This is a genomic window from Legionella sp. km535 (genome assembly GCF_003990085.1).
GTDB classification, from domain to species: Bacteria; Pseudomonadota; Gammaproteobacteria; order Legionellales; family Legionellaceae; genus Legionella; species Legionella moravica.
On record NZ_RZGU01000008.1, the window covers coordinates 1 to 115,343 of the forward strand.

Below are 115,343 nucleotides of genomic sequence, written 5' to 3' on the forward strand. Positions count from 1 at the left end.
GATCCATAAAGTAGAACCGGACTGGTTTGTGAAGATGTGTATAAGATTTAGTTGCAAGCAACCAGGCTACTTAACTGAGATATAGTTGATCCAGAATGTAGAACTGAACTGTGACCACGGATCCAGGAGTTGAAGCCTGTTTGCTCGCAAACAGGATCATAGTTTCTCATGCTTTTAAATCGAAGCTTAAAGTTTGTGCATAAAATCCTGGTTGCTAGCAACCAAGACTATTATTAACGCAAGAGGGAATATTCCCAGATGGCAGTTGATTTAACCAAACTCAGCCAGCTCTTCTCTTAATCTTTTTTCTTCAAACAGATCTTCAATTTTTCTGCGTCGTTCCAATTTTGTAGAAGGACTTGGTTCTGGAATAATTGGTGCCGCATCATTAACATCTTCAATATCTGTATCAAAATCATCAAAACCACGAGTACTCATAGCCATCTCCTTAGCCAACCCGTTGAATTCCATTTTCTATAAAAGGAGTTGCAACATTAGTTATTGATAATAGTAATCTTATAAAATATTCATATATTATAATAAGATACACAAATTATTGTATCAACTTTGCTGTTGATTGCCTATTAAAAATATCAGATTTTAGGTATTTGGAACAGCGGAATTTTGGGGGATCGTCATGCTGGGTTGGCGATTAGCCTTCACCACCGGGGTTTTCAGGATTGTTCTTTAGAGAAACTCATCTTGTGTTAGTGCCAGATGTAACTCGCAATTTTTTATTCAATTCGCTCTGTACTGGCGTAGAAGCGATACGTCCCACAGCTGTATCATTAAAAATATGACGTCTTTCCGAGCGTAGCGAGGAATCTCCTGCAAACTGGCACAATCTGAATGAATGCATTAATTATCATTACCTTTTAAACTCTTTATATGATTTTAATGGCCCCATTTTAATGGGATCGTGCAACCTTTCAGGAGATTCCTCGCTACGCTCGGAAAGACGACATATTTTTAATGGGACAGCCGTGCGATACGTCCCTTCTTCTAGTGCTCTATTTGAATTAGACGGCAAAAGTGCTTATAATTTTATCAGATATGACAAATAAGGGTCCGTATTATGCTCACAGAAAAGCAATATGCTCAAATACAATCACTGCTTAAAGAAAGAAACCTAAATGTAGATATGTTTAGAAAGCAGGATATTAATTTTGAAGATGGCATTAATGAACATGTAATGTGGGCAAACGAAAATATATATTCTCATCCATATCCAGATGGTTCTTCCAAATCACATCATGGAATACTGCATGTAGCCAGAGCGGCTGTATATGCAGTTGTAATGGCTAATTTTTTTAGACGCTATAATGATGGTGTGGATCAAGAATTTTCAAATGACAGCTTGAAACTCACTCAAATTGCGATGATATTTCACGATTCAGCTCGTATGTCAGAAGGAGCTGATTGGTGGGACGAGGATAGTGCACTATTCCTTTATGCTTACTTAGTAGAGGTATTAAAGATAGATAATGACAAGGCACACCAATTTGCTGAGTTTGTTGCTAATAAGGATAGAGAGCCTGATGCACCATTTCATTCCTTGAGGCAAACGGATGAGGGCTTTTCATGGGTTTTGATAGAGCCTAATGCAGCATTAATTAGTGATGGTTTATTAGGGCGTTCACGTTCAATAGAGGCTGATTGTAGCAGTTTAGAGCGAAAAATCATTCATGATTCTGATTGCCTTGATGTTAATCGTGTTCGCGAAACGTTTAAGTCCTACTATTTAGATTTTTATAAATCAATAGCAGTATTTGATCAATTAGCATTTGATGAAATGGCCTGTTTGGTTAATGAAGTGAAAAGTATTATAGAAAAACAAGGAGATGCGTTTAAAAGAATGCGACCTGAGGTCAAGTCATATTATGAAACAGAAGACGTTTTCACCAAGGTTAGAGATACGTTTTTAAAGGACTCTAATTATAAAATTACTCCTTTCTTGTATGGAAATGGGAGCTTATTATCTGGTGATCAATTAAAACAAGACATACCTAAAGGACCTTTGGACTTAAGCGAGGGTAAAATATTACTACGGTCACTAGTTTATGGTAATAAAAAGACAAAGAAAGCACCACATAAAAAAGACAATGACATTGAATCTGCTGCAGAAATTGAGTTTCGTAAAACCAGTCGTTCATTAACCCAAAAAACTCGCTCTGATAAAAATTACTATAAACGAGGTAATGTAAATAGATCTACATCGATACTGCTTTCTGGTGGAGGGGTATTCGGCAGTGCAGGTTGCCGGATTGTGCACGTAAATATAGATGATATTAAACAAATTTATGAACGCAATGCGTATACCGGAAAAGGTAAAAAGCGTGGTTTAAAATTTGATGATTCACAAACCAGAGAACAAAAGGAAGAACAAATTGCTGCGTTAATTAAGGCGCATAAATTAGGTATCGATAATCCTGATGGAACGAATCATACAGAAATTATTTATGACGTTACAGAATATCACGACATTTATTACACTTTGGACCCTATAGTAAACGTTAGTCCTTTTCATCCCTTGTCCCCTTTGTTACAGGCACTATTTATTAAAAATGAAGCTCTAAAATTTGGAATGGATTTACCAATTGTTAAAATATCATGCCTCCATAACATGGAAACGATAGAGCCTGAGCATAGTGATGAAGAGTTAATCCAGATGTGGACCACACTGTGTAACGACTTCATTCAGAATACATTAAAAGATATGTCGAAATTTTCTCAAATTGAACGAATGTCAGTCGGTGATTTAAGTACTTGTGGCTTATATGGAATTAAAGATGATCTTGACAATTATTTACCCGCTTATTCTAATTATCCTGTTTCCTTACAGGAACAGATTATTAAATCCATCGAAGGTGTCAAAAGAGATAGTTTGTTAAAAATGAAAGAATGTTATATTGAAAAATTAACGAGTGATCTGGATAACGGAATTACTGAAACGAATTGTCACGATATAATATGCGCCTTAGACAATGATTTAATCGATGTTACTTTAAAAGAATACCTTATAAAACTAGCGAAATACATTATAGATTCTAATGAACTCTCTCCAGAAAATTTTTTTGCATTAAGTAATAACTCTATATTTATGACCAGTTATAGAATTTTATCTAAATTTTCCTCTAACGAAACCGTGGAGGCAGTTAATAAAATTGCTGAAAAGTGCTTGAATACTCAATTTAACCAACTAATGGCTCCGCAACAAATGAAAACTGTCTTTACAGGCAGAAGTAGGAACCCTCAAATTAGAAATAGTGTTACTTTAAAGCAGTTGGAGCAATTCGCCATACAATTTGATATTAAGACCTCATTTAATAAACTTCTGAATTCAGAAATTGCAGCGCTTGCTAAAAAAAATTTTTGGTCTAAAGTGGACTCTCTCATACGACAAATCCATGTACAGCTTTTACACGATAATGAGCTTAATGAGAATCTGAGCAATACATTAGGCGAACTGGAACAAAAACTTATATCTGGAGCTGTAGATAATGACGGATTTTTAATTTATTTAAAACTAGCGAAATTTTTTGATGTGCCTAAACCACACGTTGAACAGATTACTTTGGAATGGATGAAGCATAATAATTATCCAATAACTGTGGTAATTAATTCACCCCAAGAAACGCCAAACAACTGGATTACATTTGCACAAAAAATAAGGGATTATTATTTCTTATTTGATAATCAGAAGATAGTGGATGGATTAATTGAAAAATTAGACATCAAGCTCGAGAAAGCTACCTTATTAACTCTGCAGTTCTGTATATGTCCTTTTAGAAATCCGGTAGATTTATCTAATATAGTGTCAAAAGAAATAAGTCATAATTCATCTGGAGATAAAATAAAATCGAAAGTTAAAGATTATGTTGCTGAATATACTACTCAAATATTTAATTATAGGCGTAGTTCTTATAACGAAGTTATAGATCGATTTAAGATATTTTCTATCGATTTAGGATTAACCCCGGAAGAGAGCCTTGATCTTTTAGTGTGGTGGCTGGAAGAAGAAGGTCAACTTGACGTGGAAAAACTAGAAATGGGCATTGAAGATCCTTGGAATCAAGGGGGGAGGATAAGTGAAGAAAATAAAGAATTTATTATTAATTTAAATAAAATATGTAATACAAAAAGTTCGTCGATAGCTAATTTGGGGTTTTTTAGTACGCCAAAAACCATACCAGAAACAGAGGAGAATTATGATGCTGGATTAAGTGATTCCAAGTCGCTAAATTAGACTCCTTTTTTTGCATTCGTGTGTTCATCTCAACGAAATTTAATGGCAAAAAAAACAATGTCAGTTTTATTGGAAATCTGGCCGACCGACTCGCTGTTGCAGGTAAGCATAATATCATCAGTATTATTCAAGACTTACATCATTGTGTACAACAGGTTCATCCGCATGAACTTCAGTGAACTTAATTCAAGGTATAATCTGCAGTTTGGGGGTAGTAAAGGGGGTAATCAGGCTCACAGTCTTCTCCGTTTACCATGGAGAAAACCGTGATTCAATGTCATTTAAATCCGAAGTAATTGAAGTATACCAATACTGAATTGCTCGTTAGGAAGCTTGTGGGCCAGCTTTCTTTTCCTCTTCCATTTCTTCCACTTCTTCCACCTCTTCCGCAGGAGGATTAATTCTATGCTGGTCTCTAATTTCTTTTATTGCTTCTTTTACAGAACTATCTTTAGAGGTTTTGATTGCTGGTGGATTTATATTGGATAGCTCGTGTTTTATTTCAGCAGCTCGATTCCTTATTCTGTTGAATGTTTCAGGATCGTCCTTAAAGATTTCTTCAAGTTTTAGCTCTTTTCCGGTCTTGTCTCGAATCACGATTTTATCCAGCTCGAAACCAGCTCTGACCGAGCCTTCAACAGCTTGCCTTGCTCGTTCCATCAGAGTTTCAGGATCTTCAATTTCGATAGTCCAGGAGATCTTATCGTTTCCCTGGGCTCTAATTGCTTGCGATACCAGTAAAAAATCAGTGAGGGGTTTTTGGGCCAGGCTTTGATAGTATCTTGGGCTTATAATGCCGAAGTGAAATTTAAAAACACCAGGCTGAACCTGCTCGATCTCCATGCCAGTCATCGATTTAAAGGATTTGATATCTTCCAATTTGGCGTGACCCATTTTTACTTTAGCGGCGGTATCATCATAGCTGGCTATAGCAGCACTCGGTGTATTAGCAGGAATTTGCCGGCTTCTTCTATTTTCTTCAGCGATAGCGTCGAGCATTGCAACATTGTCTTGATTGGCTTTTTTTATTGTTTCAATCATGCCCATTTGTCGGTATTCTTCTGCAGAAGCCTGATGCAGTTTATTCATTGAGTCCGACGTGGATTTATCAAATTCTGCCAATTGTTTTTTTTGTGCGGCAGAAAGATCCTTGAGCATATTGGTTTTGATATCATTAATTTTTTGATCCACATCCGGATCAGTTGAAGCAATGTTGAACGCGGTCATCAAGTTATTTTGAAATTCTAATTGATCAAATTGTGCCGTTAATTTTTGTGTATCTTGATCCTGTTGCGCTCTAATCGCGGATCTTGCTTTATCAATGTAGTATTTATATGTCTCTAATACCGCCTCCGCGCCAAAATTTTCATTGGGGATACGTTTTATTAACTCCCTGAACGTCGCAGAATTTTCATTAAATTTCATCATTGCTTTAGCATACTCATCGCTGGTAGTAAGAGCAGTAGTGATTGAGTTTTTTGCTGCTTTAGCTGCCTTGGAAGCTGCATCATTAGAGCTGTCATTTATTTTATCAAGAAGCGTAGCTCCGTACGGCCCTTTGGCTTTAACCGGTATCTCATCATTGTCAGTAGTTCTTTGTTGATCCAGTTTTTTAAATGCGCCGCTAGCGAACGAAGGGTTATTTCCCAAACCGATTACATTGCGGTAGGTTTGACCAAGATTGTCGATGGCTGTAGGCGACAGTTTATTTAAATACTCATTGGACAATAGATGTTTGCCAATTAAAGGTATTCGAGAAAGCAGAGGACCAGGCATATTTATCACCAAATGATAAGTTGTGTTATATGAAGTATATCATGATTTAATTAAGAAAAAATTAAGTTGGTGTTCAGGATATGTCCCCTTGACTGGAAGGGAAATATCCTGAATTTCGTCGGCTCTACCTGGTACATGAAGAGGCTGTAATGGATTATCAGTGTATTAATTACCAGGCTGGTATTGCAGAATCACCAAAAAGCTCTTTAGCTTTTGCTTTGACTTCGTCTGAGTTTAGCGCTTTTACAAACAATTCCAGTTGAGGTCTCTTTTGGGTGTCCTTGCGAATCACGATAATATTGGCATAAGGGGAATCTTTGCCTTCAGTAAACAATGCATCTTTACCTGGATTTAATCCTGCTGGCAAAGCAAAGGTGGTATTGATGACTGCGGCAGCAACATCGGGCAATACTCGAGGCAGTTGAGCGGCGTCCATTTCTTTAAACTGTAATTTTTTGGGATTGCTCTCAATGCTGGGCAAGCCTGAATTGGTAGCATCCTTTACGGTGATTAACTGAGAGTCTTCCAACAATAAAAACGCCCTCATTTCATTACTTGGATCGTTGGGTACTGCAATAATGCTGTTTTCCGGGATGTCTTTTAGAGATGTGTATTTTTTCGAGTAAATACCCATGGGGTAAACAAAGGTTCTTCCTATGGCCTGAAGGTTATATCCATGAGCAAGAATGGCGGCTTTCAGGTAAGGTAAATGCTGGTACACATTGGCGTCCAGACTGCCATCCTGTAAGGCTTCATTAGGCAAATTATAATCATTGAACTCAACAATTTTTATCGTTAATCCATATTCTTTTTCAGCGACCGCTTTCGCTGTTTCTATGAGCTCTGTTTCCGGTCCGGCAATGGTTCCTATGACTAAAGTATTCGGTGAGGGTTTGCTGCTGCATGCAACAAGACTTAGTATTAAAACAATGTAACTTAAAATTCGCATCAGGGATCTCTCTATTAGTGGTGTAAATACCGTTTAGCCAAGTAGTCTCCTCCCATTTGCATGAGTTGAACTAAAATAATCAAAACGACTACTGTTGCTATCATGATACCGGCGTTAAAGCGTTGATAACCATAGTTTATAGCCAAAGTTCCCAATCCGCCAGCTCCTACTGTTCCTGCCATTGCGGAGTAATTAACCAGGGTAATCGCAGTGACCGTAATGGCATGAATTAAGCCTGAGCGGGCCTCAGGCAATAAGATATGCTGGATTATCTGGCGAGTACTGGCCCCCATTGCATAACCGGTTTCGATCAGACCGGACGGTAAACTCTGGTAGACATTATCAACCAGTCGTGCAAAAAATGGAGTGGCTCCAAGAGTTAAGGGAACTATAGCAGCATTCATTCCGATGGATGTACCGACGAGAAGGCGCGTTAAAGGAATAATAGCCACTAATAAAATAATAAAAGGGATGGAACGAAATACATTAATTAATGCTGACAGCATTTTGTGCATCTTGGGGTTGGGTTTGATGCGTTTGCTTGAATAAAGCAAAGTGCCTAATGGTAATCCCAGCAAGACAGCAAAGAAAGTGCTGGTGAACACCATATAAAGGGTTTCACCAGTTGCATTGAGTAAATCATATACCATTGGGTAGGACATAACCTAAGATCTCCACAGTTAAACCGACTTGCTTACAGCGCTCCAGGAATGCTTCGAGCAATAATGGGTTTGCAGTTAATTCAACGACCAGGACTCCGCAAGTAACTGAATCAAAGCGATCAATATTGGCTAATAATATATTGATGTCTATGTTGAGTTCCCGACTGGTTTGGCTTATAAACGGAACGGTTGCTTCTTCACCCTGAAAGAATAAACGCAATAAGGGTTTATCCGTTGCGTAGTCGGCGATTTTGCTGGTCAGGCAAGCAGGCAGTTCGGGGCTGAGTTGAGCATAAAGCATTGTGCGTGCCAGGCTGTCCGGGTTGTTAAATACATTTGATAGAGCAGTCGTCTCCGCTATGGAACCATTGATCATAACGGAGAGTCTGTTGCAGATGCGTTTCACTACGTCCATTTCATGGGTAATGACCACGATCGTAATGCCGTAGAGGCTGTTGATTTTTTTTAATAAGGTCAGAATTGAATCTGTTGTTTCAGGATCAAGGGCTGAGGTTGCTTCATCACAAAGGAGTATTTTGGGGGAGCAGCTTAAAGCGCGTGCAATCGCTACCCGTTGTTTTTGTCCGCCGCTGAGCTGTGATGGATAAGCAAGTTTTTTATCGGTTAATTCGACAACAGGCAATAATTCATTGATTTTGTCATTGATGGTTTCTTCATCCATTCCCTGAATACGCATGGGCAAGGCAATATTGTCATACACATTTTTGGAGTTTAATAAATTAAAATGTTGGAAAATCATGGCAATTTTATGTCGAGCTAACGCCAGTTCTTTTCTGGACAGAGTCATCAGGTTTTGTCCGTCAATAAGGACATTTCCATGGTCAGGCCGTTCCAGTAAATTAATGCAGCGTAATAAAGTAGATTTTCCAGCGCCACTTTTACCAATAATACCGAATATCTCACCTTCCTGGATAAATAAATTAATATCTTGAAGGGCTGGTTTGCCTGAGAAGGATTTAGTTACTCCACACAATTCAATCATAACAATAACCTGGAATATGCTGCGGAAGACCTAGAGGGGTGTAAGAGACTGCCCGCTTTAGCCGTATTTTCAAAAAAGGTTACTCTTTTGAGCGTCCGCAAGCTGAGTTTTCAAATCGACGCCAGCGCACAGTATACACGATTCGCAGATGTAAACAAAGCGGTATGTCACTGTATTAGTTGACCATTCAGTCAAAAATATAATATTGGACCTTTGCTCTATAAAGGGACTACACCGCAGTGCTGTTTTAGGTACACCACCATGATTGCCTAATTCATTAGCTCAGTCCTGTTTTTAAAATACTCCAAAGCATGCGGGTTGGCCAGGGATTGAATGTTCTGCACTGGTTGCCCGTGAACTATCTGCCTGACTGCTATTTCTACTATTTTGCCACTAATCGTGCGTGGAATATCAGTAACCTGGAGTATTTTAGCGGGGACATGCCGGGGAGAAGCATTTTCCCGGATGGTGTGTTTAATGGCTTGAATCAACTCCTCATCCAGGATGACTCCTTCTCGCAATTTGACAAATAACACAACCCGAACATCATCCTGCCAATCCTGGCCGATGACGATACTGTCTATGACGGCATCCACTTTTTCAACCTGTCTGTAGATTTCAGCAGTTCCTATTCGAACTCCGCCAGGATTTAGCACTGCATCTGAACGTCCATAAATGATAAGGCCCTGGTGTTCTGTTATTTCGGCAAAATCACCATGAGCCCATACACCAGGAAAACGAGCAAAATAGGCATTAGTGTAGGCTACTTTATCCTTGTCATTCCAAAATCCTAAAGGCATGGATGGAAATGGTTTCGTACACACTAATTCGCCACGGGTTTTTAAAACCGAATGTTCTTCTTCATCAAATACCTCTACTGCCATACCCAGGCCGATACATTGTAATTCGCCTCTGTATACAGGAAGTATTGGGTTACCCAATGCAAAGCAGGAGATAATATCGGTGCCACCAGAGATGGAACAGAGCTGGAGGTCATTTTTAATGTGTTCGTATACAAAATCATAATTTTTGTGAAGCAGAGGTGAGCCTGTTGAGAGAATGCATCTTAATCGCGACAGGTTGCATTCATCTTTTGGCTTGATACCTGCTTTTTCAATTGAGGAAATAAATTTCGCGCTGGTTCCAAAGACGGTAATACCTTCTTCCTCAATTAATTTGAATAATCGATTGGTCTGAGGGTAGGTAGGAGAACCTTCATATAGAGTGAGAGTAACGCCCAACGCAAGAGCGGAAACAGTCCAATTCCACATCATCCAGCCACAGGTAGTATAAAAACATAAATTATCCGTATCACGTAAATCAGTATGCAAGCCCAGTTCTTTAATATGCTGTAGCAGTGTTCCGCCTGCTCCATGAATAATACATTTAGGTTTTCCAGTAGTACCTGATGAAAACAGAATATACACCGGGTGATCAAAAGGGAAGGGTTCAAATTCGCATTGGGTGACAGGCTTTATAAAATCGCTCCAATATAGAGCGCTGGGTACTTCAGTGAGATTTATTTTTTCACGGATGTTGGGACAAACCACGATTTGTTTTAGTGAGGGAATTGCTGCATTTAGTTGTATAATTTTTTCAGCACCGCTATGGATTTTTCCCTGATATTGATGACCATCACAAATAAACAGTACTTTGGGATCAATTTGTCCCAGACGATCAATTGCGGCCTGTGCTCCAAAATCAGGTGAGCATGACGACCAAATGGCTCCCAAGGAAGTGGTTGCCAGCATAGCGATAATAGTTAACGGCATATTCGGCATTAAAGCCGCGACGCGATCACCGGAAATCACTCCAATTGCTTTAAGTCCAGCAGCGCACTTGGCTACTTCAACGTATAATTGCTCGTAGCTGAATACTTGTTTTTCATTATTCTCGTTAATGCTGATTAAGGCTGGGTGAGCATCTCTGCGGGATAATAGCTTTTGAGCAAAGTTAAATTGCGCACCACTAAACCATCGGGCATCCAGCATGGATTCATAGTAATTCAGTATCTGATGAGGCGGTGTATCAAAACTCAGCTTAAAGAATTCGCATAGCGTGCTCCAGAATGATTCGGGGTGTTTGATTGACCACGAGTGGAGATCCTGATAGTTTTCGAATATCTGGCAATGTTTTTCTGCTGCGAACAGCATAAATTGCCCCATTTGTGAATTTTGGGGATTTTTTGGAGTCCATACTAGTTCATTCATGAATTGTTCTCTCTTGCTATGTACTTCCCTGAATTGTCCTTTTGGTGGAAATCAGGCCGTGATGAATCGTGGTTGTTAATTGCAGGGATTCGCCAATAATGCATTTGCGACTTTGGATTGATTTTTACGTCCCAAAAGCTTACAAATCATATCTCCGGCAGCTACGATTTTAAATATATCTACCCCGGTGTTTATTCCTAAGCCATGCATCAAATAAAGAACGTCTTCTGTAGCAACGTTACCACTGGCACCTCGGGCATAGGGACACCCTCCAAGACCGGCTACGGAGCTGTCAAAACGATATACTCCATAGTGCAAGGATGCATAGATATTCGCAATTGCCTGGCCGTAGGTATCATGAAAATGCATGGCCAGTCGGTTTAAGGGAATGAGTCGTAGAATTTTGTCTAATACTAATTGCGTTTGTCTTGGTGTTCCTACACCGATAGTATCTCCAAGAGAAATTTCGTCTACCCCCAGATCAAGCAATTTTTGGGTCACCTCAGCGACCATATCGGGTTGCACTTCACCTTGATAAGGACAACCCAGAACACAGGAAATGTATCCTCTTACTTGGATTTTGTTGCTTTTTGCCATGTCGAGTACAGGTTTGAATCGTTCAATGCTCTCCTGAATGGAGCAGTTGATGTTTTTTTGGTTAAATAATTCACTTGCCGCTGTAAATACAGCAATTTCATGGACCCCTGCATCAAGTGCTTTAATCATACCGCGTTCATTTGGAACGAGTGCGGAGTAAGACACGGAAGGATTTTTTGAAATTGATCGAAAGACCTGTTCGCCATCTGCTAATTGCGGTATGGCCTTGGGAGATACGAAACTGGTTGCTTCAATATGTTTAAGACCCGTTTGGCTGAGCTTATTAATGAGTTCAATTTTGTGTTCTGTGGATACAAAAGAGGATTCATTTTGCAGGCCATCACGAGGACCCACTTCTATTATTGTCACGTGTTGAGGATAGTCCATAATAATCTCAGTAGTTTATGACTCAGATTCACTGAGTGATATCAATTCAGCTCCTTCACTTACCTGTGCACCCACTGCATAGAATACATCCAGTAGCACCCCATCAACTGGAGCATGAATGGTGTGTTCCATTTTCATTGCTTCCAGAATTATTAAACGTTCTCCTGCCTTTACTTGTTCACCGGTTTTTTTCAAGACGGCAACAACTGTTGCGGGCATGGGGGCTGTTAATTGGCCTTTATGCAGCGTTGCATGCGCGTCCAGCTTATTCCAGCGAAACCGTTCTATGCTGATTTGTCCCTGCTCAGAATATAAAGTTAAATGCTGTTCTGTATTATCAACCGTAGCGTGATAACGGTGCTGATTTGCTTCGATGGTGAGATGATTGTGAACACGGTGTGCGGTGATCTGGTGTTCGCCATCATTTAAGTTGAGGGTGAAGCGTGTATCGTCAATTGGAGTAATACGCGCTTCAGTAATGACGCCATCATGATGATAACGCCAGATCCAGTGTCCCTGAATGTGCATTTGCCATGCAAAAGCATCTTTAAGCAGGGGATCATTGACGTTGTTAATTGTATCTAAATAGTCATAAGCAATGGCCATTTTTAATGCTAAATGCCGATCGGGAGTGCTTAAATGAATGTGTTCTTTGCTTAAAAAATCAGTACTCAGCTCAGCGTTTGTAAATTTGGGATGTTGGCAGATGGCTTGCAAAAAGGGAATATTGGTTTTTACTCCACCAATAAAATAATGCGACAGTGCCTGATTCAAACGATGGAGCGCTTCCTCGCGATTATTTCCCCAAGCGATTAATTTTGCGATCATGGGATCGTAATACATGGTAATTTGAGAGTTCAGTTGGACACCTGTATCGATGCGAAGTCCTTCTCCTGATGGTTCTTGAAGAAAATTCAATTGCCCTATGGATGGGATAAATCCATTAAACGGATCCTCGGCATAGATACGGCATTCGATTGCATGTCCTTTAGCCTTAATGTCTTTCTGCGCAAGCGGAAGAGGCTCATTAGCTGCGATTTTAAATTGCCAGGCAACTAAATCAATTCCTGTAATCATTTCAGTCACTGGATGTTCGACCTGGAGACGGGTGTTCATTTCCATAAAATAGAATTGCTCTCTGTCATCAACCAGAAATTCAACAGTACCTGCGCCTCTGTAATTAATAGAACGAGCTACTTCACATGCTGCATCAGCCAATCTTTTCCGCATGGAGTCTGTTAAATTGGGAGCAGGGGCTTCCTCAATTATCTTTTGGTGCCGTCGTTGAATCGAGCAATCTCTTTCAAACAGATGCACAACAGCCCCATGATTGTCAGCGATAATCTGTAATTCAACATGGCGAGGATTAAGTACCAGCTTTTCAATGATCATGGTGTCATCAGCAAAACTGGCCAAAGATTCTCTTTTGGCTCCAGCCAGACAATCGCTAAACTCGGTTTCGTCATAAACGGCTCTCATTCCTTTACCACCGCCGCCATTGGCTGCTTTTATCAGTACTGGAAAACCAATTTTTTTGGCTTCTTCCAGTAGTATGGCTTCTGACTGTTCCAGGCCGTGATAGCCGGGAGTTAATGGCACATTGGTTTGTTCAAGCAGTTGCTTGGCTAACTGTTTTGATGCCATAGCCTCCATCGCTTCAATGGACGGACCTATAAAAATAATTCCGGCCTGTTCACAAGCTTTGGCAAAGCCGGGGTTTTCTGATAAAAATCCATAGCCAGGGTGTATTGCCTCTGCACCACAATCTTTTGCTGCTCGAATAATGTGTTCAATATTCAAATAGCTGTCTTTAGCAGCAGCTTCCCCAACGTAACACGCGCTGTCTGCCAATTGTACGTGCAGGCTGTTTTTATCTACAGAGGAGTAAATTGCTACGGTATGAATACCCATGGATCGCGCTGTTTTTATGATTCTACAGGCTATCTCACCTCTATTAGCAATTAGAATTTTATTAAACATGCAAGTTCCTAGTTCCAGTTAGGTGTTTCTTTATTTAAAAATGCCTGCAGACCTTTTTGTCCTTCAGCTGATATTCTTTTTTGAGCGATGAGTGTAGCTGTGTAGTGAACCAGTTGTTCATCAATGTTTTTGTTTGCAACATATCGAGCCAAATTTTTGGACATTGTCACGGCCTGCGGGGCATTATTGATGATTTGTTTAGCATAATTGAGTGTAAAGTCCATCAAGCTATCCTCCGGAACAAGATGCTGCACTAAATTGAGCGATAAGGCACGAGCAGCATCAAAAATTTCGGCAGTCATAAACAGCATTTGTGCTGTTCGTTCTCCAACAGCTTTTACAACGTAAGGACTTATAACTGCAGGAATCAATCCTAATTTAACTTCTGAAAAACAAAAGCGGGCTGAATGTGCTGCGATTGCAATATCACAGGCTGCAGCAAGTCCTGCTCCTCCGCCAAACGCAGAACCATGTATCACGGCAATTGTGGGTTTAGGGCATTGATTCAGAGAGTACATTAGCCTGGCAAGTATCATCGAGTCGTTCAGATTTTGTTTTTCATCGTAAGCAATCATACTTTGCATCCACGCTAAATCCGCGCCAGCACAAAAATGTTTACCATTTGCTTTAAGCACAATAACCCGTACTGAGTCATTATTGATTGCTGCATCCAGTTGAATCTGCATCTCCTCGAGGAGATGATTATCAAAAGCATTATGTTTGTTCACACGATTGATGGTTAATAAACACATCTGATCGTGAATTTCACTAATAAGGTCGCTCATGAGTTTAATTCCAGTTACATACGAAAAACGCCAAAATGCGTGGATTCAATAGGCGCATTTAAGGCTGCCGATAAACCAAGACCCAGAATCATTCGTGTATCCTGGGGAGCTATGACCCCATCATCCCAAAGTCTTGCACTGGCATAATAAGGATTACCTTGAGTTTCATATTGAGATCGCAGTTGATTTTTAAATTGCTCTTCCTCTTCAATAGGCCAGACTTTACCTTGTTTTGCATATTTTTCGCTGTTGACCTGAGCGAGCACATTGGCTGCCTGTTCTCCTCCCATGACTGAAATACGAGAATTAGGCCAGGTCCAGATAAAGCGAGCATTGTAGGCGCGTCCACACATGGCATAGTTACCAGCCCCGAAGCTTCCGCCTACAATCACCGTAAATTTGGGTACATTTGCATTCGCTACAGCGGTAACCATTTTAGCACCGTGTTTGGCAATTCCAGATGCTTCATATTTTGAACCAACCATAAACCCGGTTATATTCTGTAAAAAGATTAATGGAATTTTGCGTTGGCAACACAACTCGATGAAGTGACTTCCTTTTAAGGCGCTTTCACTAAATAATATTCCATTGTTAGCGATGATACCAACCGGATATCCATACAAACGTGCAAAGCCACACACCAGCGTTGTGCCGAACAGTGCTTTAAATTCATCAAAATCGGAACCATCTACCAATCGGGCGATGATCTCCCTTATATCAAAAGGCTTCCTGGGGTCTGCAGGGACAATACCATTGAGTTCTTTGGTATCGTACAGTGGTTCAACGGTTTCTGTACGCGTAATCGTTTCAATTTTCTTTCGATTTAGATTTCCTATGGCAATTCGTGCAAGATGGAGGGCGTGAGCATCGTTTTCAGCATAATGATCCGCAACACCTGAATGTCTGCAATGAACTTCTGCTCCACCTAATTCTTCAGCGCTAATAACTTCTCCAGTAGCCGCTTTAACCAAAGGAGGGCCGCCAAGAAAAATTGTTGCTTGATTTTTTACCATAATGGATTCATCAGCCATGGCAGGAACATAGGCTCCGCCTGCAGTGCACGATCCCATGACAACTGCAATTTGAGGAATATTTCGTGCTGACATTTGAGCTTGATTAAAGAAAATACGGCCAAAATGATCCCGATCCGGGAATACCTCATCCTGGAGAGGCAAAAAAGCACCACCGGAGTCCACGAGGTAGATGCAGGGTAACTGATTGATTAGAGCGATTTCCTGAGCTCGCAAATGTTTTTTCACTGTGAGGGGATAATACGTTCCTCCCTTTACAGTTGCATCATTGACCACAATAACGCACTCAATTCCAGATACTCGTCCAATACCGGCAATGATCCCTGCGGCTGGAATGTTGTCTTCATAAACCTGATAGGCTGCCAGTTGCGACAATTCAAGAAACGGGCTTCCAGGGTCTAACAATTGTTGCAGGCGCTCTCTGGGTAATAATTTGCCATGTTTTAAGTGGCGTGTGCGGGCATTTTCATCACCGCCTAACGAAATCTCATTGATTCTTGAGCGCAGCTCATCCACCAATGCCTGCATTGCTGCTTGATTGTCTTTAAAATCCTGACTTGCGGTGTTGATTTGACTGATTAGTTGTGCCATGCCTGAATCCTTAACGTATCAAAATAACGCTCAAAACGATGATGGTCCAGATCACCCAGACAATAGCAATAAAATGAGGCATTTCTCGACCTTTAATTGCTCTGTAAAAAAGGGCAGGTATCCCCGTTATGATGATTGGCATTAACATTAACACCAAAACTTTTCTTATAATTAATCCCCAGCCGGTCTGACTGAATATTGGTGTCAGTTTCAAGTTTATATAGGTGAAAAACAGATCTATATAAACAATAAGAAGGTGGGCATATCTGGCGAAAACTACTACCAGAACACTGAGTAGCAGATATATGAGACTTTGTCGTAGCATGTACATCCTTTATTTTTATTATTAACTATGTACCACAATTCAAAAAACGCCGCATCTGGTGCTTTAGGGTGATTTCCAATCTAAAAGATGCACAGTGTTATCTATGAGTTTTTAGTATGGACATCACCCAGCCAGCACTTCGAACGGACCATTCACCATGGTTCAGCATGAGTGGTGAATGTTGGTGCTTTTATAACAGTTCAATAGCCATTGCTGTGGCTTCACCACCGCCTATGCACAATGAGGCAACACCACGTTTTTTGCCTTGTTGTTTCAATGCATGCATTAAGGTAACCAAAATGCGCGCACCCGAAGCTCCTATAGGGTGGCCCAACGCACATGCACCACCATGGATGTTAACCTGTTCCGGGTTTAATTCAAGTTGTGTTATCGCAGCCATGGCTACTACTGCAAAGGCTTCATTTATTTCATAAAGATCAACATCATTTTGATTCCAGGATGCCTTGTTCATTACTTTACGAATGGCATCTACTGGAGCGGTAGTAAACCATTGAGGAGCCTGAGCGTGGCTGGCATGAGCCACAATTCGTGCCAAAGGTTTCACTCCACGTTTTTCTGCGTTGGCTGCGCTCATCAATATCAAGCTCGCGGCACCATCGGAAATAGAGCTGGAATTAGCCGCTGTAACTGTGCCGTCTGACTGGAATGCTGGTTTTAATTGGGGAATTTTACCCAGTTTTGCTGGATCTGGACCTTCATCCACGCTTACTGTGATGTCACCTTTACGGGTCGTTAAGGTAACAGCGGCAATTTCATCAGCAAATGCACCGCTTTCAATTGCTTTCAGCGCATTGGTCATGGAACGGATTGCAAATTCATCTTGCTGTTCTCTGGTGAACTTGAAATGTTTGGCGGTTGCTTCTGCAAAACAACCCATTAATTGACCTCTTTCATATGCATCTTCGAGTCCATCCAGGAACATATGATCTTTTAATTCACCATGACCTAGTCGATAACCGGAACGCGCTTTTGCTAATAAATAAGGAGCATTACTCATGCTTTCCATACCGCTTGCCAGGATGACCTGAGCAGAGCCTGCCTTGATCAAATCATGCGCCAGCATAGTCGCTTTCATTCCAGAACCACACATTTTATTGATGGTTGTTGCTCCAGCAGAATTGGGTATTCCCGCTCCGATTGCTGCTTGTCTCGCTGGTGCCTGGCCTATTCCTGCCTGAAGAACGCAGCCACTGATGACCTCGTCAATTTCAGCAGGTGCAATTCCTGATTGTGCCAGTGCTGCCATGTGTGCTACAGCGCCTAGCTCTGGTGCTGAAAGAGCGGACAGAGTACCTAACATTCCGCCCATGGGAGTCCTTTTTGCTGCAACTATTACTACATCATTCTGTTCCATGTCACTATTCCTTATGCAGTTTCTTTAAAAAGTTCACGACCTATCAGCATTCTTCTTATTTCAGAAGTGCCGGCTCCGATTTCATAGAGTTTTGCGTCACGTAACAATCGCCCTGTGGGGTATTCATTAATGTACCCATTACCACCCAGAGTTTGAATTGCCTGTAGCGCCATTTGTGTTGCTTTTTCAGCAGTATACAGAATAACACCCGCTGCATCTTTACGACTTACCATCCCGCTATCGCAGGCTTTTGCTACAGCATACAAATACGCTCTGGACGCACTAAGATCAGTGTACATATCGGCTAATTTACCTTGAATAAATTGAAATTCACCAATTGCCTGATCAAATTGTTTGCGTTCATGCACGTAAGGAAGAACTACATCCATACAGGCTTGCATAATACCCACCGGTCCTGCAGCAAGTATTGTTCGTTCGTAATCAAGGCCACTCATTAATACTCTGACGCCCTGGTTTATTTCCCCAAGTACATTTTCAGCAGGCACTTCACAATGCTCGAAAACCAGTTCACAGGTATTCGAACCTCTCATTCCCAACTTGTCTAACTTTTGAGCTGTTTTAAAGCCAGCCATTCCTTTTTCGATAATAAACGCGGTAATGCCCTTACTTGCAGCCTGTTTGTCGGTTTTGGCATACACCACCAGAACGTCCGCATCCGGCCCATTGGTAATCCACATTTTGGTACCGTCCAGGATGTATTTATCACCGGATGAGCGTGCCTGAAGTTGCATGCTGACTACATCAGATCCTGAGTTGGATTCACTCATGGCCAGGGCGCCAATGTATTCACCGCTTATAAGCTTAGGCAAATACTTCTCTTTTTGCGACTTATTTCCGTTTAAATAGATTTGATTCACACAGAGATTGGAGTGAGCACCGTAGCTTAATCCTACAGAAGCGGAGGCTCTGGAAATTTCTTCCATGGCGATGGCGTGAGCAAGGTACCCCATATTGGCTCCGCCGTATTCCTCACTGACCGTGATACCTAATAAGCCTAAATCACCTAACTTTCTCCATAAATGATTTGGAAAGGTATTCGTTTCATCAATTTGAGCAGCAAGGGGAGCGATTTCTGAGCGAGCAAACTGATGGACAGAGTCTCTTAACATGTCATAGGTTTCACCCAATTGATACTTTAGTCCGTTGTGCATGGATTCTATCCTGTTGATTTTACAAATACACAAGACTATACCCAATCGATTCGGCAATGTCTATTCACTGACAGTTTCTAACACAGTGTATTTTAAAAAGACTCTTTACCAAGGTTAAAAAATAACCTAATCTTAAGCCGGAACGAAACTTAATTGATTGCTGTAAGTTTTACCTGAATTCATGGTAGGTTAATCTGCAATGAAATTGAGCACGGAATTCAGGTTTATATAGGAGAGCTGCTCATGCGTAATCTGGTTTTATGGGGTCACGGTGTTGATGAATATCAAGAAATGTTTGATCTGTCAGACAGTGAAATTAATTCTAAAATTTTAGAATATGGATGTGGACCCAGTTCAGTGAATTCTCAGCTAGCGCAGAGGAGTATTGAGGTAGTCAGTTGTGATCCTTTGTTTGTTCTTGACAAGGATACCTTGTATTCAAAGTCGGTGATGATTTTTTCTCAAATGGCTGAAGAAATTAAAGCGGAACAGGAACATTTTGATTTCACTCGCAGCGGTGGTTTTGAACAGTTGCTTGCAGCAAGAAAACAGGGGTTTGAACAGTTTTTTGCTGATTACCGACAGGGTAAGACTGAAGGTCGGTACCTTGGTGTTACAGATATACAGCTCCCTTTCGCAGATTTTTCATTTGATTTTGCTTTATGTTCTCATTATTTATTTGCTGATCTGGATAATCAAACGGTTGATTTTCATTTGAATGTGATCCGTGAACTGGCTCGAGTGGCAAAGGAAGTCAGGATATTTCCACTGATAGACAAAGAAGGCAAAACTTCCTCATTTCTGGGGCCTGTGTTACTTGGTCTTCAACAAGACAATTTTGGAATTGAAGTGCGAGAAGTTGCTTTTCATTTACAAAAATCTGGAAATGCCATGTTACGAGTATGGGCTCAGCAATGTATCGTATAAATGAAATAGGGTATCGAATCAAACAAAGACCCTTTTCCGGAGTAGTTTTATGTATTCAATGATACGACCCTTGCTTTTTAAGTTGGACCCTGAAACGGCGCACCATTTAGCTTTATCTGCCCTGGATCATCTGCCTGGATGGTGTTTCAATAAAATTGAAGGCAAGCCTGTCAATGCAATGGGGCTTCAGTTTCCACATCAAGTCGGATTGGCTGCTGGTCTGGATAAAAATGGAACTCATTTGGATGGCTTGGCTAAACTTGGATTTTCATTTATTGAAGTAGGAACGGTCACTCCACGGCCTCAACCCGGTAATCCTAAACCACGATTATTTCGCTTGCCTGAGGCTCAGGCAATCATTAACCGAATGGGTTTTAATAACCTGGGTGTAGATGCTTTAGTTACTCATGTTAAAAAAGCACAGTATAAGGGAATTTTAGGGATCAATATTGGCAAGAACAAGGACACTTCATTGGCTGATGCGGCCAATGATTATTGCTATTGTTTGCAAAAAGTTTATGGGCATGCATCTTATGTAACCATTAATATTTCTTCACCAAATACCCCTGATTTACGTGAGTTGCAGAAGGGTGATTATCTGACTCAATTGTTATCTCAGTTGCAGAATGAGCAATTGAAACTTGAAGAGCAGCATCAACGGCATGTACCTTTGGTTGTTAAGGTATCGCCGGATGAAGACGACGAAACGTTAAAACTGATGACTGAAGTGATATTGAGTCATGGGATTGAAGGAATTATCGCTACAAATACTACCTGTAGTCGCGATGGTGTTAAGAACTTGCCTTATGGAGATGAACAGGGTGGGTTGAGTGGAAGGCCCGTAGAAGAATTATCGACTCGATGTTTGGCGTTATTAAAAAAATATGCGGGTGACGCGATTACATTAATAGGTGCAGGCGGCATTAATAGTGCTGACAGTGCTCAAAAGAAAATTGCAGCAGGCGCCACTTTAGTACAGATTTATTCAGGATTAATTTATCAAGGACCTGGTTTGGTCAATCGAATCATCTCAGGATTGAGTGATGCATGATGATCATCACTAAAGAATTAACCGCACGCATGGAACGGTGCATTAAACAAACTCATATAGAAGTTACCAGACAATACGCATCAGGAGCAATATTAGATGTTAACGGAGGTGCTGCGTGCTTTTCAGGGTTTGATTCGTTTTTATCTCAGGTTGTTGGTTGGGGGTTTCGTACCAAATCCAGACATTTTAAGACGGAAATTGAAATTATAGAGCATTTTTATAAAGGACTGGGGCATTCACGCGTTGATATTGAGCTATGCCCCTATGTAGGTAATGATTTAATCGGATTTTTGAGCGAACGAGGCTATCGCGTAAACGAAATAAATAATGTTTCAGCATTGGATTTGTCCTCTTTCAAAAGTGAAGGATATTGGGACAGCCCCTACGAAATGAGAGTGGTTAGGTCTGATGAGGTCCATCATTGGGCTCGTCGAGTCGCTATGGGTTTTGGCTATCCGGAGGCTCAAGAGCAGTTTACTCATTATGTCAATGCTAAAGGAGTTACTGCTTTTGGGGTCTATGATGAAGGTGAGATTATTGCCGGAGCTACAGTAGCCATGCATGAGGATGTCTGTGATTTGGGTGTTACCAGTACGTTACCCGCATATCGAGGTAAAGGTTTGCAAAAAAAACTGTTGATGATTCGATTAAATTTTGCCAGGCAGCATGGATTGGTAATGGCCACTGTAACCACGGAGCCAGGAACGATTTCTGATTTGAACGTTCAAAAATCGGGGTTTCGATGTGCCTATACTCGTATTAAATTGACCCGAGATGAATTGGCTTAATGTCCTGGTGGTCGTGGAATTGGTACACAATAGCTGGACCTACTGATTATTTCCCCCTGTCTTCAATGTCATCCTCTTTTCTTATTTTGTCCATCCATTTGAGATGTTCTGTTCAAATTAAACTATAATAGTATTTAATTAGAGTCGTTTGATTTAAATTCCTTCTTTTGGATCGGATATGGAAATACAATCATTTCAATATATTATTGGGCAAGGATGGAGTTTAGATGCATTTCCTGATTTGGACTCAGAGCAGACTTTGGTGCTGGTGTTTGCTTCCCCTGAATTTATGCATCTCAGGGCCCCGATTCTTGAACTTGCAAAAGCTTACCCCAATTCGAAGTTAATAGGGTGCTCAAGTGCTGGTGAGATTTTTGCTTCCAGGCTGCTTGATCAAAGCTTGTCCGTTGCTGTTGTGCGATTTGATAATACGTTGATAAAAATTGCCAAGGCGAAAGTAGAGCATGTTAAAGAGTCTCATAGCACGGGCATTTCAATCGCACAACAGTTAAAAGCCCCCGATTTGAAGAGTATCTTTGTTTTGTCTGACGGGTTGAGCGTTAATGGCTCTGAATTGGTTAAGGGGCTAAATACAGTTGCAGAAGATACAAATCTGGTTATTACAGGTGGTTTAGCTGGTGATGGTAGTCGTTTTAAACAAACCTGGACTGTGCTTGGTGATGAAATCCTGACTCGCTATGTCGTTGCAGTTGGTTTTTATGGTTCTAATATTCATATTGGCCATGCGTCAAAAGGTGGATGGGACAAGTTTGGCCCCGTCAGACGTGTGACTCGTTCAGAATCCAATGTTTTGTACGAACTGGATTATCAACCCGCCTTACATCTATATAAAGAATACTTAGGCGAAAAAGCTTCTGAATTACCTTCCTCAGGGCTGCTTTATCCTTTAGCAATCAGAGAACTGAGCGGTACTGAAAGCATACAATTAGTACGCACAATTTTAGCTGTTGATGAGCAGGAACAATCCCTGATCTTTGCTGGAGATATTCCTACCGGTTGTCATGCTCAATTAATGCGGGCCAATTTTGATCGGCTTATTGAGAGCGCAAATGAAGCAGGTCAACTAGCCAATCATCGAATGTTGAATGATCATTTGGACACTCTTGGTCCCTTATTGGCCATTGATATTAGTTGTGTCGGTAGGCGATTGCTTCTGGGGGAGCGAACTGAGGAAGAGATTGAATCCGCTTTGATTTCCTTGCCTAAAGGGTCAACCCAGATTGGCTTTTATTCATATGGTGAATTATCACCATTTACTGTGGGTAAATGTGAGCTTCACAATCAAACCATGACCATTACTACCTTTTATGAAAGTTAGCGGCTATTTGTTAACCGCTATTTTGTGTGAGCTTTCTGCAGGATGCAGCTTTATGGGAAATGGAACAAATGAATAATGGACAGAGGTACAGGGGCACTTCCATTAAGTGAAGGTATATTTGTAGGTTGGGCCTTGAGCCAACACGGGTTCTAAATCAAGCCTGGCCTCAATGTTAGGCCAAGGCCCTACCTAAATTTTAAAGTGAATTGTTCTTAACTTAATGGCAGTAAGGTACAGAAGCTGGCTGTTTTATACTGACTTTAACATGAAGAGTTAATATGGATATTCATAAATTACTACTAAGACAACTCGAAAAAGTAAGTCTTTCTGTTGATAAGAAACCAGAAACGGAAGAACAATGGCTCACCTTTCTTACACGGATTAATAATTCTTATAACGAGACTGACCAGGAACGCTATATGCACGAGCGTTCAATAGAAATTTCATCGCGCGAAATGATGAACTTGAACAAGAAACTTGAAAATGCGCAAAACATAGCAAAACTGGGTTACTGGACCTATGACGGTATAACGGATCATGTGATTTGGTCAAAAGAGTTGTTTTTCTTGTTTCATCTCAATCCCCTTGATAAGGCACCCACGTATAAAGAATTTATTGATCTGGTGCATAAAAAAGATCGATACGAATTGGTTAACAAAATTGAAACAGCGCTAAATGAGCGAGTGGACTATGAGTGTGACGTCAGGGTACGAAATCCAGATGGGGAATATCGCTGGTATAAGATTGCGGGTCGTTGTCAGGAAGGTGAAAAACAACTCGAAGGCATTGTTATGGACATTCATGACGATAAGATTGCCAAGGAACAAATTCAAGAGTTGAATCAGCAGATTTCATCTACTGCACGAAGAGCCGGAATGGCCGAGGTAGCTGCCATTATTCTGCACAACATTGGGAATATATTAAACAGCTCGAATGTCTCTATTACCTTGGTGAAAAACCGATTGTGCCAACAATACAAGCACAAATTATTAAAAGTGCTTGAAATGATATTGCAACACGAAAATGATCTGGTTGCCTATCTGTCGTATGACGAAAAAGGGAAGTTAATTCCCATTTATATTGTGTCACTTTCCAAATTGATCATAGAGGATTATAAAAAAAATCTATCAGAAGTAAACAATCTGATGAATGATCTGAAACACATTTCTCAGATAGTGGACATGCAAAAATCTGTTAGTGGTACATCGAGTTTAAGCGAGAAAGTGTATTTACCAGAAGTTATTGATATGGCATTGAATATGTCCATGACCAGTCCAATAACTGAATCAATCGAAATTGTAAAAGAATTCGAGGAATGCCCGTTGGTGGATACAGATAAATCCAAATTATTACAAATATTGGTGAATATAATTCAAAATGCACGCGATGCAGTTCTGCATAGTCAATTAACTCATTATAAAGAAATTGTTCTTGGAATAAAAAAAACAGATGATGTTGTTAATATATCAGTTCAAGATAATGGAATAGGCATAAATCCCGATAACATCAATCGAATTTTTTCTTTTGGCTTTACTACCAAGGTCAATGGGCATGGTTTTGGATTACATGGTGCGGCATTATCCGCGAAAGAAATGGGTGGCTCGCTTCAGGTTAAAAGCTCAGGAGAAGGGCGGGGAGCTCAGTTTATTTTATCATTGCCTTTAATCATGAGCTGTCGCGGGAATACAGGAGGATATCATGAGTGAAGTAGAGCTTCATATTATGATTATTGATGATAATCCAGCCATTCATCAGGATTTTATTAAAGTCTTGACGTCTACAACCCTAGTTGACCAGGTTAGTGATTTGGATAAACAATTATTTGATGATGACGAATCTTCTTCCGATGATAACCAACTGTTTCATTCATTGCCGAAATTTATATTTGAAACGGCTTACCAGGGAAAAGAGGGTGTAGAAAAAATTAAAAATTCACTCAAGGAGGGACTTCATTACTCTTTAGCCTTTGTCGACATCCAAATGCCTCCAGGATGGGATGGAATTGAAACAATCAAGCACATGTGGGATGTCGATCCGGATATTCAGGTAGTTATCTGTACCGCCTATTCAGATTATACCTGGGAAGAAACAGTTAAAGAGTTGGGAATAGGTGATAATTTTTTAATTTTAAAAAAACCTTTTGATTTGGTATCCGTAAGGCAGCTTGCTTGTGCTCTGACCAGAAAATGGGCGCTTGCACAAGCTGCCAAGCGAACTACTGAACTGTTACAAAACACCATTGCAGAACGGACTGAATCATTACAACAATCCTTGTCTTTGCTGCGCTCTACCATCGAATCGTCTGCAGATGGGATTCTTGTTGTCGATTTGCATCGAAAAATCATTGATTTTAATACCAAATTTCAGAAAATATGGAATATTCCACAATCCATTCTGGACAGTAAAAACGGTGAGTTAGTCAGTGACTATATGCTCAATCAAGTCCAGAAAGCCAAGAATTATCTTGCCCAAATAAACCATCTGGAACACGCTATTGAGGAAGTCAGTAGAACTACCGTTCATTTAAAAGATGGCACTATCATGGAGTGTTATTCTCAACCTCACTATTTGAATAATAAAATAATTGGGCGTGTATGGAGTTTTCGCGATATTACCGAGCGAGCGAATCTGGAACGGAAACTGGAATATCAAGCCTCTCACGACATGCTCACTGGATTACCAAACCGCACCTTACTCAGCGATCGAATTCAAAATTTAATCGACTATTCGCAACGTAATTCAAAACGCTTTGCGATTTTGTTTTTTGATTTGGATCGATTCAAATTAATCAATGATAGTTTGTCCCATGAGGCTGGTGATAACTTATTAAAATTAGTCGCTGCGCGATGGGAACATCTTTTGCGTAAGGAAGATAGCATCGCACGCATTGGCGGTGATGAATTTGTCATGATTGTTCGTGATTTTTCAAATGATGACAGCGTCATTACAGTTGTTGATAAAATTATTCAATCACTCCATGAACCATTCAGACTTGGAAAGCGAGATGTGACGATTTCAACCTCAATAGGAATTAGTGTTTATCCCAAAGATGGCACTACGGTTAAAGCATTAATAAAGTGTGCAGATTTGGCAATGTATCTGGCTAAAGAGCGGGGTGGAAATCAATTTCAATTTTACAATGAACAGTTAAATGATCATGCGGATAAAACCCTTAAATTGGAGAATGAATTACGCCAGGCGTTATCAAATAATGAATTTAGAATATTTTATCAGCCACAATTTGATATGGAAAATCGCTGTCTGTTGTCTGCAGAAGCATTAATTCGGTGGCAACATCCGCAAAAAGGCTTGCTGCTTCCTATGGATTTTATTCCGACAGCCGAAGTTTCTGGATTGATCATACCAATAGGTGAGTGGGTAATCGATCAAGTCTGTCAGCAAATAAAAAAATGGCATGATAAAGGTCTTCCCTGGACCCGAATAGCTGTCAATGTTGCAACCCAACAACTCAAACAAGTTAATTTTGACACGGTGATTAAAGAAATACTAAGGAAACATCAGATTGATCCACGGTATCTGGAATTAGAGATAACGGAAAACGTGGTCATTACGAATGTGGATATAATCCGCATGATTCAGCAATTAAAAGAGATTGGTGTCAAAATTGTGCTTGATGATTTTGGAACAGGAAATTCCAGTTTAAATTACTTGAAACACTTAAATATTGATCGATTGAAAATCGATCAGTCCTATATCCAAAATATTACCGCTTCCCGAAGCGATGAAGTGATTATCGAAGCAATCATTGCCATGGCTCGTAGTTTTAATTTTAAAGTGCTTGCTGAAGGGGTGGAAACCTTTACTCAAATGGACTATTTGAAAAAGAAAAATTGTGATGAAGTTCAGGGATACTTATTTAGTGAGCCAATTACAGCAAGGGAGCTAGAAAAATATCTAAAATAATAAGGTCCTGATAACGGGATTATTCATTGGATAGTATATCTGAGAAAAAGCCGGTCAAGTAGTGTCTTTCTCTTGTGCACAAGGCGGGGAGACTCAACTCTTGATATGATTTTAATGGCCGCATTTTAATGGGATCGTGCAACCTTGCAGGAGATTCCTCGCTACGCTCGGAATGACGTCATATTTTTAATGGGACAGCCGTGGTGAGTTCTAAGAATGTTGGCACTAAACCATAATAAGGAGTACAATTTAGTCTTTTTGCCAACCTTTGACTGACTAATCAATGAAAAATAATGCTCCAGTTAAAACCCGCCTTTTATATAGACGTCTATTATCGTACGTGAAACCTTTCTGGCCGGTGCTGCTCCTGGGGATTTTTGCCAATATTTTTTATTCGGGTATTGATGCTACGTTTACCTACATGACCAAACCTTTTCTTGATAAAGGATTCATCAATATCGATATGAGTTTTGTTAAAAAAATCCCGCTTATTGTTTTAATTGGTATTACTTTGAGGGGAGTGGTCAGTTCATTGGGCAGCTATTGCATGACCTGGGTAGCTCGCTCAGTTGTTAAGGTACTGAGACAAAAAGTATTTGCTCATATTGTGCATCTTCCTGCTGATTTTTATGATGAGGCCACTTCGGGGCAAATGCTTTCTAAAATCCTTTATGACGTAGAGCAGGTCGCGCAAGTCAGTGCAGATGCCTTAACGGATTTTGTTCAAAATACCTGTTTGGTCATTGGACTCCTTACCGTCATGATGGTTATTTGCTGGCAATTATCACTGATGTTTTTATTAACAATCCCCTTTGTCGGAATCATTGTAAATTATACCAACAAACGAGTTAGACGAATCAGTCATCGAGTTCAACAAACTATGGGAGAAGTTACGGAAATTGCGAGTGAGGCGATTGAAGGATATCGAGTTGTCCGTATTTTTGGGGGTGACGAGTACGAAGCAGGAAAGTTTAATACTGCAACGGAACATTCCCGAATAAATGACATGAAAGTTGCTGTAAGCAAGGCGGTTAACGTATCGGGAGTGCAATGTGTTATTGCAATAGGAATAGCTATGATAATCATGGCGGCCATTCAATTATCAACTGTAATTACCGTCAGCGCGGGTTCTTTTTTAGCAATTATTGCTGCTATGCTGCAATTGATTAAACCTATGAAAACGTTAACCACACTCAATGCTACCATTCAAAGAGGTTTGGCTGGGGCTGAAAGTGTATTTAACCTGCTTGATTTACCTGTCGAGTCAACACAGGGTATTGACTTGACTCATAAAGCCTCTGGGGAAATTCAGTTTAAACAGGTATCTTATGCCTACAGGGAGGGACATAGGGTATTGCATGATGTGAGTTTTACAATAGAGGCGGGTAGTTGTGTCGCTCTTGTTGGGCATTCGGGTAGTGGTAAAACTACGATTGCCAGTTTATTGCCACGTTTTTATGAAGTATCCGAAGGCGAAATCACTCTTGATGGCATTCCAATTAATCAACTCAGTTTAAAAAGTCTGAGAGAACAAATGGCTTTGGTCAGTCAACACGTCACTCTTTTTAATGACAGTTTGGCGAATAATATAGCTTACGGCCGCAGGGATGTAAGTCGTCAGCAGATTATTAATGCCGCAAAATTAGCTTATGCCGATGAATTTATTTCAAAATTACCCCAAGGATACGATACGCGAGTTGGTGAAAATGGCGTTTTATTGTCTGGTGGTCAACGGCAAAGAATAGCCATAGCTCGGGCCATTTTAAAAGATGCGCCTATTTTGATTCTTGATGAGGCTACCTCTGCTTTGGATAGTGAATCAGAACGATACATTCAAGCTGCTTTGGAACGAGTCATGCAAAATCGAACCACCTTGGTTATTGCGCATCGATTATCGACCATTAAGCATGCTAACAAGATTGTGGTTATGCAGCAGGGACATCTGGTCGAACAGGGTGCTCATCAAGAGTTGCTGCAATTAAATGGGCATTATGCCAAGTTGTATAAAGTGCAACAATTAGGGATGGTTCAAGAGGAAGTGTTTAGCTGATGACTCTTTTTATCGAGAAGTTATGGTATGGAAATCATCCTCTCAGATGGACTTTGTTACCCTTATCCTGGTGTTATCGTCTTATAACGGCGACCCGACGTAAATATCTGGAATCCTTTTGCCAGCGAACTGTTTCGGTTCCTATTATTGTTGTGGGTAATTTATCGGTAGGTGGTGTAGGAAAAACCCCATTGGTTATCGCTTTGGCCCAGAGAATGCGCCAAAAGGGACTACGTGTTGGAATAGTCAGTCGTGGATATGGTGCCAAACCCCAATACGTCCCTTATGAAATACAGATGGATGATTCTGCAGAACAGGTCGGTGATGAACCTTTAATGATAGCACGCAAGACAGATTGTCCTGTCGTTATTGCGCCCAATCGCATGGACGCCGTTCACTATCTGCTGGATAGACATAAGGTACAAATGATTATTAGCGATGATGGACTGCAGCATTATCGGATGGGGCGCGCCATAGAAATAGCCGTAATTGATGGCGTTCGTGGTTTGGGAAATGGATTATTACTGCCAGCAGGACCACTGAGAGAATCAGCGGCACGATTACAGGAAGTGGATTTTATTATTGTGAATGAAGGCATTCGGGAACATGCCTATACCATGCGCTTAATCCCTGGAAAAATAATTAAGTTATCTACAGGGGAGGAGATGGAGTATGATGCTTTTAAAAAGGCAGATGTAGCTGCTGTTGCTGCGATTGGAAATCCACAACGTTTTTATTCCACTTTAACCCATTTAGGGATAGAATTTAAACCTTATTCTTATCCGGATCATTATCAATTTGAGCCCAATGATTTTAATCATCCTGAATCTCTTATTATTATGACGGAAAAGGATGCCGTGAAATGTTGCTCCTTTCATTCCGACAAGATGTATTATTTACCAGTTGAAGCAACATTGAATGAGGCCTTTTGGGACGCATTATGGACGCACAAATTATTAAAAGGTTATTGCTAATATGATATCAGTACGTATTTGGATTCTTGTATTTTCATTGATTACCGTGCTCAGCAGTACAGTATGTGCAGCGGATGTAGATTCAGAAGAAGCAAGCGAGATACTGCAACCTGTTGAACCGTTGGTTGGTAGCTGGACTTTTTCAGGAATGGTGACCAATGAAAGCGGAGATCGCTATGGTTATTTTTTTCAGATTCAAAGACAAGGCACTGATTTTCATACAAAAACAGCATTAATTGACGGCCAAACGAATAAACTGGTTCTTTTTTATGAAGGTAATGAGCAAATTGAACATTCAACTCAGTTGAACTGGCAAGTTGGTCGTTCTTTTATTCGCTATAATCCCATTAATGACAGTTGGATCTTTGGTGTGAAGGCAGAAGAGGGTAAAGGCTTTAATTTTAAAGTAGACATGTTAAAGCAGGCTAGTGAAACCAAGGAAACTCTAGTTTTAAGGCCGGGTGTGGAGTTACAAGCGTTACAAACCAGTCAATTAAACGGTCATATACAAACTGGAACTGAAAATAAAGAGCAGTTTGTTACGGGAAATAATGCCTGGTTTGGTAAATTGTGGTTTAGTAAGGAGCAAACCTCATCTCATGACATCAGTACCACATTTTGTAGATTAAGTGATGATAACGGATTTTATTCAGCCAATCTCAAAGAAGCGGATGCTACTGGTGCCGCTGTTGCTGGATGGCGTGATCCAGCTGGCAACAAGGTAAAGATGTCACAATTCCTTTCGATTAAATCGATTGATCCAAATCAGTGTTTGCTGAGTTTAGGGCTTCCTAAAATCAGTTTAAGAGTTTTGAATACATTAAATACTGAAGAACATAGCGCAGTGAAGTCTCCATTATCAGTAGCTGGTTTTTCTAAAGATAATCCTAAAGGATTTTGTTTTATCACAGAACAATCGTTTACACAGGTCAAGGATGCCGCTATTACTGCAATCTCAGCTACGGCATAGGTTTTTCTGGAAGGAAGTGAGCCAGCAGGCTTGCCAGGACTAATGAAGCTGGAATGATCAATAATGCCTGTTGGTAATCGCCGAGGGTATAGACTCCAGGCTGGTTAGAGAACACATCTAGTAAGTAGCCAATAAATGGTTGTAAAAGCGGGGCTGAGAGCATGGCCAGAGTATTAGTAAATCCAGTACAGGTCGACAGGGATTCTGTGGGAGCTAACTCGTTTGCAATGGAATAGGCAAGCATGTACGCCCCGCAACATAGACCTATTGAAAACAGCAGTGCGCCTATTAACAACAGATTGTGCGTTGGCAGGTACAGCGCTAGCAGCACCAGTACTGCGGTAGATAAGCAGGATGCATGGATTAGCGGTTTGCGTTTAATAAAATAAATGGAAAGCTGACCAAATACAGGACAACTTAACCCTGCTCCCAGAAGTATCATTGAAGTGAGTATGCTGGCAGTCTTAATGCTGCAGTTCAGCTTTAGCTCGAGGAAGGGTACAGCCCATAATGCCCCGAAGACGGTTATTACCGAGAACTCCAGGCAGACAAAGATGCCATTAATCCAGGCCAGCTTATTTTTTAAAATAAGAATTAACTGGGTTTTATAATCATGCTTTATTTGAGCTTCCGGTTTATGGCTGGGGATGAATTTGTAACTCAATGCAGTAATGACAAGGCCTAAAACACCTGCTCCTGTAATAAAGTATCGCCATCCCAGACCGCTTATTAAAGTGCCCATTCCTATCATGCCAAAGACCGTTATAGTAAACCCAAGTGTTTCAGATAAGCCGATCATAAAGGCATATTGCCTTAGTGGATAATGTTGGCGTAGCAAATGAGAAAGGCCAACAAAGGCAAAGGATGACCCCGCTCCAATAATCAATCGTCCTAAAAATAAATAGGGTAGGGACTGTCCAGAAGCAAAAATAAAACAGCCAAGTGCACATAATGCCGCATTAAAGGTTAGCAGAGTTCTCGTATTGTATCGGTCAAATAGCAATCCAACAGGGATTTGAAAAGAGGTATAGACGTAATAAAATGAACTGCTCAATAGACCTGCTGTAAGTGCTGAAATATTGTATTCGTACATAATCGCACCGACAATTATTCCAGACGATAACTGTAGAAAGAATTGAAACAGTAAAAAAAATACCCCTACCAGCCAGATGATGGTTCTAGGTGCTTGATGTTGAGTTGAATGAGTCAAATTAGCCAATTTTATTAAAAAAAACAGCGACTATATAGGATATGCCGGTGAGTGTAAATTTTTTTTATGTGTGTTTCGTGGGGCAGAAGGGTTCTACTATCGATTCAGAGTTCAAAACTACAAGGTACAAAGACTGTTTAATTCAGAAAGCAACCATTGATAGATAGCAATGAATAATTTTACTATAATCATAGGCAGCGTTTATCGTTAAGGTGTTCTATGAATATCAGGGATTTGCATTATTTTGTTGTTTTAGCAGAGGTAAAGCATTTTGGTGATGCAGCTAAAAAATGCTTCGTTAGTCAACCTACTTTAAGCATGCAAATCAAAAAACTGGAAGAATCGCTTGGTGTTACATTATTTGAGCGAACCAACAAACAAGTCTTGTTAACGGATCAGGGCGATGCATTGTTGTCCAGAGTAAAAAAGATACTCATGTTGATTGATGAGATGAAGGACGTCGCTCGACATTTGCATGATCCCTTTGCCGGTAATTTACGCATGGGAGTGATACCCACTGTTGCGCCTTATCTCTTGCCTCGGGTTATGCCTGCAATTAAGGCTCAGTTTCCTGAATTAAAAATCTGGTTGATAGAAGATCAGACTCAGCGTTTAGTTGATCAATTAGAACATGGCAAAATTGATGTGGCCATTATGGCCTATCCCGTTGAAGGAAATTTCACCAGTTACACTTTATTTGAAGAAGAGTTCTATTTCGTTTGTGATGAGTCTAATGATTTGGCTAAATCCAGTTCGATTTCTATTGCACAATTAGTTAATCAGCCCATGATGTTACTTGAAGAGGGGCATTGTTTGCGGGAGCAAGCTATGGCTGTTTGTAAAATGGCCAAGAATCAGGGTATTGCCGATTTTAGGGCTACAAGTCTTGAGACTCTGCGATTAATGGTGCAATCAGGAATGGGCGTGACTTTACTTCCTGCTTTGTCATTAATAGCCGATCCATCCCAGAGATTAAAGTATATTCCTTTTGAAGCTCCTGCACCTGCTAGAACTTTGGCATTATTCTGGAGAAGCGGAACTCCTAAACTCAAATGCCTTGAAGCAATTGGAGAAAAGATTTCCCGTTTGATCGCGCCACAATTGAGCCTGATTTAAGCGATTTTATGAATTTTGATCAGCATTCCAACGCGGGGATGATCAAGATAATACACTTCACTTCCCTTTAATCTTTGTTTTTGTGCGATGGTCAGGGATGATTGTGGATTATTGGACGGCGAGAAATGTATGTCTGTATCTAATAAATAATAATTGCTTTGTTTTACTCTTATGGTTCCTTGTACTATCCAGCCGTTATGGTTTAATTCAGGTAAAGCAACAGAGCTTTGATTTTTTGCTGGCTGCCTCCAGGAATAGTGGCCTAATACCTTATAGCGAGATTTATGGCTGAGCAGATAATATTCATTCTTTAATCCGGATTGAGAAGGTGAAAGCAAACTGTAGGAGCTAATGGTTTTACCCGTATTTTTTTTTAGAGGGATCGCATCGTGACTCACTGGAATTATCGGTGAGCTTGAATCCAATTCGCTGTGTGTTGAGCCATTTTCAGGGTGTGTAAAGAGGATAAGATCGATCTGATAGCTTGATTGAGCTAGTGTGAAACTGGAATATAAGATATTGATTGTTATTATTAAAAATCTGAGCATTGTCGTGCCATTTGATGTTTTTGACTATTATACCTGTCTGAAGAAAATAATACATCGTTGTATCAGGAGATTCCTTTGAATATGAAAAAAAAATCTGTCATGCCCGCGCAGGCATGACAGATTTCCTTTGTCATGTACAAAGAGGAGTTTCATTCATTTTCTGTGATATAAGGGTGATTGACAATTCAGCACAGTAAATCCAGCTTAGTGATATGTTGAAATCGTAATGGTCAACAACCCTTAATGAACTCTTTTAAGACAAATACTATTCAACAACAATATTCGGAAACTTGTCGGCATAATTTATAGGTTTTTTTGACAGTTCTATAGCACTGTTTAATGCTGTTCTTATAAAGGCGTCCGTCAACTCACTTCGTGGTTGAGTCGCAATTGGCAGGCCTTCATCGCATTGCTTTCTAATCTCGCTGTCCAAAGGAAGTTGTCCCAGCAACTTACTGTGGTTGGCTTCACAAATGGCTTGTGCTCCTCCCTCACCAAATATGGCCTCCTGATGTCCACATTGGCTGCAGATATGGGTTGCCATATTTTCGATAACGCCTAACACATCAATTCCTGTTTTGGAGAACATGGTAATTGCTTTTTGCGCATCTAAAGTGGCTACATTTTGAGGTGTTGTTACCACTAGAGCAGCAGTTAAAGGGATTTTTTGTACTAAGGTGAGCTGAATATCACCAGTTCCTGGTGGTAAATCAATAAACAGATAATCCAGTTCATCCCAAAGAGTAATATCGAGCATTTGGATTAATGATTTAGCGAGCATTGGACCGCGCCAAATCAGTGCCTGATCCATGTCTGTTATGTAACCAATGGACATGGCCTGTAACCCATGTGCCTGGATAGGCAAATAATGGTCCCCTCTGATTTGAACCGGTTTGCACGGACCCAGCATCAGAGGTATACTTGGCCCATAAATATCAGCGTCCAGAATACCTACTCTGGCTCCTGCGCGAGCCAAGGCTGCGGCAAGATTCACTGTCACGGTTGATTTGCCAACCCCTCCTTTTCCTGAAGCGACGGCAATTGTATTTTTTACTCCCCTTAATCCTTTGCCAACCATTTGGGTTTTATGAGCTCTGATGAACTGAGTTATATTTAAGGTGATTTTGTGATGTGGAAAATGCGTGTTTAGTGCTGTCAACGCGGGTTCTTTAAAGGTCTCTTCTAAAATCAAACAGGGAAAACCTGTTTTGATTGTGATCTCAATTGAATCTGAAGTAGTATCCAGACTGTACTGCAAATTCATTTCCTTACCATTGAGACCAAGTAACGGGTCTTTCAGGTTATCCAAAACGTTTCTTATTGTTTGTTCAACTGTCATATACTAAACCCTGATGAATACAAAAACAGGATCATAACGCAGGAGTTACTGAATCACTAGTAGTCTTTCAAGGGGGGGCGCATCATATTAAGGAACTCTCTTATTGTTCATGGGGCTATCCTATTTTAAATTCTATTATGAACTTGCCACGGGTTCGTATTGCCAATGAATCCAATGATTGTTGGTCAGATAGTACAGGCCGCAATGAATGGGAAGCATGTAGCGGCTTGATAAATGATACGCGTATTCATTCAGCTGTTGTTGATGTTGGGTTAATGTAGGTTCATCTTCTTTTCCTGTTTTGAAATCGATGATCCACAGATTCGATTGCTCAACAAATATTCGGTCAATAATTCGGGTCACCAAACGGTTTTGATGTTCCACCAATAATTCGTATTCATTCTGTTCTTCATCATGCCGGGCTATAATCCATGAACCTGTTTCATCCTGAAACAATTGAGTAATCTGAGTTTTGATTACCGATAAAGCGGATAACTGAGCCTCTTCTTCAAATCCTAATTGTTTCAATTCACGTTGTGCCAGATTCCATGGAACATGATCTATGTTATGCGGGTGATGGTCACAAATCCATTGCAACATTTGGTGAACTACGATTCCAGTCAGTCTTGGTATTCCCGTTATAAGTTCTTTGGGTGGGGGATTGGTAGGACTAATGGATTCAACATTGGATTTTTGATAGCAGTTTAATGGAAGCTTTACTAATTCAGGTGCAGAATATTCCGTTTTGTCGGAGTGCTCTTCTTCCTGGCATGTATTAAACTCCTGATTTTTAAGCAAGCTACGAAATGAAGACTTTGATGTTTTCGATGAGCTATCAAATAAATACAATCGGGATTTGGCTCTCGTTACGGCAACATACAGTACTCGTTGTGCCTCATATTGATTTTTTGCCTCATCCAGTTGGTTTAGATAGTCGTACAAAGGACAATGTTCCTGATGTGCTGCTTTGATGGGAGAGACCAGCAAGAGATCGTTTTGATTTTCGGTTGGCAGTTTAAGCCATCGTAACATGGGTTGATCCACTCGTTTCAGTTGAGTACCTAATCCAGGCAAAATAACGGTATCAAATTCCAATCCCTTGGATTTGTGGATGGTCATGACGTGTAATTGTGATGGGGTAGTCTGCTGTGAATAGAGTTTTTTGAATTCCAGGAAAAATTCTTCTATATCAGGTAACCGACCTTTTTGTTCATAACGATCAATTAAAATCCAGAATTGTTCCAGATCATTTAATTGGCTTTGGCTCAAAATTTTATCAATAAAAAGATAGGTCAGTGTTTTCCTCACCCATTCCGAAAGGGTGAACTGATAACGATGAGCGAGTGATTGATGCATCACCTGAGTAAAATACTGGGCGCGAATTGTTCCCTCATCACTTAAACCATGTATTTTATCTAATTGTAATAAGGCGCTATAAACAGATTTCTTGATGTTATGTTGAGCGATCAAATGAATATCACTTAAAGACAAGCCACAATAGGGGCCATGAAGCACTGAAAGCCATGCCAGACGGTCAGCTGGATTTAATAAGGCTTGAGTCAAAGACCAGGCATCTCGTAAATGAACCAGATTGGTCAACAAATCAATGTCCGTACCTTGATAGGGTATTTTGTATTGACGAAGCAAATTCATAATATCGGTTAATTGCGATCGTGAACGGACTAAAATAGCAACACTATCATCCGGGTTTGTTTTTAATTCATTTTGAATAACCTGAATCATTAGCGAAGCTTCGTGTTCTCTGTGTTCACATTGCATGGCATGGATAACGCTTGATGCATCATTGCCTAGTACATTTACCGACGGATGAAAAGAAACAGCTCCCGATTCGATATCAATTTGTTGAGGAAATATTTTGGAGAACTGGCTGTTTACCCAGTTCACTATAGGTGCGCTGGATCGAAAATTACAGCTTAGTTCCAGAGACTCCAACGATACTGGTCCAATACCTTGTTCTTTTGCGCGAAAAAATAAGCCGACCTCAGCCTGACGAAAGCGGTAGATTGACTGCATGGGATCACCTACGAGAAATAAGGTTTTGCCATCGTCAGGCAACCAGCCCTGAACCAATCGGGTAATCAGCTCAAACTGAGATAAAGAGGTGTCCTGGAATTCATCGATTAACAGATGATGAATTGCATTATCCAGGTATAAAGCCAAGTCCGTTGGATTATCCGCTTCACCTAATGCCGTTATTGCCTGGTGTGAAATGGTTGTAAAATCGACCTCATTTTGTTCACTGAACAATACTTGAAGATAACCGGCCAGGAGAGGCAATAAGACAAATAATGCCTGAAGAACTTCCCATTGTTCAGGGTCATATTCTGGATTGGGTACATTTCTGACTTGTAACAGCGCGTCCAGGAAATCAGGATATTCTTTTAATGCAGCAAGAAGCTCAGTGCTTTCCATTTTTAATCTTTTGTAGTCTTCCGCGCTATAGTACTGCTTTAAAAATCCAACATGATGATCAAAGCTGTTGCGAATCGAAAGGGAGCTATCCAGAAGCAATTGACACAGTGCAGCACATATATCCGGACTGGATTGTTGAAAGTCATACCAGTCTCTAAGAACAAAACGGGGCGAATCCGGATTATTTTCAGCTGAAGCCACAGTGCGTGCAAGCGCTATTAGTCGCTCTGACAGAGTGAAGGGCAGACTATCTCTAAAGCGAGATAATTCATGTTGTTCTATGAATCGTAAGGCATCTTCAAAAGCCGATTTATCTTGAGCGCGGGCTTGAAATAACGGGGTAAGCCATTGGTCTCTTTGTCCTAAAAGTGATTTAAATAATTCAATCAGTCGCTCTTGTCTGTTATCTACATGAATTAATAAGGTTTTAATTGATTGCTGATACTCCGGAGTCTCCATGGCAAACTGTATGCAATTCCGAGCGGCCTTAAGATAATACCGTTCGGGAGTATCCGTGATCTGAGCGTAGGCAATTTGCTTTTCCAATAGAGGTATTGCCTGATTAATACTTTGGCATAACGAATCTATAGTAATAATTTTTAAACGATTGGGTTGTTCAAGCAAATCCCAATTGAATTGGTTGCTACGGATTAAGGCTTCATGTGCATAATTCAGCGTAAGCTGTTGATGTGGACTTGTAGCCGGTTTATTTAAAGCTGCTTGCTGCAATGCGAGGATTATCCTTTCACGCATTTCAGTAGCTGCTTTACGGGTAAACGTTAACGCAACGATTTGTTCTGGAGAGTTAACCGTGCTTAATAGCCTCAGATAGCGCTGGGTCAGTATTTCTGTTTTACCGGACCCAGCAGGAGCCTGTACAATAAATGAGGTACGAGGATCGGTGGCTCTGTTCCTTTGTTCGCTATCAACAAGCGTCATGCCATTATTCCAGAACAATTTCCTGAGCAGGTGGTCTTAAATTATAATGAGAACTCATGCAGTGGCCATAGGCGCCTGTATTGGCTATCAATAATACATCACCTTCTGTGGTGACTGGTAATAGACGGTCATAACCAAGAGTGTCCCCGGATTCGCATATGGGGCCTACAATGTGTGAAAACCCTGCTTTTTCTTCATAAAGGCGCGTTAAATTAACGATTTCGTGATAGGCACCGTACAATGAAGGTCTAATCAATGAGTTCATTCCAGTTTCTATGCCAATGAATTTAACTTTTCCTTTTTCTTTGCATTGAGTGACTTTTGCAAGAATAACTCCGCTTTCGGCGACAAAGAAACGACCTGGTTCTAACCAAAGTTGCAGCTCTGGGTATCGAGATTTTACAGCCAGTAACGAAGCATCAAGAGCTGTAAAATCAATGGGATTTTGACCTGGTTTTTCGACAATACCTAAACCGCCACCTAAATTGATGGTTCGAACATGAGGAAACTGCTCGGTTAATGAGGCGAGCATTAATGCAGTTTGTTGCCACAAGTCGGGGGTTAGAATTCCGCTTCCGGAATGGGCGTGAAGTCCTATGACTTTTATATTATGTTTTTTAGTCAAGGAAATGATATGTCCAACATCATTTTGGGTGATGCCAAATTTAGATTCATTTCCCCCTGTTGAAACATGTTTGTGGTGGCCAGCTCCGGCTCCCGGATCAATACGAACGATTACTTCACGATTTTTAAATAATTCTGGCCAATGTTCAAAAGGATATAAACTGTCAATGGTGACGTGGCAACCTATTGAAAGAGCAAACTCATATTCAGCCTTTGGTGCAAAGTTTGGAGTAAATAATATTCTTTCTTTATTGATATTTGGGAATAAATTCAGTACCAATTCAAGCTCTTGAATGGAGACGCATTCAAAACCGACACCTTCTTTTTCCAGGGTTTTTAAGATAGAAGGATAGGGGTTCGCCTTGATGGCGTAAAATAACTTATCAATTGATTGTAAATCAAGTAACTGCCTCGCACGATTTGCCTGGGTAGGGCTATGATAAACATAGCAGGGGGAATGTGCTGTGCTCGCCGATAACAAACGGTCACGTTCAGACTCCCACCATGGAGTGGGTCGTACATTCGGCTTGCCAAACTCTTCGTGCCAGCTTTTGGAGTAATAAAATATTTGCGGATTGCTTTCTATCAACAAATGATGCAGTTTTTGGCAGAGTTTGTCTGCTTGTGATTCATCTACCACAAAAGTCAGGTTTAAATCATTCGATGCAAGTGACATGAGATAGACTTGTTTGGCATCAAATACTTCCAGTGCAGATCCCAGATGAGGTAATACGGTTCGAATATGATGACCTACAAGACTGACTGCGCTGCAAGGTTCAATCAATTTGGCACGGCCAAACTCATTTAACTCAGACAGAAGGGTATTAATTGCCGGTCTGTCGTACATTTTTGCATTATTATCAAGAGACAGTGTGACGTTAAATTCAGAAGAAGACAGTAAATCAACTGAAAAACCATGCTTTTTGAACGCCGCAAATACATCGGCAAGAAATCCTACTTGCTGCCACATGTTAAGGGTGTCAATTGAAATCAGCAGGATGCTGTGCTTTACCTGGATCGATTTGATTAATGGTGCTGACTCATCAATGTCTTTGGTTATCCGGGTACCCGAATGTTCAGGCAATTGAGTATATTTAACAACCATCGGAATATTGGCTCGACGGACTGGCGGTATGCAATTAGGATGAAGTACCTTTGCTCCCATGGAAGCAATTTCCTGCGCCTCATCGTAGTTTAGCTGTTTAAGTAAGCGGGCATGAGGTAATTGGTGAGGATTCGCCGTATAAATTCCTGGAACATCAGTCCATATTTCGCAGGATGCTGCATGTAATTTTCCAGCAAGCAACGCTGCTGATGTGTCTGAGCCACCGCGTCCTAATAATACCGTTTCGCCATGAGCGTTCGAAGCAAAAAATCCTTGAGTAATTATTGCTTGCGCTCCACTGCTCAGAAATTTTTCAATTAAATCAGGATCGTATTCACTCTCGCAGCGAGCAGAAAGATAATTAACTGATTCCCCACCGTGAACCGGGGTGGTGATAAGCAGTTCTCTGGCATCGTACCACTTATTATTGATTCCTTGATTTTGTAAAAAAACATGCCCAAGTCGAGTCATCATCAGTTCGCCAAGGCTTAAAATTTGAGCATGTGTTTTGGCTGGTGCTTGCTTGAGCAATGCAATACCAGTTAACCATTGGTTTAATTGGTTTAATTCATCGCGAATTAGTTCCGGACTGACTTCCAGTTCATCTGCGAGTTTAAAGTGGCTGTTTTGAATATCTATAAATATGCTGTGGTGTTCGTCCAGCAGCGCTGCTTCAATCGCTTTCTCCAGCTTATTGGATATCTGTGTTAGTGCAGAGCAGACAATAACAGGCTGTACACCAGTCATTAAATGCTTTTTGGTAATAGCTGCAATATTATTCCAAGTGGCTCGTGATGAAACACTAGTTCCACCAAATTTAGTGACGATGTGTTGCATGATTGTATTCCGCTCAAAAATAAAACACATTAACATGGAGTAATTGAGTTGCACAAGTATTTCAGTAAAATTGTAAGAATCGTTGGTGAGATATATTGCTCATCATGGGCGTTTTAAGGTCACTGTGGTTTTATAATTGTTACTTATTGAATATAAACATAAATATTTTAACTGAAACGTTTGAATTAAGAGTAAATTCATTTATTATCGAACTTGATTTAAAATTTAGTAGCAATTCAAATTAACGAGTTTGGAGTGAACAAAATGCACAAACCCCTAAGAACGCTAGTAAGCGCTTCAATACTTGGAGTTCTGGCGACAAACACCGTACATGCTGGTGGATTTTCTCTGTATACTGAAGGCAGCGCAGCTGCTACAGGTAACTTTGCTGCTGGTATTGCAGCTGAAGCAGGGGACGCATCCATTGGATGGTATAACCCAGCTGGTTTAGTACTTATTCGGAACCAGCAAGCAGTATTTGGTGGCGTTGGAGTATTCCCAACTGCCAAACTGAATGGCACCAGTACATTCCAAACTAATGGATTAAGAGACTACGTTCAGACGTTTAATGGCCTTGAAGGTGGTGAAAATGGTTTTGTACCTTCGTTCCATTATGCTAAACCAATAGGTGAAAATGCAACTATTGGTATCAGTATGGTTTCACCTTTTGGATTGGCTACTAGCTGGGATCCATTATCTGCTGTTCGATATCAAGCAACCTTCACTGAATTGATTACTACCAATATTTCGCCTGAAATTGGTGGACGATTGACAGAGAACTTTTCTATAGGTGGTGGTATTGATCTGCAGTATGCGCGAGTTAAGTTTAATCGCATGCTAGGCACTCCTACACTTTATCAGAATGTAAGTGTTCCTGGATTATCACCTTATATACTGGACTCTCAAAGCTATAATAAAGGCCAATCTTTTGGAGTTGGATTCCATGCTGGCGCAATGGCTATGTTCAATGACAACCATACACGCCTGGGTGTGAACTATCAATCCAAAGTAAGACACCATTTCCATGGTTACAGTATCCTTGGTGGAAAGTTGGCTGATCCTACGTTGTCACTTGCTAATCCTTTCGCTGCAAATGTCAATTCCATGTTCCGTTCTGATGATTTGAACAGTAATGTAATTGATTTGCCGGATATTGTGACTGTGAGTGGATATCACGATGTTAATGAAACCATTGCATTATTGGCTTCTGTTGTCTATACCAACTGGAGTACACTGCGTACAATTGAACTGAATAATGTTGCTGCTCCTAATACGGCAGTAAATCCTGTAAGACAAGTTAAAGTGAACAGTGTTTCTCAGCAAAATTATTCAGACACTTGGCGTGCATCAATTGGTGCTAATTACCACGTTAATCCCAATCTAATGCTGCGTGTTGGTGGTGGATATGATGCAACTCCTACAAATAATATAGATAGAGACGTACGTTTACCAGATACTGATCGTTGGGCTCTATCTGTTGGTGCTCATTATCAAGCTCGTCCTACTATAGGTGTCGATGTAGGTTATACACATTTGTTTTCTGCGAAAGATCCTTTAATTAACCGCACAGATCACATTGGTACAACTTCATCCTTTAATGTTAATGCTGGTGGTAGTGCCGGTGCAGACCTAGTTGGTGCTCAGTTGGTATGGACTATTGATCCACCAGTTCCAGCTCCAACCAAATAATATGGGTTTTTGCCTAAAAAGCCATGCTGTGCATGGCTTTTTTATTTCTATAAATTGTATTCCTGCCAAAAAACTAAATAGCTCCAGTACTACTCCAAAACGATACCTTATTAGTTGTATACCTACTTGCATCATGATTGATCATTGCTCATTTTTAATCTATATATTACACATTAGTCGCTTAATTTGAGTCATCATGTACAGTCGATTAAATTTTTTTCCAAGCGCTGGTTCGAGTAATGAGCCATCTACTAATCTTCAATCATTTTTAACCCATTTTCCCAAGCAGGAATTTTGGAGGTTTTTTGTTGAAAGAACCCGATACGACCTACGTCCTTTTGTATATAGAGAACTGTATTACAAGTTGGTTGGAAATAAAGAATATGTACCCTTGGCGGAAATTAAAGAATTTATCAAGAATCAAAACATGAGTATCCATCATTTAGATTCATTTAGAGATCACTATGTTGAAGACATAATAAAATTATTTAAAGCTACAGACAAAGGTGATGAACTGGTTATTGATGTTATAGAGGGTGATGGTTATGAACCTGCTTGGATTAACTTTGAGCAATCAGAACCAGGGTATTTAAAACACGTAACGGAAGGGTTTTGCTTTATTTTGGATCATCTCGATTCACCAGCACCTCTTAGTAATGAGTTCATTAAAAGACTCCATGAAATTAGCACTAAGGGCGTTGAGAATATGATAGAGCAAATACCTGGACAGTTCCGTAACGGTACTGCGGCATGGGGCATGACAGCAAATTTTGATACGATATCTGGACTAACTGAATCCCTGACGTACTTAAAGTCACTTGAGAAACAGCATCAAATTCCTGGGGTAAGATTGGCTATAGTACAAGGAAGTGGGGCGTTACAAATAATTAATACTTTTGCTGACAGAGAGCCAGAAGAGCTCGCTAAAGAATGTATGGAGTATATTAAACATGGAGCTACAATATACTATGAAACTCATGATGTAAAATTGAATGCGGAGTTTCTTGATAAGGTTACCAAGAACCTGATCACTGAGCTTAATAATTCTCTGAGCAGGGCGGTAAGTGAAGAGGACAAGCTTAAAGCCATATTTACATTCATAAAATATTCAGTTTTACATCATCCCTTCACAGATGGGGTTGGCCGCACTTATTCTATGATTCTTCTGCAGTACTTGTTAATGAAAGAAAATTTGTCACCATTTCTGATTGAAAATTCCAATATCATTCCAGGTTTTTCTGTTGATCAAATGATATCGATTTATTTACATGGCAGAGAAGAAATGAACATGATTCTAAAGGATCCTGCTTATATCAATAGCTCAAGCTTCTTTGAGCCTAATATTTCAACAGAAGAAACACTTCAAAAAGCACCAGATGAATTAACAGCTATTTTTCAGGAGTGCCAAGCCATGTGGAGTGAACATGTTACAGGCTGTTTGGAGCGAATGACCCAGCAATCCACTCTTGGTGCAAGGTAGATTTCACAATGTGTACTCGGGACCGTTGATATTTTACTCTTTTCAGGTCTATTTTTCACGACTTGTTTGGGGAATCGTGAGATCTCGGGCAAACCAAGATCATATTACGTCTAGAAAGATTGAATTGGATCAACTATGTCTCAGCATCTAGCAGTTGCTCTAGTTGAATAAATCCCAGCCGAAATCCCGCGGCGAAGACCGCGGGATCTAATGCTTCAATGCCACCATCATGGATCCCGCGGTCTTCGCCGCGGGAATTCGATTGAGATGGGAGCTCATGCTGCACTTCGGATTTCTGTGGCTTTGATCGCAGGATTCAGTTAAGTAGCCTGTTTGCGAGTTAACAGGCATTTCTTGGATGCCTCGGTCTTCGCCGCGGGAATTCGATTGAGATGGGAGCTCATGCTGCACTTCGGATTTCTGTGGCTTTGATCCCAGGATTCAGTTAAGTAGCCTGTTTGCGAGTTAACAGGCATTTCTTGGATGCCTCGGTCTTCGCCGCGGGAATTCGGTTGAGATGGGAGCTCATGCTGCACTTCGGATTTCTGTGGCTTTGATCCCAGGATTCAGTTAAGTAGCCTGTTTGCGAGCAAACAGGCATTTCTTGGATGCCTCGGTCTTCGCCGCGGGAATTCGGTTGAGATGGGAGCTCATGCTACACTTCGTATTTCTGTGGCTTTGATCCCTGGATTCAGTTAAGCCTGTTTGCTTGCAAACAGAATTTTATGCCCAACTATAAGCTTCGATTTAAAAGCTTGAGAAACCATGATCCTGTTTGCGATCAAACAGGCATTTCTTGGATGCCGCGGTCACAGCTGCGCGAATTCGCTTGAGATGTGAGTACATTCTGAATTTCGAATTTCCGCGGCTGTGACCGCGGAATCCATAGAGTAGAACTGAACTGATTTTCTGAAGAATTATTAATTCTTGGTAATTGTTGCTTCACCAGGACCATTAACGGTCAGAGTATATCCTTTAGCTGAAAGAACTTTAGGCGTGATATCACCTGTTTCCAGTTCCATAGTTACATAGCCGATATCAATAGGGCTTGATGTGTTTGTCGCCATTTTTATAAGAGCAGAACATTTACCATTTGTGGTGTGTCCAAAACAGGCCATTTTTACCATATTCCAGTATATCTGGCGAGTGGAGTTGGCTGGAGTTGGGTAAGGGGATGGAATTGTTCCAGCAACATAGGCATTGGATTCAACATTAGTGTTGTTGTGTGTTGTTAAATACGTTGGAACTGCTAAAGCGCTTGCGGCACTCAGACTGAAAGCGATTGCCGATATACTTTTAAGCATTAAATTCATTAATATCTCCATTAAAGATTATAAGTGATGGTACAAAACAATCCATTCAACTATATGGGATTGTAATCTCTGAGGCAAGTCTTAACCTCTGCAATCTGCTTTATTCATCCTGTTATGCCATAATTCGGACATGATCTTCATCAAATCTTCTTTAATATTCTGCCGATATCTTTGGCAAAATAAGAAATGATGAAGTTCGCTCCTGCTCTCTTTATAGCGGTTAAGCTCTCAATGATTGCCTGTTCTTCATTAATCAGGTTGTTTTGTGCTGCTGTTTTAATCATGGAATATTCGCCACTGACTTGATAGGCACACAGAGGTACTTCAGTGAAGTGCTGTTTGAGCTTATAGATTATATCAAGATAGAATCCCGCGGGTTTGACCATAATCATATCAGCGCCTTCGTCCAGATCCAGGGTTGTTTCTCTAAGCGCTTCATCGCTATTGGCCGGATCCATTTGATACGCTTTGCGATCACCAAATTGTGGCGCTCCCTGTGCTGCCTCTCTAAAAGGACCGTAAAGACAGGAGCAGTATTTGGCGCTGTAGCTTAGAATAGGAATGTGTTGATAGCCAGCCTCATCCAATGCTGTTCTGACGGCGCTTACCATACCATCAGTCATACCGCTGGGTGCAACCCAGTCAGCACCTGCTTCGGCATGACTTACAGCCTGTTTTCCTAATAAATTCAATGTATTGTCATTATCAATTTTTTTATCTTTTAAAACACCGCAATGACCATGGTCTGTGTATTCACAAAAGCAGAGGTCAGTAATGATTAGTATTTCAGAGTTCACTGAACGGATTTTTTTTATTGCTCGCTGAATGATTCCGTCTGCGTTAAATGATTCGCTTCCGCATGCATCTTTTATTTTGGGGATTCCAAAAAGTAAAACAGCAGGAATGCCTAAGTCACTTAACTGCTCGATTTCTTTGGGCAAAGAATCGATATCCAATTGAAATTGACCCGGCATGGCTGCGATTTCCTTCGGCGCTGTTAATTCCTCACTAATGAACAGGGGAGCAATAAACTGCTGAGGATGCAAACGAGTTTCTTTAACCAGAGCACGTGACATGGCGCTGCTGCGAAGGCGTGTTAACCGCAAGGGAATAGTATAATCGCTCATAAAAAATCCTTACTAAAATATCTGCAATTCAGATTATTAATTATTTATTCGAGGTGTATAAAAAATCTATGCCATTGCCCGCATCGCTGCTACTCACCTGGATACTTAAAAATTTATTAAGTAAATATTTAAGTGTTAACACATTCGGATCGGCTTGAGATAGACCTACGTTATAACTCAAATACATCCGTTTGGACAGGGCTTTACCTACGACCAGAGCTGTGTTGTCGCTGACCTGATTGGTAACAAGGTTAAAATTGCTATTGGTTTGTACATTAAGATCAAAGCCCAGATTTTGTTTTAATTGATCAAGGAGCTGTGCTCCATTAGTTCCTGTTCCCAGATTCATAGACGAGATGGCTGCTAATAATAATTGTCCTCCTGCTTTGTTGGCCTGACTGGCTGGACGGCCTAAAACCAGCATGGACAATATATCCGCTTGCGACAGGATTGATGGATTGGAAAATAGCTGGATTTTAGGGGAGTTCAAGCGGCCTGTGACCTCAACTCCTACGCTGATGTTGCCGCGCAAGTTCGCATTTTGCAAATTATTATTATTAAAATCAAAAAGTTTGTTTGAGCTGGTGATTGAGGATGATGTCGTATCGATTTTTTTTGCGGCTCTAAGATTAATTCCCGGATTATCCAGACGACCGCCGGTGAAAATGAGTTCACCCTGTTCAATAGCTAAGTCCTGCCCATAGGCTTTATATTCGCCCTGGGTTACGTTCAATTCGCCATTGGCGGTCATTGGTCCTTGTGGAAGTTGTTTCAAATTAACTGCGCCTGCCAGGGTAGCATGAAGTCCCTTAAACGTTAGCTCAACTTGTTCCCCCATTTCGACTTTAATGTCTATGCTGGTATTCATTGGCGCAGGTGATTGTTTTTCCTGTTGGGTTGTAAAGACTATGTCATCAGAAACAGTCTGGCTATTGGTAAAGGATTGGGGCTTTATCTGGGCATAGGGTATGAGGACAGTTCCTGCCAGAGCCACATGATCTGGTGAGGCGGATAATTTAAGCTGCGGTGAGATATTGATCTGATATTCTTTGGTGTTCATTATAGGGAAGTCAGCGCCTTGCAGATTCAGCTCACCCTTTGGATTGGGGCTAATAGCCCCTTGTCCTTTGAGCACAAGCTTTTTGTTGGACGAGTGAATTGTTCCATTGGCTTCCCACTTTTTCCTTTTAGCCAGGACTGTGATTTCTATAGGGTTTAGATTAAGGCCTAATTTGGGAATGGAGACACTGGCTTTAGTTAATTTAAGGGTACTTTCAAACAGTAGTTTATTGAGCGTTCCCTTTGCTATAAGTGAGGCAGATAAGTGTCCTTTGGGGTTAGTTATGTCAGAGCTTAACGACTTTAAAAAATCAAACGAATTCACTAATAAGGTGAGATTAGCGGAAATAGCTTGTGTATCAGGCATGCCATAGTTTAGTTTAAAATCAGGTAGATTAAACTTCAGATTCATTTGAGTATTGGAATCAATTTTTAACGTTCCTTTACCCGATAATGCCTTTGGAGTCAGCGATACGTTTACTGTGCCTCCTGCAAATTTAAGAATTGGCAGAGGGCTGTCTTTTGCCATTTGGTAATGACCGGGTGCAACGGTAAGAGACATAACTCCTTTGTTGAAATCGTAAAGTTCACCTGTAATGCTCAGATTTGAATGAATTCCTTCTGCTTTAGATTCAGGAGACTGTGTTTGAGATATCGAGGCATTAAAGTTCCATTTCAGCGGTAGGGTGCCTTTTATGGTTGAGTTAATCTGCCAATTATTTTGGTGATTTTGGTTCACTTTGGATTTAAGCTCGATCTTAATATCGGGTAACTTCCCTGATATTTTTAATCTTCCTTCCGGACTGTAAATCCGATTGTCTTCCGATACTGGCCATGAGCCATCGCGCCATTTAATGGTCTGATCTATCTCTGACAAGTTGTTCAGACTTCCGCTGATAGATAATAATGCAGGACCTTGAATATCTCCAGTCCATCGCAATTGAGTACTGTTTCCACCAAAGCCTAGCGTCCCATGAATCTTTGCCTGGTTTGAGCTGTTTTGATTTAATGAGATGGAGCCTGAAAGGGCATAGGGTGCCTCAAGAGCAAGCTTTATATGACCATAAACTGCGTCTTTAAGATAATTAAATTTGAGTGAGTCTATTGTTATCTTCTGTTGCATTAATGCGCCAGTAATCGTGAGCATCTCCAGGTTAACACCATCATTCAGTTCTATAGACTTCGCTTTTAATTCCTTCAATTGCACTTGAGGGTGAATCAATGAGCTTAGATGCCATTTGATCTGCAACTGATTTATTTTGATGTGTGTTGCGTTGTGATGATAATCTAATTGATCAATAGAAAATTGATTCAATAATCGCCCTTGAATGTGATGCACTTTCAGGGTTCCTGGCATAAATAAAGAACTTAACCTGATTACCGTATATAAGCCAGGAGTGGTCGTCAGAAAAAATGAGAGTAATGCAATCAAACAGATGATCAGGATAAGGCAGAAGTACACTAATTTTTTAATAAATTGGATCATAAGTCCGGCCCCATATTAATGACTAAACGAGGATTGGTACCTAATCTTTGTAATTGATTGTTGACTGATTGAGCCAATCCAACTTTAATTGGGCCGATTGGCGATACCCACATTAAACCGACCCCCACATCATATAACATTGTCCGGGGTCCTGGATTGTAGACGTCTCCGGCATCATAGAAACCAAGCAGATACCAGTTTTTATAGGTTTCTTTTTGAATTTCAAAACCGGCATAAGTACTAATTCTCCCTGGGCCTATAGAGTTAAAACTATATGCTTTTAAATTGTCTGTTCCCCCCAGAAGCATAGCCAGAGATAAAGGAAGTTGATTAATATTTGGGGTTGCCGTGATTCCCTGTATTGTGTGTCCATAGAGACGTAATCGCATAGAATCTATCATGAGTGCTGCTTTAGCATCTAATATGAGCTGACCAAAATCAAGATTGGAGAGTGTGAGTTTATTGGCGCCAAGGGCATTAATACTGATATTGTAACCAGACGGTGAGAATAATAGATCTTTTGTTTTTGTGAAAGTAAAGGTTGCTTTAGGATATAAAAGAAACTGATTCGTTGTTGGTTGCAATGTATAATGAAAGCTTTCATAAAGCCCGTTTAATGATAATGAACGCTGGAAATGTTCTCCATTATGTAATTGGCCAAGCGATAAAAGGAAGGCATTACTGTAGCCGGTATTGTAATTGAGATTGGAAAAGTTACCGGTCAGGCTGTATTGATCAGCCACAGGATTTGATCCTGGAACAACATACTGGGCTTGAAGAGCATTCTGGGTAAAGGAACCCTGAGCCAGCGCATTAAATTTATGTCCTTTACGATTAACAGGAATGACGTGCAGCGCTGCCCGTCCACGAACACCTGTATCTGTGCCATATCCCGCTCCAATTGAATAGGAATACTTTGAAACAGGCTGCAAATGAACAAGCACTGGTACTGTTTCACTTTCACTAATCTGAGGTTTAACCAATACAGAACTGAAGTACCCACTGTTTGAAAGATTATCGTTTAATTTAAGGATAAGATCGGTTGAATAAGCCTGGCCGGGTTGAAATGGCACAAAACGATGAAGCAATTCAGGACGGATGTAGGTCGGATCAAATTGTACCTGACCAAAATAATACAACGATTCGGTATCAAATATCAGGGTAATTCGGGCAGTATTCGTTTGTTCATCAATTAAGACTTCTGATTTTTGGAAGGATCCGTGCAGATAACCCAGATTTTCAGCCGTATTCAACAGGCTTTGTTTTGCTTGATCGTAGCGTTCACTAAATAAAGGCTCCCCTTTTTTTATGGGTAATTCCCTTAGAGTTTTGAGCAGCAAAGGATTTTGACGACCTTCTCCCAGAAGCGCAACATGAATTGAGGCAATACGAACCTGAGGTCCTGGATGGATAGTAATAATCAAATTCCGATTGCTTTGAGACACTACATTGACTTCAGCTTTGAAATACCCATAAGGTTGTAGGGCTTTTATAATCTGTATTCGTAACTCATCCAGGTTGAGTTCGTTTAGAGGTTTTGCTTCTTGCAGTTCTTTTAAGCGTTGCTCCACATTGGCAAGAACCTTTCCTGTAACTCCATTTATCTTAAACGCAGGTGGTTTGGTGTTCTCAGCCAAAATGGGAAAACAAATCGTAAAAAGAAAGAGAAATGCTAATTTTTTCATATGGCAGCAATACTAAAATGTCGCATCCACTGCCTCGAGTTCTTTTAATTGATAGATCAGATCCAGCGCTTCTCTCGCTGACAATCTATCGGGATCAATGCGTGCCAGTTTGTCTAAAACAGGCGATCGTTTTGGTACAATGATTGGCGATGCCGTGGCCGTGGTTGACTGTGGTTTGTTCTCCTGAATATGGCTTAAATGCTGATTAGCGAGGTGGAGCACTTCTGAGGGGATGCCGGCAAGAGCGGCTACTTCCAGTCCGTAGCTGCGATCAGTGGCGCCTTCTTCTACTTTATAAAGAAAGATAATTCGTCCTGTGTCCAGAGAGGCTTTCAAATGCACATTGCGTATGCAAGGCCATTCTTCTGGTAAACGGGTCAATTCGAAATAATGAGTTGAGAACAGGGTATATGCTTTCAGCGTTGTTGCAAGATATGCACAGCATGCAAAAGCCAAAGCCATACCATCATAAGTACTGGTTCCACGCCCAATCTCATCAATAAGAACCAGACTTTCATGAGTAGCCTGTCTTAAAATATGAGCTGTTTCAGTCATTTCTACCATAAAGGTTGAGCGCCCTGAGGCCAGGTCATCACTTGAACCGATACGTGTAAAAATTCGGTCAATAGGTCCCAGTATTGCCTTATCTGCGGGTACAAAACTTCCAATGTGCGCTAACAGCACGATTAATGCGGTTTGGCGCATGTAGGTTGATTTGCCCCCCATGTTCGGGCCGGTGATGAGCAGCATATTGTGCTTGGGATTGAGTGAGACGCTATTGGCAATAAACTGATCTGGAACAAGCTGTTCTATGACGGGATGGCGACCGGATTCAATGGTGATCCCTGAGGCTTCTACCAGTTCAGGACAGTTCCAATTTAAACTTTGCGCCCGTTCTGCCAGAGTGAACAGAACATCGAGTTCAGCAAGCGCCTGTGCAAGCGTTGTTAATTCGTTAAGGTATTCCTGTATCTCTACCAGTAAATTGTCATAGAGCCATTTTTCCCGGGCTAAAGCTTTGACCTGGGCAGTGAGAACTTTTTCTTCAAACACTTTGAGCTCGGGAGTAATGTAGCGTTCTACATTTTTTAATGTTTGTTTTCTCAAGTACTCAGTAGGTGCTTTTTCTGCTTGAGCTTTTGAGAGTTCGATGTAGTAGCCCTGGACATTATTAAATCCGAATTTTAGTGTGGAAAGACCCGTACGCTGTTTTTCCGCTTGCTCCAGATGAATTAATTTTTCGTTTGCATGAGTGCTTAAGGATTGCAATTCATCCAGTTCTTCATCAAATCCTGGGGCAATCACTCCTCCATCTCGAATTAACACGGGCGGATTATCTATTATCGCAGCAGTCAATAACTCGTGCAGTATGGGTAAAGGGCTGATCTGTATTTTTAATTGATTGATCAATGGTGATTCGTTGTCTTTTAGTGCTTCTTTCAGTTCAGGAAGCAATGCCAAGGTGTTTCGTAAGGCTACCAAATCCCGTGGACGCGCCGATTTTAACGCAATACGGGATACGATACGCTCAACATCACAGCAGTGCTTTAGAATAGGATGAATTAAGGCAATCTGTTCTGCGTTTATAATTTCTTTAATACTCTGTTGGCGGGATTGAATAAGGCTGTGCTGCTTTAAAGGTCGGCCAAGCCATCTTTTCAACAAGCGGCTTCCCATGGAACAGGCTGTATGATCTAAAATGGACAACAGGGTATGATTATTGCCACCATGAACATTCTCAATGAGCTCCAGGTGTTTTTGTGTGGCTGCGTCAAGTTGCAGATAATCGTGGGAATGTTCCAGTATCATTGAGGTAAGGTGGGGTAAAGCTTGCTTTTGTGTTGTTTTTAAGTAAGAGAGCAAAGCGCCTGCGGCAATTAAAGCGGTAGGGTGTTCTTGTTCGCCAAATGCAGTCAGATCCGTTACCGAGAATTGTTCACGTACTTGTTGCAGTGCGCTATCAGAACTGAATTCCCAACCCGGTCGGCTTTTAACTGTAAATTCGCTGCAGTAATCGTATAGTTTCGACGATTCCTCAACGAGGATTTCGGCGGGTTGTAATCGATTAAGTTCTGCACTCAAGTGCGATTCTTCAATTAATTCCAGTAAATGAAAGCGGCCACTGCTTAAGTCTACCCATGCCAAACCTGTTTTATGCTTGTGCTGATGCAGTGCTAACAGCAGATTGTCTTTTTTGGCATCCAGAAGCGCTTCATCGGTTACTGTACCGGGTGTAATAATTCGTGTCACTTGCCTCTCTACGGGGCCTTTACTGGTAGCTGGATCACCAACTTGTTCGCATATGGCTACTGATTCGCCTTTTTTTAACAGTCTGGCCAGATAGCCTTCGACTGCATGATATGGAAGTCCCGCCATAGGAATAGGTTTTCCTGCAGATTGGCCTCTATGAGTTAGGGTAAGATCCAGTAAGTGAGCCGCTCGTTTGGCATCATCAAAAAATAACTCATAAAAATCACCCATTCGGTAAAACAGCAGCATGTCTGGGTAGTCTGATTTGATGCGTAAATATTGTTGCATCATTGGCGTGTGTGATGTGGTCATGAAAGCGTATCAAAATAAGAATGCCGCGATTTTAACAAAACTGTGGTTGTAAGTCAGTAAAGAGATTTCTGCTCCTTAACAGAGCATTATGCACATTGATTTAAATATAAATTTTCATAGATTAAGGATAAGTCCTTCACTTAATGCGAATATTTGCTAGAATTAAAGTGATTTTATATAAAATCTAAATCTAATAGGGAGAATGGTAATGAATCGTTTAGCTATGATAGCTGCAACTGGATTTTTAGCAGTACTGTTAACCGCTTGTGGTGATAATGGTGCTTCTAAACCAACTGATGGTAAAACAGATACTACTGTTGACCAAACACAAACTAAAGGTGACGATGCAGGAAAAACTGACACCGGTACTGCACAACCTGCTACTGAAGGTCAAAGCCAATAAGAGTTTTTAACTTTTTTGGTACCTTAAGAAACCCCATAAACAGTTTATGGGGTTTTTTCTTTAACAGGATTCAGCCATGAATGACCTTAATGCATTAATTAACGAAATTGCTTCCCACTTAAAGAACTCAGCACGACAGATGGTTACTGCTGAATCATGTACTGGTGGTTTAATCGCTGCTTATCTGACTGAAATCCCCGGCAGTTCAATGTGGTTTGAACGAGGCTTTGTTACCTACAGTAATTTGGCCAAACAGGAGCTGTTAGCTGTTCCTGAAGAGTTGTTGGTCCAGTATGGCGCGGTCAGTGAGGAAGTTGCTTCTTCTATGGCGGTTGGCGCTTTGCGGCATAGTGCTGGTCATGTTGCTTTATCGGTCACTGGCATTGCCGGACCGGATGGCGGCAGTATTGAGAAGCCTGTTGGAACTGTATGTTTTGGCTGGGCGATGCATCATTCTAGTCCATTAACTTTGAAAATGCAGTTTGCCGGAACCCGGCATGAAATACGTGAAGCTGCTTGTCGACAGGCTTTGCTGGGCGTTCTCTCTCTTATTAAACCTTAAACCGAATCAATAGTAACATTCTGGCTTCAGTACTCTTTCATTTATCAAATTGGCACTGGTTTCAATTTTTAGTTATCGCTTGGCTGGAAATAGCAGCAAGGACATGATGAATCAGTTTGCCGGCCGCACATATCTGTGTGATAATTTTGTCCTTGCACACTACTACTTGGAATGAATTATGGAAGAGAATAAACAAAAAGCATTATCTGCAGCCCTGTTGCAAATTGAACGGCAATTTGGCAAAGGTTCTGTAATGCGTATGGGAGACAGTACTGTATCCCGCGATATTGAAGCCATTTCAACAGGCTCATTGGGTTTGGACATCGCCTTGGGAATTGGTGGTTTGCCTAAAGGGCGTATCGTTGAAATTTATGGTCCGGAATCATCGGGTAAAACAACGTTAACTCTTCAGGTGATTGCTGAATGCCAAAAAATGGGCGGAACTGCCGCGTTTATTGATGCCGAGCACGCATTAGATCCTAGTTATGCGCAAAAACTGGGTGTCAACGTGGATGAGTTATTGGTCTCTCAACCGGATACCGGTGAGCAGGCTTTGGAAATTACCGATATGCTGGTTCGCTCTGCAGCGGTTGATGTGGTCATTATTGACTCGGTTGCTGCTTTGACGCCGAAAGCTGAAATTGAAGGTGAAATGGGTGATGCACATGTCGGTTTACAGGCTCGATTGATGTCGCAGGCTTTACGTAAACTAACAGCCAACATTAAACGCTCTAACACTTTGGTTATTTTTATTAACCAGATTCGTATGAAAATTGGCGTCATGTTCGGCAGCCCTGAAACAACAACTGGCGGTAATGCATTGAAGTTTTATGCTTCGGTTCGTCTGGATATTCGAAGAATCGGTTCAATTAAAAAAGGCGAAGAAATCTTAGGTAGTGAAACACGGGTGAAAGTAGTTAAAAATAAAGTTGCCCCGCCTTTTAAAATGACTGAATTTGATATTTTATACAACGAAGGTATCTCTCGTGAAAGTGAAATTATCAATCTGGGTGTTCAATTGAATCTGATTGAAAAATCAGGAGCCTGGTACAGTTATAAACAAGAAAAAATTGGTCAGGGTAAAGAGAATGTCCGGTTGTATTTGAAGGATAATCCTCAGATTGCTGCTGTTCTTGAACAACAAATTCGTTCTGAATTGTTAGAAAAAAATCTGCCGATGTTAGCTACTGCGACTGAAGACAGTTTTGAGAGCATTGATGACTAAAGCATTTGATAGTGCCATACGCCTGCTCAGCAGGCGTGAACATGGCGCTATGGAACTGTATAAAAAGCTGGAACAAAAGGATTTTGATTCAGCTGAAATTAATAATGCTCTGGATGCTTGCAAACGACTCGGTTTACAAAATGATGTTCGTTTTGTAGAAGAGTTTATCCGTCTACGAATTCGTCAGGGATATGGTCCATTAAAAATCATGCAGGAATTAGCAAGCAAAGGAGTGGATCGGGACCTCATACACTCTGAATTAGCTAAAGAGCGAGATAATTGGGGCAGTTATGCTCTGGCAGTTTGGGAAAAAAAATGTAAGGGACGTACGGATTTGGATTTTAACGAACAACAGAAACTAAAACGCTTTTTGCTTTATCGTGGGTTTGGTATGGATGTTATTACCACGGTCGTAAACGAGTTAAAGTAATTTTTGATGCGTCCTTTTTCGACAGTAAAGGGTGTCTTCATGCGTCAAATGAACGTGATTCAATAGAGATAATTCAATTAACTTAAATGGTAAGTCGTAGAAAATGAAAAGTTCTGAAATTAGAAAGGCATTCTTTGATTATTTTGCACAACATGGTCATCACTTGGTTGAGTCAAGCTCATTAATACCCGCTAATGATCCTACGCTGTTATTTACCAATGCAGGAATGGTGCAATTTAAAGATTTATTTTTAGGGCTTGAAACCCGAGCTTATCAGCGAGCAGTGAGTGCGCAGCGTTGTGTTCGGGCTGGCGGCAAACACAATGATTTGGAGAACGTAGGCTACACGGCTCGCCATCATACTTTTTTTGAAATGTTAGGCAATTTTAGTTTTGGTGATTACTTTAAACGAGAAGCGATTAAATTTGCTTGGGATTTTTTAACTCAAGTTTTGCGATTACCGGCAGAACGTTTGTGGATTACCGTTTATAAGGATGATCAGGAAGCGGAAGACATCTGGTTAAAAGAAATGGGCGTTTCTGCCGAACGGTTTTCCCGTTGTGGAGAAAAAGATAATTTTTGGTCTATGGGTGATACTGGACCCTGTGGCCCATGTACGGAAATATTTTATGATCACGGCCCAGACATTGCTGGTGGACCCCCAGGAAGTCCCGAGGAGGATGGTGATCGATACATAGAGATCTGGAATCTGGTCTTCATGCAGTTCAACCGGGATAAAGACGGGATCCTGCATCCATTACCGAAACCTTCAGTAGACACAGGCATGGGATTGGAGAGGCTGGCAGCAGTTGTGCAGGGTGTTCATAGCAACTATGAAATTGATAGTTTTCAATACCTGATTCATGCCATTGCCAAACTGGGTATTGATATCGACATCAATCATACCTCATTAAAAGTGATTGCAGATCACATCCGTTCGTGTTCTTTTTTAATTGCCGATGGCGTGGTTCCCGGCAATGAAGGGCGTGGATATGTCTTAAGAAGAATTATTCGCAGAGCAGTTCGTCATGGCAATAAACTAGGCTTACCGACTCCGTTTTTTTCTCAATTGGTGCAGCCATTGATTGATGTAATGAGTGATGCTTATCCCGAGTTAGTAAGCTCTAAAGTACACATAGAAAAAATACTGCTTCAGGAAGAAAATCAATTTGCTCGAACCCTGGAACAAGGATTAAGACTATTACAAGAACAAATGCAGACTGTTAAGGGAAAACAAATATCAGGTCAGGTAGCCTTTAAACTATACGATACCTATGGATTTCCAGTCGATCTCACTGCCGATATTGCGCGTGAACATGGTTTGGCAGTTGATATGGATGGTTTTAATGTTCTGATGCAGCATCAACGAGAACAGTCACAAGCTGCGAGTCAATTTACTGTCGATTATCATGCCAGCACTCAACTGGATCACCAGTCAGAATTTCATGGTTATGAACAGGAAACCATGAAAGGAACTATTATTGCATTGCTTCAGGATGGCGCAGAAGTGAGTAGCCTGAGTCACGGAGTTAAAGGAGCCGTTGTTCTGGATGGAACGCCGTTTTATGCTGAAAGCGGTGGTCAGGTTGGCGATACAGGCTATCTAAGTGGAAAAGACTTTAAGTTTCGTGTCGATGATACCCAAAAAGTGGGACAGGCTATAGTGCACTATGGCGAGGTTGAGATGGGCAGTTTGGCATTGAATCAAGCTGTTGATGCTCAGATTAATGTGCAACGACGAGATGCAATACGATTGAATCATACGGCAACTCATTTATTGCATGCCGCTTTAAAAACAGTTGTTGGCCAACATGTTCAGCAAAAAGGATCATTAGTTGATGCTGAAAGAGCGCGTTTTGATTTTTCTCATTTTGAAGCGTTGACTCCTATACAAATTCAACAGATTGAATTATTGGTGAATGATCAAATTCGGGCGAATAATGAGGTCTTGACTCAAGTCATGGATATAGACACTGCAAAACGAAGTGGTGCTGTTGCCTTGTTTGGAGAAAAATACGCAGAAGCAGTGCGTGTTTTATCTATGGGCGAGTTTTCCAAAGAGTTGTGCGGCGGAACGCACGCGCGTCGAACGGGAGATATAGGGCTATTCAAGATTATCGCAGAATATGGAGTGGCCAGTGGTGTCCGACGCATTGAGCTGGTTACAGGCTCTTACGCTCTGGCCTGGGTTAATGAACAACAGGCTCTTTTAAATGAGCTGGCCTCACTGTTAAAAACTACAACCGGAAGTTTGTCTGAGAAATTGTCGCAATTAATTCAGGACAATAAAAAGCAGGAAAAGGAAATTGCAAAATTGCTCAGTGAGAAAGCCCAGAAATCAGGTGCGGATATGCTGGGTGATGTGGAACAGATTAATGGAATTAATTTATTAATCAAACGATTGGATGGTATGGACAGTCAAACCATGCGCACTACTTTGGATCAACTAAAGTCTTCGTTGGAATCTGCAATAATTGTATTATTTGCAGTAGATCAAGGTAAAATGAATGTAATCGCTGGTGTCAGCAAAAACATTATAGGAAAAGCTCCATCTGCTGCTATGTTAGTAAGACATCTATGTGGCAAAGGTGGTGGTCGTGATGATATGGCTCAAGGAGGAGGAGTAGTTCCAGAAGATCTGGATGCAAAAATACAGGAAATCAGAGCAATGGTATCTGGTTCATAGCTAATATAACTGGGAATGTCATTCCGGATTAAAGGAGAGATCTCCTGAACGCAGTAGGGTGTCTGGATTTGCAGAACCTTCACGGTGTTCAGGATGACGAGGGCTTCAAATATCCTGAGCAGGAGAATAGGCAGATGTATTCAAGGAGGAGAATAAAATGAGTTTTCTAAAGGAATTTAAAGAATTTGCCATGCGTGGCAATGTTGTTGATTTAGCCGTGGCGGTGGTTATTGGTGCCGCTTTTGGCAAGATTATATCCTCTTTGGTTGATGGGATTATCATGCCATTTATTGGCCTGATCATTGGCGGCATCAATATTGCTGGTGAGTCCCTGACAGTTGGTCATGCGGTGATTAAATGGGGGGCATTTTTACAAACCATCATCGATTTTACCCTTATCGCATTTTCTATTTTTATCGCAGTAAAATTTATCAATCTGTTACGGAAAAAGGAAGAAGACCAAGAGCCTAAATTGACTACTGCAGAGGTTCTTTTGACAGAAATCCGTGATTTGTTGAAAGAGAAAAAATAAGATTAGACCTGGTGCGGATTAACAAGGACCTTCTATATTTATTCTATTATTCCCTAATCATTAGGATAACTTCGTCATCACAAGCGGTGTTACAGACGCTAAACTGAAAGAGCACGTTTTTGCGCGCAAGTATTTAAACCCTCTCCCCCACGCTACGCGCGGTAGAGAGGGGATTAGATCGAAAGAAGCTCATTGTTTCTGGACACTAATGCACTGTGTTCGGGATGACGTTTTTTATTCATTAAATCAATATTGTCAACACACTTTATTTTTGTTCCATATTTGAAACTGTTCTTCAGCGATTGTTATGGATTGGTATAAACTACCAATTATTGGTCGTTATTGGTACATTATGAGTCTTTTGTGCTATAATTTTCTTAGATTCCAGGTAATAAGGATATTTATGAACGATCTAATGAATTTAATCGCACTAATAATATGTTTTGGTGTGGGTCTATGGATAATTAATGCATTCATTCCAATGCCAGGTGCTATAAAGAGTTTGCTTAACCTTTTGGTTTTAATTGTTTTGATTATTTATATCTTACAGTTTTTTGGAATAATAAAAACGATATTGCCGATGATAAGAATTATAAAATAAAAACGGGCAATCAATTAGTTATGAATTTATGGATAAATTCATAAAAATCCTGCCATCGTGTTTCATTGTTCGCAGAATATCGCTATTTATATGCATCGTCCTCAACTTACAGCTTTGGTAGGACTTATTATCCCGGATATCATCCTGATACATCCCCATGGAAGGTTTCATTAAGTTCCATGAATTTGCAAACAGCACTATTGGGGCTTGATTACGTCTGTTAAATGACGCATTTTTTGATTCTGTGCCAGGCCTCCAAAAGAGTGATATTGGATGGCAAGGTTCCTTAAGGTAGAAATCAGAAAATTGAAGCATAATCAGTTCCTCATCTGATTCAATTTCATTTATATAAAGATTGGCTCTGGATGAAAGTATCATGGCTGTCCCATTAAAAATGTGACGTCTTTCCGAGCGTAGCGAGGAATCTCCTGCAAGGTTGCACGATCCCATTACAATGCGGCCATTAAAATCATATCAAGAGTTTAAAAGGTAATGATAATTAATGCATTAATTCAGATTGTGCCAATTTTCAGGAGATTCCTCGCTGCGCTCGGAAAGACGTCACATTTTTAATGGGACAGCCGTGATGAAAGTATTAATTTCTCTTGACTTGGTTTGACTGATTTGATGTGCTTGAAGTAACTTTCAGAGTTGCATCAAAGCAATTGTGGGAGTGATTCTGACAAGATGTTGTCTATACCAATGTATTAATATAAAGGGAGTTGTATTATGCCAAAGGTACACAATGCAGATAAAAATACGTTTGATGTAGTGTTTAAAAAATTGGTAGGTATTAAAGAAGAATTGAAAAATTCACACAGCCTGGATGTGCTGAAATCGATAATTATCCGCTATGATGCGGTTCAGTTAAAATTTGACCGCGATATTCAGTTAATTCAAGCGGATCAACAAATAAATAAAGATCTGAACAAACTCATGAATCGTATTGATGAGTTAGTTTTTAATTCTTTGTTTCAAGCTCTTGAGAGAATGAAACATGAACTGAAACATTGTCACAGTTCGGATAATTTAAATTCCTTGATTCAGCATCATTCTCAAATTAATACCGATACCCCTTCAGTACTAAGGCATATTACCAAGCATCCATCAGCACAAAATAAAATTATTAAACTAGAGAAAGAAATAGCCCAACATCTGCAAAGAAAAAAGCAGGAATTTTCCCGAACAGAACCAAAAAATGAGTTGAACACTGATGAAGCCGTCAGGGTAACAAACGCCAATCCTTCCGGTAATAACACAGTAATCACTGAGCCTCAACCGAATGCATCCCATAAAGATAATGCTGGAGCAGAAACTAATGGCTCTGAGGTTAATGAATCAGTAGTGAGGCATTTGGTTTCTAAAATAAGTTCATGGCAAAAGCATAAAAGACCGTCTGCTGTAACGTGTACTTCGGATCCTGTCTCTAGCCGGGGATCTGCTTCTTCTGAGCATGCAACGAGTACTGTACAGGCCGATTCCTCTCAATCCGATAAGGTCACAAAGCAGGATTTGGATATTAAACAAATGAAGGCGCGGGAACTGCAACTGCATCAGTTTGATAGGTTAGTCAAACAATTGGTCATTAAGCGCGATGAGTTTCATAAACGTTATCCTCTGGAACTTGATGATGAGGTAAAAAAGCCTTATGGTGCTGCCTGCCAATTAGTTCAAAGACTCATGAGTTATTCGCAAATGTATAAAGAGGGAATGATCGATATTAACGAATTTAAAGAACAGGCAACTCATGAGATTCGCGAACAGCGTAAAGGGGTTCTTAGCGAGCATAGGGGATACAAAGAATTAATGGCTAATATATTGCTTGCATTAGGGACGTTGGGTATCGGTTATGTTATAGCTGCATTGTTTACCCAAAGCTTGTCGCCTATCAAGCTTAATACCAGTACAGTAAATCAACTGGATGAAACCTTGAACGCAGTAGAACAAACGGAACAAACCAGTGAAGCCAGATTATGTTAACGGTTGAGCAAAAGCGTATTGGAGGATATTTCTTTAAAAGAGATTGATTGAGGGTTAATGACTACAAGAACAGTCAGCAGGAGCATTGATGTCGGAAATAACACTAAGAAATTATAAATGTGATAATGCAAAATTTTTTTTGATATTCTGTGTGGTGCTCTTGCATTTTATTTCCCCCCATCGCAGTGGAATACTGACGCAGAGATATTTGTTGACGCAAAATCTGTATGTGTGTTTGCAATTACTAGCCATGCCTTGTTTTACTCTGATCTCAGGTGTATTCAGTCACAAACAATTAACGGAACGCTCTATGGGCAAAATTCTTACCCATTTAATTGCGCCTTATATTATTTTTGAATTGATTTATTCCTATGTCGCTCGAGACTACAATACCAAGTTATTGATAATAGAACCCTTTTATATTTTGTGGTATTTGCTGTCTCTTGCTATTTGGAGAACAGTTCTTCCATATTTTTTGCAGATAAAATGTCCTTTATTAACATCAGTTATAGTGGCCTTGCTCATCGGCTTTTGTGGCAAAATGGGTGATGTATTTGCTTTGGGAACTACTTTTTTATATTTTCCATTCTTTGTTTTGGGGTTTAAATTAGCGCAATACAAAGAGCGGCACTGGAATTTATGGTACAAAACGGGGGCAATTATTATTTTTTGTTGTATCGTCTGTCTGGTATTCTATATATCGCCTAATAATGTAAAACAATTTGAACCCATTCATCCTTATTTTTTTATTTATCATACGACCCTGAGCAAAGCGCTTTTTTTACGTGGTTTTTGGATGATTATTTCACTATTTTTTTGTTTCAGTTTCCTGATCTTGATGCCGTCGCGGTGCACCTTTTTTACAGAGTGGGGGCAGCGAACGATGTATCCCTATTTGTTGCATGTATTTTTTTTACTGGGGCTAATCGATTCGGGTTTGTATCAGAAGGATACTTGGTATTATGTGTTGCTTTTAATTGCTCTTGCACTGCTGACCACCATCGTGTGTTCTATGAAATGGGTTAGCCAGTTGACTCGTCTATTGGTAGAGCCTGATTTAAACTGGCTTTTGAAGCAACGTAGAGAATAAAATCAAATATTATGCAAAACTGATTCGCTGATAACGAACAATTGGAATATGGGTAGTGATGCTCATGATTGCCTGCGAGAATTTGGGAAAACGAATGCTTGCGTATTTGTTTGAGATCCCAGTAGGCGGATTAGGAAAAATTGTCTACTGAGCCTTTAAAATAGCTTCGAACAAAAAACTGATGTTCCTCAAAGTGGAACAGATGACATAATGAATACATCCATTCGTCGGAATTTAATTTGTAATCCTTGCTTTCTACCACTGATGGGGGATTAATTCGACATGTAAATCCCATATCACACAATCTGGATTTTAAATTGCCGCTTATGATGTTACAGACCTCTTTTGAAACGTCCAGAATTTCCTGGGTGGATTGGATGTCAGAAATAGATTGATCCAGCATGCGAGCGGTTATGATTCTTCCAAATTCTTCAGTTAACCCAATTACAATTAAACCACTAATCAATTCACCATCTAAATCAACAAGGCCCATAAACTCAAATTTATGATGCTCGACACAGGTGTGATCATGAGGCGTTTCCAGATCCATGGATAACATTGTTGAAAACATATTCAATGTGGAGTCAGTTATAATTTTTTGTATGTTTATCGTATTAATATTATTCATAGCATAATCAACTGTGTTAATTAAACGTTATGATGAAGAAAGTCGCTCGGCATTTCTTCGTCTCAAGATAAATAACATCGACAACATACACTATGTACCAGATAAAAATGGCTTCTGATGTTACATGTGTTTTTCGAGCATTAAACAATCAATTATTTCTCTTTCTGGAACAAATTGAAAAAATAAAAGCAAGCTCTTTTAAAGATATTAGGTCAATAAGAAACTTATCACAAGTATTTTGGGTTTAAAGAGTGGATAATATCACTTATATTTTCGCTTATTTTTTTGGTTTTGGGTTTATTGAGTCGCTCTTTAATGTCGTTGAGGGGGGGCATTTATGAAACCCTTGGGGGTTGGGTTGTTAGTGAGCCTCTTGGGATTTTGTACTGTCATTTTGGCTAATTGTGTAAAAATTAATTAATTTTTTGTATTGCGGAATAATGAAATTCTTGCTATTAACATTTAATAACCCCAAATCACTTAAATAGCGTAAGGCCCTGATTACTGTTTCTTCAGCCAAACCGAGATAGATGCCAATCTGCTTGCGTGATAAGTTTATTTTGATTTCAATATCATCACACAGAAAAGCATGCTTTTTCTTGACTATGGTCAAGATAAAAAGAAGGACTCTTTTTATGGGATCTTTATGTACCAGAAGAAATTGTTTAAACGAATTACTTTCTTCAAGATTTTTTAAACGAATGGTTAAAAACTCAGTATAAAGAGGGGTAATATTAAATACATTTGTATTGAGATAACACAGGCTTGATGTTTCTATTGATTTTAACCGTATGGTGTAATGAACCTCAGTCTCCGAATAGTCCACAATCATGTCGCCTGGGTAATAGATATCTATTAAGGAAATACTACCCTTTGCGTCTGCGTATTCTTTGATTACTGCCCCTGTCCTGACGATTATAATTTGATTTTTCTCAATAAAATCAGTTGAAATGTACTCGTTTGCATGAGCAATTCGGGCGTGCAACTCAATAGATTCTTGCAGCATGTTTGCTAAGTCAGCTTTTGCCATAAGGCAATTTTTTAGCATATAACAACTGCCGCAGCTTGAAATTGAGGGTGTCTGATTTTTGTGCATTTTTGGAGTTTTATCTTATGAAATTATCAAAAGTGGATTAAATGTAATATGTCCTTCGGCTGCTGTAAATACGGTATTCGCTAAATTATTTATTACCGAAATGGTTTAATTCTAAACGAGCATTTTAATTGACTACAGCGCTTAAAAAATGGTTCATCTCATGGGATGAACAGGAGGGGGATGTATCCAGAAGACTCTATGAAACATTTAATAATCCAACGGTCTGATGATTACAAAAATTAAAAATTGATTGCAAGCAGTTTTTAATCATTCTTTTAGAAAATTGTCATTTAATTTTTGGCGATCAGCTACCTTTATTAATAGAGAAGTTAAGTTTAAAAAAAATAAAAAGTGTTTAAAATTCGAGCCACTTTGTTTTACCTGTTTTCCAGATTGATTAAAACACTGGGAATTAAGCGGAACTTCAAAAGTTATAACGATGTACAGGAATGCATTGTGAGACCAATGTGTATTAAAGGATAGGCGCGTATCTTTTTGCTATTGGATTACAAGTACTATGAAAGACCTAGGAGATCGTGCAATGACAACGTATAAGATAGTAACAATAGATGACAGTAGTGTGATTAGAAAGATTGTCAATAAAGCATTTCAACCATTTGATTGTTGTGTCAGTGAAGCTGAAAATGGTGCTGAGGGCTTGGTTGTTATCTATCGCGAAAAACCGGATTTAATCATTCTTGATTTGACCATGCCGGTCATGAATGGAATTGAGATGCTTGAAAAAATAAAAGCTGATCCCTCGGTTAAAGACATTCCAGTCATTATGCTTACTGCTGAATCAAGCAAGGACGTAGTGGTTCAAATTATCAAACTGGGCGTTAAAGATTACATTTCCAAACCTTTTCAAAGCGATCAGTTGATGGAACGGGTCAAAAAATATTTGGCTTTGGAAGAAAAGAAAGTGTCTCAGTTTTTCATTAAAGATAATGACATCGATATTCTGGTATTCCCAGACAAAATGAGTACTCATGCCGTTACAGAAATCAAGGAGCAGCTCAATACTTCGATCAAAGAGGGTGCCAAGAAGATTATAACGGATATGTCCAAGGATGATGTTCTGAATTCTTCTGCAATTCAGCTGATTGGTTTTATTCTCAATAGTTGTAAGAAAGCGCAAATCAAACCTATTGTCATCGCAAAGGCTTTAGTAGCAAAAGAATTAAAAGAATATGAAGAGACTGCATCAGCCATCACCTGCTTAACCCTTGATGAAGCGAAAAAAAGTTACGAAAGCTAACAGGGTTTCAGGTTAATTGAATAACCAGAGAGAGTTAACGGAATAATCTTAGGTGTAAAACAAGGATGGGCCAGGATCATGAATGAGGATGATGAAATAATAAAAGAGTTTTTGACTGAATGTAATGAACATCTGGATAATCTGGATAATGGATTTGTAGCAATAGAACAAGATTCCTCCGATCCTAAAATCCTGTCTGCTATCTTTCGATCCATACACACCATTAAAGGTGGCGCGGGGATGTTGGCTTTTAATAAACTTGAAAAATTAACCCACGCTGCGGAAAGTTTATTGTCGTTGTTACGAGACGGCAAAATCTCCCTGGAAACCGAAATCACTACTAATTTGTTGCATACAGTTGACGCCGTAAGAAGTATGCTTGCGTGTATTTCGGATACCGGACAGGATGGCGAGGAAGAATACCTTTCGCTAATTGAAACCCTGCATCAGCTGCAATCCGTTAATGAACACTCATCGCAAGCGAAAGATACCGCTTCCGAGACTGGTTCATGCGACACTGAGACAGAAAACGCTCAGGACCAGTCTGTTGTTTTATCTTCAGATCATGACATAAATTCTATGGAGCCTGATGAACCTGCAGCGACGCATCATTCCAAAGATGATGTATTGATTTCTAATGCAGAGCCAGCTCAACCTGTAGAATCAAAAGTGCCAAATTTAGCTGATTCAACAATAAGAATTAACGTCGAGCTGCTGGATCAACTAATGAATCTCGTCGGTGAGTTGGTACTTTCACGAAACCAGATTTTACAATTTATTTCAATGGATTCTGATACGAGTTTTATATCAGTGTCTCAGCGTCTTAATTTAATTACTTCAGAGTTACAAGAGGGAGTAATGAAAACACGAATGCAGCCCATTGGTAATGTCTGGGGAAAATTTCCCCGGGTTATTCGTGATTTGGCAACTTCCTGTCAAAAAAAAGTAACTCTGCAAATGTTTGGCAAAGAAACAGAATTAGATAAAACCTTGATTGAGGCAATTAAAGATCCTTTAACGCACATAGTACGTAATTCGGTCGATCACGGTATAGAAAAACCCGAAGTACGCAAAGCGCTAGGTAAACCAGAAGAGGGAACTCTGTCTTTAAAAGCCTACCATGAAGGTGGACATGTCAATATTGAGATAACTGACGATGGTGGAGGAATTTCTTCAGAAAAAGTGAAGGAAAAGGCTTTAGCTAAAGGATTAATTACGAAAGAACAAGCATCACGAATGAGTGAGCGCGATGCGCTTTACCTTATTTTTCTTCCGGGGTTATCTACAGCTGAAAAAGTAACGAATGTTTCTGGGCGTGGCGTTGGTATGGATGTTGTGCGCACCAATATAGAGCGGATTAATGGCACTATAGACATTCAGAGCAAGGTGGGTGAGTCAACGACGATTAAGGTTAAAATTCCTCTGACTTTAGCCATAATACCGGCTCTTATCGTTACCTGTGATAGTAATCGCTATGCAATACCGCAGGTGAATCTCCTGGAATTGGTACGACTGGAATGCACTCAAATCAAACAGGACATCAAGTTCATTAAGGATACGCCTGTTTATAAACTCCGAGGTAAATTGCTTCCACTGGTTTATCTTGCCAAAGAGCTGGAATTACCTCATATGTCACAACTTAAAGAGATCCATGACAGCATTAATATAGTGGTTCTGCAAGCGGGTGAAACGCATTTTGGTTTAATTGTAGACAATATAAATGACACGCAGGAAATTGTTGTAAAACCCTTGAGTAAACTCTTGAAGAATGTCACCGCTTTTGCAGGTGCAACCATAATGGGGGATGGTAAAATATCCTTGATTCTGGATGTGATGGGATTAGCCCGTAAAGCAGGATTACTTCCCAATAACATGCAATCCAAGAAAATCCCTCACCAGAGACAGGAAGCCGCAGAATCAGGTCAAAAACAAACTTTATTATTATTGCGATCCGGCAGTCAATCACTCATGGCTGTTCCATTAAGTAAAGTGGATCGTATAGAGGAATTTTATGAAAGCAGTATAGAAACTGCCGGAAAGCAAGAGGTGGTTCAGTACCGTAATTCGATAATGCCTCTGGTTCGACTGGATCAGTTTATTGATGGGCACTCTAATGCATCAGAGAAAAGAGAAAAAGTTCAGGTAATCGTGTATTCGCGTTCTCAAAGAAATTTTGGCCTTATTGTGGATCATGTCTACGACATCGTTGAGGGAACGTTCGTCCTGGATAAGCAAATAACCAGGAAGGGAGTATCTGGTACAGCAGTAGTTGAAAATAAAGTGACTGAGATATTGGACGTTGAAAACATCATTTGCTCAGTATTACCAACGTATTTCGATTCGGCAAGCGCCTAGGAACCTATCATGAGTGATGAGCGTAAATTATGTACTTTTTATGTAGATAAATATTTCTTCGGTATAGACGTTAGTCGAATTCAAGAGGTGATTCGTTATCAGGAAATGACCATCGTTCCCTTAGCTGATGAGCGTATCAGTGGTTTGATTAATTTACGAGGGCAGATAGTCACAGCCATTAACATGAGAACTCGACTGGAATTCCCCCCTCTTTCTGAACAGGTAAAGCCAACGAATGTGATTGTTCGAGTTGAGGATGGGGCAGTGAGCTTTCTGGTTGATGATATAGGCGATGTGATTGATATTTCTTTAGATCATTTTGAGCCACTCCCTGAAAACTTAAAAGGGGAAATAAGGGCGGTACTCAAGGAAGTATGCAAACTGGATGATGAATTACTGTTAATTTTAGATATAGATAAAGTAACCAGTTTAGGTCAGGTTGAGCAAAACGTTATTTAATCATAAGGGAAACATCATGAATAATATGGACGATTTAAACGATAAAAATCAAGCAGTACCCGCTATGACCAAAGGAAATGGTAAAGCAGGAAAAGCTGTAGGTGTTTTAAGTGAGGAAGAGATCCGTAAACGAGAACATGATGCGCTATTAAAAATTATCAATATGACCAGCATTGTTTCAACTGCCGACAAACGTGGTGACATTCTATCGGTTAATGACAAATTATGTGAGGTGTCTCAGTATGATAGAGACGAGTGCATTGGTAATCCTCACAATATGTTTCGGCATGAAGACACTCCTAAAAGCCTGTTTAAAGAGCTTTGGAATACTATAGGTACAGGGAAGGTTTTCAGAGGAAAAATAAAAAACAGGAAAAAAGACGGCTCACCCTACTACGTCGATGCAACCATTTGCCCTGTTTTGGGAGAGGATGGCAAACCTATTAAATATTTGGGCGTCCGTTATGAAATAACAGATCAGGAAATTGAACGTCAGAACATGAAAGGTATTATAGAGGCTATTAATCAAGCCTCTGCTTTTATTGAGTTTGATACCAGTGGCAATATCTTGAATGCCAACACAAATTTCTTAAATACCATGGGGTATAAGCTCAGTGAAATACAAGGGAAGCATCACAGCATTTTTGTGGATCCTGCTTTTGCTAAAACGGCTGAATATGAAAATTTTTGGAAAGAATTGGCTAATGGCACCACATTCAACAATGAATACAAGCGATTTGGCAAAAATGGTGCTGAAATTTGGATTAATGCTGTCTTTGCACCAGTTAAAGATGAAATGGGGAAGGTGTTTAAAGTAGTAAAAATAGCAACAGATATTACCAAACAGAAACAGGATCAGGACATCATTATTAAAAAAGTCGATGTCATCCTTGACATAGTAAAAGCCGCAAGCGAAGGGGATTTGACTAAAGAAATTACAATTGATGGCGACAAGCCTATAGATCTTGTTGCTACATCCTTAAAAACATTTTTTCAACAATTACGACAAACCGTTCAGTCTATAGCGAACAGTTCACGAGCATTAACTTCATCCGCAGATGAAATGACTTCAAACGGACAGCAAATGGCAGGAAACGCAGAGGAAACTTCAGCTCAATCCAATTTAGTATCTGCTGCTGCTGAGGAAGTAAGCCAGAATATTCAAACCGTTGCAGCCGCTGCAGAAGAGTTAAATGCCAGCATTAATGAAATTGCAAAAAATGCGATTGATGCCGCTCAGGTAGCCAATCAAGCGGTTGTCGTTACTGAGGATGCCAATCGAACTATGGTTAAACTGGGTGAAAGCAGTACTGAAATTGGCAACGTGGTTAAAGTCATTACTTCAATTGCGCAACAGACCAATTTATTGGCTTTAAACGCCACCATTGAAGCTGCTCGAGCAGGCGAGGCGGGTAAAGGGTTTGCCGTTGTAGCTAATGAAGTCAAGGAGCTGGCAAAAGAAACAGCAAAAGCAACAGAAGACATTAGCCGTAAAATAGAAACCATTCAAGCCGACACGCAGGAATCTTTAAATGCGATTACCAAAATAAGCAACATCATCAAACAGATCAACGAGACCCAAAATACAATAGCGACGGCGGTTGAGGAACAAGCGGCCACTACCAGTGAAATTGGGCGTAACGTTTCTGAGGCAGCCAAGGGAGGCTCGGAAATTTCTGAAAATATTATGAGTGTCGCGCAAGCAGCTCAGGATACTGCAAAAGGTGCTATGAGCAGCCAGGAGGCAGCCAAAGAATTGGCAAATATGGCAGCAGAACTACAAAAGATTGTGTCTCAATTTACTTGCTAGTTTGGCATCAATCAGGGCAGAGGAGAGGGATATGAGGGTCTTATTAGTTGATGACTCCAAAACGGCAAGAACTTTGTTAAGTCGTATTTTTAAGGAGTTAGGCAATTGGGAAATTCTTGAGGCGAGTAATGGTGAAGAAGCCTTATCTCGCTTGAATGAAGTAGGTTCACTGGATCTGGCATGTATTGATTGGAACATGCCAGTAATGAACGGCCTGGAATTTCTTAAAATAGCCAAAAAGCAGCCTAACTTTGCGGAAACATGGATGATGATGGTTACCACAGAAACGGAAATGGAACATATCACTCGAGCTATGGTTTCAGGTGCCAATGAATATGTCATGAAACCCTTTACCAAGGAAGTGATTATCGGAAAGCTCCAGATGATGGGGCTTGCGCCACCCTTGGAAGAATTGTGAATTAAGATTAATGAAGCAGGAGATTATTGTGAAAAATATCCGTGTACTGCTTGTAGATGATTCTGCATTAATGAGGCGAGTAATTTCGGATGTTTTATCTCAAGATCCTGAAATTGAAGTTTTAGCTACTGCTGCTAATGGTGCCCTGGCACTGGCTAAACTGGAACAAGTAATTCCTGATATCATTATTCTTGATATAGAAATGCCAGAGATGAATGGATTAGAGACGTTATTGGAAATTCGAAAAAAACATCCAAAACTTCCGGTCATTATGTTCAGTTCTTTAACCTCTCTGGGAGCTGAGGCAACTTTGAATGCTCTTTACTATGGGGCTAACGATTATGTCACCAAACCGGGCAATGGCACGGCTTATGCGGAAATAATAAAAACCATAGGCGACGAGCTAGTTTATAAGATTAAAGGATTAATTGCCAAAGCAAGAACCTCTTCATTCAACGATTCTTCAGCGCACGCCACTTCATCCCGAGTTGTTCCGGGTACAGACAGAGTAGATATTGTTGCCATAGGAACTTCGACAGGTGGACCTAACGCCTTGAAAGCAATTTTGCCTAAAATACCAGCGGACTTCCCGGTTCCTGTGCTTATTGTTCAGCATATGCCTCCTATTTTCACAGGCATTCTTGCAGAAGGGCTACATAAAAGCTGTCAGATTGCAGTGAAAGAGGCTCAACAGGATGATCCTGTGCTTCCCGGTCAAGCGTTGATCGCACCTGGTAATTTTCATATGACCTTGGCATTTCAGGAAGGACGTTACATCGTGAAACTGAATCAGGATCCGGTGGTTAATTTTTGCAGACCGTCAGTAGATACCTTGTTTCATTCAGTAGTTCATCACTTTGGAGCCCATACTCTTGGGGTGGTGATGACGGGAATGGGACAGGATGGTCTGAGTGGTTGTCGTTCGATAAAGGACAAACGTGGCCAAGTCCTTATACAAGATGAACCATCAAGTATCGTATGGGGGATGCCTGGCAGTGTTTCAAAAGCAGGATTGGCCGATCTAACTCTACCTTTGGATGATATCGGTCTTGCTATCATACAGCGGGTAAATAAAAAAAGAATTTAATCATGAATAATAACGATTTTGAGTTTATCAGAAAATTTATTAATGACCAGGCTGCCATCGTCCTTGATCCAGGTAAAGAATATCTGGTCGAATCTCGTTTGGCCCCTGTCGCGAAGGAGTCAGGATTTTCATCCTTGGATGAGCTGATTAATGAAATCAAATCGAGACCTACAGACGAGTTGAAAATGAAGGTAGTCGATTCAATCACTATTAATGAAACGTTATTTTTCCGTGATATTCATCCTTTTGAAGTTCTAAAGAAAACGATATTACCGGAATTATTATCCAAAAAAGTAAATAAAACACTGAACATTTGGTGTGCCGCTGCTTCCAGCGGACAAGAGCCTTATACCATTGCCATGATTTTGAAGGATTTAAAAGATAGCCTTGGAAACTGGAAGATTAATTTTTTAGCGAGCGATATATCCGGCAAAATGATTACCAGGGCGAGGTCAGGAATTTATAACCAACTTGAAGTCAATAGAGGTCTTCCCGCGCAGTACCTGGTTAAATATTTTGAAAAAAATGGCAGCCACTGGCAGATAAAAGAAGAAATACGAACTATGGTTAATTTTCAAAAAATTAATTTAAAAAATCCATGGTCAATATCGCAAATGGATCTGATTTTCATGCGAAATGTGCTCATTTATTTTAGTGTTGAAACCAAAAAGGAAATATTTAAACGGGTGGGTGCTACCTTGCATCCCGATGGATATTTCTTTTTGGGAGGTTCCGAAACCACTTTAGGAATCAGCAATGATTTTGAACGGATTGGAATAGATAAAGTGCCTTGTTACAAATTAAAAAAATAATCGAATGATCATCTTTGTGTTTTTGCTGAGGGTATTTTTTATTAAAACAGGGACTAGAAGTACAGAGTGATGTGTCCTGATAAGAATGATACATCTTGCATCTTGAAAAAAAACAGTCAGTTTGGTTTTTTGGTGGTGAACAAAATTATTGCATTAAGCTGAAACACTTAAAGGAAGAATTAAAAATGAACCAGAGCAGCCCTTCGATACCATGGATTGACGTTATTGCTGAATCAGCGTCTGATTATGCCAGACAGACTCTTTTTGAAGACTTGTTTCATGATTCGATGAACAAAAACAGGATCACGGAAAGAAGCCTCACTCTATTATCCGGTTCGTATTTGTTGCTCACAGCAAACAAGAGTGATATTGAATTGGGCTTTTTATCTGATGAGTCTGTGCTGATGGATTTGGCTCGAACCATACTCTCTGTTTCTCCTGAAGTCATCATTCCACGATTGGATATGATGGATGCTGTAAATGAGGTAATCAATATTATCTCCGGCGGGGTGAAAAGTCGGGTAAACGATCAGATAACAGGTGGCATTGTATTGGGAATTCCATACTTTCTGGAGGGGGATGCAGTGCAGAAAAAAATTCAACAAGGAGTTATTGAGACTATAGATTTTGCCGGTATGCCGGTAATACTTTACGTCAAAGAGCAGACACAAGACAACTTGTAATAATTCATTAGGGTCTGTTGATCATTGCCCCCGTTAGCCTGACGGCTATGGGCCAAGGCCTAACCTCATAAATTGAAGATGGTTCAGACATAAAACGCTGAAAGCGGGGGGAAATAGCTGAAATGTCTACTGACGCAGGATCTTTTAAATCAAAACGGAGCATAAAATTCCGTTCTATACAGAACCCATTCGCTTATAAAGAACAAACGGAATGCGAGTCATAATTGCCATGATTGCTCGCCAGAATTTGGGAAAATAAATCATCCTCTTATTTTTATGTAGTGCTTTCCAGCATGCTTTGGCGCATTCTTTTGGAGGTGCTGCATAGAAAATCCCTGGCAAACCGAAGGTTTGTCTCGTATCAATAAAGCCAAGTCGTGCGATAGTAATATGCTGGTTTTGTTGTGCGGATTGTTGCAATCCTTCAAGGTATACTTCTATAGCCGCTTTGCTGCCACCGTATAAACTGTTTTTTGCACGACCTCTGCAGGCTGCCACTGAACTTAAAAAGAGCAGATGATGCCGGGATTGACTTCTTTCCAAATAGGCCTGGATGAGCAGGGTTGTTGCCAGAATATTGACCTGTACCAGTTGAGTAATGGATTCAACTGTGAGGTGATTGTTACCCGCAAAATCACTCTGTGCAATAAATAAATCCAATTCCTGAGCATCCGGTTTTAAAACAGTCAACAGGTTACTGGTCGATTGCATCATATCCATTATTTCAACAGTACAAGGGACGTGATATCTAAGCTCTATATCTTTAGCGATGAGGTTCAGTTGCTCCTGATCTCGCCCAACCAAGCGTAGAGCATTCCCATCTTTTGCAGCGCAATGAGCAAATTCCTCTGCGATAATTGATGTTGCTCCGATAATAACCCAGGTTCGTTCACTCATTCTGTTATCCTTAGTCTTTTGGCAAGATCCGAACGCATTGGAGACTGATAGTGTTTGATAATCTCTGATAATTCAGCATGATGTTCATATTGAATACGGAACTGTTCTGGAGTAAGTAATAAATCCTTGGCTAGATAGATACGGCCATTAAGTTCTGTAATGAGTTGATTCATTGCCATAATGGCCTTTTGAGCATATTGATTGTTAATAAAATCAATGGCGAGTGTAAAGCCGGGGGTACAAAACGATAGTAAACCTTCTCCTGATTGCATGAATAATTTCAACACAGCTAAAGTAGGGCTCGCTTTATGGGTTCTAATGATTTGAATTAACTGCTCTATAGTATGGTGTGCGTTTTCCTGATTGAATACTGCTTGAAACTGGATGAGGCCTTTGGGGCCATAAAGTCTGTTCCAGTGTTTTATTTTATCCAGTGGATTATTAAACTCAAGCAGGGGCAGTTGTTCTACTGGTTTTTTACTTTTGAAATAGAAAGTATTAAATAATTTGATATTCCATTCTTTGATTAAACCAAAAGGGAATTTACTGACGCTGTGAATTTTTTCCTGTTTAAAAGGAATTGAGTCGCAATGATTTGCAAGCGATAGGATCGCGCGTGGCTCTTGGTGTAACAGATCAAGCCATGCTACCTGGTATTGATAATTTAGCCCCTTGGCGGACATCTCTTCAGTGAGTGATTTTATGGAATAGAGTTGTTTATGTTCAACTTGCACGCAACGGGAGGCTTTTTTTAATTTGATCCCAATCCGAGTGATAATGCCAGTTAAACCAGCGCCACCGAGGGTCGCAAAAAATAAATCGGGATGCTGATCACGGCTGCAGTGATATTTTTTATTTTTTATAATCAAATCAAACCAGAGTATGTGTTGTCCGAAGCTGCCTTCATCAGGATTATTTTTGCCATGGACATCATGAGCAATTCCTCCCGCAAGAGTGCTATGGACTGTTCCAGGAAGTACCGAGGGAATGTACTCAGGATGCAGGAAAAATAAATCCTGAATACTGACTCCACTTTGGCAAATGGCAGTTTCGGTATCAGGGTCAAAGCTTATCAGATGATTCATTCTGGAGTTATCAATGATCAGCCCATTTTCATTGAGGCAACTGTCGCTATAGCTTAATCCAGCGCCTCTTGCCAGCATGGGAAGTGCGCGATCTGGTGAATAACATTCCGTAAGTTGTCTCTCATTATCTGGTCTTAAACAGAACGATTCGCTGTATTTTGCCCGACTAAAATTAGTCAGTATCATTTTTTTGCTGCGCATTGATACTTCATCAGATAATCACGAGATACTTGAGTTTCTCATGATTTATTTATTTAGGAAACCCAATCAATGGAGAATTATTTGGCTATAATTTATTTAGAAGCCTACAGTTAAGGATGAACTATGAATGATTTTAGTTCCTGGTTGATTGCCATATTTCTTGCCCTATACTCAACTATTGCCCTTGCAGCAGATATTCCATCCGAAGTGGAAGGCACGCAGGATTTGGATCAATTAAGTTGTGTTGATGAGGCTACTCAAAATTGCATTAATGATGCCTGCCTTAATTCTGATGATATCAATTGTGAAGATAATTGTGCTCAGTTGGCACAACAAAAATGTCAGGATGCGATTGATCAATAATTACCTTGTTATGATTGAATCAATCTCCAGGACAATCGAACAGTCACTACAATTCTTTTTCCCTCAAAATAGCTGTTTTGGTGCAATTCTTTATTTTGAACATGATCATTAAATTTTTATTTAATTAACTACTATTTTTTATGTTCTTTGGTAGTATTGGATGCGATTCAATCGCACCATTATCGAGTGACTTATTCGATAAAACGGAACAATAAGAGGTGGTATTTATGTCAACAGACAAACCTGCTTTTAATAAATTAGCTTCAGATAAGAAAAAAGTTGTTTCCTCTGAATTAACCGAGCCCAGGAAAAGAAAACCATTAGACCTTGATGAGGAAGCTTCTGTTAATGACAAAAAGGACAACGAAGATCCAATGTTGGCTCTTATGGGTAATTTACAACAAAGCGTTGAGCGTGTTACTAATTCTTTGGAAGACGTGAGTGGTATCAGTGCAGTAAAAATGATGGGCGAAAGTCTGGCTGATCGCGCTGTTTCTGCTTTGGGTTCTTTGATTTTTGATAAGGAACATGAGGTCACTCCAGCATCTGAATCTCCTGAAAAAAATGTCCAAAAATCAACTCCGTTTCATTTATCCCCCATGAGTGATTCCCTTACTGAAGACTCCTTTTTAACGGGTATGGATAAACAGCCTCTGGTTCAATCACCATGTTCTGACCATAGTGCTTCTCTTGAACTGGAATCTTCACCTGAATTCACGATGTCATAAAGAGTTCAGTGCATTGAATATTGTCGTCAATTCATTGACAGAGTTGATTTTATTATGCCAAATTAGGGTTTGTTGACAATCGCTTCCTAATCCTTCGTTCCGTGCTTTATGCGTGTAATCTGGTAATGGTCACATTAAAAATAGGTTGATTTTAGTGAAAGCCATATAGATCCCGCGCATAAAGCGCGGGAAGTAGGGGTAAACAGATGAAATGCCAACAGAATTTATTGAGAAGTATATAGATTGTAATGTAAAATATTGATTTTAAAATATAATTTATGATGGCATGTACTTTGCATAAGTAAAGCAAATCGTATTTTAGCTAAAAGTACCGATACTACTGTCGAATTCGAATGGATTAATTATGGCTGAAAAAGATGTTTTATCACAGGATGAGATAGATGCTTTGCTTGAATCAGTTGGCGATAGCACTGAAGAACCCTCCGAACAAACTGAAGCACAACCTTCTGAGGGAAAGCCATCCCGCAAACAAAAATCTGCTCAAAAGGAAGAACAATCAACTCAATCAGATGAGTATAGTGAGTCACTTTTTGAGCACGAGGCAAAAATAATCAATTTTACCGCCCAGGAACGTATTGTTAAGGGGCAATTGCCTGTTCTGGATAAAATTTATGACAGAGCTGTACGCTTGTTTGCCACCGATATCTATCAATTGACAGCAAACGATTTTGAAATAAAACAGGAACCGCTGCAAGTTGTTAAACACAGAGATTTCATGGCTGGCTTACCCAATCCCAGTCTGATGAGTATTTATAAATTCAAGCCCTTGCGTGGTAAAGGAGTTATTTTATTTGACAGCATCTTTGTTTACGATTTGGTTGATTACTATTTTGGTGGAAGTTCTCAGTTTTATGCGCAAAAAGATAAAACCGATTACACCGCAACTGAATTGCGGGTTATGGAAGTGGCTACCAAAAAATTGGTTACCAATCTGGTTCATGCATGGGAGCCTATTATTCAGTTAGACATAACCAAGTTTAATGATGAAACCAACCCTCAGTTGGTCAATATAGCAGAACCAAACGAAATGCTCCTTGTGACTCGGTTTACTATAAACTTCGGGAAAGAAGTCGGGTCTTTTTATTTTATTTTACCCTATTCAATGGTTGAACCCATTAAACAGCAGTTGGAGTTAGGTGCCTCTCGACATGATGATGAAATCGATCATGATTGGATTAAATTACTCAGAGAAGAATTAATGGATGTTGAGCTGACTGTCACTGCTGCAATGGCTAAGACTGAAAGTACCTTGGGCGCTGTGATGGGCTGGCAAGCCGGTGATTTTATTCCGTTGTTGTTGAATGAAGTAGTGACCCTGGACGTTGAGGATACGCCATGTTTTACATCAACATTGGGTAACGCGAATGATAAGCGAGCTTTAAAAATTATTAAAAAAATCAGTTATTAAGGGGATATAAATGACGGATGCAAACGTAACCTCACAAAATGAAGCAACTCAAGACTCCACCCAGTTTCAGGACGCGGATAATGATAAGATGGAGTTAATACTGGATATTCCAGTATCCGTGACTGTGGAGGTAGGACGTACCAAAATGACTATACGTAATTTGCTTCAATTAAATCAGGGGGGGATTGTTGCCCTGGATCGATTGGCAGGTGATCCTCTGGATGTATTAGTTAATGGAACTTTAGTCGCTCATGGTGAGGTGGTTGTTGTTAATGAAAAATTTGGGGTTAGATTGACCGACATCGTCAGCAAGGCAGAACGGATTAAACGTCTCAAATGATAAAAAAAACATACTCTCTTACAATTCTGATACTCTGTCTGAGCGGCCAAGTGGCTTATGCTGTTCCGACAGAAACGTCAAATATGATTACTCAAAGTGAGCTGACACGAGTGATTTCAGGATTACTGCTTGTAGTGTTAGTGATTCTCCTGCTGTCCTGGATTGTAAAACGTTTGCAAGGCGCGCACTTCTCTTCATCAAAAGGTTTTCAAACACTGGCCAGTTTAACTCTTGGTCCCAAAGAACGAGTCCTGTTACTTAAAGTCGGAGTGCGGTATTTATTAATGGGAGTAGGTTCCAGCTCTGTTACTCTTTTATATGATTTTGGTGAACAGTTGCCTTCCGGATTTGATCCCGACAATAAATCAACATTTGCCGATCTTCTTAAATCAGCCGTCGGAAAATCAAAATGAAAAAACAATTTTCTCTCTTTATTACTTTGTTTTTTTGTCTGGTGCCGATGTGTGTTTATGCGGATCCTCTTTCTTTGCCTGCAGTAACGGTAAATTCAGGGGCGAATGGTGCACAATCCTACAGTGTGAATCTGCAAATTCTTATCTTTATGACGGCATTAAGCGTCTTGCCTGGACTCTTGATGGCAATGACTGCTTTTACACGAATCATTATTGTCCTGTCTATTTTGAGACAAGCTATAGGTATGGCGCAAACTCCAACCAATCAAATATTGATTGGAATCGCTTTATTTATGACCTATTTCGTTATGTCGCCAGTATTTAATACAATTAATGAACAAGCAATACAACCTTATATGGCAGAAAAAATTCAATTTCCCGAGGCCTTGGCTCACGCCCAAAAACCTCTTCGAGCATTCATGCTCAATCAAACAAGAAAAAACGATCTGTCATTATTTGAAAAATTTGCAAATACCAATCCGGCAAATCTGGATGAAATCCCGATGAGCGTTGTTATTCCAGCATTTATTACCAGTGAACTGAAAACCGCGTTTCAAATTGGTTTTATCTTGTTTTTACCCTTTTTGATTATTGACTTGGTTGTGTCGAGTTTATTAATGGCAATGGGTATGATGATGCTGTCTCCCTTAATCATTTCATTACCGTTTAAGATCATGCTGTTTGTGATGGTGGATGGTTGGACTTTGGTATTGGGTTCTCTGGCCTCAAGTTTTGCCATGACATAGGAGAGGGTATGACACCAGAATCAGTTGTTACTCTTATGAGTGAAAGCATTTATGTTATTTTGTTATTGTTAACTGTACTGATAGTGCCTGGTCTGGTTGTGGGGCTGGTTGTAGCCATGTTCCAGGCAGCAACCCAAATTAATGAAACCAGTTTGAGTTTCATTCCTAAATTATTTGTTACGTTCCTTGTTCTGGTGTTTGCAGGACCCTGGTTATTAAAAACTTTAGTAAATTATACGGATACTTTGTTTACCAATATTCCATTTTTAATTGGATAGGACTGTTCGTTGTTCGCATCAGGGGTATTCGTGATACACAGACGATTACATTATAGGGATTAAGGGATTAGAGATGAGTCTGGACTATCAATCAATGATTCGCGAGTTTAGCCAGGTCATTTGGCCGATGGGGCGTATTGGTGGATTGATGCTTATCGTTCCCGTGTTTTCTTCAGCATTATTGCCTCCGAGAATAAAGTTAGTGCTACTGGGTACCCTATGTTGGACTTGTGCTTCTTTTGTTCCAGAACAGCTCTCCTTTATTAATTTTAACGGCCTCTATTTGGTGTACATCATCCAGGAATTATTCTTTGGTCTGCTCATGGGATTTGTCCTTCAACTCGTTTTCCAGGTGTTTGTGCTTGGCGGGCAAATTATTTCAATGCAGGCAGGATTAGGATTTGCAATCATGGTCGATCCTGCGAGTAAAGCAAGCGTCCCCTTAATTAGTCAGTTTTATATGATGATGGTGACCCTGATATTTTTAGCGCTCAATGGGCATTTGGCATTACTTGATACACTAATAGAAAGTTTTAGAATGATGCCAATAGGGCATATTTCCCAGGACAAAGCGTTAGTCTGGAATGTTATTTTATTTTCTGGCTGGATGTTTAAAGAAGCATTGCTTATTTCGATACCCGCTATTTTATCATTATTGGTAGTCAGTTTGTCATTTGGGATCATGACGCGAGTAGCCCCACAGCTCAATATTTTTTCGTTAGGATTTCCCATTACATTGATAATGGGGTTTGTGGTGATTCAAATTGGTTTATCTGCTGTTGGAAACCAGATGATTGAGAGTATTAATCACGGAATGCGCTTTATAACAGGGATGCTACACTGATGGCTGAAGAAGAACAGGCACAGGAAAAAACAGAAGAGCCCTCGGCCAAACGGCTCAAAGAATCGAGGGAGAAAGGGCAAGTAGCCCGATCGAAGGACTTTAATGCCACAGTAATACTCTTGTTTACTGGTGTCGGTTTTCTTGTTTTTGGAAAACAATTGTCGAATCAACTCATGGAGATGATGCGCCGCGCCTTTGAGTTTGATGTTCAAATCCTGTTTACTCCGGCAATTGCATTGGAACGGCTCTATTTATTGGGAAAGTCCGGACTTTGGTCATTAGTTCCCATTTTAATTGTTATATTTCTTTTGTCTTTAGGGGCTCCCTTGCTTATGGGGGGATGGGTTTTTAGTGTCCAGGCCTTGCAGCCTAAATTTTCCCGATTGAATGGATTAAAAGGCCTTAAGCGAATGGTTTCTCTTAAAGGTTTTGTAGAGATGCTTAAGTCTTTTTTCAAGTTCATTTTAGTGGCGTCCGTAGCCATATTGGTATTAAAAAACCAGATTCCTGCATTATTAGCCTTAGGTAATGCATCCATTGAAACGGCGATTGGAACTGGTGCATACATTATAATCAAGTCGTTTGTGATGATCTCGGCAAGTTTAATTTTAATTGCTGCTTTAGATGTGCCTTTTCAGTTGTATGAGCACAGTAAAGCCATGAAAATGACCAAGCAAGAATTACGGGATGAATATAAGGAAACCGAGGGTAAGCCCGAAGTCAAGAGCGCAATCCGAAGGGCGCAACAGGAAATTGCCCGACGCAGGATGATGAGCGAGGTTCCAAAGGCGGATGTGATTTTAACGAACCCGACACATTATGCTGTAGCAATATCCTATAAAAAAAAGGGAAACAAAGCGCCTGTTGTTGTTGCTAAAGGAAAGGACTTGATTGCTTTTCAGATCAGCAGCGTGGCAAAGACTCATCGGGTTCCTATAATTGCAGTTCCATCTTTGGCGAGAGCTATTTACTTTTCCACCAAATTAAATGCAGAAATACCACGCGGATTATATGTTGCTGTAGCACAGGTTTTAGCTTATGTGTTTCAGTTAAAAGACAGGCAGCATTATGATTATAAACCAGAAATCTTGCAAAACGTTCCAATCCCACCTGAGTTGGTGCGTGAAGCAGAGGAGGATATGTAATGAATAAAGCCCTTAATTACCTGCATTATTGGATGCGGCAAGGTCTGGGTACACCCTTAATGCTCATCATCATGCTCAGCATGATGATGTTACCCTTGCCTCCATTTATTTTGGATGTATTTTTTACATTTAATATCGCATTGTCGCTCGTTGTTCTGTTAGCGGTGATCTACAGCGAACGTCCCCTCGATTTTGCGGTTTTTCCTACGGTAATCCTGCTCGCAACTCTATTGCGTTTGGCGCTCAATGTGGCTTCAACACGGGTAGTATTGCTGCATGGGCATAACGGAACTGATGCTGCAGGTCAGGTGATTGAATCGTTTGGAGAGGTGGTTATAGGAGGAAATTATACGGTTGGTCTGGTCGTTTTTATTATATTGGTGGTCATTAATTTTGTCGTTGTCACCAAAGGAGCGGGAAGAGTGTCCGAAGTCAGCGCACGATTTACTTTGGATTCCTTGCCCGGAAAACAGATGGCAATTGATGCGGATCTTAATGCGGGATTAATCAATCAGGAACAAGCCATCAAAAGGAGAACCGATGTTGCACAGGAAGCCGATTTTTATGGCTCCATGGATGGTGCCAGCAAGTTCGTGCGTGGCGATGCGGTAGCAGGGATACTCATTCTGGTCATCAATATTGTAGGTGGTTTAATCATTGGTATCGTTCAGCATGGTATGAGTTTAACTGATGCCTTACATAATTACATTTTATTGACTATTGGTGATGGTTTGGTTGCGCAGGTCCCTTCTCTGGTATTATCTACTGCTGCGGCTATCATTGTGACACGAGTATCAAGTGCTCAAAATATGGGGCAAGCCGTCCTTACTCAAATTTTTTCTAATCCACGATCGCTTATCATTGCAGCCTCAGTTATTGGTTTGATAGGAATTATTCCTGGAATGCCTCATCTTGCCTTTCTTATTTTAGCTGCTGGATTAGGGGGTATTGCCTATTTGCTTTTAAATAAGGCTAAAGAGCAAAATAAAGTACAGGAGGAAAGTCAGGCTGATCTGAGTCAGGTTAAAGATGGTAATGCGAATGAGTTATCATGGGATGATGTAAATCCTGTGGATGTGATCAGTCTTGAAGTGGGGTATCGATTAATTCCTCTTGTCGATAGTGCGCAAGGAGGTCTATTGCTTTCTCGAATAAAAGGGGTCCGAAAGAAAATTTCACAAGAATTGGGTTTCTTAATTCCTTCTGTTCATATTCGCGATAATCTTGATTTGAAACCGAATCATTACCGCATTAGTCTGGCCGGTGTGGTGATGGGCGAGGCCACCATTCACCCCGATCGGTGGATGGCCATCAACCCTGGTCAGGTTTTTGGTCAACTTGAAGGAATACAGGGACGGGATCCTGCCTTTGGTATGGAAGCAGTATGGATAAATGAAAGTCAAAAAGAACATGCTCATACCCTGGGTTATACCGTGGTTGATGCTTCTACTGTAGTAGCGACACATTTGAGTCATATACTGGATCAAAACAGTCAACAATTGCTGGGATATGAAGAAACCCAACAGTTGCTGGATAAATTGGCAGTCAGCTCACCTAAACTGGTTAAAGAGTTAGTACCCGACGGCCTTTCTTTAGGAATGGTCAGCAAAGTGCTACAAGGGCTGCTATTGGAGCATATACCTTTAACTGACATTCGAACTATAGTCGAAACTTTGGCGGAAAATGCGCCAAAATCAAAAGATGCTGAATTTTTAATCAGTCAGGTGCGAATCGCATTGTCCCGATTAATTACCCAGAAAATCAGTGGGTTAAATGAAGAGTTGCCAATTATTACCTTAAAACCAGAGTTGGAACAATTATTGCAGAATACAATACAAAACAGTGGAACTGCCGGAGTTAGTTTTGAGCCTGGTATGGCTGACAGAATACAACAATCTTTGTCTCAATTTGCCTTACAGCAGCAAGCGAAACAAGAAAGTTCAGTATTAGTGGTGCAACCAGGGATAAGGAGCGTGTTGGCACGATTTGTGCGTAACATATCCAACGATTTCCATGTTTTATCCTATCAGGAAATTCCTGATAACAAACAAATAAGAATTATAGGAACAGTAGGTTAGACGTAGATATTAAAAGTAGGTTTCAGAAGCAGGAGGCTTTATGAAATTAAAACGCTTTGTCGCAGCGGATACACGAAGTGCAATGCAACAAATCAAGGCAACATTTGGTCCTGATGCGGTTATTTTGTCGAGTCATCATGTCGAAGGTGGCGTAGAGGTTGTTGCCGCCATGGATTACGATGAATCGATATTAACCCCTACCGCTGCAGTTGCCACCGCTGAACCTCCGAGTCAAATTGATCGATATGCAGTTCATACGCCACTTGATGATATGAAACAGGAAATTCAGACGTTGAGGGGCATGCTGGAAGCCCAATTGAGAGGCAATGTTGGAGGAGGGGAACCTCTTCATACCGTATTGCTCCAGAAGCTGTTGTATCTGGGAGTCAGTCATACAACTGCTGCTCAGTGGGCCAGATCGGTACGGTCTGACCTTAATGAACAACGTGCCTGGCAATCTCTACTGGCTTACATCACGGAGCAAATACCGATACGTGATAACAACAGAATTGAAGAGGGCGGTGTTTATGCATTTGTTGGACCAACAGGCGTCGGTAAAACAACTACCCTTGCCAAAATTGCGGCACGGTTCAGTTTGCGGTTTGGCGCGGATAAACTGGGCCTTGTTACCATGGATACTTATCGTATTGCTGCTCAGGAGCAATTGGTACTTTATGGAAAAATTCTTGGTGTTAAAGTATGCGTTGCCCAGGATGAAGTATCATTAGCCAGGGTACTGCGTCAATTAAGCGATAAAAAATTGATTTTGATTGATACTGCTGGAATGAATCCTGCAGATGAGCGTGTTGCGAGACAGATGCATGTCTTAAGTACCTATCTTCAATCCATCTCTAAAGTTTTGGTCCTGCCTGCCACCAGTCATTATCAGGTACTCATTGATGCCATAAAACGTTATCAAGCGAATAAAGTCGATCAGTGCATTTTAACAAAGTTAGATGAATCTCTTGCAGTTGGCGGTGCCTTAAGTGCCGTTATCGAGTCCAGGCTAGGCGTTAGCTATTTAACCCATGGTCAGCGCGTTCCGGAAGACATCAAAATGGCTACACGTCATCAACTTGTTGAGTTATTTGCTCAACAGGAAATTCAGTTGTTCCAGAGCGATACTAATAGTAGAGAGGAGCAGTCGCGTGTTGGGAGAGAGTATTATGTCGAAGCATAGCAAAAGCATAAAGGATCAAGCTTCTGGTTTGAGAAATTTATCTCGAACCAAGCCTATCACTGTCATTGCGGTTAGCGCAGGAAAAGGTGGCGTTGGAAAAAGTAATGTTTCTGTTAATTTAGCTGTGGCTTTGGCTCAGATGAACAAAAACGTGATGTTGTTTGATGCGGATCTTGGCTTGGCTAATGTAGACATAATGCTGGGTTTGCATACCAAATATAATTTATCGCATGTCATTCAGGGCATCTGTCATCTCAGTGATATTATTCTACAGGGCCCTAATGGAATAAGTGTCATTCCTTCCGCTTCAGGAACTGAATTTATGACACAGCTGACTTATGCGGAGCATGCTGGAATAATTGATTCATTTAATGAATTAACGGATGATCTGGATTATATGATCATTGATACTGCTGCAGGAATTTCTGATACAGTCTTAAGTTTTGCACGGTCGTCACAAGAATTGATTGTTGTTGTTTGCGACGAACCAACTTCTTTAACCGATGCCTATGCTTTAATAAAAGTGATGAGCAAGCGATATGAGTGGATGCATTTTCATATTTTGGCCAATATGGTCCGTAATATGAAAGACGGTCGTGAATTATTTAATAAATTATTCAGAGTTTCCGAGCAATTCCTGGATGTTCATCTAGACTATTTAGGAGCGATACCCTTTGATGAGCACATACACAAGGCTGTCAAAATGCAAAAACCGGTGCTCACTGCGTATCCTGATTCTGAAGCTTCTGAAGCTTTAAGAGAGTTAGCAGACACTATAAGCAATTGGCCTGCCAAGCCCTCGTTAGGGGGAAACACCAGTTTCTTTTTAGAACGATTGGTAGCAGGTGATTTTTAAAATATTCACTATACTTAGATTAGTGTTAGTGGTTTGTTATAGATTTTCATAGTATCAATTACCTTGTGCTGTTATTGTAAGGAGAGTGTCGTGGATGCTTTAGCTGCATACAGCAAAATAAATCAGCAAACCCAGGAAACACTGGTGAAAAGTCATGCGATATTGGTAAAGCGAATTGCGCATCATTTGCTGGGACGCTTACCGCACAGTGTGCAATTGGATGATTTAATCCAGGCTGGGATGCTTGGCTTGCTTGAAGCTGCAATACATTATGATTCAACCAAAGGCGCTTCATTTGAAACTTATGCCGGAATTCGAATCAGAGGGCATATGCTCGATGAAGTACGGCGGAATGATTGGGTGCCTCGTTCAGTATATCGTAACGCGAGAATGATATCCGAAGCAGTACGTAATCTTGAGCATCGGTTCGGACGTGAGGCCAAGGATGCTGAGATTGCAAAAGAATTGGGTTTACCCCTCAATGAATACCATGAGATGCTTCAGGATTCTGCAAGCAGTCACTTATACGGATTTGAGGATTTAGGTGTCACTGATGACATGTTGCATAGTGAGGGCGCAGGTGAGTCTACTGAACCGCATGTTCATGTGATGCAGAAAGATTTAATGAACCGGCTGGCTCAGGTAATCGACGGACTCCCACAGAAAGAGCGGATGGTATTGTCATTGTATTATGAACAAGATCTGAATTTGAAAGAAATTGGAGAGGTTTTGGAGGTCAGTGAATCTCGAGTTTCACAAATTCTAAGTCAGGCAACTCTCCGCATTAAATCGCGGATAACGGAATAAAGAATAACAATGGATGCATTAACTTTAATAGGCTTACTTACAGGTTTTCTTGCGATTATCATCGGCCAAATTCATGAGGGTGGTGATATCCATTCATTACTTAATTTCTCCGCTTTGTTGATTGTTCTGGGTGGAACACTGGGTGCTGTCATGGTGCAAACTCCAATGGTTACCTTTAAAAGAGCATTCAAGGTGCTACCCTGGATATTCTTCCCTCCCAAATTAGATTTTGACGCGTGCAGAACCATGTTGATTGATATGGCAAGGAAAGCACGCCAACTTGGATTGTTGTCTTTGGAGGATCATCTTGATGTTGAGACCAATCCCTTGATCAGTAAAGGCTTGGAATTATTGGTAATTGGTGTTGATAAACATACAATAAGACAGGTTTTGGAAACGGAAATTGAACGAAATGAACATCAGGATTTACGTGCTGCACATGTATTTGAAAGTATGGGAGGCTACAGTCCAACCATAGGAATACTTGGGGCAGTTATCGGTTTGATTCAGGTCATGAGGAATCTGGCAGATCCAAGTCAATTGGGTATAGGTATTGCAGTGGCTTTCGTTGCTACGATTTATGGTGTAGGGCTTGCGAATCTTATTTTTCTTCCAATGGCGAATAAATTGAAAAGCTGCATTTCCCACAAGGTTCATTTTGATGAGATGATTTTGGAAGGGTTGGTAGCAATTGCCAGCGGTGAAAGTCCTAATATGTTAGAGCTGAAACTAAACAATTTTGGGCGGCACAAACATAATGAAATCAAGACGAAATAAAACAGAAGAGCATGTGGATAATCACCGATGGGTAGTTTCTTACGCTGATTTTATTACGTTACTGTTTGCTTTTTTTGTGGTGATGTATGCCATCTCTTCGGTCAATGTTTCAAAATACAAATCGTTGTCAGAAGGGATGAAGTCCGCATTTGATAAAAAGGATAAAAATAAGGCAACCCAATCCACTGATACAATAAAAGATGGTCCCGAAGAAAAGAAAACCCCCGGTGTGTATAATGATGGACTTGATGATTTAAACAAGTCTTTATCTGATTTGGAAGACGGTAATTATAAAATTAACCGACAGGATGGATGGATTGAACTTCAGATTAAAGCAGGTTCATTATTTGACTCTGGTGAAGCAGATTTAAAACCGGAAGCAATAATTAAACTGATGCAGTTAGCAGAAAAGATTAAGACTTATTCGTATCCCGTTGTGATTGAAGGATATACGGATAATGTACCAATACAAACCCCACAGTACCCATCCAATTGGGAGCTCTCAGCGTTCAGAGCGGCTTCGGTGGGGCGAATTCTCAATGGTTTTGGTATTGATACAGGACGTATCCTGGTCACTGGATATGGAGATCAGTACCCGATTAGTGATAATTTGACTGAATTGGGTAGAAGTATGAATAGAAGAGTTAATATAATCATTGCTGCCAATCGCAAAATAGACAGGTTGATAAATCCTGAATTGGGGCAAACGCATAACATCAGTATTGGGGCTAATCCAGTCGCTGTACCCTTGAAGCCTCAGGATAAAGGAAAAAAGGAATTGAAATGATAACACTTATCTTAAGCATGAATTTTTTGATTTTACTGTTTCTTGGAAATTATTTATTGAGCCAACGAAAACAACTGGTGACTCTCCGGGAACAAATAGGACTACTTGAAAAAACTTCAGAACAGATTGTGCGTGATCACCCCGTTTTGATTAATGCTGATTTATTATTTTCCAAACAATTAAAAGAGATTAATGAACAATTAATCAGTATGGACAATCAATTGCAAAATCTGGAAAACATCAGAGATAATGATGGCGGTTATCAACATGCCCTACGTATATTAGAAATGGGCGGTGACCGCGATGAAATCGTCAACAGCTGCCATTTATCGAATGCAGAGGCAGAGTTACTGATGAATTTACAGGCTTATCGCGCTGCAATTAAGTCCACTTGATCTTAGTTGTCCGGTTCAAGTAAATTAAAATACTCATATCTCAATACATCCACTTGGAATATCTTCTGCAGGACTTACGAAAAACTCATCAAGACAGAGGGTTTTTATAGTTCATTGATAAGAGAGTTTTTTTCCAGCATTTTATTCCTGAAAACAGGTTTCAGCAGATATTTTCTGATTTATATGGTATTCAGATTTCAAGTGCAACACTGGAAAGATCTAACCAAATTGCATTTGGCACATTAGCTCCATTTGATTCTTTAAAATTGTGCTACCCGACAGAAGATCCCTCACTGCGTTCGGGATGACGTGGGTAGTTACAAAATTTCTTCTATTTGCTTGATCTATTGACTTAATTAAGGGGGGGGCGTAATTTCCAAAGCAAATAGTTTATATATTTACTTTTATGTATAATATATGTACAATATTCTTAAGTTTTACATGAGATATTGACTATGCCTAACCTGGATGTTTTATATACCAAGTATGTAAGTAACGAGAATGCTAACTCTGTTTCCCGCACCATATTAGTTGTGGATGGTATGCCTTTTTATCGTTCATCCGGTACTAATTCAGGCTCCATATTGGCTGGAACCTTTCTTCCGTTTTTAGGCATTGAAAGCTTTGGTCAAACCAGCGGCTGGTTTCGTAAACCTGGATCTATGGCCGAATTGTCAGATCTATCAGAGCCGCTACGCGAAGTAATTGAGGAGTATTCGCTACTGCCAGCAGAACATATTGATTCACTGTTGATTCGCTTTGCCAGCCTGAAATGCCTGCTCATTTCTTCCTTACTCGATGAATCTATACAACGTGAAGAGGATCCCCCATTCTCTTTTTTATCCACTAGCCTTGCCAAAACACAGACAGGGTCATTTTGGCGTAAAGAATATGGTAGCGAGTTTAAAGAATTTTTAAAGACTAAGTTTCCCATTTTTTATCAAGATCGCCAATACAACTTGCATTTCAATAATCAATTCATTGACATCCGCGGAACTGCTAAATACTCGTTCCGACAACGTACTTTAATGGGACAAGCCAATGCCTTTCTTGAAAAAATAATACAAAAGCCGTTGGTACTGGGTTTTGACGGGCGTATGTTTAGGGAGAATCTGAGCATGCAAGATGTTGCTATCAGACCATCTCCTGACAGTTATTTATATTGTTCACCACCTACATCCAGGACAAAAATTCCACTGGTTAAAAAAGCCAAAAAATCAATGGATGGATGGCTGGTTGCAAGCAACAAAGAGGCTATAAGCGCTGAAGTTGAAGAGCCGATCTCATTCAAAGAGCCAGTAAACTACACCGAATTTATTTGGCCAGATGATTTGCAAGCTTTGAATATTACTGAAGAAGAGCGCATTGCAACCGAACAGTATATAAGAATCCGATATGACCTAATTTTTGGTTCATTGTTTTCTGAACACAAAAATCTGATGGAAAATGGGGGCTGTACGCACTTCCTGGGAGATATCAACGATGAAATTATCGACCCAATTTCGCAAGAGTCCGTTGTGAACAGATTAAATGTTAAATTTTTACATAATGGACAGATTATAGTCTACCCAAGCGCAGTGGATATGATTTATAAAAATTCAGAACGCTCTCTTGAGATATTCAAGGTTTATAATATTACAACCGGGAAATGGATGGTCCTAAAAACCACTTCTCCAAACCAATTACATTCAGACTTATTATATCTATCAGGAAAAGACGGCATAAGTGAGCTATGTGATTATGCGAGCGTGACCTGGATCACGAACTTCTACAACGCTTGGTCTAATCTGTCAATCAGAACAGAGCGTCGAATTATTCTGTCTATGGTTGAAAAATATTATCCACAAACATTTGCTGAAAGGCTAATGGATGCTAATAATGACCTGACCATTGATCAAAAAGCAAGATACATGTTGACGTTATTGCGCGGTTTAAACGCTATTCATGCACGTTCTGGCATGACCACGAACACTGGCTTTGTTACCATGCCCTTTTTTCATGGTGATATCAAAATATCAAATATCATGTATGACCCTGACTCCGACCAACCAAGGATTATTGACTTTGACCGCTTTGGTGAATGGGACAAGCTCACCTGGACTAACGGCTGGAGCGCACCTGAATGCAGTAAATTTAAACATCTCCTGAATTCTCCCTCTTGCAACAAAGAAGATATTTTGCAATTTAACGCTGAATATGGCCAAGCTATGGATTTATGGAATATGGGAATGGTTTTTGCCATGATTCTGACCAGAGCAATCACCAATCCCTGTTATACATCCAATAACTTTTATCCGCCTTTTTCTTTTTTGCATAATCGACTTAATACTGCAAATGAAATCGGTCGTTACCATTTTGATATGATAGTACTGACTCAGAAAGAAATTGATTCGGAAATTGAACAGTTGTTACGACAAGTACCGGATAGCCAGGAAGGAAGGATTTTATTTGGTTTATGGTCTGTAGTTATCTCCATGCTCAAGATAGATCCTCAAAAACGAGAATCAGCAGCAAACCTTGTGCGGATCATGGAACACGGTATCCTCAACGAATTTACAAACGATTGTGAGACAGTTCAAGAAGCCTCATCCGAACCTTCCTGTTCTTTCCAAATTTAAAGTAGACGAGTTGTTTTCTGCTAAACCCTGTTATTGTCTGCGCTTATGTATTAAGCGCAACAATAGCTGTTTGAGAAATTTCTTCTATTCGTGTTATCTGTTTAAAATTCCACCTTAATATTGTGTTAATTTTTATTATCTATAATCGAATTTACTGTGTGTGATTGGATTTTGAAATGATGAAAATTAAACAAGACAAAATAGCCCTTCCTGGTGGAATAGAATCGCTAATGCAAGTATCTGACGATAATCCGATTGCCACTATATCTGGAGATGACGTACAAACAAACGAAGCCATGATTAGAGCATACATTAAGACATGCCGGCAGCATCTTGAGGCTCTCAAGGCAGAGCTTTATAAAGTACTTGATGCCGGATACCCTACTGCAGAACTGTATAGAACAGATCCTGCGTCAACAGCGGACTTCAGCGTAAAGCCCTCTGCTTTTCTGGAAAAAGCATACACAGTCCAGGCTTATGATGAGAAGGGGGCCGGTATTGAAAACCGAGATCAACCTCATATAAAAGCAGGTACTGATTTTTCGAGTTATTGTGAACAGAATAGAGATACTCTTAGTAATGACTTATTGCTTTCAAATGACGCAAGTAAAATAATAGGCTCAATTAATTCAGCTATAAGCCAGTTAAATAAAGTTGAAGCCAGTCTGACAAAAGCGGTGAAAAATCAAGATGAGTATGAAATAGCTGGCGGTTCAATACCAGTATTAAAAGGTTGCATCGAAACCGTTCTAGATCAAGCAGCTGAGTCGAAGCTGGTAAAAATTGTACCAAATCAAAATTTTATTCAAAAATTGTTATCTCTACTATCAGATATTGTATCCAAAATTGGAAGTTTTTTCTTAAATCTTGGTAAATCAGAAGAGGAACAGAACTTAGCGAAATTTACCTTTTTCAAAGATAAGTATCAGACAGCTTCAAGGATACCTTCAGTCGGTTCGACGCAAGACGCTGAATTAAGTGACACTGAAGAGCTGGATGATGTTAAAGAAAACTCGACCCCACAAGGCTTTCCCATATAAATAGTTTTTATTTGAACACAGTTGGTAAATTGATGCACGAAGCTGTGTGACCGGAACATAGGTATCACAAATGATTATCTCAAATTCCGAAATTTAGGTTTTGCCTCATAGGAACAGTTGCATAGACTTGAGAATATATCTGTGCAATTGTTGTTAAATTGTTTGCAATCACCCTGCTCGAGTCAACGATATAGAGCCTTGAGTTGTGAACTTGTTGCTGATTTTTTAATCTGATATAGTGCTTCAGTCACAATTAAATGGATTTGATAATGAAATTATTTCACAGTGTATTGCTGCTTGGTGCAGTAATGCCGTTGTTTGCTCAGAACATGGATTCTGTTCCAACTCGGCAGGTTACAGTTGTTAAGGGAACACATTCAATAACCCGACATTATACTCATTCAAAACAGCCTTTGTCAGGGGACAGAACAATAAACTATCCAACCCAGGTAGTAAGGATAACAGGAGCGATTGAAACCCCAAACACTACGTGTGAGGACGTTTTCAAAGAAATTGAACACCTTTATATTGATTATCTGTCCGATTCTCGAATGTACTATTTGAACAGTTATACCTTCTGCAGATTTGATCCTAAAACTGAATTGGCTAATCAATTTATTATTTCCAGCTATTTTGATCCAGCTAACGATAAAGCGGTAAGCGAGTTAACTGAATGGCTTGAGACGATGAAAGGTGCTGAAATCTATGGACATCCCTTTACCGTTGAAAGTGCCAAGGAGCTGATTGTTTCTCTAAAAATTTCATCAGGATTTAAAGAGGGAATCAGCGACCCTAATTTACTGGTGTACCGAACCGATACGAGCAATCTTCTTTTTGCCAATAACTATCAAATGAAAAAAGAATTGGTAGACGATATCCGGCATCGATTTTACAGTTACGAACCTAAAGTAATTTTATCCTTTCTTGAGCATTGGTTTTTTCCTGGATTGGGTGGTATTTATCAGCGCGTATTAGCATCTTCAAATTATGTACTGTTAGAACCACATCGTATTTTTGTTATGAAACAAGAGCCGCAATTGTTTACTCCAATGTTCAATATTGATTTTGCTCATCAATGTTTTGAATCAAAAACAAAATTCTGTCTGTAGCCAGCCTGCTTGTTATTTGTTTTCGGAACTGGGTGGGCCACGACATTAGAGCCCAGTTCTGATTGGCACATTATTTTAGCACCAGGTTCCTTGTTATTTATACTTTATCGAACATACACGTTATTTTCTATAGCTACAAATTGACTTTCACGGTAAAATCGCCTCTTTATTTTTGAGAGACACTTATGTTGGAAGTGAATCAAATCAGCCTTAGTTTATCAGACCTCGATAAGCGAATTGAATCGCTTAGGGGGTATCTTTGACTATGAAGCAAAAAGCGAACGTCTGGAAGAAGTAATACGCGAATTAGAATCGCCTAACGTTTGGGATAATCCTGAACAGGCGCAGGCATTAGGTCGAGAGAAGACCCAATTGGAATCCGTAGTCCATTCCTTATCTGAGTTAGGCCAATCTGTAATTGATTTAACCGAGTTATTTGAACTTGCAAGAGAAGAGAATGACGAGCAAACCATCAATGAGATAGGCGAAGAGGTTAATGGAATAGAGAAACAGGTGGCTGGATTAGAGTTCAGAAGAATGTTCTCTGGCAAAATGGATAATTCCAATGCTTATCTTGATATTCAATCGGGTTCTGGAGGAACCGAAGCTCAGGATTGGGCCGAAATGCTATTGAGGATGTTTTTGCGCTGGGGCGAGCAGCATGGTTTTGTAACTGAATTAATCGAATGTTCTCCTGGTGAAGTTGCCGGTATAAAAAGCGCCACCATTTACTTTAAAGGTGAGTATGCTTTTGGCTGGTTAAGAACGGAAACAGGGGTTCACCGATTGGTTCGTAAATCTCCTTTTGATTCAGGAAACAGACGACACACTTCCTTTGCTGCTGTATTTGTTTCTCCAGAAATTGATGATGATATTGATATTGAAATTAATCCAGCAGATTTACGCATTGATACTTATCGTGCTTCCGGAGCTGGTGGTCAGCACGTTAACCGTACTGACTCTGCGGTGCGTATTACCCATATGCCCTCTGGTATTGTTGTACAATGTCAGAATGACCGAAGTCAGCATAAGAATAAAGATCAGGCGTTCAAGCAGTTGCGAGCAAAATTGTATGAGCTGGAAATGCAGAAAAAAAATGCTGAGCAACAGGCCTTGGAGGCGAGCAAGTCGGATATTGGATGGGGATCCCAGATTCGATCTTATGTATTGGATCAATCAAGGGTAAAAGATTTACGCACTGGTGTTGAAACAAGTAATACGCAAGCCGTATTGGATGGAGCACTGGATCAATTTATTGAAGCAAGTTTAAAAGCAGGAGTAGGGCAGCATGACCGATGAACATTTAGATGAGAGTGAAGTTTATCATATTCGTAAACAAAAATTAGCCGAGTTAAGAACAAGTGGTTTTGATTTTCCAAATCAATTTCGCAGAGAGCATCTTGCTGCAGACCTGAATGCAGAATTTAGTGAGTACGATAAAGAAACATTGGCTCAAAAACAAATTAAAGCAGCCGTTGCTGGACGAATTGTACTGAGACGTATTATGGGGAAAGCCAGCTTTTTTCATATTCAGGATGTTTCCGGCAGGATTCAAATATACATCAGAGCCAATGACCTTCCAGAAGTTTATGAACAATTCAAACATTGGGATCTGGGCGATATCGTTGGGGTCAAAGGGGAGTTGTTTATAACCAATACGGGTGAACTCACTTTAAATGCCGAACATGTAGAACTGTTGACCAAATCATTGCGGCCTTTACCGGATAAATTCCACGGTTTAGCTGATCAAGAGCTTAAATATCGTAAACGTTATGTTGATTTAATTGCCAATGAAGAAAGTAGAAAGACCTTTTTAATTCGTTCGCGATTAATTCAGTCATTCAGACGTTTTATGGATAATAACCAGTATCTGGAAGTTGAAACGCCCATGATGCATCCAATCCCTGGCGGGGCAGTGGCTCGTCCGTTCGTTACTCATCATAACAGCCTGGATATGACCATGTATTTAAGGATTGCTCCTGAGTTGTATCTAAAACGATTGGTTGTAGGTGGCTTCGAACGAGTATATGAGATAAATCGCAATTTCCGTAACGAAGGTATATCAACCCGGCATAATCCCGAATTTACTATGATTGAGTTCTATCAGGCTTATGCGGATTATAAGGATCTGATGAATCTTACAGAAGAGTTATTGCACTATTTATGTGATGAAGTGATTGGAACTCGCCAGGTTGAGTATCAGGGGCATCTCATTGATTTTAATCAGCCTTTTGCCCGTATGTCAGTTAAGGAAGCAATCCTGAAATATCATCCTGAGATTCAAGCTGCCCAATTGGAGAGTATCGAGGGGTGCAGAGCCATTCTGAAGCAACTTAACTTGCCTTATAAGGACACTGATGGCTTGGGTAAATTGCAAATGATTGTGTTTGAAGAAACTATTGAACACCAATTATTTCAACCTACATTCATTACCTCCTATCCCACTGAAATTTCACCATTGGCCCGACGGAGTAATGCGGATCCCGAAGTCACTGATCGATTTGAATTTTTTATAGCAGGACGCGAAATTGCCAATGGCTTTTCCGAGTTAAATGACGCAGAAGATCAGGCTGAACGTTTTAGAAAGCAGGTTGAAGAAAAAGATGCCGGTGATTTGGAAGCGATGCATTTTGACAGCGATTACATTGAGGCTTTGGAATACGGTTTGCCTCCTACGGCAGGAGAGGGCATAGGGGTTGATCGTTTGGTGATGTTATTTACCAATTCTCAATCTATACGAGATGTCATTTTATTCCCGCATTTAAGACAGTAACTTTGGGTGATTTATGGCTTTAGGTATCATTCAAAAAGCAGTAGCTTATATAAAGGAAGTGCAAGATATAGGGTTGTTTGGTGTTATGGCAGATTCACGTTTGTTCGCAGCATTCAGTGGATCTCCATTCTTTTATGTGATGCTTCCATTCATCGCTGTGTTATTGACTTTATCCGCTGCTATCAGTGGATATCAATTAGCTTATGCTGAAAATAAAAATTTCGATAAGTGGTTTGCATTCATTGCCTCTGGAGTTTGTGCTGTTCTTGCCAGTGTTTCTCTTTACGGTGCGGTTATTGCTTCTGCTTTAAAGGTTACTTTTGCTGCAGGACCTTGGTTCTTTTTGAGCAGCGTTGTTTTAGCAGGATTGCATCAGGGAATTATGCTGGGTATCAACATCTACAGAGTATGTATGTCTTTAACGGGTTCTGCGCAACGAATGCATTATATTCAGGCTGCGTTGAGTAATGCATTTATTTTGGGATTATTAACTGCAATTTCAGGTGCAATCACCTTTGTGATGCTGACCCCCGTTGCGCCTATACTGGGTACTGTCTGTGCAGCGACAGCAGCTCTTTTAACCGGGTTAAATTTGCTCTGGCGGATGATTCCCTATAATTGGAAGTATTCCATAAAGGAATTTTTTCATTTAAACAAACCTATAGAGATCAATTTTGGCAATCTGGAAGCTTTGTTTATCAAAACGGAAATTCCGGATCTTGGTGCTACAATTTCCATTTCAAGTCATCGATTCTTTAGTCCAATGGATTACTGCAGTGTGCTGCAATCAATGGAATCAATCCAAACGAATCAGTATCTAAAAGATATAATTAACAGGAAAATTGAACAGCTTCATTCCAGTCCAATACCTGACAGTGAAAAGAACAGCCAAAAAGAAAAGGTATTAATCCATCTTTCGACACAGTTGGACAGCAAACAACTCATTTCCAAAGAAGATTTATTAAAGACTTATCCATTGGCTTTCCAGAGTTTCTGGGCTGAAAAAGGTGAAGTGGAGCAGATTTATGATGCTGTCATGCTCTTACAGGGAAGAAATGAACCTGTTGTCCATGATGATGTTGTGCATCAGTCTGAATTGACGCAAGCTTGTATTTAACGGACAGCATTAAATTAAGAACCGGGTTTATGTTGTTCTTGTACCCGGTTCTCAAGACATTCAGGAGCTTGGATTATTAACGATGCCCATGTACATGGCCGCCGCCACTATGACTGTGTCCGCCATCGTGTCCATGATGATGTGAGCCACCTGAATGATTGCCATGATGGACTGTTCCTCCACCAAAAATACCGCCACCACCGTGTCCATGATGATGGTGATGATGTCCCCCTCCAGGTGTAAAAATTACTGACGGGGTAAACATGGAACTACCAAAAAATCCACTATTTCTATAGCCGGAAGATCCCCCTACAACGTAGGTGCTATTGTTTGAAAATAATAAAGGCAATACACAAATCGATGCAATAATCAGGACCGCTATTCCCATAATAGGAATAATGGGGGCAACACTAAAAGCGGTCGCAGTCGCTCCAATGGCCATTCCTGCAGAAGCAGTTTTGGCAGAATACGACATCGCCAATGCGGTGATCACCCCAGCGGCAATTAAGGCTGCGCCTACACCAGCCATGCACTTTAGAAGGAAGCTGTAATTAGTGTCATCGTCAGCTTTATTTTTTAGATTAGGTTTAGTATCCATTTTTACCTCAAGTTTTGTATCAAGTTAGTAAAGTAATTGAATGCATTTATTTTTTATTTGTCTTTGTGTTACTAATGTATCGACAGGATTGTACCGGATTAGCTCTAAAAGTCATCAGTATTTTAACAATTTTTTGATTTATAGATCTAATATTGCTCACCTTGATGGCCGTTAAGAGACCTGTATTTTAGAAATTATTCCAGAGTTGCTAATTTATTTGAGACGCAAATGTTATAAAAGTGTAAATTTCTGTTAAAAGAACCTGCTATAATAGAGTTGTATGGTATTGTCAAAAACATATAAATTATTCAAATTGAGCAATTAACTGATTCGATTGAACAAATATGGGTGCGAATATGTCAAGCAATGAAGATAAAATTAAAAAGAATCTCCAGGAAGAACGGCTGAAACAAGAGGCTTTGAGTAGAGAAATCGAACAGCTTCGTCTTGAAGAAGAACAGCGTAAAGCGGCTCTGGAGATCGATGAACCTTCACCAAAAGCGCAACCTGAGGAAATAAAGCCTCGATTCAATCTGGTACCTACAGGAGGAGAATCAGAAGATTGGAAGAAGATTCTTCAAGATTTTAAGAAAAAATATCCTGATGCGGTCATTAAAAATAATGCATTAGTTTTTCCGACCAAAGAGGATGCCATTGCCTTTTTTACTGCCCAAGCCACTCAGGAGCCACCCCGTAAGTTTCTTGTCGCTGAGATGGATAGTAATGGTAAGCCAACGGGCTTTCATGTCTTTTCATGCGGTAATGGTACACTTTATCAGGGCAATTTGAACAAAATTAAAGAACAATTAAAACAGGATCTACAGAATAATCCAGAAGATCCTAACTTGAAAGAGGGTTTGGCGACTATTGCACGGTTTTTAAATCCCTCTAAAGGTTTTAAAGAATCTTTGATTCAGGCTAAAGATCCTGAAGCAAACAATTTGCAAGACGAACACCGGGCAGAACATAATTCTTTATTGTCACAGAGATCTAAATCGTGATTTAAAGTGAGAGCACCAAATGATTGGAATGGGACTCTGGGCTTCTATCATACGGTTTCTTGAGATTTAGGTTTTGTTACTGTCAGGATGGCTCCCCGCGTTCGCGGGGATTAAGTAAAAAGTGAGGAACGTTCAGTTAAACTCAGCGGGAGCTGAGTGTTTAAGGGATATTGAATGCATGAATTGTCAACAGACCCTAAACATCAATCGGCTGTTAATCATCTTCCCAGCTTAGAGTTCCACCGGCCTGATATTCAATGACGCGCGTTTCAAAGAAATTTTTCTCTTTCTTCAAGTCCATCATCTCACTCATCCACGGAAATGGATTTTCAGCACCAGGGTATTGATCAGCCAAACCAATCTGATTTAAACGTCGGTTTGCTATGAAATGCAGATATTCTTCAAACATTTCTGCATTCATTCCCAAGATTCCATGAGGCATGGTGTCTTTTGCATATTGATATTCCATTTCTACAGCTTCTCTGACGAGCTGGATGATTTCTTCTTTAAACTCAGGTGTCCATAAATGAGGATTTTCAATTTTAATTTGGTTAATCACATCAATACCAAAATTCATATGCATGGATTCATCACGCAGAATATATTGGAATTGTTCTGAAGTGCCTACCATTTTATTTCGACGGCCCATAGATAAAATCTGAGTAAAGCCTACGTAGAAGAAAATACCTTCAAAAATAACGTAAAAAGCAATCAAGTCACGTAATAGGCGTTGATCGTTCTCAACAGTTCCAGTGTGGAAGGATTCATCACCTAAACTTTGAGTGAACGGTAGGGCCCAGGCTGCTTTAGTAGCGACTGATGGAATTTCCCGATACATGTTAAATACTTCAGCTTCATCAAGCCCCAGGCTTTCAATGACGTATTGATAAGCATGAGTATGAAGCGCCTCTTCAAATGCCTGACGTAACAGGTATTGACGGCATTCTGGGTTAGTAATGTGTTTATACACAGCAAGAACCAGATTGTTGGCGACTAAAGAATCAGCTGTTGAGAAAAACCCTAAATTACGTTTGATTATTAAACGCTCATCTTCAGTTAGACCATTGGGATCTTTCCAAAGGGCCACGTCAGCACTCATGCTGATTTCATTAGGCATCCAATGATTTGCACAGGCAGTCAGGTATTTATCCCAAGCCCAGCGGTATTTAAAAGGTACCAATTGGTTTAGATCAGCACGGCAATTGATAATTTGTTTGTCATCAACATGAATACGTGCAGCGCCCATTTCTAAAGATTCAAGTCCTGTCGCACCCAAAATTTGAGAAGCGACAGCTTGCTGATTATTATTATATTGCATTAAATTTCTCCTGATTATTGGCACGCTTCACAGTCGGGATCAAGAATGGAACATACTTTAGGTTCTTCACTGATCAGCTTCACTGCGTTTAGCGCTCCATCGGTAACTGTTGATTTTTCAGCGTTACTTGCACCTAAACTGCGTAAATAATAAGTGGTTTTTAATCCACGTATCCAAGCGTGCATATAGAGTTGATCCAGTTTCTTGCCAGAGGGCTGTGCCATATAGATATTAAGGGATTGAGCCTGATCTATCCATTTTTGGCGACGCGATGCGGCCTCAACTAACCACATTGGATCAATTTCAAAAGATGTGGCGTACCGTTTTTTCAACTCTTCAGGGATCCGGCTAATCGGCTGTACACTGCCATTGAAGTATTTCAGATCATTGACCATGACTTCATCCCAAAGATTCAGCGCTTTAAGATCAGCAACCAGATAGGGATTCACCACGGTAAACTCACCTGACAGATTGGATTTCACATACAGGTTTTGATATGTTGGTTCAATCGATTGTGACACGCCGCAAATATTGGAAATAGTTGCTGTCGGTGCAATAGCCATCACATTGGAATTACGCATACCTTGAGTACGAACTTTAACTCTTAATGTTTCCCAATCCAGTCTTTGCGAGCGATCCTGTTCCAAATACTTGTTACGAGCTTGTTGCAGCAAGTTGATTGAGTCAATTGGTAATATACCTTTACTCCATAAAGAGCCTTCATAAGTAGAGTAATTGCCTCGTTCTTTGGCCAGATCACAGGATGCTTCAATAGCATAGTAACTGATTAGCTCCATAGATGAGTCAGCAAATTCGACTGCTTCGTTGGAGGTATAATCAATTTTCAGTTCGTATAATGCATCCTGAAAGCCCATGATGCCTAAGCCTATAGGCCTGTGCTTCAAGTTGGAATTACGAGCTTGCGGTACAGAGTAGTAGTTAATATCAATAACGTTATCCAGCATACGGATGGCGGTAGTGATGGTTTTTTTCAATTTCTCTTTATCCAGAGCACCGTTTTTAATATGAGCAGGAATATTCACGCTGCCCAGATTACATACTGCTATTTCTTCTTCTGAAGTATTTAACGTAATCTCTGTGCACAAGTTGGAACTATGAATCACTCCAGCATGTTGTTGTGGCGAGCGAAGATTACATGGGTCTTTGAACGTCATCCATGGGTGGCCGGTTTCAAACAGCATGGACAGCATTTTTCTCCATAATTTAACAGCAGAGAGTGTTTTAGCATTTCTAATGATGCCTTGACGCGCTTTTTCTTCACATTCAACATACAGGGTTTCAAACGCTTTGCCGTATTGATCATGTAAATCAGGTACTTCGTCTGGAGAAAACAAAGTCCAGTCACCTTCTTCACGCACTCGTTTCATGAACAGATCAGGAATCCATAATGCAGTATTCATATCGTGAGTACGACGTCGGTCATCCCCTGTATTTTTTCTTAATTCAAGAAATTCTTCAACGTCTCTATGCCAGCATTCCAGATAAGCACATACAGCACCTTTACGTTTACCGCCCTGGTTTACAGCGACAGCTGTAGCGTCAGCAACATTTAGAAACGGAACTACGCCTTGTGATTTACCATTGGTCCCCTTGATATGTGATCCCATGGCACGCACTGGGGTCCAGTCGTTGCCTAGCCCACCAGCAAATTTGGAAAGCAGAGCATTATCTTTTATTGCACTGTAGATGCCATCCAGATGATCAGGAACAGTTGTTAAGTAGCAACTGGATAATTGAGGTCTTACTGTACCTGAGTTAAATAGAGTAGGGGTAGAGGACATGTAGTCAAATGAAGAAAGCAATTGATAGAATTCAATGGCTTTGGCTTCCTTGTCTTTTTCACGAATGGCAAGACCCATGGCTACTCTCATGAAAAATGCCTGAGGTAACTCATAACGGACGCCACGATCATGGATAAAATAGCGATCATATAAAGTTTGCAGACTTAAATAGGTAAACTGCATGTCACGTTCAGGCAGCAAGGCTTTGCTGAGTTTATCCAAATCATAATCGGCCATTTTGGCATCAAGCATGCCTTGAGCAATCCCGTGCGCTATGTAGGCTTTGAAGTACTCTGGGTAGAGCTTGCTCATTTCATCAAAAGTGGCGTCAGATTTAATGTTTAACTTAGACAGTGCTTCCATACGCAGACTATCCAGCAACAGACGAGCACTGACGTAGGTATAATTAGGTTCTTTTTCAACAAGAGTTCGCGCGGACATAATCAATGATTTATGAACGTCTTCAAATTTTGCCTGATTGTACAGGTTACGCAGCGCGTCTTTAATTACAGGTTCAGCTTTTACATGTTCCAGATCGCGAATGGATTCGTTAACAATAGTATTTACCCTGTCCATATCCAATGGTTTTAATTCGCCATTGGGCATAGTGATCATCAGTTGTTTGCTGTCAGTGGGTTGTTGTTTTACTTCACTTTGGCGTGCCTTACGATGTTCTTCACGGTAAAGAACATAGGAACGAGCCACTTTATAATGACCGCTACGCATGAGAGCAAGTTCAACCTGATCCTGAATGTCTTCAATATGTATTGCGCCACCGCTAGGTAAACGACGCTTGAATACTTGAGATATTTGGCGCGTTAGCTCTTCAATCTGTTGATGAATTCTATCAGATGTAGGCGCAGTTCCGCCTTCGTCTGCAATAAATGCCTTGGTAATGGCAATTTTGATTTTAGTGTCATCATAGTTTACTACTTTGCCATTACGTTTAATTGTTTTAAGTAAACCTGGGGCATTAGCAGTCAATTCCAGTTGACTTGTTTGCGGCACATCTTTTACCGGCTCAATAATTTCGGACATTTTTCCTCCACGAAACATGTATTTGTCAACAGTTGATAAGGCGTAATTTACTGTTACTTTAATTATAGCAGAAACCCAATATATAGGATTTTTTTTGAAGCTAATAACAAGATAATGTGTTTTCGTCTGATGATCAAGAGAATAATTTGGGTATATTTTGTGGATAACTTGTGGGTTAAAATTTATAAACTGAGAGAATAAGCGAATATGCGTTTATTTTCATAAGGTTTTTAATTTATTGGATTTTATATTTTTTTTACGATAATTGCATCACTTACATGAGAAAAACCATGGACGTTAAGCTGGAATGAGCCAATATGGGCATACAGTTGGCTAGAACTTCCTCCATCAAGATTGATGGCATCGACACAGGAAAGTGGCGGCGCTTTTAATAATTGTGCGAGTTGGTAGGTAGACATGGCTGCATTGGTAGATACGAGGATGATTACTTTACCGTCTTTAGTGATACCTAAAGCGGAACGGTCGGCTACTCCGGCTTTGAGGCTGGGGATTTTTCCGTGAATTAATAATCTGGGACCACTTTGGATAGCAAAATCAATAGGTTGATCAGGGTTGAAGTGAGCGACATTGGAGATATGGGGTACCTTGTTTTTGATATAAAAAATTCCCCACCAACTGATTCGTTTTAACGGATTTTCCATTTTTTTATTATTGATTCTAAGCCCAAGCGGTTTAAATTCATGATCAAAAAAACCGCCATTGATGCTTAAAAGCGCTTTACTGTGTTGGGCAAATTGATCGGCAGATGCGTTTTTAAGGGATAGTGATTTGGCATTGACCAGGGCCAATTTATTTTTATTTAGATCAATGCGAAAAACATGAACGTGTGACCAGGGAGCTAATAAGCCACCCTCAAGATCCTGGTATTCAATTCCTGAAGATAACTCTTGCCATCGATCTGCGGAACAGGAATTGACCGGCAGAGTGACACACAGAATCAAAAAAAGAGTTCGTAATAAATAAGTTATGTTTGCAGGATAAAGATTGGTTTGCGAAGACATGTTATTGTATCCTTATGTACATCATTCAACACCACGGAATCTCTTATGCAAATTAAACCGCAACATAACAATAGTGAAGTACATAAGTCAACTATAGAATTAACACAATTGATGAATCATGTCCTGGAAATCGCCAAACAAAAGGGCGCTACTGATGCAGCGGTTGCCGTTAACAATGACAGAGGGTTTTCTGTAGACGTTCGTATGGGCGAAGTGGAGACAGTTGCTTTTAGTGAAGATAAAGGTGTTGGATTAACGGTGTATATAGGTCAGAAAAAAGGTGGCGCAAGCAGTACTGATACATCGCCTGAAGCACTTGAGTCAATGGTACAGGCCGCATGTGATATTGCCAGAGTGAGCTCTTCAGATCCTTGCTTTGGACTTGCAGACAGGGAGTTGATGACTAAGCAACATCCTGATCTTGATTTATACCATCCTTGGGACGTTACACCACAACAGGCAATAGATATTGCTCTAAAATGTGAGCGGCATGCTTTATCTCTCGATAAGCGAATAGTTAATTCGGATGGCGTAAGCGTGTCTTCTTATGAGTCGCATCATGCTTTTGCAAATACTCATGGTGGGGAAGGTTATATCCACAGTACTCGACACAGCATCAGTTGCTCGGTGATTGCAAAAGATGGCGAGGAAATGCAACGAGATTATGATTACACAACGGTGCGCAATGCAGCGGATTTGGTGAATACTGATTTGATTGCGCAAAATGCCGTTGAGCGTGCATTGAGTCGATTAGGATCCCGTCAGATTGAAACACAAATGACGCCAGTCATTTTTTCATCCAGAGTGTCAAGCGGATTGATTTCCAGTTTTGTCAGCGCAATCAGTGGTTCTAATTTGTATCGAAAAAACTCATTTTTACTTGATTCCGTAGGTCAACAGATTTTTCCCGAATTTATTCGCATTTACGAACAACCTCATTTAAAGGGTGCTCTGGGAAGCTCTCCTTTTGATGGTGAAGGTGTTCCAACGCGGCCTAACATTCTGGTTGAAAAGGGACGTGTAATCCAATACGTTCTTGGTAGTTATTCAGCACGGAGGATGGGGTTAAAAACAACTGCCAATAGTGATGGGGTGCATAATCTGACGGTAGATTCGACAGCAGGTGGATTGTCTGACTTATTGAAATCAATGAATAAAGGTTTATTGGTGACCGAATTAATGGGGCAGGGAGTTAATGGTATAACCGGTGACTACTCACGAGGTGCGAGTGGCTATTGGGTTGAAAATGGTGAAATACAGTTTCCGGTTGATGAAGTGACCATCGCTGGAAATTTAAAAGAAATGTTTCATTCCATTCGCGCTGTGGGTAACGACATCAATCCGAATATTCCAACCCGATGCGGCTCTATATGGATAGAGAACATGATGGTGGCCGGAAAATAAAGAGAACTGGAGCCTGTTCTTTTATCCCGAATGCAGTGATGGATGATTAATAGAGTCGAACTGAACCCATGATCTTGCCTCATTCGGGATGACATTTAATTCGATTAGAGAATTAAATTAATTTTTATCACGGAATATGATACGGCCTTTGGATAGATCGTAAGGAGTTAATTCTACCTTCACTTTATCTCCAGTCAGGATTCTAATGTAATTTTTACGCATACGACCTGAAATGTGGGCGGTTACTACGTGTCCATTTTCTAATTCTACACGAAACATAGTGTTAGGTAGGGTATCTATAACGGTGCCAGCCATTTCAATATGATCTTCTTTTGCCATAGGTCTCTCAGTGATGTTACAAGTTCATAAAGGTGAAATAGTGCACTAATTTGAGAAAAATGGCAATCCAAGCGTGATATTCATTTAAATTATTAGCGAATTTTACAGGTTTTTGAATGGATTTATCCCTGACAACGCTCTTCTCTTGAAAAAACTCGTTGTATTTCAATTCAGGAATCCAATTAGCAAGCAATCTGACTACTTAACTGTTTGCCAGCAAACCGGTTGTCTCTTGAACACATCTTTGCAGAAGGCCAACGGATTTGATCGCGGAGCCAGGATGACCGTGCTAAAACGTTGGATCAACTATGTCTCAGTATCAGGTGGCTGACGTTGTATAAATATAAGCCGAAATCCCGCGGCGAAGACCGCGGGATCTAATACTTCAATGCCACCATCATGGATCCCGCGGTCTTCGCCGCGGGATTTCGCTTGAACTGTGAGTACATGCTGCATTTCGAATTTCCGCGGCTGTGACCGCGGAATCCAGAGCCACCATCATGGATCCCGCGGTCTTCGCCGCGGGAATTCGCTTGAACTGTGAGTACATGCTGCATTTCGAATTTCCGCGGCTGTGACCGCGGAATCCAGAGCCACCATCATGGATCCCGCGGTCTTCGCCGCGGGAATTCGTTTGAACTGTGAGTACATGCTGCATTTCGAATTTCCGCGGCTGTGACCGCGGAATCCAGAGATTAGAACTTTATTGCTTTCATGTGTCATTTCACCATCTCCTGGAGACCGCGAACAAGTCGTGGTACGTAGTCTGCGGAGATGAATTGTAAACACGTAATTAAATACATCAGATTCACAGAATCATTGATTTCAAAATTTATTTTTGAATGGGGTAACCTGCCTCTACCCAGCTTCGTAATCCGCCATTAAGTGAATAGATTTTGGTGTAACCCATTTTTTGTAATGAATCAGCAACTAAAGCACAACGAAATCCACCACTGCAATACACTACTATGGGTTGATGCAGATCAGGAAGCTTTTGTTCAATATCACGCTCAATGACTCCCTTGCTTAAATGTATGGAAGTTGGGATGTATCCATCAGATAATTCATGTTCTTCCCGGGTATCAATCACAATAATCTGTTCTTTGGTATCAAGCATTTTTTTTAGATTTTGCGGGCTTATTTCCTGTATTCGTTTTTTAGCATCTTCTACTAATTTCAGGAACCCAGGGGAATGTTGTTTCATGATCAATGCTCCTTATTGTATATCGGTTAAGCTTAGCTCATTTAATATAAGTTGATAAGGTTATACGCGAAAAACAGATTAGGGGCATCTTAAGAGAGAATAAAATACTCTTCGATAAAGCAGACTCAATTTGAAAATTTAAGTGAATAATGATGTACTGTAGACTATTGAATTGATCCTGTTGGAGGTATCTCTGTGCTATGGATATCGGCTCCTCATTTATGGGTTGCCTTCGCTGCAACGCTTTTTTTAGTGATATTTCACTATTTAAGTCCATGGTTTGCAAATCATTTACCTGGAAATGGAAGTGCCTTTGTCTCCTTTGCAGGTGGTGTGGCTGTAGCCTATGTTTTTTTACATATGTTGCCCAATTTGGTTGAGTACAACAAGCCCATAGGTCGTTTTCTCATGGTTAATCAATGGCTTACTCCCTTTACCGAGTTATTGATTTACATTGTCGCATTATTCGGATTTCTTGTTTATTATGGTTTTGATCTGATTGCAGAGCGAAATCGTGATGAAGGGCACGATGACGGCATGGTGTATGGGTTGCATCTTACCATGTTCTGTCTTTATAATTTTTTGATTACCTATACCATGTCATTACGTGCTTTATCCAGCATTACCGCTACTGTTTTGTTTACCTTTGCTATGGCGCTTCATTTTGTGTTGACCGATCGTAAATTCTGTCGATTTTATAGCATGCAATTTAATCATTTAGGCCGTTTTATATTGATAAGCGCTTTGCTTGTTGGCTGGATCTGCTCGGTGATTTTTGATCCGGTTAACGTTTTAGTCGCTGCATTGATGCTTGCATTTCTTGCGGGTTCCGTTTTATTGAATGTGTTTCGAGAAGAGATGCCCGCATCCGGCCTGGCCAGTTACTATTGGTTTTCTTTTGGTGCGTTGCTGATTATGTTTTTATTATTGTTACAAACATGGATATTTGTGTGGTATCCCGTTTCAATCAAACCAGAAATGGCTATTCTCAGTCCCTGACTCTATGTTAAAGACTTTTTGTATCTCAGTGCACTAATTTAATTATTGGTCAGATTTTGTACTATAATAAGGTAGGAAATCTTAAGGTACATGGAGGTTTTATGGGCTATGTTATTGCGATTAGCCAATCAAAAGGCGGTAGTACAAAAACAACTACAGCCATTAATTTATGTGGTGCTTTATTAGAAAAAGGTTATAAAGCAATCGTTGCTGATATGGATAAAGACAAACCTGATGCCATAAATTGGGCCAAGCAGGGAGAACATATCGATTTTGTAATGGAGCTTTTTGAAGAAAAACCCATGGATATAATGGAATCATTAAGACGAACTTATGATTTCATTGTATTGGATACCCCACCCAATTATATGCCAGCCGCATTTAAAGCAATCATGCTATCAGACTTGATTATTTTACCCTGCTCTCCCAGTTTTTTGGATCAAACAAATTTGACCGACGCTATATCTATACCAAGAATGGCGCAAAAGCCATTTAAAATATTAGGCTGCAAGATAAATAAAAGACATAAATTATCAGAAAAATTATTATCTGAGCTTATTAAATCCGGACAGGCATTTGAAACGTCCATATCCACCAAAGCTGCAGTTTTGGAAAGTCCATTTCAAGGTAAATGGCTGGGAAATTACCGTCCTGGCTGTGATAGTCATAAAGAGTTCTTGTCATTAGCAGATGAGGTTATCAAAATGGCTAATTTAAGGACTAAACCTTATCCCTCTCTTCATTCTCAAAATACAGAGACTGTTGAACGAAGAGCAAATCCTCGATAAGAAATTAAAGGAGCTCAAAATGCAGAATTTTTGTCTATCCGATGCAATCCTTGAACGATTTAAGGCGGTTGAGCAAGATATGGGATATTCTGAGCGTATTGTTCAGCTGGATTGCAACACAATAGATACATGGGAATATCGTGAGCGAAGCTCTTATGAATTAGGTTCTATCGATTCTTTAGCCTTGAGTATAAAACAAGCAGGTCAGTGTCAGCCAATCATTGTTGTCAGAGCTTCAGAGATCTTTAGACCTAAAGACAACCCCGCAGCACAATACGTTGTCATTTCAGGATACAGGCGATGGATGGCTTGCAAGACTCATCACCTTGAAGTGCAGGCAGTGATAAGAAATTTAAGTTTTGAGCAGGCAATCACCGTTCTGGTAGCTGATTCTGAAAAAGAATCTGTTTCTGAATATTCCAAGGGCATGTTGTATCATACCTTATTAGGTTCGGAGAAAATCTCTCCTGAACAGTTATGTCACAGATTAAACATCAGTCCGCAACAGCTCGAGAATTATTTGGCATTCGCACAAGTACCTGACGAGCTTTGGAGTTCAGTAGGGGATATGTCTAAGGTATCTGCCAGGACAGCAGCTACAATCAAGAGTTTATCCGAACGAGGAACTATTTACCGTGATGCACTCCTCAGTATTGCAAAAAAAATAGGCCAAGGCTTTGGTGAAAAGCGAATTAAGAGAGCGGTTGAGACGAGTATTAATCAACAGTTGAAGAGTAAAATAGCTGAAAATCCAAGCGATCATCAAATTGAATTTAATGGGAAAGTTCTGATGAATCTTCATCAAGGACGAATTAAACTGGATAAATCTTTGGTAAATCATGGTAATTTTAAAGAGTTAGTTGGTACTTTGGAAAAAAGTATTACCGATTTTGCTAATAATTATTTCAAAGGTAATTGTAAGGGGTAATCCCACAACCCCATTTTATTGGGATTTTTTAGCGTTAACTCCAATAAGTGAAGAAATTCTTTCCGGCTGATGATGGTCGCACCTAACCTAAGTAAATGGTTGGTGGGCATTTGGCAATCAATGAAATCAAATTTCCAGGAGCTTAATGTATGGCAAAGATAATATAAAGCAATTTTGGATGCGTCAGTTACTTTATGAAACATGGATTCACCAAAAAAACCTTTTCCCAAACTAATGCCATATAATCCTCCGACAAGAACATCGGCTTGCCATACTTCAAAGGAGTGGGCATACCCCATAGTGTGTAGGGTAGTATAGGCATCAATCATTTCATGGGTAATCCAGGTATTATTGACCCGACCGGAGCAGGTTGCACATGCGGTAACTACCTGATGAAATGCAGTATCAATGGATAGTCTGAACGGTTTTTTTAAAGATTTTCTCAGACTTGGTGATATCTTCATTTGGTCAGGAGCAAGAATCAGTCTTGGATTAGGTGACCACCATAAGATAGGACAACCAGGTTCAAACCAAGGGAAAATCCCTTGGGAATAGGCTTGCAGGATACGTTGTGGACGCAAATCACCGCCTATAGCCAGTAGTCCTTGTTTGTCGCTGGTTTCAGGGTTTGGAAAAATATAGTCAGTATCAACCAATGTAGTCCTTAATCCATTAGGTAATTTATAAAGAATACAGCCAACAGAGCCTGTTGGCTATAGTGTTTATCTTATTGATTTTATAGTGAATCCAGATATTTTTCTGCATCAAGGGCTGCCATGCAGCCGAAACCTGCAGAGGTAATTGCTTGTCTGTATACATGATCAGCAACATCCCCACAGGCAAAAACTCCGGGTATAGAGGTACTTGTTGCCATACCATCCAGTCCGGATTTGATGGTGAGATAGCCGTCTCTCATCTTTAATTGGTCGGTGAATAAAGAGGTATTGGGGGTATGACCAATGGCGATAAAAACGCCATCAAGAGTTAATTCTTCTTTTTCATTAGTCAGAACATTGCGAATGGAAACGCCCGTTACTTTTTTCCCATCACCCAGTACTTCATCAAGAGTTGAGTTCCATATCAATTTGATGTTACCGGTACGTGCTTTTTCAAACAGTTTATCCTGGAGAATTTTTTCGGAGCGTAGGGTATCTCTTCTGTGAATCAAAGTAACTGATGCAGCAATATTGGATAAATAAAGAGCTTCTTCAACCGCTGTATTTCCACCACCAATGACGCACACGTTTTTATTGCGATAGAAAAATCCATCGCAGGTTGCGCACGCAGAAACGCCTTTTCCTTGATATGCTGATTCTGATTCCAGACCCAAATATCGGGCAGAAGCGCCTGTAGCTATGATTAATGCATCACAGGTATACGTTGTGCTGTCTCCTTGCAGCGTAAAAGGCGCTTGCGCTAAATCGGCTTTGACAATATGATCAAATATAATTTGAGTTTCAAAGCGCTCAGCATGCTTTTGCATCCGTTCCATCAGAGCAGGACCTTGCAGACCCTCAACGTCGCCAGGCCAGTTATCTACCTCGGTGGTTGTCGTTAATTGACCACCCGGTTCCATACCCGTTATTAATACCGGGTTTAAATTGGCTCTTGCGGCATAGACTGCGGCCGTGTAACCTGCTGGACCTGAACCAAGTATGATTAAGCGGTGGTGATTGCTTGTGCTCATCGTCTCTGCCTTCCTTATATTTTGTGTTAAGATGGCAAATATTATGACAAAAACGAAAATAATAAAATACCTATGGCAAAACAAGACTCGGGAAAACAGGCTGGAGCCCCTAAAAAATCCATGCCAAATTATATTGTAAAACGCTTGAGTGAAGGCGGTTTTATACTTATTTTATCCATCGCACTTTTTGTACTTTTATCGCTATTTACTTATAAAGTGAGTGATCCTGGCTGGTCGCATGCTACCCGCCCCGGAGTTGATATAGCCAATGCTGGTGGGCAAGTTGGTGCTTATCTGGCGGATGCCTTGTATTTTGCTTTTGGATACTTTGCATTTTTGTTGCCTATAGCATTTGTTTATGTTGCTTGGGCGTTATTAAAAGATTTTCATGCGTTAAAGTCCTTCGATAAAACAGTTTTGATGATTCGTTCAGCTGGATTTATTCTGATGGTAATGGGGGGATGTGGACTACTAACTCTTCAACCAGAAATCAAAGCAGTGGATTCTATTCATAGCGCTGGAGGAATAATAGGCCAGGCGGTGAGCAACGGTTGGTATCAGATGTTAAATTTTCAGGGCGCCACTCTTGTTTTATTGGCCATGCTTTTAGTGGGAACAACATTGCTAACAGGCTTATCCTGGCTTATCTCGATAGAACTCATTGGCAAGTATTCTCTAGTAGGCATTAATGCCTCGTATAAGGCTCTGAAGCACGTCATAACCTTATTTAAAGGAAGAATGCCCTCCATTACCATTAACTCCAAAGAACGTACTGTGGCGACATCAGAAGCTCCCAGTAAAGAAAAATCAGTACCTCAATTATTTAGGCCGAAAAAGGAAAAAGAACGAGATCGCGAAAAGGCACCTCCGGTTCTCATCCTTCCGGAAGAAGCCAAACCCGAGGTGATAAAAAACGTGCGAGAGCCCAGAGAAATCCGTCCTCCCAAGTTGACTTCATCGGGTACCTTACCTGGGCTAAATTTATTGGATAAAGGTCAACCTGGAAAGCCTATGGGTGGATATACCCATCAGGAACTGGAAAATGTTTCTCGAGATGTGGAACAGCATTTATTGGATTTTGGTATTCAGGCCGATGTGGTAGCCGTTCATCCAGGGCCAGTAGTCACCCGATTTGAATTGCAGCTTGCAGCCGGTGTTAAAGTGAGTAAATTAACCGCTTTGGCCAAGGATTTAGCGCGTTCACTGTCGGTGATTTCTGTCCGTGTAGTGGAAGTTATACCTGGGAAAACTGTGGTTGGCCTTGAGTTACCAAACCACTCGCGTGAAGTGGTTCGTTTATCGGATGTACTGTCTGCTGACGTTTATCAACAAGCACATTCACCCCTTACATTGGCACTGGGCGTGGACATTGCCGGTCACCCTATGATAGTGGATCTGGCGAAAATGCCCCACCTGTTAGTGGCAGGGACTACTGGCTCAGGGAAGTCAGTGGGTATTAATGCGATGATATTGAGCATTCTTTTTAAAGCATCACCTGAGCAAGTTCGTTTGATTATGGTGGATCCCAAGATGCTTGAATTATCCGTCTATGATGGCATCCCTCATTTATTAACCCCTGTTGTTACCGATATGAAAGAAGCCGCAAGCGCATTGCGTTGGTGCGTTGAGGAAATGGAACGAAGGTACAAGCTGATGGCCGCTCTGGGAGTCAGGAATTTGGCTGGTTTTAACACTAAAATTGCAGAAGGAATTGCTCAGGGCGAACCGCTTGTTAATCCATTATGGAAACCCGTAGACTCTATGGACACTACAGCGCCTCAATTACAAGCGCTTCCCTATGTCGTTGTAGTTATCGATGAGCTTGCTGACATGATGATGGTGGTTGGCAAAAAAGTAGAGCAGCTGATTGCACGTATTGCTCAAAAAGCTCGGGCAGCGGGAATACATATGATTCTTGCTACACAACGACCTTCTGTGGATGTATTGACTGGATTGATAAAATCCAATATCCCAACCCGTATTTCATTTCAAGTATCATCAAAAATTGATTCTCGTACTATACTTGACCAACAGGGTGCAGAGCAGTTATTAGGCCATGGTGATATGTTGTATTTGGCTCCTGGAAGCGGTGCTCCCTTGCGTGTGCATGGCGCATTTGTGGATGACAAAGAGGTGCACCGTATCGCTGATGATTGGCGTTCCAGAGGTGAGCCAGATTATATTGAAGACATTTTAAAAATGACCAATGATGGTGAAGGTGGCATGGACGATGAAGGTCAATCAACAGAAGATGATGATCCTTTATATGATCAAGCCGTAGAATTTGTTATTCAAACACGAAAAGCAAGTATTTCTGCGGTACAGAGAAGATTAAAAATTGGATACAATCGTGCAGCACGAATGGTTGAAGAGATGGAGCGAACGGGAATTGTTGGTCCATTGGATGGTGGATACCGGGATGTTCTGGTTTCATCGGTAACTGAGGAATGAACATGAAAAAATTAGCTGTATTGATCCTGGTCTGCTTTTCGGGCAGTTTGTTTAGCCAGACCTCGGGGGAGTTATTGCAAGAGAAGCTTAATTCCATTAAAACCATGAGTGCACATTTTAATCAGATAGTCAAAGCTAAAAAGAAAGAAGTGTCTCGTTCATCGGGTACCATGGCCTTACAGAGACCAGGACGTTTTCGTTGGCAAACCATTGATCCCATGGAGCAACTTGTTGTTGCCGATGGAACAAAAATGTGGGTCTATGATGTGGATTTAGAGCAGGTCACTGTAAAAAAGCAGGAAAAAGGCCTGGGTGGAACTGCTGCTTTATTTTTGAGCGGTTATGATGATACCGTCACCAGAGATTTTGATGTAACTCAAAAAGAAGTGGGTCAGGTCATTACTTTTAATTTGAAATCGAAATCTCCTAAAGAAAATTTCCAACAGATTAAATTGATTTTTACTAATGAACAATTAACCGGACTGGAGTTGTATGACCAGTTAGGGCAGGTGACTACGGTTAAATTAGTCCAAATAAAATCCAATCCCAAGTTACCTGCCAAGTTGTTCCAGTTTAAGCCTCCTAAAGGGGTCGATCTGGTGCAGCAATAAGCACCATTTGGGCATATAGGGTATTTACGAATGAGTTTGTTTAATACGGAGCCTACACCGCCCCTGGCTGAGTTTTTAAGGCCCAAGCATCTGGATGAGGTGATTGGACAAAAGCATTTACTCGGCGAAGGCAAACCCTTGCGATTGAGTTTTATGGGGCAAAAACTTCACTCCATGATACTCTGGGGGCCACCTGGGGTAGGTAAAACAACAATTGCAAGGTTAACAGCGCAGGCTTTTGATTGTGAGTGGATTGCCTTGTCTGCGGTGTTCTCAGGGGTTAAAGAGATCCGAGCTGCAATGGAGCAGGCGCAAGATCATTTAATTCATAATAAGCAGACTATATTGTTTATTGATGAAATACACCG

95 protein-coding genes (1 of these 95 running past the window's edge) are annotated in these 115,343 nt (G+C 40.4%); 60 read left to right on the top strand and 35 right to left on the bottom strand.

The features are described 5' to 3' along the window. Positions 1 to 270: 270 nt before the first annotated feature. A complete protein-coding gene (locus tag ELY21_RS15715; RefSeq protein ID WP_165482372.1) occupies positions 271 to 438 on the bottom strand; it encodes a PA3496 family putative envelope integrity protein in 168 nt (55 codons plus the stop codon). A gap of 637 nt (positions 439 to 1,075) precedes the next feature. Here ELY21_RS15715 and ELY21_RS06200 point away from each other — a divergent pair. Then, on the top strand, positions 1,076 to 4,246 hold the full coding sequence (locus ELY21_RS06200) for a hypothetical protein (RefSeq protein WP_127107877.1): 3,171 nt from the start codon (positions 1,076 to 1,078) through the stop codon (positions 4,244 to 4,246). Positions 4,247 to 4,570: 324 nt separating this feature from the next. Here the strand turns inward: ELY21_RS06200 and ELY21_RS06205 are convergent, their stop codons facing one another. The 12 genes from ELY21_RS06205 to ELY21_RS06260 form a co-directional block, all read right to left on the bottom strand. Next, entirely contained in the window at positions 4,571 to 6,022 is a 1,452-nt protein-coding gene (locus ELY21_RS06205) for a hypothetical protein (protein WP_127107880.1), read from the bottom strand. Between the two features lie 169 nt (positions 6,023 to 6,191). Continuing rightward, positions 6,192 to 6,971: a MetQ/NlpA family ABC transporter substrate-binding protein gene (locus ELY21_RS06210; RefSeq protein WP_127107882.1), complete on the bottom strand. Its 780-nt coding sequence runs from the start codon at positions 6,969 to 6,971 to the stop codon at positions 6,192 to 6,194. A gap of 14 nt (positions 6,972 to 6,985) precedes the next feature. Then, positions 6,986 to 7,633: a methionine ABC transporter permease gene (locus tag ELY21_RS06215; protein ID WP_127107884.1), complete on the bottom strand. Its 648-nt coding sequence runs from the start codon at positions 7,631 to 7,633 to the stop codon at positions 6,986 to 6,988. After that, positions 7,611 to 8,636, bottom strand: coding sequence for a methionine ABC transporter ATP-binding protein (locus tag ELY21_RS06220; protein ID WP_127107886.1), 1,026 nt, complete (start codon positions 8,634 to 8,636; stop codon positions 7,611 to 7,613). Before ELY21_RS06220 ends, ELY21_RS06215 begins: the two co-directional genes overlap by 23 nt. Before the next feature lie 269 nt (positions 8,637 to 8,905). Continuing rightward, the gene (locus ELY21_RS06225) at positions 8,906 to 10,846 is read right to left on the bottom strand and encodes an acetoacetate--CoA ligase (RefSeq protein ID WP_127107888.1); all 1,941 of its coding nucleotides are present in this window, start codon (positions 10,844 to 10,846) and stop codon (positions 8,906 to 8,908) included. A gap of 75 nt (positions 10,847 to 10,921) precedes the next feature. Then, the gene (locus ELY21_RS06230) at positions 10,922 to 11,830 is read right to left on the bottom strand and encodes a hydroxymethylglutaryl-CoA lyase (protein ID WP_127107890.1); all 909 of its coding nucleotides are present in this window, start codon (positions 11,828 to 11,830) and stop codon (positions 10,922 to 10,924) included. A gap of 15 nt (positions 11,831 to 11,845) precedes the next feature. After that, positions 11,846 to 13,810, bottom strand: a complete 1,965-nt coding sequence (locus tag ELY21_RS06235; RefSeq protein WP_127107892.1) for an acetyl-CoA carboxylase biotin carboxylase subunit — start codon at positions 13,808 to 13,810, stop codon at positions 11,846 to 11,848. A gap of 8 nt (positions 13,811 to 13,818) precedes the next feature. After that, a complete protein-coding gene (locus ELY21_RS06240) occupies positions 13,819 to 14,595 on the bottom strand; it encodes an enoyl-CoA hydratase-related protein (RefSeq protein ID WP_127107894.1) in 777 nt (258 codons plus the stop codon). A 14-nt stretch (positions 14,596 to 14,609) separates the two neighbouring features. After that, positions 14,610 to 16,217: a carboxyl transferase domain-containing protein gene (locus ELY21_RS06245; protein ID WP_127107896.1), complete on the bottom strand. Its 1,608-nt coding sequence runs from the start codon at positions 16,215 to 16,217 to the stop codon at positions 14,610 to 14,612. 10 nt (positions 16,218 to 16,227) lie between these two features. After that, complete coding sequence (locus tag ELY21_RS15825; protein ID WP_233588673.1) at positions 16,228 to 16,542, bottom strand: hypothetical protein; 315 nt, start codon at positions 16,540 to 16,542, stop codon at positions 16,228 to 16,230. A 190-nt stretch (positions 16,543 to 16,732) separates the two neighbouring features. After that, on the bottom strand, positions 16,733 to 17,917 hold the full coding sequence (locus ELY21_RS06255; RefSeq protein ID WP_127107900.1) for an acetyl-CoA C-acyltransferase: 1,185 nt from the start codon (positions 17,915 to 17,917) through the stop codon (positions 16,733 to 16,735). A gap of 11 nt (positions 17,918 to 17,928) precedes the next feature. Next, a complete protein-coding gene (locus ELY21_RS06260; protein ID WP_127107902.1) occupies positions 17,929 to 19,089 on the bottom strand; it encodes an isovaleryl-CoA dehydrogenase in 1,161 nt (386 codons plus the stop codon). Between the two features lie 243 nt (positions 19,090 to 19,332). Here ELY21_RS06260 and ELY21_RS06265 point away from each other — a divergent pair, with 243 nt between their 5' ends. The 9 genes from ELY21_RS06265 (at position 19,333) to ELY21_RS06305 (ending at position 31,112) form a co-directional block, all read left to right on the top strand. After that, the gene (locus tag ELY21_RS06265; RefSeq protein ID WP_127107904.1) at positions 19,333 to 20,016 is read left to right on the top strand and encodes a hypothetical protein; all 684 of its coding nucleotides are present in this window, start codon (positions 19,333 to 19,335) and stop codon (positions 20,014 to 20,016) included. Between the two features lie 49 nt (positions 20,017 to 20,065). Next, positions 20,066 to 21,067 (top strand): quinone-dependent dihydroorotate dehydrogenase, encoded by a 1,002-nt coding sequence (locus tag ELY21_RS06270; RefSeq protein ID WP_127107906.1) that lies wholly within the window; start codon positions 20,066 to 20,068, stop codon positions 21,065 to 21,067. Further along, entirely contained in the window at positions 21,067 to 21,855 is a 789-nt protein-coding gene (locus ELY21_RS06275) for a GNAT family N-acetyltransferase (protein WP_199741661.1), read from the top strand. The genes ELY21_RS06270 and ELY21_RS06275 overlap by 1 nt, the downstream gene beginning before the upstream one ends. A gap of 178 nt (positions 21,856 to 22,033) precedes the next feature. Then, positions 22,034 to 23,194, top strand: coding sequence for an FIST signal transduction protein (locus ELY21_RS06280; RefSeq protein WP_127107910.1), 1,161 nt, complete (start codon positions 22,034 to 22,036; stop codon positions 23,192 to 23,194). Between the two features lie 278 nt (positions 23,195 to 23,472). After that, positions 23,473 to 24,900, top strand: a complete 1,428-nt coding sequence (locus tag ELY21_RS06285) for a sensor histidine kinase (RefSeq protein ID WP_127107912.1) — start codon at positions 23,473 to 23,475, stop codon at positions 24,898 to 24,900. Then, complete coding sequence (locus ELY21_RS06290; RefSeq protein ID WP_127107914.1) at positions 24,893 to 27,118, top strand: EAL domain-containing protein; 2,226 nt, start codon at positions 24,893 to 24,895, stop codon at positions 27,116 to 27,118. The genes ELY21_RS06285 and ELY21_RS06290 overlap by 8 nt, the downstream gene beginning before the upstream one ends. A 283-nt stretch (positions 27,119 to 27,401) precedes the next feature. Continuing rightward, entirely contained in the window at positions 27,402 to 29,168 is a 1,767-nt protein-coding gene (gene msbA, locus ELY21_RS06295) for a lipid A export permease/ATP-binding protein MsbA (protein ID WP_127107916.1), read from the top strand. Then, positions 29,168 to 30,142 (top strand): tetraacyldisaccharide 4'-kinase, encoded by a 975-nt coding sequence (gene lpxK, locus ELY21_RS06300; protein ID WP_127107918.1) that lies wholly within the window; start codon positions 29,168 to 29,170, stop codon positions 30,140 to 30,142. Before msbA ends, lpxK begins: the two co-directional genes overlap by 1 nt. Position 30,143: 1 nt before the next feature. Continuing rightward, positions 30,144 to 31,112 carry a hypothetical protein gene (locus tag ELY21_RS06305; RefSeq protein ID WP_127107920.1) on the top strand — a complete coding sequence of 323 codons (969 nt, stop codon included), beginning with the start codon at positions 30,144 to 30,146 and terminating at the stop codon, positions 31,110 to 31,112. On the opposite strand, the gene ELY21_RS06310 is transcribed toward ELY21_RS06305, so the two are convergent. Continuing rightward, a complete protein-coding gene (locus tag ELY21_RS06310) occupies positions 31,102 to 32,205 on the bottom strand; it encodes an MFS transporter (protein ID WP_370272527.1) in 1,104 nt (367 codons plus the stop codon). The two genes, ELY21_RS06305 and ELY21_RS06310, sit on opposite strands and share 11 nt — an antisense overlap. A gap of 336 nt (positions 32,206 to 32,541) precedes the next feature. Here ELY21_RS06310 and ELY21_RS06315 point away from each other — a divergent pair, with 336 nt between their 5' ends. Beyond that, complete coding sequence (locus ELY21_RS06315) at positions 32,542 to 33,438, top strand: LysR substrate-binding domain-containing protein (protein WP_127107922.1); 897 nt, start codon at positions 32,542 to 32,544, stop codon at positions 33,436 to 33,438. Here ELY21_RS06315 and ELY21_RS06320 read toward each other — a convergent pair. From ELY21_RS06320 to ELY21_RS06335, 4 genes are all read right to left on the bottom strand, one after another. Continuing rightward, positions 33,435 to 33,986, bottom strand: a complete 552-nt coding sequence (locus ELY21_RS06320; protein ID WP_127107924.1) for a CsiV family protein — start codon at positions 33,984 to 33,986, stop codon at positions 33,435 to 33,437. The two genes, ELY21_RS06315 and ELY21_RS06320, sit on opposite strands and share 4 nt — an antisense overlap. Before the next feature lie 265 nt (positions 33,987 to 34,251). After that, positions 34,252 to 35,325 (bottom strand): iron-sulfur cluster carrier protein ApbC, encoded by a 1,074-nt coding sequence (apbC, locus tag ELY21_RS06325; protein WP_127107926.1) that lies wholly within the window; start codon positions 35,323 to 35,325, stop codon positions 34,252 to 34,254. Between the two features lie 135 nt (positions 35,326 to 35,460). Beyond that, positions 35,461 to 38,697 carry an exodeoxyribonuclease V subunit beta gene (locus tag ELY21_RS06330; protein ID WP_127107928.1) on the bottom strand — a complete coding sequence of 1,079 codons (3,237 nt, stop codon included), beginning with the start codon at positions 38,695 to 38,697 and terminating at the stop codon, positions 35,461 to 35,463. A gap of 4 nt (positions 38,698 to 38,701) precedes the next feature. Next, positions 38,702 to 41,263, bottom strand: a complete 2,562-nt coding sequence (locus ELY21_RS06335; protein ID WP_127108084.1) for a bifunctional aspartate kinase/diaminopimelate decarboxylase — start codon at positions 41,261 to 41,263, stop codon at positions 38,702 to 38,704. Between the two features lie 255 nt (positions 41,264 to 41,518). Here ELY21_RS06335 and ELY21_RS06340 point away from each other — a divergent pair, with 255 nt between their 5' ends. Continuing rightward, positions 41,519 to 42,952 (top strand): OmpP1/FadL family transporter, encoded by a 1,434-nt coding sequence (locus tag ELY21_RS06340; protein ID WP_199741654.1) that lies wholly within the window; start codon positions 41,519 to 41,521, stop codon positions 42,950 to 42,952. 196 nt (positions 42,953 to 43,148) lie between these two features. Beyond that, positions 43,149 to 44,432 carry a hypothetical protein gene (locus ELY21_RS06345; RefSeq protein WP_127107932.1) on the top strand — a complete coding sequence of 428 codons (1,284 nt, stop codon included), beginning with the start codon at positions 43,149 to 43,151 and terminating at the stop codon, positions 44,430 to 44,432. Between the two features lie 920 nt (positions 44,433 to 45,352). Here ELY21_RS06345 and ELY21_RS06350 read toward each other — a convergent pair. From ELY21_RS06350 to mutS, 5 genes are all read right to left on the bottom strand, one after another. After that, positions 45,353 to 45,745 carry a hypothetical protein gene (locus tag ELY21_RS06350; RefSeq protein ID WP_127107934.1) on the bottom strand — a complete coding sequence of 131 codons (393 nt, stop codon included), beginning with the start codon at positions 45,743 to 45,745 and terminating at the stop codon, positions 45,353 to 45,355. Between the two features lie 140 nt (positions 45,746 to 45,885). Then, positions 45,886 to 46,872 (bottom strand): porphobilinogen synthase, encoded by a 987-nt coding sequence (gene hemB / locus ELY21_RS06355; protein ID WP_127107936.1) that lies wholly within the window; start codon positions 46,870 to 46,872, stop codon positions 45,886 to 45,888. A 40-nt stretch (positions 46,873 to 46,912) separates the two neighbouring features. Next, positions 46,913 to 49,417, bottom strand: coding sequence for a translocation/assembly module TamB domain-containing protein (locus tag ELY21_RS06360; protein WP_127107938.1), 2,505 nt, complete (start codon positions 49,415 to 49,417; stop codon positions 46,913 to 46,915). Next, positions 49,414 to 51,102: an autotransporter assembly complex family protein gene (locus ELY21_RS06365; RefSeq protein ID WP_127107940.1), complete on the bottom strand. Its 1,689-nt coding sequence runs from the start codon at positions 51,100 to 51,102 to the stop codon at positions 49,414 to 49,416. Before ELY21_RS06365 ends, ELY21_RS06360 begins: the two co-directional genes overlap by 4 nt. A 12-nt stretch (positions 51,103 to 51,114) precedes the next feature. After that, a complete protein-coding gene (gene mutS, locus ELY21_RS06370; RefSeq protein ID WP_127107942.1) occupies positions 51,115 to 53,664 on the bottom strand; it encodes a DNA mismatch repair protein MutS in 2,550 nt (849 codons plus the stop codon). Positions 53,665 to 53,872: 208 nt separating this feature from the next. On the opposite strand from mutS, the gene ELY21_RS06375 reads away from it, so the two are divergent. The 9 genes from ELY21_RS06375 (at position 53,873) to ELY21_RS06415 (ending at position 63,173) form a co-directional block, all read left to right on the top strand. Beyond that, positions 53,873 to 54,067, top strand: a complete 195-nt coding sequence (locus ELY21_RS06375; RefSeq protein ID WP_028383028.1) for a hypothetical protein — start codon at positions 53,873 to 53,875, stop codon at positions 54,065 to 54,067. A 76-nt stretch (positions 54,068 to 54,143) separates the two neighbouring features. Then, complete coding sequence (locus tag ELY21_RS06380) at positions 54,144 to 54,629, top strand: CinA family protein (RefSeq protein ID WP_127107944.1); 486 nt, start codon at positions 54,144 to 54,146, stop codon at positions 54,627 to 54,629. A 178-nt stretch (positions 54,630 to 54,807) separates the two neighbouring features. After that, on the top strand, positions 54,808 to 55,854 hold the full coding sequence (gene recA / locus ELY21_RS06385; protein WP_028383026.1) for a recombinase RecA: 1,047 nt from the start codon (positions 54,808 to 54,810) through the stop codon (positions 55,852 to 55,854). Then, positions 55,847 to 56,284: a recombination regulator RecX gene (gene recX / locus ELY21_RS06390; RefSeq protein ID WP_127107946.1), complete on the top strand. Its 438-nt coding sequence runs from the start codon at positions 55,847 to 55,849 to the stop codon at positions 56,282 to 56,284. The genes recA and recX overlap by 8 nt, the downstream gene beginning before the upstream one ends. Positions 56,285 to 56,387: 103 nt before the next feature. Next, positions 56,388 to 58,970: an alanine--tRNA ligase gene (alaS, locus tag ELY21_RS06395; RefSeq protein ID WP_127107948.1), complete on the top strand. Its 2,583-nt coding sequence runs from the start codon at positions 56,388 to 56,390 to the stop codon at positions 58,968 to 58,970. Between the two features lie 157 nt (positions 58,971 to 59,127). Next, positions 59,128 to 59,502, top strand: coding sequence for a large-conductance mechanosensitive channel protein MscL (gene mscL, locus ELY21_RS06400; RefSeq protein WP_127107951.1), 375 nt, complete (start codon positions 59,128 to 59,130; stop codon positions 59,500 to 59,502). Between the two features lie 403 nt (positions 59,503 to 59,905). Next, the gene (locus ELY21_RS15830) at positions 59,906 to 60,103 is read left to right on the top strand and encodes a Thivi_2564 family membrane protein (RefSeq protein ID WP_028383022.1); all 198 of its coding nucleotides are present in this window, start codon (positions 59,906 to 59,908) and stop codon (positions 60,101 to 60,103) included. 729 nt (positions 60,104 to 60,832) lie between these two features. Then, positions 60,833 to 62,083, top strand: a complete 1,251-nt coding sequence (locus tag ELY21_RS06410) for a hypothetical protein (RefSeq protein WP_127107953.1) — start codon at positions 60,833 to 60,835, stop codon at positions 62,081 to 62,083. An 88-nt stretch (positions 62,084 to 62,171) separates the two neighbouring features. After that, positions 62,172 to 63,173 carry an acyltransferase family protein gene (locus tag ELY21_RS06415; protein ID WP_127107955.1) on the top strand — a complete coding sequence of 334 codons (1,002 nt, stop codon included), beginning with the start codon at positions 62,172 to 62,174 and terminating at the stop codon, positions 63,171 to 63,173. Between the two features lie 130 nt (positions 63,174 to 63,303). Here ELY21_RS06415 and ELY21_RS06420 read toward each other — a convergent pair whose 3' ends face one another. Both ELY21_RS06420 and ELY21_RS06425 read right to left on the bottom strand, forming a co-directional pair. Then, on the bottom strand, positions 63,304 to 63,801 hold the full coding sequence (locus ELY21_RS06420; RefSeq protein WP_127107957.1) for a chemotaxis protein CheX: 498 nt from the start codon (positions 63,799 to 63,801) through the stop codon (positions 63,304 to 63,306). Between the two features lie 361 nt (positions 63,802 to 64,162). Then, entirely contained in the window at positions 64,163 to 64,831 is a 669-nt protein-coding gene (locus ELY21_RS06425) for a Crp/Fnr family transcriptional regulator (RefSeq protein WP_158618525.1), read from the bottom strand. 607 nt (positions 64,832 to 65,438) lie between these two features. Here ELY21_RS06425 and ELY21_RS06430 point away from each other — a divergent pair. The 8 genes from ELY21_RS06430 to ELY21_RS06465 all read left to right on the top strand — a co-directional run bounded on the left by ELY21_RS06430 (position 65,439) and on the right by ELY21_RS06465 (position 73,779). Continuing rightward, the gene (locus ELY21_RS06430; RefSeq protein ID WP_051190550.1) at positions 65,439 to 66,155 is read left to right on the top strand and encodes a response regulator; all 717 of its coding nucleotides are present in this window, start codon (positions 65,439 to 65,441) and stop codon (positions 66,153 to 66,155) included. Between the two features lie 78 nt (positions 66,156 to 66,233). Further along, the gene (locus tag ELY21_RS06435) at positions 66,234 to 68,510 is read left to right on the top strand and encodes a chemotaxis protein CheA (RefSeq protein WP_035921216.1); all 2,277 of its coding nucleotides are present in this window, start codon (positions 66,234 to 66,236) and stop codon (positions 68,508 to 68,510) included. Positions 68,511 to 68,519: 9 nt separating this feature from the next. Next, entirely contained in the window at positions 68,520 to 68,969 is a 450-nt protein-coding gene (locus tag ELY21_RS06440) for a chemotaxis protein CheW (protein ID WP_127107961.1), read from the top strand. A gap of 16 nt (positions 68,970 to 68,985) precedes the next feature. Beyond that, positions 68,986 to 70,779: a methyl-accepting chemotaxis protein gene (locus ELY21_RS06445; RefSeq protein ID WP_127107963.1), complete on the top strand. Its 1,794-nt coding sequence runs from the start codon at positions 68,986 to 68,988 to the stop codon at positions 70,777 to 70,779. 31 nt (positions 70,780 to 70,810) lie between these two features. Further along, positions 70,811 to 71,197 carry a response regulator gene (locus ELY21_RS06450; protein ID WP_028383014.1) on the top strand — a complete coding sequence of 129 codons (387 nt, stop codon included), beginning with the start codon at positions 70,811 to 70,813 and terminating at the stop codon, positions 71,195 to 71,197. A 28-nt stretch (positions 71,198 to 71,225) separates the two neighbouring features. Continuing rightward, on the top strand, positions 71,226 to 72,284 hold the full coding sequence (locus tag ELY21_RS06455; RefSeq protein ID WP_127107965.1) for a chemotaxis response regulator protein-glutamate methylesterase: 1,059 nt from the start codon (positions 71,226 to 71,228) through the stop codon (positions 72,282 to 72,284). 2 nt (positions 72,285 to 72,286) lie between these two features. Then, positions 72,287 to 73,096 (top strand): protein-glutamate O-methyltransferase CheR, encoded by an 810-nt coding sequence (locus ELY21_RS06460; RefSeq protein WP_127107967.1) that lies wholly within the window; start codon positions 72,287 to 72,289, stop codon positions 73,094 to 73,096. A gap of 95 nt (positions 73,097 to 73,191) precedes the next feature. Further along, positions 73,192 to 73,779: a chemotaxis protein CheX gene (locus tag ELY21_RS06465; RefSeq protein WP_127107969.1), complete on the top strand. Its 588-nt coding sequence runs from the start codon at positions 73,192 to 73,194 to the stop codon at positions 73,777 to 73,779. A 174-nt stretch (positions 73,780 to 73,953) separates the two neighbouring features. Here ELY21_RS06465 and ELY21_RS06470 read toward each other — a convergent pair whose 3' ends face one another. Both ELY21_RS06470 and ELY21_RS06475 read right to left on the bottom strand, forming a co-directional pair. Beyond that, the gene (locus ELY21_RS06470; RefSeq protein WP_127107971.1) at positions 73,954 to 74,676 is read right to left on the bottom strand and encodes an SDR family NAD(P)-dependent oxidoreductase; all 723 of its coding nucleotides are present in this window, start codon (positions 74,674 to 74,676) and stop codon (positions 73,954 to 73,956) included. Continuing rightward, a complete protein-coding gene (locus ELY21_RS06475; protein ID WP_127107973.1) occupies positions 74,673 to 75,962 on the bottom strand; it encodes an FAD-binding oxidoreductase in 1,290 nt (429 codons plus the stop codon). Before ELY21_RS06475 ends, ELY21_RS06470 begins: the two co-directional genes overlap by 4 nt. Before the next feature lie 123 nt (positions 75,963 to 76,085). On the opposite strand from ELY21_RS06475, the gene ELY21_RS06480 reads away from it, so the two are divergent. The 22 genes from ELY21_RS06480 (at position 76,086) to ELY21_RS06585 (ending at position 97,785) form a co-directional block, all read left to right on the top strand. Then, entirely contained in the window at positions 76,086 to 76,325 is a 240-nt protein-coding gene (locus tag ELY21_RS06480; protein WP_127107975.1) for a hypothetical protein, read from the top strand. 227 nt (positions 76,326 to 76,552) lie between these two features. Next, positions 76,553 to 77,053, top strand: a complete 501-nt coding sequence (locus tag ELY21_RS06485; protein WP_127107977.1) for a hypothetical protein — start codon at positions 76,553 to 76,555, stop codon at positions 77,051 to 77,053. A 364-nt stretch (positions 77,054 to 77,417) separates the two neighbouring features. Continuing rightward, on the top strand, positions 77,418 to 78,482 hold the full coding sequence (gene fliM, locus ELY21_RS06490; protein WP_127107979.1) for a flagellar motor switch protein FliM: 1,065 nt from the start codon (positions 77,418 to 77,420) through the stop codon (positions 78,480 to 78,482). Positions 78,483 to 78,492: 10 nt separating this feature from the next. Further along, on the top strand, positions 78,493 to 78,822 hold the full coding sequence (fliN, locus tag ELY21_RS06495) for a flagellar motor switch protein FliN (RefSeq protein WP_081675589.1): 330 nt from the start codon (positions 78,493 to 78,495) through the stop codon (positions 78,820 to 78,822). Beyond that, complete coding sequence (gene fliO / locus ELY21_RS06500) at positions 78,819 to 79,235, top strand: flagellar biosynthetic protein FliO (protein ID WP_127107981.1); 417 nt, start codon at positions 78,819 to 78,821, stop codon at positions 79,233 to 79,235. The genes fliN and fliO overlap by 4 nt, the downstream gene beginning before the upstream one ends. Positions 79,236 to 79,282: 47 nt before the next feature. Further along, positions 79,283 to 79,981 (top strand): flagellar type III secretion system pore protein FliP, encoded by a 699-nt coding sequence (fliP, locus tag ELY21_RS06505; protein ID WP_370272535.1) that lies wholly within the window; start codon positions 79,283 to 79,285, stop codon positions 79,979 to 79,981. An 8-nt stretch (positions 79,982 to 79,989) separates the two neighbouring features. Further along, positions 79,990 to 80,259 (top strand): flagellar biosynthesis protein FliQ, encoded by a 270-nt coding sequence (fliQ, locus tag ELY21_RS06510; RefSeq protein WP_028383003.1) that lies wholly within the window; start codon positions 79,990 to 79,992, stop codon positions 80,257 to 80,259. A gap of 73 nt (positions 80,260 to 80,332) precedes the next feature. Then, positions 80,333 to 81,103: a flagellar biosynthetic protein FliR gene (gene fliR / locus ELY21_RS06515; RefSeq protein WP_127107985.1), complete on the top strand. Its 771-nt coding sequence runs from the start codon at positions 80,333 to 80,335 to the stop codon at positions 81,101 to 81,103. Continuing rightward, positions 81,103 to 82,248: a flagellar biosynthesis protein FlhB gene (gene flhB / locus ELY21_RS06520; RefSeq protein ID WP_199741655.1), complete on the top strand. Its 1,146-nt coding sequence runs from the start codon at positions 81,103 to 81,105 to the stop codon at positions 82,246 to 82,248. The genes fliR and flhB overlap by 1 nt, the downstream gene beginning before the upstream one ends. Then, positions 82,248 to 84,326, top strand: a complete 2,079-nt coding sequence (flhA, locus tag ELY21_RS06525) for a flagellar biosynthesis protein FlhA (protein WP_127107989.1) — start codon at positions 82,248 to 82,250, stop codon at positions 84,324 to 84,326. The genes flhB and flhA overlap by 1 nt, the downstream gene beginning before the upstream one ends. A 40-nt stretch (positions 84,327 to 84,366) precedes the next feature. Further along, on the top strand, positions 84,367 to 85,506 hold the full coding sequence (gene flhF, locus ELY21_RS06530; RefSeq protein ID WP_127107991.1) for a flagellar biosynthesis protein FlhF: 1,140 nt from the start codon (positions 84,367 to 84,369) through the stop codon (positions 85,504 to 85,506). Continuing rightward, entirely contained in the window at positions 85,493 to 86,362 is an 870-nt protein-coding gene (locus ELY21_RS06535; protein ID WP_199741656.1) for a MinD/ParA family protein, read from the top strand. The genes flhF and ELY21_RS06535 overlap by 14 nt, the downstream gene beginning before the upstream one ends. 90 nt (positions 86,363 to 86,452) lie before the next feature. Beyond that, positions 86,453 to 87,169, top strand: coding sequence for an RNA polymerase sigma factor FliA (locus ELY21_RS06540; RefSeq protein ID WP_127107995.1), 717 nt, complete (start codon positions 86,453 to 86,455; stop codon positions 87,167 to 87,169). A gap of 9 nt (positions 87,170 to 87,178) precedes the next feature. Further along, positions 87,179 to 87,946 carry a flagellar motor protein gene (locus ELY21_RS06545; protein ID WP_127107997.1) on the top strand — a complete coding sequence of 256 codons (768 nt, stop codon included), beginning with the start codon at positions 87,179 to 87,181 and terminating at the stop codon, positions 87,944 to 87,946. After that, positions 87,927 to 88,733, top strand: a complete 807-nt coding sequence (locus ELY21_RS06550; protein ID WP_051190548.1) for a flagellar motor protein MotB — start codon at positions 87,927 to 87,929, stop codon at positions 88,731 to 88,733. Before ELY21_RS06545 ends, ELY21_RS06550 begins: the two co-directional genes overlap by 20 nt. Then, on the top strand, positions 88,730 to 89,128 hold the full coding sequence (locus tag ELY21_RS06555; RefSeq protein WP_127107999.1) for a DUF2802 domain-containing protein: 399 nt from the start codon (positions 88,730 to 88,732) through the stop codon (positions 89,126 to 89,128). Before ELY21_RS06550 ends, ELY21_RS06555 begins: the two co-directional genes overlap by 4 nt. 455 nt (positions 89,129 to 89,583) lie before the next feature. Then, the gene (locus ELY21_RS06560; RefSeq protein WP_127108001.1) at positions 89,584 to 91,746 is read left to right on the top strand and encodes a hypothetical protein; all 2,163 of its coding nucleotides are present in this window, start codon (positions 89,584 to 89,586) and stop codon (positions 91,744 to 91,746) included. 176 nt (positions 91,747 to 91,922) lie between these two features. Next, entirely contained in the window at positions 91,923 to 92,786 is an 864-nt protein-coding gene (locus ELY21_RS06565) for a hypothetical protein (protein ID WP_127108003.1), read from the top strand. 269 nt (positions 92,787 to 93,055) lie between these two features. Continuing rightward, positions 93,056 to 93,895, top strand: a complete 840-nt coding sequence (locus ELY21_RS06570; protein WP_127108005.1) for an Lpg0189 family type II secretion system effector — start codon at positions 93,056 to 93,058, stop codon at positions 93,893 to 93,895. Positions 93,896 to 94,080: 185 nt separating this feature from the next. Beyond that, positions 94,081 to 95,194, top strand: a protein-coding gene (gene prfB / locus ELY21_RS06575) for a peptide chain release factor 2 (RefSeq protein WP_127108007.1) whose coding sequence is annotated in 2 segments (ribosomal slippage) — positions 94,081 to 94,155 and positions 94,157 to 95,194 — 1,113 coding nt in all. Because the reading frame shifts where the segments join, the coding sequence is not laid out codon by codon here. Then, positions 95,184 to 96,668 carry a lysine--tRNA ligase gene (lysS, locus tag ELY21_RS06580; RefSeq protein ID WP_127108009.1) on the top strand — a complete coding sequence of 495 codons (1,485 nt, stop codon included), beginning with the start codon at positions 95,184 to 95,186 and terminating at the stop codon, positions 96,666 to 96,668. The genes prfB and lysS overlap by 11 nt, the downstream gene beginning before the upstream one ends. Before the next feature lie 13 nt (positions 96,669 to 96,681). Beyond that, positions 96,682 to 97,785, top strand: coding sequence for a hypothetical protein (locus ELY21_RS06585; protein WP_199741657.1), 1,104 nt, complete (start codon positions 96,682 to 96,684; stop codon positions 97,783 to 97,785). A gap of 76 nt (positions 97,786 to 97,861) precedes the next feature. Here the strand turns inward: ELY21_RS06585 and ELY21_RS06590 are convergent, their stop codons facing one another. Next, entirely contained in the window at positions 97,862 to 98,383 is a 522-nt protein-coding gene (locus tag ELY21_RS06590; RefSeq protein ID WP_127108012.1) for a hypothetical protein, read from the bottom strand. Between the two features lie 356 nt (positions 98,384 to 98,739). Here ELY21_RS06590 and ELY21_RS06595 point away from each other — a divergent pair, with 356 nt between their 5' ends. Further along, entirely contained in the window at positions 98,740 to 99,384 is a 645-nt protein-coding gene (locus ELY21_RS06595; protein WP_127108014.1) for a hypothetical protein, read from the top strand. 214 nt (positions 99,385 to 99,598) lie between these two features. Here ELY21_RS06595 and ELY21_RS06600 read toward each other — a convergent pair whose 3' ends face one another. From ELY21_RS06600 to ELY21_RS06610, 3 genes are all read right to left on the bottom strand, one after another. Beyond that, complete coding sequence (locus tag ELY21_RS06600; protein ID WP_028382987.1) at positions 99,599 to 100,702, bottom strand: ribonucleotide-diphosphate reductase subunit beta; 1,104 nt, start codon at positions 100,700 to 100,702, stop codon at positions 99,599 to 99,601. Positions 100,703 to 100,716: 14 nt separating this feature from the next. Further along, positions 100,717 to 103,542: a ribonucleoside-diphosphate reductase subunit alpha gene (locus tag ELY21_RS06605; RefSeq protein ID WP_127108016.1), complete on the bottom strand. Its 2,826-nt coding sequence runs from the start codon at positions 103,540 to 103,542 to the stop codon at positions 100,717 to 100,719. 245 nt (positions 103,543 to 103,787) lie between these two features. Beyond that, on the bottom strand, positions 103,788 to 104,564 hold the full coding sequence (locus ELY21_RS06610) for a phosphodiester glycosidase family protein (RefSeq protein WP_127108018.1): 777 nt from the start codon (positions 104,562 to 104,564) through the stop codon (positions 103,788 to 103,790). A 45-nt stretch (positions 104,565 to 104,609) separates the two neighbouring features. Here ELY21_RS06610 and pmbA point away from each other — a divergent pair, with 45 nt between their 5' ends. Further along, complete coding sequence (gene pmbA / locus ELY21_RS06615) at positions 104,610 to 105,968, top strand: metalloprotease PmbA (RefSeq protein WP_199741658.1); 1,359 nt, start codon at positions 104,610 to 104,612, stop codon at positions 105,966 to 105,968. A gap of 117 nt (positions 105,969 to 106,085) precedes the next feature. Here the strand turns inward: pmbA and infA are convergent, their stop codons facing one another. Together infA and ELY21_RS06625 are read right to left on the bottom strand one after the other, a co-directional pair. Further along, the gene (gene infA / locus ELY21_RS06620; RefSeq protein WP_006872751.1) at positions 106,086 to 106,307 is read right to left on the bottom strand and encodes a translation initiation factor IF-1; all 222 of its coding nucleotides are present in this window, start codon (positions 106,305 to 106,307) and stop codon (positions 106,086 to 106,088) included. Between the two features lie 832 nt (positions 106,308 to 107,139). Beyond that, complete coding sequence (locus ELY21_RS06625) at positions 107,140 to 107,511, bottom strand: rhodanese-like domain-containing protein (RefSeq protein ID WP_127108022.1); 372 nt, start codon at positions 107,509 to 107,511, stop codon at positions 107,140 to 107,142. Between the two features lie 195 nt (positions 107,512 to 107,706). Between ELY21_RS06625 and ELY21_RS06630 the strand changes: the two genes are divergently transcribed. The 3 genes from ELY21_RS06630 to ELY21_RS06640 all read left to right on the top strand — a co-directional run bounded on the left by ELY21_RS06630 (position 107,707) and on the right by ELY21_RS06640 (position 110,226). Next, complete coding sequence (locus ELY21_RS06630; protein ID WP_127108024.1) at positions 107,707 to 108,510, top strand: hypothetical protein; 804 nt, start codon at positions 107,707 to 107,709, stop codon at positions 108,508 to 108,510. A 101-nt stretch (positions 108,511 to 108,611) separates the two neighbouring features. After that, a complete protein-coding gene (locus ELY21_RS06635) occupies positions 108,612 to 109,298 on the top strand; it encodes a ParA family protein (RefSeq protein ID WP_127108026.1) in 687 nt (228 codons plus the stop codon). Between the two features lie 19 nt (positions 109,299 to 109,317). Next, the gene (locus ELY21_RS06640; protein ID WP_127108028.1) at positions 109,318 to 110,226 is read left to right on the top strand and encodes a ParB/RepB/Spo0J family partition protein; all 909 of its coding nucleotides are present in this window, start codon (positions 109,318 to 109,320) and stop codon (positions 110,224 to 110,226) included. Here the strand turns inward: ELY21_RS06640 and aat are convergent. Together aat and trxB are read right to left on the bottom strand one after the other, a co-directional pair. Continuing rightward, positions 110,199 to 110,882 (bottom strand): leucyl/phenylalanyl-tRNA--protein transferase, encoded by a 684-nt coding sequence (gene aat / locus ELY21_RS06645; RefSeq protein ID WP_127108030.1) that lies wholly within the window; start codon positions 110,880 to 110,882, stop codon positions 110,199 to 110,201. The genes ELY21_RS06640 and aat overlap by 28 nt on opposite strands. Positions 110,883 to 110,962: 80 nt before the next feature. Beyond that, positions 110,963 to 111,913 carry a thioredoxin-disulfide reductase gene (trxB, locus tag ELY21_RS06650; protein ID WP_199741659.1) on the bottom strand — a complete coding sequence of 317 codons (951 nt, stop codon included), beginning with the start codon at positions 111,911 to 111,913 and terminating at the stop codon, positions 110,963 to 110,965. Between the two features lie 72 nt (positions 111,914 to 111,985). On the opposite strand from trxB, the gene ELY21_RS06655 reads away from it, so the two are divergent. The 3 genes in view from ELY21_RS06655 to ELY21_RS06665 are tightly spaced (at most 30 nt apart) and all read left to right on the top strand, a layout consistent with a single transcriptional unit that may run on beyond the window. Next, positions 111,986 to 114,364, top strand: coding sequence for a DNA translocase FtsK (locus tag ELY21_RS06655; RefSeq protein WP_127108034.1), 2,379 nt, complete (start codon positions 111,986 to 111,988; stop codon positions 114,362 to 114,364). A 2-nt stretch (positions 114,365 to 114,366) separates the two neighbouring features. After that, on the top strand, positions 114,367 to 114,975 hold the full coding sequence (gene lolA / locus ELY21_RS06660; protein WP_028382976.1) for an outer membrane lipoprotein chaperone LolA: 609 nt from the start codon (positions 114,367 to 114,369) through the stop codon (positions 114,973 to 114,975). A 30-nt stretch (positions 114,976 to 115,005) separates the two neighbouring features. After that, positions 115,006 to 115,343, top strand: partial view of a replication-associated recombination protein A gene (locus tag ELY21_RS06665; RefSeq protein ID WP_127108036.1) — the start only. The gene runs 961 nt beyond the window's last position; the window shows 338 of its 1,299 coding nt (coding positions 1-338); it begins with the start codon at positions 115,006 to 115,008; the stop codon falls past the right edge of the window.

What these genes read in the sequence shown, in the direction of transcription:
- flhF (WP_127107991.1), top strand. Translation starts at nt 84,367, where the DNA reads ATGAAATTAAAACGCTTTGTCGCAGCGGATACACGAAGTGCAATGCAA.
- fliR (WP_127107985.1), top strand. Translation starts at nt 80,333, where the DNA reads ATGAGTCTGGACTATCAATCAATGATTCGCGAGTTTAGCCAGGTCATT.
- ELY21_RS06435 (WP_035921216.1), top strand. Translation starts at nt 66,234, where the DNA reads ATGAATGAGGATGATGAAATAATAAAAGAGTTTTTGACTGAATGTAAT.
- ELY21_RS06610 (WP_127108018.1), bottom strand. Translation starts at nt 104,564, where the DNA reads ATGTCTTCGCAAACCAATCTTTATCCTGCAAACATAACTTATTTATTA.
- ELY21_RS06215 (WP_127107884.1), bottom strand. Translation starts at nt 7,633, where the DNA reads ATGTCCTACCCAATGGTATATGATTTACTCAATGCAACTGGTGAAACC.
- flhA (WP_127107989.1), top strand. Translation starts at nt 82,248, where the DNA reads ATGAATAAAGCCCTTAATTACCTGCATTATTGGATGCGGCAAGGTCTG.
- ELY21_RS06470 (WP_127107971.1), bottom strand. Translation starts at nt 74,676, where the DNA reads ATGAGTGAACGAACCTGGGTTATTATCGGAGCAACATCAATTATCGCA.
- ELY21_RS06380 (WP_127107944.1), top strand. Translation starts at nt 54,144, where the DNA reads ATGAATGACCTTAATGCATTAATTAACGAAATTGCTTCCCACTTAAAG.
- ELY21_RS06360 (WP_127107938.1), bottom strand. Translation starts at nt 49,417, where the DNA reads ATGATCCAATTTATTAAAAAATTAGTGTACTTCTGCCTTATCCTGATC.
- ELY21_RS15715 (WP_165482372.1), bottom strand. Translation starts at nt 438, where the DNA reads ATGAGTACTCGTGGTTTTGATGATTTTGATACAGATATTGAAGATGTT.
- ELY21_RS06485 (WP_127107977.1), top strand. Translation starts at nt 76,553, where the DNA reads ATGTCAACAGACAAACCTGCTTTTAATAAATTAGCTTCAGATAAGAAA.
- pmbA (WP_199741658.1), top strand. Translation starts at nt 104,610, where the DNA reads ATGCAAATTAAACCGCAACATAACAATAGTGAAGTACATAAGTCAACT.
- ELY21_RS06550 (WP_051190548.1), top strand. Translation starts at nt 87,927, where the DNA reads ATGAAATCAAGACGAAATAAAACAGAAGAGCATGTGGATAATCACCGA.
- ELY21_RS06290 (WP_127107914.1), top strand. Translation starts at nt 24,893, where the DNA reads ATGAGTGAAGTAGAGCTTCATATTATGATTATTGATGATAATCCAGCC.
- ELY21_RS06240 (WP_127107894.1), bottom strand. Translation starts at nt 14,595, where the DNA reads ATGAGCGACCTTATTAGTGAAATTCACGATCAGATGTGTTTATTAACC.
- ELY21_RS15825 (WP_233588673.1), bottom strand. Translation starts at nt 16,542, where the DNA reads ATGCTACGACAAAGTCTCATATATCTGCTACTCAGTGTTCTGGTAGTA.
- fliO (WP_127107981.1), top strand. Translation starts at nt 78,819, where the DNA reads ATGATAAAAAAAACATACTCTCTTACAATTCTGATACTCTGTCTGAGC.
- ELY21_RS06460 (WP_127107967.1), top strand. Translation starts at nt 72,287, where the DNA reads ATGAATAATAACGATTTTGAGTTTATCAGAAAATTTATTAATGACCAG.
- ELY21_RS06425 (WP_158618525.1), bottom strand. Translation starts at nt 64,831, where the DNA reads ATGGCAAAAGCTGACTTAGCAAACATGCTGCAAGAATCTATTGAGTTG.
- ELY21_RS06605 (WP_127108016.1), bottom strand. Translation starts at nt 103,542, where the DNA reads ATGTCCGAAATTATTGAGCCGGTAAAAGATGTGCCGCAAACAAGTCAA.
- msbA (WP_127107916.1), top strand. Translation starts at nt 27,402, where the DNA reads ATGAAAAATAATGCTCCAGTTAAAACCCGCCTTTTATATAGACGTCTA.
- ELY21_RS06445 (WP_127107963.1), top strand. Translation starts at nt 68,986, where the DNA reads ATGAATAATATGGACGATTTAAACGATAAAAATCAAGCAGTACCCGCT.
- ELY21_RS06365 (WP_127107940.1), bottom strand. Translation starts at nt 51,102, where the DNA reads ATGAAAAAATTAGCATTTCTCTTTCTTTTTACGATTTGTTTTCCCATT.
- ELY21_RS06420 (WP_127107957.1), bottom strand. Translation starts at nt 63,801, where the DNA reads ATGAATAATATTAATACGATAAACATACAAAAAATTATAACTGACTCC.
- ELY21_RS06570 (WP_127108005.1), top strand. Translation starts at nt 93,056, where the DNA reads ATGAAATTATTTCACAGTGTATTGCTGCTTGGTGCAGTAATGCCGTTG.
- hemB (WP_127107936.1), bottom strand. Translation starts at nt 46,872, where the DNA reads ATGAGCGATTATACTATTCCCTTGCGGTTAACACGCCTTCGCAGCAGC.
- ELY21_RS06350 (WP_127107934.1), bottom strand. Translation starts at nt 45,745, where the DNA reads ATGAATTTAATGCTTAAAAGTATATCGGCAATCGCTTTCAGTCTGAGT.
- ELY21_RS06430 (WP_051190550.1), top strand. Translation starts at nt 65,439, where the DNA reads ATGACAACGTATAAGATAGTAACAATAGATGACAGTAGTGTGATTAGA.
- recA (WP_028383026.1), top strand. Translation starts at nt 54,808, where the DNA reads ATGGAAGAGAATAAACAAAAAGCATTATCTGCAGCCCTGTTGCAAATT.
- ELY21_RS06655 (WP_127108034.1), top strand. Translation starts at nt 111,986, where the DNA reads ATGGCAAAACAAGACTCGGGAAAACAGGCTGGAGCCCCTAAAAAATCC.
- ELY21_RS15830 (WP_028383022.1), top strand. Translation starts at nt 59,906, where the DNA reads ATGAACGATCTAATGAATTTAATCGCACTAATAATATGTTTTGGTGTG.
- ELY21_RS06565 (WP_127108003.1), top strand. Translation starts at nt 91,923, where the DNA reads ATGATGAAAATTAAACAAGACAAAATAGCCCTTCCTGGTGGAATAGAA.
- ELY21_RS06285 (WP_127107912.1), top strand. Translation starts at nt 23,473, where the DNA reads ATGGATATTCATAAATTACTACTAAGACAACTCGAAAAAGTAAGTCTT.
- lysS (WP_127108009.1), top strand. Translation starts at nt 95,184, where the DNA reads ATGACCGATGAACATTTAGATGAGAGTGAAGTTTATCATATTCGTAAA.
- mutS (WP_127107942.1), bottom strand. Translation starts at nt 53,664, where the DNA reads ATGACCACATCACACACGCCAATGATGCAACAATATTTACGCATCAAA.
- ELY21_RS06235 (WP_127107892.1), bottom strand. Translation starts at nt 13,810, where the DNA reads ATGTTTAATAAAATTCTAATTGCTAATAGAGGTGAGATAGCCTGTAGA.
- ELY21_RS06230 (WP_127107890.1), bottom strand. Translation starts at nt 11,830, where the DNA reads ATGGACTATCCTCAACACGTGACAATAATAGAAGTGGGTCCTCGTGAT.
- ELY21_RS06635 (WP_127108026.1), top strand. Translation starts at nt 108,612, where the DNA reads ATGGGCTATGTTATTGCGATTAGCCAATCAAAAGGCGGTAGTACAAAA.
- fliM (WP_127107979.1), top strand. Translation starts at nt 77,418, where the DNA reads ATGGCTGAAAAAGATGTTTTATCACAGGATGAGATAGATGCTTTGCTT.
- ELY21_RS06275 (WP_199741661.1), top strand. Translation starts at nt 21,067, where the DNA reads ATGATCATCACTAAAGAATTAACCGCACGCATGGAACGGTGCATTAAA.
- ELY21_RS06315 (WP_127107922.1), top strand. Translation starts at nt 32,542, where the DNA reads ATGAATATCAGGGATTTGCATTATTTTGTTGTTTTAGCAGAGGTAAAG.
- mscL (WP_127107951.1), top strand. Translation starts at nt 59,128, where the DNA reads ATGAGTTTTCTAAAGGAATTTAAAGAATTTGCCATGCGTGGCAATGTT.
- ELY21_RS06560 (WP_127108001.1), top strand. Translation starts at nt 89,584, where the DNA reads ATGCCTAACCTGGATGTTTTATATACCAAGTATGTAAGTAACGAGAAT.
- ELY21_RS06205 (WP_127107880.1), bottom strand. Translation starts at nt 6,022, where the DNA reads ATGCCTGGTCCTCTGCTTTCTCGAATACCTTTAATTGGCAAACATCTA.
- ELY21_RS06320 (WP_127107924.1), bottom strand. Translation starts at nt 33,986, where the DNA reads ATGCTCAGATTTTTAATAATAACAATCAATATCTTATATTCCAGTTTC.
- ELY21_RS06450 (WP_028383014.1), top strand. Translation starts at nt 70,811, where the DNA reads ATGAGGGTCTTATTAGTTGATGACTCCAAAACGGCAAGAACTTTGTTA.
- ELY21_RS06440 (WP_127107961.1), top strand. Translation starts at nt 68,520, where the DNA reads ATGAGTGATGAGCGTAAATTATGTACTTTTTATGTAGATAAATATTTC.
- ELY21_RS06335 (WP_127108084.1), bottom strand. Translation starts at nt 41,263, where the DNA reads ATGCAACACATCGTCACTAAATTTGGTGGAACTAGTGTTTCATCACGA.
- ELY21_RS06220 (WP_127107886.1), bottom strand. Translation starts at nt 8,636, where the DNA reads ATGATTGAATTGTGTGGAGTAACTAAATCCTTCTCAGGCAAACCAGCC.
- apbC (WP_127107926.1), bottom strand. Translation starts at nt 35,325, where the DNA reads ATGACAGTTGAACAAACAATAAGAAACGTTTTGGATAACCTGAAAGAC.
- ELY21_RS06305 (WP_127107920.1), top strand. Translation starts at nt 30,144, where the DNA reads ATGATATCAGTACGTATTTGGATTCTTGTATTTTCATTGATTACCGTG.
- ELY21_RS06600 (WP_028382987.1), bottom strand. Translation starts at nt 100,702, where the DNA reads ATGCAATATAATAATAATCAGCAAGCTGTCGCTTCTCAAATTTTGGGT.
- ELY21_RS06200 (WP_127107877.1), top strand. Translation starts at nt 1,076, where the DNA reads ATGCTCACAGAAAAGCAATATGCTCAAATACAATCACTGCTTAAAGAA.
- ELY21_RS06410 (WP_127107953.1), top strand. Translation starts at nt 60,833, where the DNA reads ATGCCAAAGGTACACAATGCAGATAAAAATACGTTTGATGTAGTGTTT.
- ELY21_RS06585 (WP_199741657.1), top strand. Translation starts at nt 96,682, where the DNA reads ATGGCTTTAGGTATCATTCAAAAAGCAGTAGCTTATATAAAGGAAGTG.
- ELY21_RS06255 (WP_127107900.1), bottom strand. Translation starts at nt 17,917, where the DNA reads ATGGAACAGAATGATGTAGTAATAGTTGCAGCAAAAAGGACTCCCATG.
- ELY21_RS06330 (WP_127107928.1), bottom strand. Translation starts at nt 38,697, where the DNA reads ATGACGCTTGTTGATAGCGAACAAAGGAACAGAGCCACCGATCCTCGT.
- ELY21_RS06415 (WP_127107955.1), top strand. Translation starts at nt 62,172, where the DNA reads ATGTCGGAAATAACACTAAGAAATTATAAATGTGATAATGCAAAATTT.
- infA (WP_006872751.1), bottom strand. Translation starts at nt 106,307, where the DNA reads ATGGCAAAAGAAGATCATATTGAAATGGCTGGCACCGTTATAGATACC.
- ELY21_RS06625 (WP_127108022.1), bottom strand. Translation starts at nt 107,511, where the DNA reads ATGAAACAACATTCCCCTGGGTTCCTGAAATTAGTAGAAGATGCTAAA.
- trxB (WP_199741659.1), bottom strand. Translation starts at nt 111,913, where the DNA reads ATGAGCACAAGCAATCACCACCGCTTAATCATACTTGGTTCAGGTCCA.
- ELY21_RS06265 (WP_127107904.1), top strand. Translation starts at nt 19,333, where the DNA reads ATGCGTAATCTGGTTTTATGGGGTCACGGTGTTGATGAATATCAAGAA.
- ELY21_RS06480 (WP_127107975.1), top strand. Translation starts at nt 76,086, where the DNA reads ATGAATGATTTTAGTTCCTGGTTGATTGCCATATTTCTTGCCCTATAC.
- ELY21_RS06245 (WP_127107896.1), bottom strand. Translation starts at nt 16,217, where the DNA reads ATGGCACAACTAATCAGTCAAATCAACACCGCAAGTCAGGATTTTAAA.
- ELY21_RS06260 (WP_127107902.1), bottom strand. Translation starts at nt 19,089, where the DNA reads ATGCACAACGGACTAAAGTATCAATTGGGTGAAACCTATGACATGTTA.
- ELY21_RS06210 (WP_127107882.1), bottom strand. Translation starts at nt 6,971, where the DNA reads ATGCGAATTTTAAGTTACATTGTTTTAATACTAAGTCTTGTTGCATGC.
- fliQ (WP_028383003.1), top strand. Translation starts at nt 79,990, where the DNA reads ATGACACCAGAATCAGTTGTTACTCTTATGAGTGAAAGCATTTATGTT.
- fliN (WP_081675589.1), top strand. Translation starts at nt 78,493, where the DNA reads ATGACGGATGCAAACGTAACCTCACAAAATGAAGCAACTCAAGACTCC.
- ELY21_RS06640 (WP_127108028.1), top strand. Translation starts at nt 109,318, where the DNA reads ATGCAGAATTTTTGTCTATCCGATGCAATCCTTGAACGATTTAAGGCG.
- ELY21_RS06555 (WP_127107999.1), top strand. Translation starts at nt 88,730, where the DNA reads ATGATAACACTTATCTTAAGCATGAATTTTTTGATTTTACTGTTTCTT.
- flhB (WP_199741655.1), top strand. Translation starts at nt 81,103, where the DNA reads ATGGCTGAAGAAGAACAGGCACAGGAAAAAACAGAAGAGCCCTCGGCC.
- ELY21_RS06545 (WP_127107997.1), top strand. Translation starts at nt 87,179, where the DNA reads ATGGATGCATTAACTTTAATAGGCTTACTTACAGGTTTTCTTGCGATT.
- ELY21_RS06475 (WP_127107973.1), bottom strand. Translation starts at nt 75,962, where the DNA reads ATGCGCAGCAAAAAAATGATACTGACTAATTTTAGTCGGGCAAAATAC.
- lolA (WP_028382976.1), top strand. Translation starts at nt 114,367, where the DNA reads ATGAAAAAATTAGCTGTATTGATCCTGGTCTGCTTTTCGGGCAGTTTG.
- recX (WP_127107946.1), top strand. Translation starts at nt 55,847, where the DNA reads ATGACTAAAGCATTTGATAGTGCCATACGCCTGCTCAGCAGGCGTGAA.
- ELY21_RS06345 (WP_127107932.1), top strand. Translation starts at nt 43,149, where the DNA reads ATGTACAGTCGATTAAATTTTTTTCCAAGCGCTGGTTCGAGTAATGAG.
- alaS (WP_127107948.1), top strand. Translation starts at nt 56,388, where the DNA reads ATGAAAAGTTCTGAAATTAGAAAGGCATTCTTTGATTATTTTGCACAA.
- ELY21_RS06595 (WP_127108014.1), top strand. Translation starts at nt 98,740, where the DNA reads ATGTCAAGCAATGAAGATAAAATTAAAAAGAATCTCCAGGAAGAACGG.
- ELY21_RS06310 (WP_370272527.1), bottom strand. Translation starts at nt 32,205, where the DNA reads ATGTACGAATACAATATTTCAGCACTTACAGCAGGTCTATTGAGCAGT.
- ELY21_RS06270 (WP_127107906.1), top strand. Translation starts at nt 20,066, where the DNA reads ATGTATTCAATGATACGACCCTTGCTTTTTAAGTTGGACCCTGAAACG.
- ELY21_RS06590 (WP_127108012.1), bottom strand. Translation starts at nt 98,383, where the DNA reads ATGGATACTAAACCTAATCTAAAAAATAAAGCTGACGATGACACTAAT.
- ELY21_RS06535 (WP_199741656.1), top strand. Translation starts at nt 85,493, where the DNA reads ATGTCGAAGCATAGCAAAAGCATAAAGGATCAAGCTTCTGGTTTGAGA.
- fliP (WP_370272535.1), top strand. Translation starts at nt 79,283, where the DNA reads ATGTGTGTTTATGCGGATCCTCTTTCTTTGCCTGCAGTAACGGTAAAT.
- ELY21_RS06225 (WP_127107888.1), bottom strand. Translation starts at nt 10,846, where the DNA reads ATGAATGAACTAGTATGGACTCCAAAAAATCCCCAAAATTCACAAATG.
- lpxK (WP_127107918.1), top strand. Translation starts at nt 29,168, where the DNA reads ATGACTCTTTTTATCGAGAAGTTATGGTATGGAAATCATCCTCTCAGA.
- ELY21_RS06280 (WP_127107910.1), top strand. Translation starts at nt 22,034, where the DNA reads ATGGAAATACAATCATTTCAATATATTATTGGGCAAGGATGGAGTTTA.
- ELY21_RS06375 (WP_028383028.1), top strand. Translation starts at nt 53,873, where the DNA reads ATGAATCGTTTAGCTATGATAGCTGCAACTGGATTTTTAGCAGTACTG.